Source organism: Salinifilum aidingensis (genome assembly GCF_054782015.1).
The window spans coordinates 1-102,537 of the sequence record NZ_BAAGTH010000020.1; the positions used below are offsets into that span (position 1 = coordinate 1).

92 protein-coding genes and 4 pseudogenes are annotated in these 102,537 nt (G+C 70.7%); 45 read left to right on the top strand and 51 right to left on the bottom strand.

From position 1 onward, the window contains the following. Positions 1-184 (bottom strand): annotated as a pseudogene (locus ACYVJE_RS21390) (serine hydroxymethyltransferase); the annotation flags it as partial. Positions 185-778: 594 nt separating this feature from the next. On the opposite strand from ACYVJE_RS21390, the gene ACYVJE_RS21395 reads away from it, so the two are divergent. From ACYVJE_RS21395 to ACYVJE_RS21410, 4 genes are all read left to right on the top strand, one after another. Then, entirely contained in the window at positions 779-3,244 is a 2,466-nt protein-coding gene (locus ACYVJE_RS21395) for a GcvT family protein (RefSeq protein ID WP_461145864.1), read from the top strand. Positions 3,245-3,388: 144 nt separating this feature from the next. Then, a complete protein-coding gene (locus ACYVJE_RS21400) occupies positions 3,389-4,762 on the top strand; it encodes an L-serine ammonia-lyase (protein ID WP_459156209.1) in 1,374 nt (457 codons plus the stop codon). Positions 4,763-4,772: 10 nt separating this feature from the next. After that, a complete protein-coding gene (gene purU, locus ACYVJE_RS21405; protein ID WP_461145865.1) occupies positions 4,773-5,621 on the top strand; it encodes a formyltetrahydrofolate deformylase in 849 nt (282 codons plus the stop codon). Between the two features lie 525 nt (positions 5,622-6,146). Beyond that, entirely contained in the window at positions 6,147-7,292 is a 1,146-nt protein-coding gene (locus tag ACYVJE_RS21410; protein ID WP_461145866.1) for an aromatic ring-hydroxylating oxygenase subunit alpha, read from the top strand. A gap of 238 nt (positions 7,293-7,530) precedes the next feature. Here the strand turns inward: ACYVJE_RS21410 and ACYVJE_RS21415 are convergent, their stop codons facing one another. Further along, positions 7,531-8,970 carry an MFS transporter gene (locus tag ACYVJE_RS21415; protein ID WP_461145867.1) on the bottom strand — a complete coding sequence of 480 codons (1,440 nt, stop codon included), beginning with the start codon at positions 8,968-8,970 and terminating at the stop codon, positions 7,531-7,533. Positions 8,971-9,389: 419 nt separating this feature from the next. Between ACYVJE_RS21415 and ACYVJE_RS21420 the strand changes: the two genes are divergently transcribed. Both ACYVJE_RS21420 and ACYVJE_RS21425 read left to right on the top strand, forming a co-directional pair. Continuing rightward, on the top strand, positions 9,390-9,746 hold the full coding sequence (locus tag ACYVJE_RS21420) for a bifunctional 3-phenylpropionate/cinnamic acid dioxygenase ferredoxin subunit (protein WP_461145868.1): 357 nt from the start codon (positions 9,390-9,392) through the stop codon (positions 9,744-9,746). After that, positions 9,746-10,909, top strand: a complete 1,164-nt coding sequence (locus tag ACYVJE_RS21425; protein WP_461145869.1) for an NAD(P)/FAD-dependent oxidoreductase — start codon at positions 9,746-9,748, stop codon at positions 10,907-10,909. The genes ACYVJE_RS21420 and ACYVJE_RS21425 overlap by 1 nt, the downstream gene beginning before the upstream one ends. Positions 10,910-11,018: 109 nt before the next feature. On the opposite strand, the gene ACYVJE_RS21430 is transcribed toward ACYVJE_RS21425, so the two are convergent. Beyond that, entirely contained in the window at positions 11,019-11,672 is a 654-nt protein-coding gene (locus ACYVJE_RS21430) for a GntR family transcriptional regulator (protein WP_459156215.1), read from the bottom strand. Positions 11,673-11,964: 292 nt separating this feature from the next. On the opposite strand from ACYVJE_RS21430, the gene ACYVJE_RS21435 reads away from it, so the two are divergent. The 3 genes from ACYVJE_RS21435 to ACYVJE_RS21445 all read left to right on the top strand — a co-directional run bounded on the left by ACYVJE_RS21435 (position 11,965) and on the right by ACYVJE_RS21445 (position 15,065). Further along, on the top strand, positions 11,965-12,435 hold the full coding sequence (locus ACYVJE_RS21435; RefSeq protein WP_459156216.1) for a hypothetical protein: 471 nt from the start codon (positions 11,965-11,967) through the stop codon (positions 12,433-12,435). Positions 12,436-12,675: 240 nt separating this feature from the next. Then, on the top strand, positions 12,676-13,656 hold the full coding sequence (gene sbnA, locus ACYVJE_RS21440; RefSeq protein WP_459156217.1) for a 2,3-diaminopropionate biosynthesis protein SbnA: 981 nt from the start codon (positions 12,676-12,678) through the stop codon (positions 13,654-13,656). Then, complete coding sequence (locus ACYVJE_RS21445; protein WP_461145870.1) at positions 13,653-15,065, top strand: MFS transporter; 1,413 nt, start codon at positions 13,653-13,655, stop codon at positions 15,063-15,065. Before sbnA ends, ACYVJE_RS21445 begins: the two co-directional genes overlap by 4 nt. 136 nt (positions 15,066-15,201) lie before the next feature. Here the strand turns inward: ACYVJE_RS21445 and ACYVJE_RS21450 are convergent, their stop codons facing one another. The 13 genes from ACYVJE_RS21450 to ACYVJE_RS21510 form a co-directional block, all read right to left on the bottom strand. Then, the gene (locus tag ACYVJE_RS21450) at positions 15,202-16,620 is read right to left on the bottom strand and encodes an NADH-quinone oxidoreductase subunit N (protein WP_461145937.1); all 1,419 of its coding nucleotides are present in this window, start codon (positions 16,618-16,620) and stop codon (positions 15,202-15,204) included. A 2-nt stretch (positions 16,621-16,622) separates the two neighbouring features. Continuing rightward, complete coding sequence (locus ACYVJE_RS21455; protein ID WP_461145871.1) at positions 16,623-18,128, bottom strand: complex I subunit 4 family protein; 1,506 nt, start codon at positions 18,126-18,128, stop codon at positions 16,623-16,625. Positions 18,129-18,131: 3 nt separating this feature from the next. Then, positions 18,132-19,997, bottom strand: a complete 1,866-nt coding sequence (locus ACYVJE_RS21460) for an NADH-quinone oxidoreductase subunit 5 family protein (RefSeq protein WP_461145872.1) — start codon at positions 19,995-19,997, stop codon at positions 18,132-18,134. A 3-nt stretch (positions 19,998-20,000) separates the two neighbouring features. Next, complete coding sequence (nuoK, locus tag ACYVJE_RS21465; RefSeq protein WP_461145873.1) at positions 20,001-20,306, bottom strand: NADH-quinone oxidoreductase subunit NuoK; 306 nt, start codon at positions 20,304-20,306, stop codon at positions 20,001-20,003. Continuing rightward, complete coding sequence (locus ACYVJE_RS21470) at positions 20,303-20,863, bottom strand: NADH-quinone oxidoreductase subunit J (protein ID WP_461145874.1); 561 nt, start codon at positions 20,861-20,863, stop codon at positions 20,303-20,305. The genes nuoK and ACYVJE_RS21470 overlap by 4 nt, the downstream gene beginning before the upstream one ends. 10 nt (positions 20,864-20,873) lie before the next feature. Then, entirely contained in the window at positions 20,874-21,803 is a 930-nt protein-coding gene (locus tag ACYVJE_RS21475) for a complex I subunit 1 family protein (protein WP_461145875.1), read from the bottom strand. After that, positions 21,796-23,064 (bottom strand): hypothetical protein, encoded by a 1,269-nt coding sequence (locus ACYVJE_RS21480; protein WP_461145876.1) that lies wholly within the window; start codon positions 23,062-23,064, stop codon positions 21,796-21,798. Before ACYVJE_RS21480 ends, ACYVJE_RS21475 begins: the two co-directional genes overlap by 8 nt. Continuing rightward, positions 23,055-23,405 carry an NADH-quinone oxidoreductase subunit A gene (locus tag ACYVJE_RS21485; RefSeq protein ID WP_459156225.1) on the bottom strand — a complete coding sequence of 117 codons (351 nt, stop codon included), beginning with the start codon at positions 23,403-23,405 and terminating at the stop codon, positions 23,055-23,057. The genes ACYVJE_RS21480 and ACYVJE_RS21485 overlap by 10 nt, the downstream gene beginning before the upstream one ends. An 80-nt stretch (positions 23,406-23,485) precedes the next feature. Then, on the bottom strand, positions 23,486-23,635 hold the full coding sequence (locus ACYVJE_RS21490; RefSeq protein WP_459156226.1) for a hypothetical protein: 150 nt from the start codon (positions 23,633-23,635) through the stop codon (positions 23,486-23,488). A gap of 36 nt (positions 23,636-23,671) precedes the next feature. Beyond that, on the bottom strand, positions 23,672-24,568 hold the full coding sequence (ligD, locus tag ACYVJE_RS21495; protein WP_461145877.1) for a non-homologous end-joining DNA ligase: 897 nt from the start codon (positions 24,566-24,568) through the stop codon (positions 23,672-23,674). Positions 24,569-24,577: 9 nt separating this feature from the next. Further along, positions 24,578-25,573, bottom strand: coding sequence for a non-homologous end-joining DNA ligase (gene ligD, locus ACYVJE_RS21500; RefSeq protein WP_461145878.1), 996 nt, complete (start codon positions 25,571-25,573; stop codon positions 24,578-24,580). Next, positions 25,566-26,156: a DNA polymerase ligase N-terminal domain-containing protein gene (locus tag ACYVJE_RS21505; RefSeq protein ID WP_459156229.1), complete on the bottom strand. Its 591-nt coding sequence runs from the start codon at positions 26,154-26,156 to the stop codon at positions 25,566-25,568. Before ACYVJE_RS21505 ends, ligD (ACYVJE_RS21500) begins: the two co-directional genes overlap by 8 nt. A 168-nt stretch (positions 26,157-26,324) precedes the next feature. Further along, positions 26,325-27,626, bottom strand: a complete 1,302-nt coding sequence (locus ACYVJE_RS21510; RefSeq protein WP_461145879.1) for an aspartate aminotransferase family protein — start codon at positions 27,624-27,626, stop codon at positions 26,325-26,327. Positions 27,627-27,822: 196 nt separating this feature from the next. On the opposite strand from ACYVJE_RS21510, the gene ACYVJE_RS21515 reads away from it, so the two are divergent. The 3 genes from ACYVJE_RS21515 (at position 27,823) to ACYVJE_RS21525 (ending at position 30,810) form a co-directional block, all read left to right on the top strand. Beyond that, positions 27,823-28,419 (top strand): cupin domain-containing protein, encoded by a 597-nt coding sequence (locus ACYVJE_RS21515; protein ID WP_461145880.1) that lies wholly within the window; start codon positions 27,823-27,825, stop codon positions 28,417-28,419. A gap of 164 nt (positions 28,420-28,583) precedes the next feature. Then, positions 28,584-29,195 (top strand): TetR family transcriptional regulator, encoded by a 612-nt coding sequence (locus ACYVJE_RS21520; protein WP_461145938.1) that lies wholly within the window; start codon positions 28,584-28,586, stop codon positions 29,193-29,195. Continuing rightward, positions 29,179-30,810: an acyl-CoA dehydrogenase family protein gene (locus tag ACYVJE_RS21525; protein ID WP_461145881.1), complete on the top strand. Its 1,632-nt coding sequence runs from the start codon at positions 29,179-29,181 to the stop codon at positions 30,808-30,810. The genes ACYVJE_RS21520 and ACYVJE_RS21525 overlap by 17 nt, the downstream gene beginning before the upstream one ends. A 43-nt stretch (positions 30,811-30,853) precedes the next feature. Here the strand turns inward: ACYVJE_RS21525 and ACYVJE_RS21530 are convergent, their stop codons facing one another. Next, positions 30,854-32,446: a peptide chain release factor 3 gene (locus ACYVJE_RS21530; protein WP_461145882.1), complete on the bottom strand. Its 1,593-nt coding sequence runs from the start codon at positions 32,444-32,446 to the stop codon at positions 30,854-30,856. A 394-nt stretch (positions 32,447-32,840) separates the two neighbouring features. Here ACYVJE_RS21530 and ACYVJE_RS21535 point away from each other — a divergent pair, with 394 nt between their 5' ends. Both ACYVJE_RS21535 and ACYVJE_RS21540 read left to right on the top strand, forming a co-directional pair. After that, positions 32,841-33,797: an ADP-ribosylglycohydrolase family protein gene (locus ACYVJE_RS21535; protein ID WP_461145883.1), complete on the top strand. Its 957-nt coding sequence runs from the start codon at positions 32,841-32,843 to the stop codon at positions 33,795-33,797. Positions 33,798-33,867: 70 nt separating this feature from the next. Beyond that, positions 33,868-34,485, top strand: coding sequence for a DUF6962 family protein (locus tag ACYVJE_RS21540; RefSeq protein ID WP_461145884.1), 618 nt, complete (start codon positions 33,868-33,870; stop codon positions 34,483-34,485). Positions 34,486-34,566: 81 nt separating this feature from the next. Here ACYVJE_RS21540 and ACYVJE_RS21545 read toward each other — a convergent pair whose 3' ends face one another. Further along, positions 34,567-34,941 carry a MerR family transcriptional regulator gene (locus ACYVJE_RS21545; RefSeq protein ID WP_461145885.1) on the bottom strand — a complete coding sequence of 125 codons (375 nt, stop codon included), beginning with the start codon at positions 34,939-34,941 and terminating at the stop codon, positions 34,567-34,569. 158 nt (positions 34,942-35,099) lie between these two features. On the opposite strand from ACYVJE_RS21545, the gene ACYVJE_RS21550 reads away from it, so the two are divergent. Both ACYVJE_RS21550 and ACYVJE_RS21555 read left to right on the top strand, forming a co-directional pair. Then, on the top strand, positions 35,100-35,327 hold the full coding sequence (locus tag ACYVJE_RS21550) for a DUF2795 domain-containing protein (RefSeq protein ID WP_461145886.1): 228 nt from the start codon (positions 35,100-35,102) through the stop codon (positions 35,325-35,327). Between the two features lie 52 nt (positions 35,328-35,379). Further along, positions 35,380-37,536: a HelD family protein gene (locus tag ACYVJE_RS21555; protein WP_461145887.1), complete on the top strand. Its 2,157-nt coding sequence runs from the start codon at positions 35,380-35,382 to the stop codon at positions 37,534-37,536. Positions 37,537-37,708: 172 nt separating this feature from the next. On the opposite strand, the gene ACYVJE_RS21560 is transcribed toward ACYVJE_RS21555, so the two are convergent. Both ACYVJE_RS21560 and ACYVJE_RS21565 read right to left on the bottom strand, forming a co-directional pair. Then, positions 37,709-38,920: an APC family permease gene (locus tag ACYVJE_RS21560; protein WP_461145939.1), complete on the bottom strand. Its 1,212-nt coding sequence runs from the start codon at positions 38,918-38,920 to the stop codon at positions 37,709-37,711. Positions 38,921-39,012: 92 nt separating this feature from the next. Beyond that, a complete protein-coding gene (locus ACYVJE_RS21565; RefSeq protein WP_461145888.1) occupies positions 39,013-39,339 on the bottom strand; it encodes a PadR family transcriptional regulator in 327 nt (108 codons plus the stop codon). Positions 39,340-39,538: 199 nt separating this feature from the next. Between ACYVJE_RS21565 and ACYVJE_RS21570 the strand changes: the two genes are divergently transcribed. The 5 genes and pseudogenes from ACYVJE_RS21570 (at position 39,539) to ACYVJE_RS21590 (ending at position 41,516) form a co-directional block, all read left to right on the top strand. Further along, a complete protein-coding gene (locus ACYVJE_RS21570; protein WP_461145889.1) occupies positions 39,539-39,802 on the top strand; it encodes a hypothetical protein in 264 nt (87 codons plus the stop codon). 259 nt (positions 39,803-40,061) lie between these two features. Continuing rightward, positions 40,062-40,430, top strand: coding sequence for an ArsR/SmtB family transcription factor (locus ACYVJE_RS21575; protein ID WP_461145890.1), 369 nt, complete (start codon positions 40,062-40,064; stop codon positions 40,428-40,430). A 72-nt stretch (positions 40,431-40,502) separates the two neighbouring features. Continuing rightward, a pseudogene (locus tag ACYVJE_RS21580) lies at positions 40,503-40,727 on the top strand (three-helix bundle dimerization domain-containing protein); the annotation flags it as partial. A gap of 33 nt (positions 40,728-40,760) precedes the next feature. Then, positions 40,761-41,174: an arsenate reductase ArsC gene (locus ACYVJE_RS21585; RefSeq protein WP_459160019.1), complete on the top strand. Its 414-nt coding sequence runs from the start codon at positions 40,761-40,763 to the stop codon at positions 41,172-41,174. A gap of 75 nt (positions 41,175-41,249) precedes the next feature. Continuing rightward, complete coding sequence (locus ACYVJE_RS21590) at positions 41,250-41,516, top strand: YdeI/OmpD-associated family protein (RefSeq protein WP_461145891.1); 267 nt, start codon at positions 41,250-41,252, stop codon at positions 41,514-41,516. Between the two features lie 168 nt (positions 41,517-41,684). On the opposite strand, the gene ACYVJE_RS21595 is transcribed toward ACYVJE_RS21590, so the two are convergent. From ACYVJE_RS21595 to ACYVJE_RS21610, 4 genes are all read right to left on the bottom strand, one after another. Further along, positions 41,685-42,335, bottom strand: a complete 651-nt coding sequence (locus ACYVJE_RS21595; protein WP_461145892.1) for a hypothetical protein — start codon at positions 42,333-42,335, stop codon at positions 41,685-41,687. Positions 42,336-42,623: 288 nt separating this feature from the next. Continuing rightward, positions 42,624-44,231 carry a BCCT family transporter gene (locus ACYVJE_RS21600; RefSeq protein ID WP_461145893.1) on the bottom strand — a complete coding sequence of 536 codons (1,608 nt, stop codon included), beginning with the start codon at positions 44,229-44,231 and terminating at the stop codon, positions 42,624-42,626. Between the two features lie 928 nt (positions 44,232-45,159). Then, on the bottom strand, positions 45,160-45,489 hold the full coding sequence (locus tag ACYVJE_RS21605) for a hypothetical protein (RefSeq protein WP_461145894.1): 330 nt from the start codon (positions 45,487-45,489) through the stop codon (positions 45,160-45,162). 26 nt (positions 45,490-45,515) lie between these two features. Then, entirely contained in the window at positions 45,516-47,192 is a 1,677-nt protein-coding gene (locus ACYVJE_RS21610; protein WP_461145895.1) for a DUF2339 domain-containing protein, read from the bottom strand. Positions 47,193-47,683: 491 nt separating this feature from the next. Between ACYVJE_RS21610 and ACYVJE_RS21615 the strand changes: the two genes are divergently transcribed. Next, positions 47,684-47,923: a hypothetical protein gene (locus ACYVJE_RS21615; protein WP_459156248.1), complete on the top strand. Its 240-nt coding sequence runs from the start codon at positions 47,684-47,686 to the stop codon at positions 47,921-47,923. 71 nt (positions 47,924-47,994) lie between these two features. Here the strand turns inward: ACYVJE_RS21615 and ACYVJE_RS21620 are convergent, their stop codons facing one another. Both ACYVJE_RS21620 and ACYVJE_RS21625 read right to left on the bottom strand, forming a co-directional pair. Further along, entirely contained in the window at positions 47,995-48,585 is a 591-nt protein-coding gene (locus ACYVJE_RS21620; RefSeq protein ID WP_461145896.1) for a copper chaperone PCu(A)C, read from the bottom strand. A 122-nt stretch (positions 48,586-48,707) separates the two neighbouring features. Continuing rightward, a complete protein-coding gene (locus ACYVJE_RS21625; RefSeq protein ID WP_461145897.1) occupies positions 48,708-48,944 on the bottom strand; it encodes an SDR family oxidoreductase in 237 nt (78 codons plus the stop codon). A 320-nt stretch (positions 48,945-49,264) separates the two neighbouring features. Between ACYVJE_RS21625 and ACYVJE_RS21630 the strand changes: the two genes are divergently transcribed. The 4 genes from ACYVJE_RS21630 to ACYVJE_RS21645 are packed head-to-tail and all read left to right on the top strand — an operon-like array spanning position 49,265 to position 52,833. Continuing rightward, positions 49,265-50,953, top strand: coding sequence for an amidohydrolase (locus ACYVJE_RS21630; protein ID WP_461145898.1), 1,689 nt, complete (start codon positions 49,265-49,267; stop codon positions 50,951-50,953). Next, positions 50,950-51,168, top strand: a complete 219-nt coding sequence (locus ACYVJE_RS21635; RefSeq protein WP_461145899.1) for a DUF3311 domain-containing protein — start codon at positions 50,950-50,952, stop codon at positions 51,166-51,168. Before ACYVJE_RS21630 ends, ACYVJE_RS21635 begins: the two co-directional genes overlap by 4 nt. Next, a complete protein-coding gene (locus ACYVJE_RS21640; RefSeq protein WP_461145900.1) occupies positions 51,168-52,622 on the top strand; it encodes a sodium:solute symporter family protein in 1,455 nt (484 codons plus the stop codon). The genes ACYVJE_RS21635 and ACYVJE_RS21640 overlap by 1 nt, the downstream gene beginning before the upstream one ends. 40 nt (positions 52,623-52,662) lie before the next feature. Continuing rightward, positions 52,663-52,833, top strand: coding sequence for a hypothetical protein (locus ACYVJE_RS21645; protein WP_461145901.1), 171 nt, complete (start codon positions 52,663-52,665; stop codon positions 52,831-52,833). A 372-nt stretch (positions 52,834-53,205) separates the two neighbouring features. Here the strand turns inward: ACYVJE_RS21645 and ACYVJE_RS21650 are convergent, their stop codons facing one another. From ACYVJE_RS21650 to ACYVJE_RS21660, 3 genes are all read right to left on the bottom strand, one after another. Continuing rightward, positions 53,206-53,460, bottom strand: a complete 255-nt coding sequence (locus ACYVJE_RS21650; protein WP_461145902.1) for a DUF6480 family protein — start codon at positions 53,458-53,460, stop codon at positions 53,206-53,208. Between the two features lie 220 nt (positions 53,461-53,680). Further along, positions 53,681-54,277, bottom strand: coding sequence for a hemerythrin domain-containing protein (locus ACYVJE_RS21655; RefSeq protein ID WP_461145903.1), 597 nt, complete (start codon positions 54,275-54,277; stop codon positions 53,681-53,683). A 31-nt stretch (positions 54,278-54,308) separates the two neighbouring features. Then, positions 54,309-54,662: a hypothetical protein gene (locus ACYVJE_RS21660; RefSeq protein ID WP_459156257.1), complete on the bottom strand. Its 354-nt coding sequence runs from the start codon at positions 54,660-54,662 to the stop codon at positions 54,309-54,311. A 506-nt stretch (positions 54,663-55,168) separates the two neighbouring features. Here ACYVJE_RS21660 and ACYVJE_RS21665 point away from each other — a divergent pair. Further along, positions 55,169-55,336, top strand: a complete 168-nt coding sequence (locus tag ACYVJE_RS21665; protein ID WP_459156258.1) for a hypothetical protein — start codon at positions 55,169-55,171, stop codon at positions 55,334-55,336. 304 nt (positions 55,337-55,640) lie between these two features. Here ACYVJE_RS21665 and ACYVJE_RS21670 read toward each other — a convergent pair whose 3' ends face one another. Beyond that, complete coding sequence (locus ACYVJE_RS21670) at positions 55,641-56,486, bottom strand: MBL fold metallo-hydrolase (protein ID WP_461145904.1); 846 nt, start codon at positions 56,484-56,486, stop codon at positions 55,641-55,643. A 339-nt stretch (positions 56,487-56,825) separates the two neighbouring features. Between ACYVJE_RS21670 and cynS the strand changes: the two genes are divergently transcribed. Next, the gene (gene cynS / locus ACYVJE_RS21675) at positions 56,826-57,266 is read left to right on the top strand and encodes a cyanase (RefSeq protein ID WP_461145905.1); all 441 of its coding nucleotides are present in this window, start codon (positions 56,826-56,828) and stop codon (positions 57,264-57,266) included. A 188-nt stretch (positions 57,267-57,454) separates the two neighbouring features. On the opposite strand, the gene ACYVJE_RS21680 is transcribed toward cynS, so the two are convergent. After that, the gene (locus tag ACYVJE_RS21680) at positions 57,455-58,597 is read right to left on the bottom strand and encodes a glutathione-independent formaldehyde dehydrogenase (protein ID WP_461145906.1); all 1,143 of its coding nucleotides are present in this window, start codon (positions 58,595-58,597) and stop codon (positions 57,455-57,457) included. 361 nt (positions 58,598-58,958) lie between these two features. Here ACYVJE_RS21680 and ACYVJE_RS21685 point away from each other — a divergent pair. Both ACYVJE_RS21685 and ACYVJE_RS21690 read left to right on the top strand, forming a co-directional pair. Beyond that, positions 58,959-59,132: pseudogene (locus ACYVJE_RS21685) on the top strand (LysR family transcriptional regulator); the annotation flags it as partial. A gap of 133 nt (positions 59,133-59,265) precedes the next feature. Beyond that, the gene (locus ACYVJE_RS21690; RefSeq protein WP_461145942.1) at positions 59,266-59,421 is read left to right on the top strand and encodes a hypothetical protein; all 156 of its coding nucleotides are present in this window, start codon (positions 59,266-59,268) and stop codon (positions 59,419-59,421) included. Positions 59,422-59,607: 186 nt separating this feature from the next. Here ACYVJE_RS21690 and ACYVJE_RS21695 read toward each other — a convergent pair whose 3' ends face one another. The 9 genes from ACYVJE_RS21695 to ACYVJE_RS21735 all read right to left on the bottom strand — a co-directional run bounded on the left by ACYVJE_RS21695 (position 59,608) and on the right by ACYVJE_RS21735 (position 71,251). Continuing rightward, complete coding sequence (locus tag ACYVJE_RS21695; protein WP_461145907.1) at positions 59,608-61,188, bottom strand: phytoene desaturase family protein; 1,581 nt, start codon at positions 61,186-61,188, stop codon at positions 59,608-59,610. A 36-nt stretch (positions 61,189-61,224) separates the two neighbouring features. Continuing rightward, a complete protein-coding gene (locus ACYVJE_RS21700) occupies positions 61,225-62,898 on the bottom strand; it encodes a phytoene desaturase family protein (protein WP_461145908.1) in 1,674 nt (557 codons plus the stop codon). Positions 62,899-63,523: 625 nt separating this feature from the next. Further along, the gene (locus ACYVJE_RS21705) at positions 63,524-64,681 is read right to left on the bottom strand and encodes a thiolase (RefSeq protein WP_461145909.1); all 1,158 of its coding nucleotides are present in this window, start codon (positions 64,679-64,681) and stop codon (positions 63,524-63,526) included. Continuing rightward, positions 64,678-65,064, bottom strand: a complete 387-nt coding sequence (locus ACYVJE_RS21710; RefSeq protein WP_461145910.1) for a Zn-ribbon domain-containing OB-fold protein — start codon at positions 65,062-65,064, stop codon at positions 64,678-64,680. Before ACYVJE_RS21710 ends, ACYVJE_RS21705 begins: the two co-directional genes overlap by 4 nt. Continuing rightward, positions 65,061-67,223, bottom strand: coding sequence for an acetate--CoA ligase family protein (locus ACYVJE_RS21715; RefSeq protein ID WP_461145911.1), 2,163 nt, complete (start codon positions 67,221-67,223; stop codon positions 65,061-65,063). The genes ACYVJE_RS21710 and ACYVJE_RS21715 overlap by 4 nt, the downstream gene beginning before the upstream one ends. After that, entirely contained in the window at positions 67,220-67,696 is a 477-nt protein-coding gene (locus ACYVJE_RS21720) for an acyl-CoA dehydrogenase family protein (RefSeq protein WP_461145912.1), read from the bottom strand. Before ACYVJE_RS21720 ends, ACYVJE_RS21715 begins: the two co-directional genes overlap by 4 nt. Positions 67,697-67,738: 42 nt before the next feature. Next, positions 67,739-69,067 (bottom strand): MFS transporter, encoded by a 1,329-nt coding sequence (locus tag ACYVJE_RS21725; protein ID WP_461145913.1) that lies wholly within the window; start codon positions 69,065-69,067, stop codon positions 67,739-67,741. Positions 69,068-69,396: 329 nt separating this feature from the next. Beyond that, the gene (locus ACYVJE_RS21730) at positions 69,397-70,287 is read right to left on the bottom strand and encodes a LysR substrate-binding domain-containing protein (RefSeq protein ID WP_461145914.1); all 891 of its coding nucleotides are present in this window, start codon (positions 70,285-70,287) and stop codon (positions 69,397-69,399) included. Between the two features lie 109 nt (positions 70,288-70,396). Continuing rightward, positions 70,397-71,251 carry an HTD2 family dehydratase gene (locus tag ACYVJE_RS21735; RefSeq protein WP_461145915.1) on the bottom strand — a complete coding sequence of 285 codons (855 nt, stop codon included), beginning with the start codon at positions 71,249-71,251 and terminating at the stop codon, positions 70,397-70,399. Positions 71,252-71,534: 283 nt separating this feature from the next. On the opposite strand from ACYVJE_RS21735, the gene ACYVJE_RS21740 reads away from it, so the two are divergent. From ACYVJE_RS21740 to ACYVJE_RS21755, 4 genes are all read left to right on the top strand, one after another. Next, entirely contained in the window at positions 71,535-72,746 is a 1,212-nt protein-coding gene (locus ACYVJE_RS21740; protein ID WP_461145916.1) for an MmgE/PrpD family protein, read from the top strand. Between the two features lie 63 nt (positions 72,747-72,809). Further along, positions 72,810-73,976 (top strand): acyl-CoA dehydrogenase family protein, encoded by a 1,167-nt coding sequence (locus ACYVJE_RS21745; RefSeq protein ID WP_459156274.1) that lies wholly within the window; start codon positions 72,810-72,812, stop codon positions 73,974-73,976. 77 nt (positions 73,977-74,053) lie between these two features. Then, positions 74,054-74,812 carry a GntR family transcriptional regulator gene (locus ACYVJE_RS21750; RefSeq protein WP_461145917.1) on the top strand — a complete coding sequence of 253 codons (759 nt, stop codon included), beginning with the start codon at positions 74,054-74,056 and terminating at the stop codon, positions 74,810-74,812. Positions 74,813-74,867: 55 nt separating this feature from the next. Continuing rightward, positions 74,868-75,548, top strand: a complete 681-nt coding sequence (locus ACYVJE_RS21755; RefSeq protein WP_461145918.1) for a GntR family transcriptional regulator — start codon at positions 74,868-74,870, stop codon at positions 75,546-75,548. 48 nt (positions 75,549-75,596) lie between these two features. Here the strand turns inward: ACYVJE_RS21755 and ACYVJE_RS21760 are convergent, their stop codons facing one another. Together ACYVJE_RS21760 and ACYVJE_RS21765 are read right to left on the bottom strand one after the other, a co-directional pair. Continuing rightward, on the bottom strand, positions 75,597-77,243 hold the full coding sequence (locus ACYVJE_RS21760) for a fumarate hydratase (protein WP_461145919.1): 1,647 nt from the start codon (positions 77,241-77,243) through the stop codon (positions 75,597-75,599). A gap of 83 nt (positions 77,244-77,326) precedes the next feature. Beyond that, positions 77,327-78,469, bottom strand: coding sequence for a CaiB/BaiF CoA transferase family protein (locus tag ACYVJE_RS21765; RefSeq protein ID WP_461145920.1), 1,143 nt, complete (start codon positions 78,467-78,469; stop codon positions 77,327-77,329). A gap of 187 nt (positions 78,470-78,656) precedes the next feature. On the opposite strand from ACYVJE_RS21765, the gene ACYVJE_RS21770 reads away from it, so the two are divergent. Next, a complete protein-coding gene (locus tag ACYVJE_RS21770; protein WP_461145921.1) occupies positions 78,657-80,267 on the top strand; it encodes an SLC13 family permease in 1,611 nt (536 codons plus the stop codon). A gap of 117 nt (positions 80,268-80,384) precedes the next feature. Here the strand turns inward: ACYVJE_RS21770 and ACYVJE_RS21775 are convergent, their stop codons facing one another. Together ACYVJE_RS21775 and ACYVJE_RS21780 are read right to left on the bottom strand one after the other, a co-directional pair. Next, entirely contained in the window at positions 80,385-80,795 is a 411-nt protein-coding gene (locus tag ACYVJE_RS21775) for a DoxX family protein (RefSeq protein ID WP_461145922.1), read from the bottom strand. Between the two features lie 416 nt (positions 80,796-81,211). Continuing rightward, complete coding sequence (locus ACYVJE_RS21780; RefSeq protein ID WP_461145923.1) at positions 81,212-81,799, bottom strand: O-methyltransferase; 588 nt, start codon at positions 81,797-81,799, stop codon at positions 81,212-81,214. Between the two features lie 301 nt (positions 81,800-82,100). Here ACYVJE_RS21780 and ACYVJE_RS21785 point away from each other — a divergent pair, with 301 nt between their 5' ends. The 5 genes from ACYVJE_RS21785 to ACYVJE_RS21805 all read left to right on the top strand — a co-directional run bounded on the left by ACYVJE_RS21785 (position 82,101) and on the right by ACYVJE_RS21805 (position 86,821). Continuing rightward, positions 82,101-82,874 carry an SDR family NAD(P)-dependent oxidoreductase gene (locus ACYVJE_RS21785; RefSeq protein ID WP_461145924.1) on the top strand — a complete coding sequence of 258 codons (774 nt, stop codon included), beginning with the start codon at positions 82,101-82,103 and terminating at the stop codon, positions 82,872-82,874. A 68-nt stretch (positions 82,875-82,942) separates the two neighbouring features. Beyond that, positions 82,943-83,701: a FadR/GntR family transcriptional regulator gene (locus ACYVJE_RS21790; protein WP_461145925.1), complete on the top strand. Its 759-nt coding sequence runs from the start codon at positions 82,943-82,945 to the stop codon at positions 83,699-83,701. 55 nt (positions 83,702-83,756) lie between these two features. Beyond that, entirely contained in the window at positions 83,757-85,046 is a 1,290-nt protein-coding gene (locus tag ACYVJE_RS21795; protein ID WP_461145926.1) for an ArgE/DapE family deacylase, read from the top strand. Positions 85,047-85,148: 102 nt separating this feature from the next. Further along, positions 85,149-85,337: a DUF3311 domain-containing protein gene (locus ACYVJE_RS21800; protein ID WP_461145927.1), complete on the top strand. Its 189-nt coding sequence runs from the start codon at positions 85,149-85,151 to the stop codon at positions 85,335-85,337. Further along, positions 85,304-86,821, top strand: a complete 1,518-nt coding sequence (locus ACYVJE_RS21805; protein ID WP_461145928.1) for a sodium:solute symporter family protein — start codon at positions 85,304-85,306, stop codon at positions 86,819-86,821. The genes ACYVJE_RS21800 and ACYVJE_RS21805 overlap by 34 nt, the downstream gene beginning before the upstream one ends. A gap of 349 nt (positions 86,822-87,170) precedes the next feature. Here ACYVJE_RS21805 and ACYVJE_RS21810 read toward each other — a convergent pair whose 3' ends face one another. The 3 genes and pseudogenes from ACYVJE_RS21810 to ACYVJE_RS21820 all read right to left on the bottom strand — a co-directional run bounded on the left by ACYVJE_RS21810 (position 87,171) and on the right by ACYVJE_RS21820 (position 91,030). Beyond that, entirely contained in the window at positions 87,171-87,959 is a 789-nt protein-coding gene (locus tag ACYVJE_RS21810; protein WP_461145929.1) for an IclR family transcriptional regulator, read from the bottom strand. A gap of 655 nt (positions 87,960-88,614) precedes the next feature. Next, positions 88,615-90,819, bottom strand: a pseudogene (locus ACYVJE_RS21815) (BCCT family transporter). A gap of 76 nt (positions 90,820-90,895) precedes the next feature. Continuing rightward, a complete protein-coding gene (locus tag ACYVJE_RS21820; protein WP_461145930.1) occupies positions 90,896-91,030 on the bottom strand; it encodes a hypothetical protein in 135 nt (44 codons plus the stop codon). 83 nt (positions 91,031-91,113) lie between these two features. On the opposite strand from ACYVJE_RS21820, the gene ACYVJE_RS21825 reads away from it, so the two are divergent. Then, on the top strand, positions 91,114-91,698 hold the full coding sequence (locus ACYVJE_RS21825; RefSeq protein WP_459156305.1) for a TetR/AcrR family transcriptional regulator: 585 nt from the start codon (positions 91,114-91,116) through the stop codon (positions 91,696-91,698). A 237-nt stretch (positions 91,699-91,935) separates the two neighbouring features. On the opposite strand, the gene ACYVJE_RS21830 is transcribed toward ACYVJE_RS21825, so the two are convergent. Next, a complete protein-coding gene (locus ACYVJE_RS21830) occupies positions 91,936-92,124 on the bottom strand; it encodes a hypothetical protein (RefSeq protein ID WP_461145931.1) in 189 nt (62 codons plus the stop codon). Positions 92,125-92,861: 737 nt separating this feature from the next. Continuing rightward, positions 92,862-93,611, bottom strand: coding sequence for an MFS transporter (locus ACYVJE_RS21835; RefSeq protein ID WP_461145940.1), 750 nt, complete (start codon positions 93,609-93,611; stop codon positions 92,862-92,864). 804 nt (positions 93,612-94,415) lie between these two features. Between ACYVJE_RS21835 and ACYVJE_RS21840 the strand changes: the two genes are divergently transcribed. The 4 genes from ACYVJE_RS21840 to ACYVJE_RS21855 are packed head-to-tail and all read left to right on the top strand — an operon-like array spanning position 94,416 to position 100,680. Further along, on the top strand, positions 94,416-95,831 hold the full coding sequence (locus ACYVJE_RS21840; protein WP_461145932.1) for a family 2B encapsulin nanocompartment shell protein: 1,416 nt from the start codon (positions 94,416-94,418) through the stop codon (positions 95,829-95,831). A 9-nt stretch (positions 95,832-95,840) separates the two neighbouring features. Beyond that, positions 95,841-98,174: a terpene synthase family protein gene (locus tag ACYVJE_RS21845; protein ID WP_461145933.1), complete on the top strand. Its 2,334-nt coding sequence runs from the start codon at positions 95,841-95,843 to the stop codon at positions 98,172-98,174. Between the two features lie 50 nt (positions 98,175-98,224). Further along, positions 98,225-99,631 (top strand): family 2B encapsulin nanocompartment shell protein, encoded by a 1,407-nt coding sequence (locus ACYVJE_RS21850; RefSeq protein WP_461145934.1) that lies wholly within the window; start codon positions 98,225-98,227, stop codon positions 99,629-99,631. Between the two features lie 14 nt (positions 99,632-99,645). After that, positions 99,646-100,680: a family 2 encapsulin nanocompartment cargo protein polyprenyl transferase gene (locus ACYVJE_RS21855; protein ID WP_461145935.1), complete on the top strand. Its 1,035-nt coding sequence runs from the start codon at positions 99,646-99,648 to the stop codon at positions 100,678-100,680. 75 nt (positions 100,681-100,755) lie between these two features. Here ACYVJE_RS21855 and ACYVJE_RS21860 read toward each other — a convergent pair whose 3' ends face one another. Together ACYVJE_RS21860 and ACYVJE_RS21865 are read right to left on the bottom strand one after the other, a co-directional pair. Further along, positions 100,756-102,222: an alanine/glycine:cation symporter family protein gene (locus ACYVJE_RS21860; protein ID WP_461145936.1), complete on the bottom strand. Its 1,467-nt coding sequence runs from the start codon at positions 102,220-102,222 to the stop codon at positions 100,756-100,758. Positions 102,223-102,412: 190 nt separating this feature from the next. Beyond that, on the bottom strand, positions 102,413-102,532 hold the full coding sequence (locus ACYVJE_RS21865; RefSeq protein ID WP_461145941.1) for an aldehyde dehydrogenase family protein: 120 nt from the start codon (positions 102,530-102,532) through the stop codon (positions 102,413-102,415). Between the last annotated feature and the right edge of the window lie 5 nt (positions 102,533-102,537).

The window sequence follows — 102,537 nt, forward strand, 5'->3', positions numbered from 1 at the left end:
TCGTCAGCACCGACCCCTGAGCCTCCAGGACGGAGCGCGGTGCGAAGTTCTCCGAAGCGATCATCTCCAACGTGTTCTGCTGGCGACGCAACTCAGAACCCACCGCAGCAGCGACCTCCGGGTCGACGGACGGCAGCGACTGGTCGAAGGTGCCGGCGACACCTCCGGTGCTGGGCAGACTCATAGGGCTCCTTCCGCGCTGGGGATCAGCAGAGGAGTCGAAGGACCAACCCGCGCCAGGAGCCCGCTCCAGGCTGCGACGCAGTTGCCATTCAACTGAAATATCAGATGGCTTTCAGCCTATCAGCGCGGACCGCGCGGTCAAGGGGGTCGCGACATCGACCTCGTCGAGGCCGGGCGCGAGCCGGCACCCGGCGACCGACCGGGGCGCCCACGTCCCCTCCCGGGCGCGGGAACCCGCGTCGGCACCCCGAACGTCGATTCCGGTCGAGGTGTTGACCCCCGGCGCGAGCACTGCTTATCTTGCTATCCAGTTGATATATCAGTGTTCTTCCAGATGTGACGACCGGAGCGGTCACGGCCACACCGGTCGAACCACCCGTCGACGAGGTTTCCGGACCTCACGACGACCGGTCCCGCACGACGGCTTCGGCGGACGCTGAGGCGTCCCACCGCACCGACCCCCTGCGGGACCACGTCGCCCCGCGCGCAGACCGGCGAAACGTTCCTCGGGAACCGGACTCCGAGTCGCCCAGCACTCCCGCCCGCCAGCAACCCCCGCGCAGTGGTCGCCACCGCAGACCGTTAGGAGACCAGCATGAGCACGACCCCTCGAGTCGTCATCATCGGAGCCGGGATCGTCGGCGCCAACCTGGCCGACGAGCTGACCGAACGCGGATGGGACCAGGTCACCGTCCTCGACCAGGGTCCGCTGCCGCTCACCGGCGGGTCCAGCTCGCACGCGCCCGGGCTCGTCTACCAGACCAGCGGCTCCAAGGCGATGACCGAGTTCGCCACCTACACGGTCGACAAGCTCGCCAGCCTCGACTCCGAAGAGGGGTGGTGCTTCAACAAGGTCGGCGGGCTCGAGATCGCGACCACGCCGCAGCGCCTCGACGACCTGCACCGCAAGCAGGGCTGGGCGAGTTCCTGGGGCGTGTCCGGTGAAATCCTGTCCCCCGAGGAGTGCGCGAAGCTGCACCCGCTGCTCGACCCCGACGAGATCCTGGGCGGATTCCACACCCCCGGCGACGGGCTGGCCAAGGGCACCCGGGCGGTCGTCGCGCTCGCCCGACGCGCCGAGGCCCGCGGTGCGCGCTTCCACGGCCGCACCCGCGTGCTCGGCATCGACCAGCACGGCGGGCGCGTCACGGGTGTGCAGACCGACCAGGGCGAGGTGCCCGCGGACATCGTCGTCTCGTGCGCGGGCTTCTGGGGCAAGGCCATCGGCGAGATGGTCGGCATGCGCGTGCCGCTGCTGCCGATGGCCCACCAGTACGCGCGCACGGGGCAGGTCCCCGAACTGATCGGGCGCAACGACGAGCACGTCGAGGCTCAGCTGCCGATCCTGCGCCACCAGGACGCCGACCTGTACTACCGCGAGCACAACGACTGCATCGGCATCGGCTCCTACGCGCACCGGCCGATGCCCGTGGACCCCGCGAACCTGCCGCAGGGCGGGGACGTCGACGAGGCGTCGATGCCGTCGATGCTGCCGTTCACCGAGGAGGACTTCGCCCCGTCCTGGGAGCACAGCAAGCGCCTGCTGCCCGCGCTGCGGTCCACGAAGGCCGAGACCGGCTTCAACGGGATCATGTCGTTCACCCCCGACGGCGGACCGCTGATCGGCGAATCGCCCGACGTGTCCGGGTTCTGGATCGCCGAAGCCGTGTGGGTCACGCACTCCTCCGGGGTCGGCCGCGCCGTCGCCGAACTGCTCGTCGACGGCCGCAGCCAGATCGACCTGCACGGCTGCGACGCGGCGCGGTTCGACGAGATCGAAACGAGCGAGGAGGTCGTCGCGGAGACCGCGCAGCAGAACTTCGTCGAGGTCTACGACGTCAAGCACCCGCTGCAGCCGAAGTTCTCCCCCCGCGATCTGCGGGTCAGCCCGTTCCACGCGCGGCAGAAGCAGCTCGGCGCCGTCTTCCTGGAGGCCCACGGCTGGGAGCGGCCGCACTGGTACGAGGCCAACGCGCCGCTGGTCAAGGACCTGCCCGTGGAGTGGCAGCCGCCGCAGCGGGATTCCTGGTCGGCCATGTACCACTCGCCCGTCGTGGCGGTCGAGGCGTACAAGACCCGCAACGCCGTGGCCATGTACGACATGACCTCGCTGAAGCGGCTGGAGGTCACCGGCCCCGGCGCGCTCGCCTTCCTCGACCGGCTCACCACCGGCAAGATGGGCAAGTCGGTCGGCGCGGTCACCTACACCCTGATGCTCGACGACGCCGGCGGCGTGCGCAGCGACATCACCGTGGCCCGACTCGGCGAGCAGTCGTTCCAGCTCGGCGTCAACGGCAACCGCGACCTCGACTACTTCCACCGCCAGCTGCCGGAGGACGGCGGCGTGCAGGTCCGCGACATCACCGGCGGCACCTGCTGCATCGGCGTGTGGGGCCCGCTGGCGCGCGACCTGGTGCAACCGCTCAGCCGGGACGACTTCTCCCACGAGGGGTTGAAGTTCTTCCGGTGCCAGCGCGCCCACATCGCCGGAATCCCCGTGACGGCGATGCGCGTGTCCTACGTCGGCGAACTCGGGTGGGAGATCTACACCAGCGCCGAGTACGGCCAGCGGCTCTGGGACGTCCTGTTCGAGGCCGGGCGCGACCTCGGCGTCGTGGCCGCCGGACGCGCCGCGTTCAACGGCCTGCGCCTGGAGAAGGGCTACCGCGCGTGGGGCGCGGACATGACCACCGAGCACAACCCCTACGAAGCGGGTGTCGGTTTCGCCGTCCGGTGGAACAACGGCGACTTCGTCGGGCGCGAGGCCCTCGCCGGCATCGACACCGACGCGGTGTCGCGCCGCCTGAGCTGCCTGACCGTCGACGACGGGCGCAGCGTCGTGCTCGGTTCCGAACCCGTGCTGCTCGACGGTGAGCCCGCCGGCTACATCACTTCCGCGGCGTTCTCGCACACGCTCGGCACACCGATCGCCTACGCCTGGCTGCCCGCCACGGCCACCCCGGGCACCCCCGTCGACATCCAGTACTTCGGCCGCCGGGTGCGCGCCACCGTCGCCGAAGAACCACTGGTGGACCCGGAGATGAACCGCATCCGTCGATGACCGCCCACCCGTCCCCGCCGCAACGGCCACCGCTCAGCGTGCCCGCGAGCGGTCCCGGTCGGCCGGTCCCGGTCGGCACTGCCGACCACCGGCAGGGCCGGCCGGGACCGGCGCGGCTCGCCCCCGCCCAGTTGGGAGCGCGCATTGACCCTGTCAGTCTTCGATCTGTTCAAAGTGGGCATCGGCCCGTCGAGCTCGCACACCGTCGGTCCGATGCGGGCCGCCTACCTGTTCGTCACCCGGCTGCGCGAGTCGGGAGAACTCCCCCGCGTCTCCCGCGTCCGCTGCGATCTGTTCGGCTCGCTCGGAGCGACGGGGCGCGGCCACGGCAGCGTCCCCGCCGTCGTGCTCGGTCTCGCCGGCGAACAACCCCACCTGGTCGACCCGGTCGCCGCGGAACCCGCGGTGCGGGCCACGCGCGAGGAGGGGGTGCTCAGCCTCGGCGGGGAGCGCAAGATCGCGTTCACGCCGGACGAGGACGTCCTCCTGCACGGCGAGGAACGGCTCGACTTCCACAGCAACGGGATGCGCTTCACCGCCCACGACGATGCGGGGGACGTGCTCCAGCAGCGCGAGTACTACTCGGTGGGCGGCGGTTTCGTCCTCGACGAGGACGAAGCCCGCAACCCCGCTCCGGTCGAGACCAGCACCCCGGTGCCCCACCCGTTCCACACCGCCGAGGAGCTCCTCGCCCACGCCCGCGACACCGGGCTGACCATCAGCGAGATCATGCTCGCCAACGAACGCACCTGGCGCAGCGAGCAGGAGATCCGCGACGGGCTGCTGCACATCTGGTCGGTCATGCAGGACTGCGTCGACCGCGGCACGAGCACCAGCGGCACGCTGCCGGGGGCGTTGCAGGTCCGCCGCCGCGCCGAGGACCTGCGCCAGCGGTTGGAGTCCACCACCGCGACGGACGAGGCCCTGCCCGCGCTGGAGTGGGTCACCCTCTACGCCCTGGCCGTGAACGAGGAGAACGCCGCCGGCGGCCGCGTGGTCACCGCCCCCACCAACGGCGCCGCCGGGATCGTTCCTGCCGTGCTGCACTACGCCCGGAACTTCCTGCCCACCTTCACCCCCGACGCGGCCGTGCGGTTCCTGCTCACCGCCGGCGCGATCGGGATCCTGTTCAAGGAGAACGCCTCGATCTCCGGGGCCGAGGTCGGCTGCCAGGGCGAGGTCGGCTCGGCCTGCGCCATGGCCGCCGCCGGACTCGCCGAGCTCCTCGGGGCCGCACCCGAGCAGGTGGAGAACGCCGCCGAAATCGGCCTGGAACACAACCTCGGGCTGACCTGCGACCCCGTCGGAGGGCTCGTGCAGATCCCCTGCATCGAGCGCAACGCCGTCGCCTCGGTCAAAGCCATCACCGCCGCCCGCATGGCTGCGCACGGCGACGGGACCCACGTCGTCTCCCTCGACAAGGCGATCGCCACGATGCGCGCGACGGGAGCGGACATGCAGGACAAGTACAAGGAGACCGCCCGCGGCGGGCTGGCTCTCACCATCGTGGAATGCTGAGGAGAACCCCGTGACCCGCTCGTTCATCCTGACCCTGAGCTGTCCCAACCGCACCGGCATCGTCCACGCCGTCAGCTCCTACCTGCTCGAGCACGGCTGCGACATCCGCGAGCACCAGCAGTTCGACGACACGGTCCGCGAACGCCTGTTCCTGCGCACGCACGCCGCGGCTGCCCACGACGTCGACCTCGACGAACTCTCCCGCGGCTTCGAAGCCATCGCCGCCGACTTCGAGATGAGCTTCAGCTTCTCCCCCGACCGCAACGCCCGCGTGCTCGTGATGGTCTCCAAGCTCGGCCACTGCCTCAACGACCTGATCTACCGCTGGCGCGCCGGCAGCCTCAGCGCCGACATCGCCGCCGTCGTGTCCAACCACGACGACCTCCGCCCGATGGCCGAAGCCGCCGGCCTGCCCTTCATCCACATCCCGGTGACCCCGGAGACGAAGCCGCAGGCCGAGGCCCGCCTGCTCGAACTGGTCGACGAGTACGACGTGGACCTCGTCGTGCTGGCCCGCTACATGCAGGTCCTGTCCGAGCAGACCTGCAAAGCCCTGCACGGGCGCTCCATCAACATCCACCACTCGTTCCTGCCGGGGTTCAAAGGTGCGAAACCCTACCACCAGGCCTACTCCCGCGGGGTCAAGCTCGTGGGGGCCACCGCCCACTACGTCACCTCGGACCTCGACGAGGGGCCGATCATCGAGCAGGAGGTGATCCGCATCGACCACACCCACGACCCCGCCGCGCTGCAGACGGTCGGGCGAGACGCCGAGGCGCTCGCGCTGTCACGAGCGGTGCACTGGCACTGCGAGCACCGGGTACTGCTCAACGGCCACGGCACCGTCGTCTTCCGGTGAACACCGCGGGAGACACCGCGCACCCGTGCGCCGCACGTCACGCCGGGTTCGGCGGGCCTGCGGACACTCGACCGGTTTCTCCCCCTGCGGTAGTCTCCGGGGACCGGAGCCCGCACCCCCGTTGTCCGTGCCCGTGGTCTTCACCGACACCCGCAACGCCTCCGGAGGTTGCTGGCCCATGATCTTCCACTGTGGAATTTCGCGCACCGCGAAGGCGGGACTTCCGTGAGAGCTCGCTCGCGGAGCGCGCGAAACGACCTCATCGGGAACCGCACCGTCACCAACACCCCGATCGCCCCGCGAGGACCGCCGATGACATGTTTCCGGTGGGCGGCGTGCCATCCCCCGCGATCGCGCCGGGACCGCCGGCACACCCGACATCCGAACACCCTTCGCACACCCGACCGGTTCGTGCCCCGCACCGTGGCGCCCGCGTCAATCGACGTCCCGGGCGTCCCGGGTCCGCACCCGTGCTGACGCCGGTAACGCACATTCCCCATCCCACCCGATTCGAGGAGCGCTGCCATGACGACTGGTGAAATCGCCGCTTCCACCGAGGAACAGGGGCTCCCGGAGAGCCTTCGCGAGACCCTCCCCGGCCACTACTACACCGATCCCGACATCTTCCGCGCGGAACAGGGCTCGATCTTCGAATCCGGGTGGTTCTGCGCCGTGCTCAGCGCGGACCTCGCCCGCCCCGGGCAGTACGAGACCGTGCAGATCGGACGTGAGAGCGTCATCGTCGTCCGCGGGCGCGACGGCACCATCAACGCCCACCTCAACGTGTGCCGCCACCGCGGCGCCCGGCTGTGCACCGAGGAGAGCGGGGAGGTGCGGCGCGCCTTCCAGTGCCCGTACCACGCCTGGACCTACTCCCTGGAGGGCAAGCTCGTCTCCGCGCCGAACCTCACCGCGATGTCGGACATCGACCGGTCCGAGTTCGGGCTGCACCGCGTGCACGTGCGCGAGTGGCTCGGCTACGTCTGGCTGTGCCTGGCCGAGGAACCGCCGTCGTTCGAGGACACCGTCATCAACGACGTCACCAACCGCCTGGGCACGCCGGAGGCGATCGTCGGCTACCAGGTGGACGAGCTCAAGCTCGGCCGCCGGATCGAGTACGACGTCAAGGCGAACTGGAAGCAGATCGTCGAGAACTTCATGGAGTGCTACCACTGCGCGACCATCCACCCCGAGCTGACCGAGGTGCTGCCGGAGTTCGCCGACGGGCTCGCCGCGCAGTACTTCGTCGGGCACGGCGCGGAGTTCGGCGAGGAGGTCCAGGGCTTCACCGTCGACGGATCGGCCGGGTTCGAACGGCTCCCGGGCGTGAGCGAGGAGCAGGACCGGCGCTACTACGCCATCACCGTGCGCCCCCAGGTGTTCGTCAACCTCGTCCCCGACCACGTCGTCTTCCACCGGATGTTCCCGGTCGCCGTAGACCGGACGATCGTCCGCTGCGACTGGCTCTACCTGCCCGACGTCATCGACTCGGGCGCCGACATCGAGCGCTCGGTGGAACTGTTCCACCGCGTCAACCAGCAGGACTTCGACGCCTGCGAGCGCTGCCAGCTCGCGATGGACTCGCGCTCCTACAAGGACGGCGGGGTGCTGGTCCCCAGCGAGCACCACATCGGGGAGTTCCACGACTGGGTGCGTCAGCACGTCGGCTGATCCGCAACTGACGAGCCCCGTGCGGACGCGACCGTCCGCACGGGGCTCGCGGTTCGGTGCAGCACGGGAGCTCCTCCGGAAGGCACGGCCTGCGCGCGAGGAACCTGCGCGCGAGCTCTCGTTCGACACGGCGGAGCCCGCTCGTGCTCACCGGTCGTGCGGATCCTGAACCGGCCGCACCGTTCCGCGACGCCCGGTCGCCCGCCGGTGCGGGCCACGCGCACCGGCGAGCGACATCTCAGGAATTCTCGCGCGGGGACTCCATCGGGACCCCGTCCGCTGACAGCGGCGGCGGGGGGAGCTCGGCGCTGGAGGTCAGCGGCGCCGCACCCGCCAGCGGCCGGCCGGCGTGCTCGCGCAGGAAGTACGTGCTGGCGATGCCGACGAGGCCCGCACCGATGAGGTAGTAGCCGGGCCAGTCGAGGTCGCCGGTCGCCGTCGTCGCGGTTTCGATGACCGTCGGAGCCGTGCCGGCGAACAGCGACACGGACAGGTTGAAGATGACCGCGAGACTGCTGTAGCGGATCATCGTGGGGAACAGCGCCGGCAGCACCGAGGGGGACACCGCCGCGAAGCACATGAGGATCAGACCGATGATCAGCAGTCCGACGATCTGCCCCAGCAGCCCCTCGCGGAGCAGCCACACCGCCGGCAGTCCCAGGACGACGAGGGAAACGCTGGCGGTCATGAGGACCGGTTTGCGGCCGATCCGGTCGCTCAGGCGCCCGACGGGCAGGATCGCGGCGACCATCACGACCATGACCGCCACCTGCAGGGCCGTGGCCACCGCGTCGCTCGTGCCGCTCTCGTCGTAGCGGGGCAGCGTTCCCGTCAGGTAGGCGGGGATGTAGTTGGTCAGCACGTAGTTGGTCACGTTCCACGCGATGGTCACGCCGGCCGCCACCAGAGCGGCCGTGCGGTAGTGCCGCCGCACGATCTGCACGGCCCGCCGCACCGACATCGTGACCAGCGCCGGGGAGCGTTCCATCAACTGCCGGAACGCGGGGGTGTCCTCCAGCCGCATCCGCAGGTAGACACCGGTCAGCCCCAGCGGCAGCGCCAGCATGAACGGCAACCGCCATCCCCACGACAGCAGCGCGTCCTCCGGCAGGACGGCGATGAGCGTCCCGCACACGCCCGCACCGAGGGCGTATCCGATCAGCGTGCAGAACTCCAGCCAGCTGCCGAAGAACCCCCGGCGCCGGTCCGGCGAGTACTCGGCGACGAGGGTCAGCGCCCCGGTGTACTCCCCACCGGCCGAAAAACCCTGCAGCATGCGGATGATCAGCACCAGCACCGGGGCGGCGAGGCCGATTGCACCGTAGCTCGGCACCAGGCCGAGCAGCACCGTCACCACCGCCATCAGCAGCAGGGTCGCCGACAACACCTTGGTCCGACCGAGGCGATCACCGATCCACCCGAAGACGAACCCGCCCAGCGGCCGCATCACGAACGCGGCGGCGAAGGCGGCGAGCGCCAACGTCGTCGTCCACTGGCCGGCATCGGGGAAGAACACCCGGTCGAGCACCACCACCGCCAGGTAGGAGTACAGCCCGAAGTCGTACCACTCGGCGATGTTGCCCACCGACGCCGCCGCCACCGCCCGGCGAACGGTGCGCTCCTCCTGCACGACGGGCGGAGTGATGCCCCACCGCGGCCCTCTCGACTGATCGGTCATGGAACTCCCCCGACGCGTGCACGTGCTGCTGCAACACCGTACCGCGTTCCCGGAACAACCCCCCACCCTTGTGAAGCGCATCGACAATTGATATATCTGTGTAACGTAAGCCACAGACCCCGCGAGGTCAATGCGGCTACCACCGGCTTCGCGCTCTCGCCGAAGCCACCTCGCCGAACAGCCCGAGCTGCGGCACTGCGCCCGGGAGGCACTAAATCTCCGCATCCGGGGCGCGGGCGCACATCCCGAGTGCGCCCGTGCGCTCCGGGGCGGTGCAAACACACTCCGTGCGCGCTGCGAAGCCGGAACACGATCGTCACCGGAGGCTGCAACTCCACCATTGACGACCGGCACCTCGAGCCGCATTCTGTGTGTTGCGTAATTCACTACAAGTTCCGGAATGCGCAACAGGAGGCGGGATGATCTTCGTAGGTGAGCTGTCCGACCTCCCTCCCGGGGAGTCGGTCCGGGTCGAAGGCGACGTCGCGATCGCCGTGTTCAACGTGGACGGTGAGCTCCACGCGATCGACGACACGTGCACGCACCAGGACGCGTCGCTCTCCGACGGATGGCTGGAAGGCTGCGCCGTTGAATGCCCCTTGCACGCAGCCTGCTTTGACCTGCGGACCGGCCGACCCGACGGCCCACCCGCGAAGAAGCCCGTCCGCACGCACGAGGTGAGCCTCCACGACGGGCTGATCTACGTCCACGAGTCGACCCGTGCCGGCGCCGACACCGTCGCAGCGGCCGACGCGGTTGCAGAAGAGGTGAGTTGATGGAGCGGATCACCGTCGTCGGCGCATCCCTCGCCGGCCTGTCCAGCGCCCGGGCGCTGCGGAACCACGGCTTCGACGGGCGGATCACCGTCATCGGCGCCGAGAAGCACGCCCCCTACGACCGTCCACCCCTGTCCAAGGAGTTCCTCGCCGGAGACGCGTCCGAAGACGACATCCGCCTGGCCGAAGACGACGACGCGGAACTCGAGATCGACTGGGTGCTGGGACGCGCAGCCACCGCTCTCGCCCCGCGGGAACGACACGTGCTGCTCGACGACGGAAGCCGCGTCGACTCCGACGGCCTCGTGCTGGCGACCGGAGCCCGCGCGCGGACGCTACCGGAGTCGGTCCCCGACGGGGTGCACACGCTGCGCACCCTCGACGACGCCCACGCCCTGCGGCGGGAGCTCGCCCCCGGAGCGCGCCTGGTCGTCATCGGTGCCGGATTCATCGGAACGGAGATCGCCTCGACCGCTGCCGGGCTCGGGTGCGAAGTGGACGTCGTCGACGCGGCAACGGTTCCCCTGGAGCGGGTGCTGGGAGCCGAGATGGGAGCCGTGTGCAGTCGATTGCACGCCCGCAACGGCGTGCGGTTGCATCCCGGTAGCCGCTTGGCCGAGCTGCTCGGGCAGCCGCGCGTCAGCGGTGTCCGCCTGACCGACGGACGCGAACTGCCGGCGGACGTCGTGGTCGTCGGCATCGGCGCCCAGCCGAACGTCGAATGGCTCGAAGGATCAGGCGTCTCGTTGGACGACGGGATCCGCACCGACGCCCGAGGCAGGACCAACATCCCCGAGATCGTGGCCGCCGGCGACTGCGCGAACGCCTACCGCACCTACACCGCCGCACCGATGCGACTGGAACACTGGACCAACGCCCTGCACCAACCCGCGGCCAGCGCCGCGGCACTGCTCGGCCAGGAGCACACCGCACCCGCCCACCACGCGGTGCCGTACTTCTGGTCCGACCAGTACGGCCACAAGATCCAGTTCGCCGGCCACCGCACCGAGGACTGCACGGTCCACGTCGACGAAGGCAACCCCGACGGGGACGGATTCCTCGCCGTCTACACGAACGCCCACGGCTCACCGACCGGAGTGCTCGCGATCGACCGCGGCCGCTCCTTCGGACGCTGGCGCCGCCGGCTCGCCGCACGAGAATGACGGCACCGGTACCGCGCTGAACGAGGAAACGTCCTCGTGGGAATGCCGACCGCGCAACCCGCACCCCGACAAACAGCACCGCGTGACGAGCCGCCGGAGGTCCGGCGGCTCAGACCACCGAGCGGATCGCCTCCTCGAAGCTCAGCACGTGCTCGCGTGCCAACTTCTCCGCTTCCTCGGGCTCCCTCTCACCGATCGCTCGGAGCAGGTCCGAGTGTTCACCGACGTGGCTGTCGAAATCCACCATGCGCTCCAGGAAGAGGCAGAATATCCGTGTTGCCAGGTTGTCGTAGCGAACCAGGGTGTCCTCGAGGTGCGGGTTGCCGGCAGCGCTGTAGATGGTGCGGTGCACGTGGAGGTCCCAGCGCATGAGTTCGTCGCGGCTGAGCGAGCGCACGTCGACCTCGTCGAGGGCGTCGGCGAGCTCGACGACCTCGTCGAGGACCTCCGCGTTGGCGTACTCGGCGGCCCGGCGCGCCGCCAGCGGCTCCAGCTGCACCCGCAGCTCGGAGATGTAGGCGAGATCGGTGATGTCGACCGCGGTCGCGAACGTTCCCCTGCGCGGGTACGACACGACGAGGCGGTCGCCCTCGAGGCGCTTGAGCGCTTCGCGCACCGGGGTGCGCCCGATGTCCAGCGACCGGGCGAGCTCCGCGTCGTCGATCGCGGTCATGGGAGGGATGTCGAGCATGATCAGGCGATCACGAATCGCCACGTAGGCCTTCTCGGCCAGCGAGGCGTAGGCAGGTTCGCTGGTCGTCACTGATTCCACCGCAATCCCGACGTCACAACACTTGACATATCAGCAGTGTATCTGTCGGCGGAACGACGTCCACCGCGTTTCGTGCTACACGTCACGATCCGCGAGGATCATGCCTGTTCAGCCGCACGTCAACGCAGCGCGGAGCCGGCCGCTGCCGGTGGTGAGCGGCGCGGCCCGCCGAGCTCCGGACGGGGGAACCCGTTCCTCCCCCGCGCCCCGTTCGGCACCTCGTCCGGTGACGAGAGCATGTCTCTTGGTCGATGCCCCAGCAGCGTTGGTTAGAGTGGGAATCATGCTGAGGGCACTCCAGTCGAGTCGCGGGCGCACCGCGCTGCTCGTGCTGTTCGCGCTTTCAGCATTTTTGATGTGCACGCTGCCGCCGCACCATTCGCAGATTCAAACTGCAACGCAGACGGGCGCTACCGCCACCTCCGGCGGCCATCCGGGGACGGCCGCGTTCCACGCCGACGAGGCGGTTTCAACGTCTGCGGCGGCGGACCGGCAGACAGGTCCCCACCCAGAAGGGGACGAGCACCCGAGCCCGGTGTGCCACGTCACGAGCGACCACGTGATGGACGCGATCAAGCGGTTCGCGCCCTCCGCGCAGGGCGATCTCCTGGCGCTCCTCGGCGCACTGGTGGTGGTCCTCGCCGGGGCTGCGCACCTGGACACACGAGCACGCGCGCGATGGCGGTCGACGCGCCCACCCGGTTTGCTCGCTGGTTTCCCCCTCCTGATCACCCTCGGTGTGTCACGAACCTGATTTCACGGCCGCAGGCCGGTGTCTCGCTGAATTCGAGCTGAGTTCACGCTGAGAGATGTTCCGGCCCCTTCTCAGTTCTCCGACCGTGCGGCGGGTACTGCCACTGGGCTGGTGCACCCGCCCATTGTCCGGAATTTCCTCGTTCTTCACCGGTCGCCGGGAACGGCGGCCGGTCCCCATTCCCGTGAACGCGGCTGAGCTCCCCGCGTGCGCCGCGGTGGAGCGGCCAGGAGGTTTGTGGTGACATACGATTCCGTTCTGGATTGCGTCGGTTCGACTCCGCTGGTGCGGTTGCGGCGGTGCTTCCCCGACCCCGCGGTGGAAGTGCTGGCCAAGCTGGAGATGCTCAACCCCTGCGGGAGCATGAAGGACCGCCCCGCCCGCCACATCGTCGAGCAGGGCGTGCGCGAGGGGCGACTGGTACCGGGGATGCGGCTGGTGGAGAGCACCTCCGGCAACCTCGGTGTGGCGCTGGCCGTGGCCGCCCGCACGCACGGTTTGTCCTTCACCGCGGTGGTGGACCCGAACACCTCGTCGACGAACCTGCGGTTGCTCGAGCTGTTCGGGGCGGACGTGGACGTGGTCACCGAACCCGACGAGGCGGGTGGGTACCTGCACACCCGGGTGCGCCGCGCGCAGGACCACGCCGAGGCGAACCCCGGGGTGGTCTGGGTCAACCAGTACGCCAACGAGCGCAACTGGCGGGCCTACTACGACACGCTCGGGGCCGAGATCCTGCAGCAGGTCGACGGCCCCATCGACTACCTCGTCGCCCCGGTATCCACCACCGGGTCGCTGCAGGGAACGGCGCGCCGGCTGCGCGAGGTGAACCCGGAGCTGACGGTGGTGGCCGTCGACGCGGTGGGGTCGGTGATCTTCGGGGCGCCGCCGGCGAAACGCCACATCCCCGGTTTCGGCGCCAGCCGCGTGCCCGAGATCTTCACCCCCGAGGAGGTCGACGGGGTCGTCCACGTCGCCGACCCCGATTCCGCCGCCGGCTGCCGGCGGCTGGTCGAGACCGAGGGCCTGCTGGCCGGCGGTTCCTCCGGGGCGGTGATCGCAGCGCTGGACGCGCTGTTGGAGGGCTTTTCCGAGTCCGCCCGGGTGGTCACGTGGTTGCCCGATCGCGGCGAGCGCTACCTCGACACGATCTACGACGACACCTGGGCCGAGGACCTCAAGCACCGCGCGAGCCGAGCCGATCTGACGGAGGTGCCGTGACCACCGCCGAGCGCGTCCAGCGACGCAACCTCGTGCTGCTGTGGGCCAGCCAGTTCACCAACACCGCCGGGTTGATGATGCTGGTGCCGATCATGCCCTTCTACGTCGAGGACATGGGCCTGACCGGCACAGCCGCGATCCAGACGTGGGCGGGAGCGGCCATCGCCGCCCCCGCCCTGGCGCTGACCGCGGCGACCCCGTTGTGGGGCCGCGTCGGCGACCGCGTCGGGCGGCATTGGATGGTCGTGCGCGCCCTGCTCGGCCTGGCCGTGTCGATGCTGGTCATGGCCTTGGCCAGCAACCCGATCACGCTGGTGCTGGGCCGACTGCTGCAGGGCAGCCTCGGCGGCGTCGTCGAAGCCGCGCAAGCCTTCGCCGGGGCCGCCGGACCGGGGAACGAGCGCGGATCGGCGCTGGGCAAATCGTTCAGCGCCACCGCCGCGGGCTCCCTGGCCGGGCCGCTGGCCGGCGGTGCGCTCATCGGGGCCGGCCAGCTCGGTGGCCTCATGGTCGCCATCGCCGTGCTGGCCGCCGTGCTCGCCGGGGCGTGCGCCCTCGGGTTGCGCGAACCACGCGCCACCGCGCCCGAGCCCCCTCCGGCGCAGGAGCGGACCGCTGCGGACGGGCGCGCCCGCCGAGCGGGCTTCTGGCACGTGCCCGGAGCGCTACCGCTGGCCGCGGCCGCGGTCGGGGTCTACTTCGGCGTCTACGGGTTGATCCCCGTCTTCGCCGAACACGTCCAGCAAAGAGTCACTCCCAGCCAGGCGGGGCTGTGGGTCGGGATCTTCCAATCCCTGACCTGGGGCGCGACGCTCATCGCCTCCTTCTGGTGGGGTCGGCACAACGACCGCGCTCAGCGACCGGTGCGGGTGCTGGCGATCGCCGCGGGTGTCTGCGCCGTCAGCATCGCCGCCCAGGCGCTCCCGCTCGGCATCGCCGGCCTGATCGTGCTGCGACTGCTGCAAGGAGCGGGCTTCGCCGCCCTGGCCCAGTCGTTGTTCTTCCACTTCAGCAGGCACGCCCCGGAAGAGCGCCGCAGCGGCTACGTCGGCACTGCCAACAGCTTCCTGCTGGCCGGCCAGTCCGCCGGGCCGCTGCTCGCCGGCCCCGTGTCCGTGGTCCTGCCCGGTCGGGCAGCGATCGCGCTGATGGGCGCTGCGTGCGCCGTGGCGTGCGCGTGCTGCCTCCGAGCCGCACGCGCCGAGCGCGCCGGTGCGGACGCCGGAAGCTCTCCCGGGGACGCCGGGAGCGCTCGGAGCAGCACCGCCCCGCGCTCGGCCGCTGCGCTCCCGCCGGTGCGTCGCCGCATGAGCGGCGAACTCGACCTCCCGACCGAGGGCACCGTGCCGAACCTCCCGCGGGTGGACGAGCGCCCCTCCGGAACCGCCCGCCCATCGCCGCCGCGGTGATCCACCTCGTCGCGTCGTACCTGAGTGGACCTGGTCCTGCTCCGCGGAGATCGCTGACGACCCCGGTGCGCACCGGCCCGCCGTCGGGACGCTGCCGCGTGGTTGCTCGCCCGCGTCGTCGGGACTCCGCCGGTCGCTACGACAGCAGCGGCCCGGTGCCCAGCGGAAGCACGAGCCCACCGGCGATTCCCAGGGCCAGGGAGGCGGCTCCGGCGGTGTAGGCCCCCGCAGCCGACCAGCGTCCCGCCGGGACGAGGCCGTCGCCGGACGACTCCGGTGCGGGCAGGAAGACCGGCAGGATCCAGCGAAGGTAGTAGAAGAGGCTGGCGACGGTGTTGATCACCGCCACGACCGCCAACCAGGTCAGGTCACCGTCGATCGCTGCGGTGAACACCTCCAGCTTGCCCAGGAACACCGAGGTCGGCGGGGTGCCGACCAGTCCCAGCAGGCACACCACCAGCACCGCGGCCAGACCGGGGTGGCGCCGCGCGAGGCCGCGGTAGTCCTCCAGCCGCCTCGCGCGGGGCAGTCCGGTGACGACGGCGAACGCGCCCAGGTTGGTGACGGCGTAGGCGGCGAGGTAGAAGAGCAGACCGGGCAGCGCGAGCTCGCTGCGATGCGCGACGGCAGCGGCCACGAGGACGTAGCCGACTTGGCTGATCGCGGAGTAGGCGAGCAGGCGGCGCACGTCGTCCTGGCCGAAGGCGGCGAGGTTGCCCAGGGTCATCGACGCGGTGGCGAGCACGGCCACCAGCAGTGTCCAATTGAGACCTACCGCGGGCATGACCTCGGCGAGCAGCCGGTAGGCGGCGATGAGCCCACCGATCTTGGGCACTGTGGTGACGAAGGCGGCGACCGGTGCGCTGGCGCCCTCGGTCACGTCGGGCACCCAGAAGTGCGCGGGCGCGCCGCCGATCTTGAACAGCAGCCCGGCGAGCACGGCCACCACCCCGACCGCGACGGCCGGTGCGGGAGCGGCGGGCAGGTTCCGGGCGAGCGCGGCGTAGCCGGTGGCACCGCCGAGTCCGTAGAGGAGGGTGGTTCCGGCGAGCAGGGCGGCACCGAGCAGCGCACCCATGAGGTAGTACTTCAGCGCCGCCTCCGTGCCCGACGCGTCCGCGGCGAAGCCGGCCAACGCGTACAGCGGGATCGAGGCGAGCAGGTACGCGGCGACGAGCAGCAGCAGGTCCGAGGCGCCGAGGAGCATGATCGTGCCGAGCGCTCCGAGCAGCAGCAGCACGTGGAATTCGGTCTCGCGGGCTTGGGAGGAGACCGCGTCGGCGGACAGGCAGAGCGTCAGCGAGGTGGCGGTCAGCACGATGAGCCGCCCCGCGTTGGTGGCGGTGTCGACGGCGTAGCTACCACCGAAGACGACCTGCGGGGCGGTGGTCATGGCCACCGCGGTGGCGGCCAGGCCCGCGAAGCAGGCGGCTGCGGCGAGCAGGCGGACCCACCCCTGCCGGCGCCGGGGCAGCCAGGAGCCGAGCAGCAGGCCCAGCACGGCGCTGGCCACGAGGGACAGTTCCGGGACGAGGGCGGCGGGGTTCTCGTTCATGGTCACCGGCCGAGGGTTCCGATCAGCGCGGTGGCGGCGGGTTCGATCACGTCGAGCAGGAAGCGCGGCACAACGCCGATCACGACGACCGAGGCGAGCAGTGGGAGGATCGAGGCGGCCTCGCTCCGGTGCAGGTCCGCGAACCCGCGCGTCGCACCGGGGGCGTCGGGCAGGCGCAGGTCTCCGAGGAAGACCCGGTTCAGCGCCCGCAGGAACAGGCCCGCCGTGATCAGGATGCCGAGCAGGGCCAGGGCCGTGGCCACCGCGGCCGAGGCGAGGCTGCCGGCGAAGATCTGGAACTCGGCGATGAACCCGGAAAAGCCCGGCAACCCGAGCGAGGCGAACGCGGCCACACCGGTCGCCCCCGCGAACACGGGTGCCGGTCCGGCCACGCCTCCGTAGGCGCTCATGTCGTAGCTGCCGCGGCGGTCGTGGAACACCCCGGCGAGCAGGAACAGCGCTCCGGTGATCAGGCCGTGGCTGACCATCTGGGTGACCGCTCCGGTCACGGCCAACGAGCGCGCCTGCACCTCGCCCGCGGTCACGATTCCCGCGGCGCCGAGCGCGAGGACGACGTATCCCATGTGGTTGACCGAGGTGTAGGCCACCAGGCGCTTGAAGTCCTCCTGCGCCAGCGCCACCAACGCGCCGTAGAGCACCGAGACGACCCCGATCACCACCACGACCGCGGCGTAGTCGTGCCAGGCCTCCGGCAGCAGCGGCACGGCGATGCGGACGAAGCCGTACGTGCCCATCTTCAGCAGCACGCCGGCCAGGATCGCCGACCCCGCCGCGGGCGCATCGGTGTGCGCGGGCGGCAGCCAGGTGTGCACCGGCACCGTCGGGGTCTTCACCGCCAGCCCGACGCCGATCGCCAGCAGCACCAGCGCCGCGTAGGTGCCCTGCCCCGCGAGCGGGTTCGCCCGCGCGAGCGCGACGAGGTCGAAGGTGTGCGGTTCGGCCGCCAGGTACAGACCGATGAATCCCAGCAGCAGCGCCAGCGACCCGATGAAGGTGTAGAGGAAGAACGTCAGCGCCGAGCGCTTCGCGTTGCCGTGCCCCCACCCGGCGATGACGAAGTACATGCCCACGATGGACAGGTCGAAGTAGACGAAGAACAGGATCAGGTCCAGCGCCGTGAACAGGCCCATGCTCACCGTCTGCAGGAACAGGAACAGCAGCGCGAAGCCCTTCACCCGACGGGTCTGGCGCAGCGAGTGCACGGCGCACGCCAGGAACAGCAGCGCGGTCATCGCGATCAGCGGCAACGACAGCCCGTCGACCCCGACGTGGTAGCCCACCCCGGCGCTGGGGATCCACCGCAGGTCCTGCTCGTAGGCGATCCTGCTGCCGGGGTCGTAGCCGACCCACGCGAGCACGACCAGGGCGGCATCGGCCGCCGCGATCGCGATCCAGCTGAACAGGAACGGCCGGGGACCGGCGGATTCCGGGACCGCGGCCAGCACCAGCGCGGCTGCCAGGGGCAGGAAGACGATCAGCGAGAGCATGGATCACCGCACCAGGACGAGGATCAGGACGAGCGCGGCGAGCGCGACGGCGGTTTGGGCGTAGTACTGGTGCAGTTGCCCGGTCTGGGGCCGGCGGGCCAGCGCACCGAGCTGCCGGGATCCGCGGGCCACGACCTGCACCGCACCGTCGATCGGGCGTTCCGCGCGACTCCTGACGAGGTGGGCCAGCCCGAGGCCGGCCGCCGGGAACGCCATCGCCGCCCGGTCCAGGACGCGGTCGTCGAAGGCCGCCAGAGCGCGTGCCAGCGCCATCGTCGGCCGCGCGATGAGCACCCGTGCGGCGTGCTCGCACCGCAGCCACCCGGTCAGCCCCCGGCGCGCTGGTGCGGGGAGCGGCACCGGGCGGTCGGCCCACCACCAGCTCGCGCACGCGGCGGCCACCGCCAGCGAGGCGGACAGCGCGAGTTCCCACCCCGCCGGCGTCGGGACGGCGGTCCGTCCGATCAGGAGCGCGGTTGCGCGGCCCAGGGGCGGAAGGCCGAGCAGCCCCAGCGCGGCGGCGAGTCCGCTGAGGACGATCAGCACGGGCGGCGCGGCAGCGGGGATCCGGCGCGTACCGCGCTGTTCGGCGTCCCGCCCGGTCGCCTCCGGCTCCGGTCGCCAGGCGAACCACGCGGCTTTGGTGCTGTACACCGCGGCGACCACCGCCGCGGCCAGCCCGAGGACGTGCAGGACCGGGCTGCTGCCCGCGGCGGCGGCGAGCACTACGTCCTTGCTCACCCACAGCGAGAGCGGCGGGAGACCGGCCAGGGAGGCGACCGCAACGGTGAAGGTCGCACCGACCAGCGGGTACCGGCGGGCCGCTCCGCGCAGCGCGGGCAGCGCTTTGCTGCCCAGCGCGGTCAGCCAGGCCCCGGCGGCGAGGAACAGGGCCGACTTCGTGGCCGCGTGGGCCACCAGCTGCATCGTCCCACCGGTGATCCCGCCGGTCCCGGCGGCCAGGACCATGAACCCGACCTGGGCCGAGGTCGAGGCGGCGAGCAGTTGCTTGAGATCGGTCTGGGCCACCGCCACGAGGCCCAGCAGCAGTGCGGTGCCCGCGCCCACCCACGCGACCAGCCCCGCGCCCCATCCGGAAGCGACCAGCAGCGGGTGCAGGCGCAGCAGCAGGTAGGCCCCGGCGGCGACCATGGTCGCCGAGTGCAGCAGCGCCGAGACCGGGCTCGGGCCCTCCATCGCCCGGGAGAGCCAGAAGTGGAACGGCACCTGCGCCGACTTGCCCAGCGCGGCGAGCGCGACCCCCGCGGTCACGACGTCCAGCCACGGCCGCCCCGCCTCGGGCAGTGCGGGCAGGGCGAGCGCGCCGGTACCGCCGGCGAGGGCGGCGCCGGCGGCGAGGTAGAGCCCCAGGTCGGCAGCCCGGGTCGTGAGGAAGGCGACCCCCGCGGCCCGCACCCTGCGGGGCTCGCGCCACCAGAACCCGATCAGGGCCCAGCTCGTCGCCCCCATGACCTCCCAGCCCATGAGCAGCACGACCAGACCGGTGGCGGTGACGGTGACCAGCATGGCCCCGGAGAACAGCAGCATCAGCCCGGTGAACCGCGGCCGCGCCACGTCGAGGTCGCCCTCGCCGGCGGCGAAGAGCAGCACGGCCAGGGTCACCGCAGCGACGGTGAGCACCAGGACCGCCGAGAGACCGTCGACGGCCAGTCCCGCGTCGATCCCGGAGAACAGCGGCGCGCCGACTTCCGGGCGCAGCACGGCGGCGGCGAGGGCGAGGACCGCGGTGACCGCCGCGGTGCAGATCCCCGCGGTCGAGGCGAACCGGTCGCCCCGCCGGCCGAGGCAGGTCAGCAGCCCTCCCGCTCCCAGCGGCACCGCGACCAGCAGCCAGCCGAGCACCTCCATCGGCTACTCCTTCAGATCGGCGGCCATGTCGGTCATGTCCGCGTCGCGCGCCCGGAAGATCGCCGTCACGACCGCGAACCCGACGGCCATCTCCACCGCCATCGCCGCGATGACCACGAGGATCAGCACCTGACCCGCTACCGCCGCCGGTGCGAGGAAGTACCAGAACGCCGCCGCAGCGACGATGATCCCGCCCAGCATGAGCTCCAAGCCCATCATCAGCATCACGATCGACTGCTGCGAAAGCGCGCCGTACACGCCGATGGCGAACAACCCGGCCGCCAGCAGCAGGAACAACTGCAGGCTCATCGGCCCACCCCGCCGGGAACCGGGTCATCGGCCTCGCGCCCGCGCAGCTCGTCACCGAACCGGTCGTAGCGCCCGCGGCGGGTGGCCAGCACGACCGCGGCCACGATCGTCGCGAACAGCGCGAGCCCGAGGGTCATCATGGTCAGCATCTGCGGGCCCATCAGCGCCTCGCCCAGCGCGCGCGTCGGGTCCGCCGGCGGGCGCCCCGCCCGCTGCGGCCAGTCGACCAGGAAGATCCCGATCGCCAGCACGGCGAAGGTGCCCACCGAGATCGCCATCGCCCCGGCCTTGTTGTGGTACATCGCCATCGGCATCAGCCCGGCCGGGTTCATCATGTACATGATCATGAACACGGCCATGATGACCATCTCCATGATCATCATCAGCACGATCACCACACCGAGGTAGCTCAACCCGAGCAGGACCACCTCGGCACCGACGAACAGGAACGAGGCCAGCAGCGCGAAGGTCACCTGCGCCATCGAGTCCAGTCGGAACACCAGGAACCCGCTGGTCACCGCGAGCACCCCGAAGATCCAGAACAGCACCGCGCTCACGAACACCTCCTCACCGCGCCAGGACCACCAGGGCCACGACCAGCGCTTGCACGACGGTCAGCGGGATCAGCACGAGCCACGCGAACTCGGCGAACCTCTCCATCCGCACCACCGGGAACCGGCGGCCGAGCCACACCACCACCGCCAGCACGGCCGCCGTCTTCACCGCGGTCCACGTCCACGCGGGCAGCACGGGCCCGTTGCCCCCGCCGAGGAACAGCGGGACGGCCATCGCGGCGGCGACCACGAGCAACATCCACCGCCCACCCGCGAACACCAGGCGGTCCACACCGGACAGCTCACCGGCCGCCCCGCCGGCGATGTCGAGGCCCAGCGGTGCGGCGAACGGCCCCCAGAACGCCATCGCCGCCGCGCTGAGCAGGTAGGCGAGGAACGCGACCGGCATCCACGCCGCGAACCACAGGCCGGACTGGGCCTCGACGATGCCGCCCACCCGCAGCGTTCCCGCCGCCGTGGCCGCGGTGATCAACGCGAACATGTGCGGAAGCTCGTAGGCCAACCCCTGCGCCACGAAGCGGTATCCCCCGACCAGCGACAGCGCCGAGTTCGGACCCCACCCGGCCATCCACACCGCCGCCCAGGCCAGGATCTCCATCGCGTTGAACCAGACGACGCCGACGTCGAGGTCCGCCACCGCGCGGCCGCCCAGCGGCAGCACCAGCCCCGCCAGCACGGCCGCCACCGGTACCGCGCCCGCACCGACCCGCCACAGCACGGCGTCAGCAGCGGTGGTGGTGCGCCGCTGCTGCACCAGCAGCCGGACCGCCGAACGCGCGAGGCCGATCACCGCGCCCGGGAGCGACACGGCCCGTCCGGCGGCGCGCGCCCGCAGAGCCGCGTCGAACCCGAGCGCGGCGTAGGTCGCCGCCGCCAGCGCGAAGGGCAGAACCACGATCGACCACACCGGCGCGTCACCCATCGGACACCCCCCGGGAGGCGTGGGCGAGCTCAGCCGGGTCCGGGTCGAGGCTGGCCACGATCAGCCGCGCCGCGGCGATCTCCGTGCCCTCCAACAGGTCCGGCAGGACCGCGAGCAGCGGCGCCGATCCCGCCTCGCCGCGCGGCGGCGCCACGTCCTCGGGCATCCGGGCGGTGCCATCAACCTGCTGGACGAGCCCGTCGAGCTCGTCCAGCCACGTCAACCACCGCGCTCGGACATCACCCGCCGCCCGGCTCGCCCGCAACGCAGGACCCGTCACTCCCGCCCGCTCCGCCGCGGCGCGGGACAGCACCCCGATCTCCCCGGTGAGCCAGCGCAGCGTCCGCGAGCGGCGCAACCGCCGAGCCAGTCGCCCCACCTCCGGTACCACCCGCTCGGTGCTGGCACCGGCGAGCACACCGGCACGCACCCGCCGCGCCCCCAGCACGGCATCGGGCCATCCCACCACCGCCAGCAGGCGGGCCAGGCTGTCCAGGTGCGCGGCCGCGCACCGCCGAGCCACCTCCCCCGCGGGCACGTCGTGACCGGCAGCGGCGCGGCGCCGGGGCGCGTTCCAGAACGCCTCCACCGGCCCCCGTCCGGAAACCGCCGTGACCTCGGCCTCTTGGACCACGTCCCCCTGCACGGTCATGCGCACCACGAGACCGGCCGGCCATTCCGGCAGCACCGGCCCCAGCGGCACGTGCAACTGATCCAGCATGAGCCCGTCGCGGTCCGAGCCGCGCTCGGCCATCGCCAGACCACCGGGCACGTCCGCCGTCGAACCGTGGTCGTGGTGGTGCCCGCCGCCGTGGCCGTGCTGGTGCTCATCGCCGTGGCCGTGCCGGTGCTCCGAGCCGCCGTCCGCGCGTTCGGCCCCGGCGCCGCGCCCGTGGTGGTCACCGCCAGCGCCCTCCGGAGGCCGAAGATCAACCGGCTGCGGGACCTGCCCGCCCTCGGCCAACAGCGCCCCGGCGTTGTCGAGCGCGGTTCCCGCGTCCGCAGCAGCGGGCACGGGCACGCGAACCCGCGGACGCGGAACCTGCTGCCACGTCCGGTCGACGAACCCCGCCAGTTCCGGGTGTTCCGGCCCCGCGAGCACCAGCACGTCCGCATCCGCCGGACTCGCCGCCACCGGCCAACCGCGCACGCGCACGAAGTCCTCGACGGCCAACCGCGCCGCCGCACCGCCCGGGGTCTCCGCGACGAGCACGTGCGGCGCACCGGCGGCGAAGCGCCGCAGCGCACTCCTCACGCCCACCGCAACGCCCCTTCCCGCCACGCGTAGACCACCCCGGCGAGCAAGATGCCCAGGAACAGGAACATCTCGATCACCGCGCTGGCCCCGACCGACGGGACCACGAGCGCCCACGGGTACATGAACAGCATCTCCACCTCGAACGCGAGGTACACCATCGCCAGCACGTACCACCGGGCGTGATACCGGGAGACCGCGTGCTCAGCCGGCTCGTGCCCGGACAGGAACGGGGCGACGGGGCCGGAAACCGGAGCCTCCGCCACCAGCCACGCGAGCCCGTACGCGCCGGCCACCAGCACGACCGCGACCACGAGCAGGACCAGAGCCGCACCGAACCCGCTCACTCCTCGCCTCCTCACCGCCGCCCGTCGAAGCCGTCGAGTGCGCTTTCCCAGTCTGATCCATTACCCGCCGCCCCGCCCGTTCACACGGTCCGCTCATGAGCGACGAGCAGCAGCCGCCGCCCGCCGCGGAAGGCCGTCCGACCCAGGCAGAACCAGTCCGAGCGCGCGTGGTTCGCCTCGTTCTGCACGTCGTCGAGCGCTCCGAGCACGTTCGGCGTCGCAGCACGCATGACTTCAGCGGAGGCGCGTCCGCGGCTTCGCCGCGTCTAGCCGGAGACGTGCGGTGTCGCGGCGCTGCCCGACAGGCGCGCCCACGGATCGCGCTTCTGCGCGAGCCTCCGGTGCATGTTGCGCAGGCCGTACCCGTTCGGCGTGGCCCCGGGCACCTCCGCGAGGTCCAGCGGGGTCGCCGCCGGCGCACCGGGCCGGGCGCGCAGCGAGTACGGCGCGATCACGGTCTGCCCGTAGGCGTTGCGGTTGGTGTCCAGGAAGACCCGATCACCGCGCTCGTCCTTGCGGTGCTTCGTGGTCAGCCGCTCCGGGTCTTCGCGCGCCGCGGCGTCCGCCATCTCCCGGATCTGCTCGCGGACCTCGTCGAACGAGGCCTCGCCGGTCAGCGGTGCGGTGACGTGGAAGCCCTTCCCGCCCGTCGCCTGCACGTGCGGGGCCAGTCCCGCGTCCCGGAACCGGTCGCACATCCCCGTCGTGATCGACCGCAGCTCGGGCAGGCCCGCGTCAGCGGGAGGATCGAGGTCGACCACGGCCACCACAGGCGCGTCCAGGTCGTCCATCGTGGACAGGAAGACGTGGAACTCCAGGCACGCCTGCGTCGCCAGGTACACCAGGCTCGCGGCGTCGTCGCAGACCACGTGGTGCACGGGGGCGCCGCCGCTGGCCTGCGGAACGGGTTCCACGCGCATCCACTCCGGGAAGTGCGCGGAGGCCTCCTTCTGGAAGAAGCCCTCCGCACCGATCCCGTCCGGGAACCGGCGCAGCGTCAGCGGCCTCCCGCGCAGGTGCGGCACCATCGTCGGCGCGACGCCGCGGAAGTACTCGACGACGTCGCGCTTGCTGCAGCCGTCGTCGGGGTACAGCAGCTTGTCGCTGTTCGACAGCTCGAACTGCCGCCCTTCCACTTCCAACGTCTCGTTCTTCGCGCTCACCACTGCTGCCTACCCTTCGCGGACGACGTCTCGGGCTGGTTTGTCGGTGCGCAGGCCCTGGAACCGGGGGTGGCGCAACTTGCCGTCGGGAGTCCACTCGGTGAACCCGACCTGCGCGACCACCTCCGGCGAGACCCAGTGCGCACCGCGTTCGCGCACCTCCTCGGTGAACGGCGAGGAGTCGCGCGTCATGCGGTCGAGCCGCGCGCGGAGATCGTGCAGCGTGCGCTCGTCGTACCCCGTGCCGACCTTGCCGGCGTAGCGCAACCGCTGCTGGTCGAAGTAGCCCACCAGCAGCGCTCCCAGACCGGGGCGCTGACCCCGCGGGTCGGTGAAGCCGCCGACGACGAACTCCTGGTCGGCGACGCACTTGAGCTTCAGCCAGTCCCGCGTGCGACCGCGGCGGTACGGCGCGTCGCCGCGCTTGGAGATCAGGCCCTCCCAGCCCCGCTGGCACGCCTTCCGGTAGTACTCCTCGCCCTTCTCCTCCCACTGCGGGCTGAACCGGAGCGGGTCCTCGAACGCGAAGCACTCCCGCAGCAGGCGCTTGCGGGTCCGCAGCGGCAAGCGCCTGAGATCCGCGCCCTCGTAGGCGAGCAGGTCGAACAGGTAGTAGTAGACCGCGATGCCCGTCCGGCGCGCCTCGTCCGGATCGGTCAGGTGCACGCGGTGCTGCAACCGCGCGAAGCTGGTCTGGTTGCCCTCGAACGCGACGACTTCGCCGTCGGCGAGGAAGCGGCCGGCCTCCTGCTCGGCCAGCGCGTCGGCGACTTCGGGATAAGCGGTGGTGACGTGCTTGCGGTTGCGGGACCACAGGACGGGGTCACCGTCACCGCGGCTGGCCAGCACCCGGGCCCCGTCGAGTTTCCGCTCGAACACCCAGCCGGGGTCGGAGAACGGCTCGCGGGCCAACGTGGCCAGCGTGGGCTGCGCCCAGTCCCCAGCGCTCCAGGAGCGCAGGAGCGCGCTCTCCCGCTCGTTCAGCAACCTCAGCGGATCACGCATGCCCGTCCTCGCCGATGTCGGCGTTGCGGCGCCCGGTCAGCACCGATTTCGGCTGGGTGCGCGCCGGGTTGCGCCGCCGGTCCGCGTGCTCGTCGTTCACCTTCACCAGCAACCACTGGTCGCGCCCCCGCACGCGCGTTCGCGTCAGCGCGAAACCGCCGCGCAGCTTCTGCCCGTCCAGCCACACCTTCACGTGGCCCCCGCGCAACGCCTCGGTCATGTCGACCGCCTCCCCGCCGTGCGAGCTCAGGTTGCGGTAGGTACCCGCGTCCCACACGATCACCGTGCCCGCGCCGTACGAGCCTTCGGGGATGGCGCCCTCGAACTCGGCGTAGTCGAGCGGGTGGTCCTCGGTCGGGCTCGCCAGTCGCTTCTGCTCCGGGTCCACCGACGGTCCTTTCGGGACCGCCCACGACTTGAGCACGCCCTCGACCTCCAGCCGGAAGTCGAAGTGCACGCTCGAGGCCTCGTGGCGCTGCACCACGAACTTCGCCTCCTCCCCCGGTGCTCCTCCCGACGGCTCACCGGAGGCGTCGAGATCGCGCTTGGACCGGTACGCGGCCAGCTCGTCGTCCCTCGCCATGCTCCGGGGGTACCCGCACGGCCCGGATTCACAACAGGTCCACCGCAGCCGCGGCGGCTCGCGGAGAACTCGCGATCGCGCACGGACCTTTCCCCTCGTGGAGGCACCCTAGGGCCCACCGCCGGCGGTCCCGGTCGCGCGGAGCTCGGGGCGAGGTGCCGGTGCGCCTCAGGAGCGGCGGGGCACGTCCCGCTTGCAGGTGGTGACGGCCCGGTCGAGGAGGTCGACCGCCACGTCGACCTCCTCGGCGGAGATCGACAGCGGCGGTGCCATGCGCAGGCAGTTCTTCTGCGGTCCCTCGCCCTTGACGATGTTCATCGACAGCCCGAGCCGCAGGCACTCGGCCGTGACCGCGGCCCCCAGTTCGCCGGCGGGCTCCTTGGTGTCCCGGTCGGTCACGAGTTCCACCCCCACGAGCAGTCCCCGGCCGCGCACGTCGCCGATCTCCTCGTGCTTCTCCTGCAGTTCGCGCAGCCGCGCGCGGAGGTGCTCGCCCATCCGCGCGGCCCGGCCGACGAGGTCCTCCTCCTCGAGGACGTCCAGCACGGCCACGCCGGCAGCTGCGGGCAGCGGATCGGAGACGTGCGTGGTGAGGTGCGTGAAACCGCCGGCCACGGCGGACTCCTCGATCTCGGCGCTGGTGACCGTCGCGCCCAGGGGGACTCCGCCGCCAAGGGTCTTGGAAACGGTGAGGACGTCGGGCGTCACGCCGTCCTGCTCGAAGGAGAACATCGTGCCGGTCCGACCGAAGCCCGTCTGCGCTTCGTCGACGATGAGCAGCATGCCCCGCTCCGCGCACTTCTGCTCGGCGGCCTGCAGGTAGCCCTCCGGCAGGGGGATGATCCCGCCGGTGGACAGCACGGGTTCCACCACCATCCCCGCCAGGGAACCGACGGAGGCCTGGTCCACGGTCTCGAAACCGACGTCGAGGCACAGCTTGTCGCAGGCGTTCCGGCAGTGCCGGATCGGGCAGCGGTACTCGTACGGAGCCGGGATCGCGAAGCTTCCGGGCACGAGCGGCCCGTAGCCCTTGTGCCCCATCGCGAAGGTCATCGAGCTCGTCCCGGCGAGCAGTCCGTGGAAACTGCGGGTCAGTCCCACCATCTCGAACTTGCCCGTGCAGGCCTTGGCCAGCCGGAAGGCGACTTCGTTCGTCTCCGATCCGACGTTCAGCAGCATGGACCGCACCAGCGGCTCCGGCAGGAGCTCCGCCAGGCGACGCGCCAGTTCGAGCACGTCCTCGTTGACCATCCACGAGTTGAGGTGGATGACCTCCTGCAGCGACCGCTGGACGGCCTCGACGACCCTCGGGTGGTTGTGGCCGAGGGTGGAGCTGATCTGACCGGAGGTGAAGTCGAGGATCCTCTCCCCGTCCGTCGTCGTGATCCACGCACCTTCGGCGGTGTCCACGACGAAGGGGGCGAAGTCCCCCGCGTAGCGGATCAAGTACTGCTCGCGCTCGTCCTGCACACCGACTCCCTCGCACGGGCACCGGCGGTGGGCTCGGGACCGCCGGGCATCCACTGACCTGGACCCAGAATCCAGCATGAACGACGCTCGGTCAAGAATAGTCGACGCTCAGGTGCGTCCGGAGGGACCTCTCCGCGCATTTCGAGGAGCACGCGTCCACTAAGCTGCACGCAGCGCGCCGACCGAAGGGGGAACCGTGAACAGCAGTGCGCCCGGGGCACCCGAGCAGGCGGCCAGCTCGACCGAGGAGGAGCTGGGACGGCACATCCGCGACGCGCGCCGCGAGCGCGGGCTGACGCTGGAACAGCTCGCCGAGCGGACGGGGCTCTCCCGCAGCTACCTCAGCAACGTCGAGCGCAACGTCAACAGCCCCACCATCGGCACGCTGCGCACCGTCCTCGACGCCATCGGCGTTTCCCTGGTCCAGCTGTTCCGCACCGTCGAGGGAGCCCCCCGAACGCTGGTGCGACCGGACGACCGGGTCGAGATCGTCAGCACCGGCAACGCCGCGATCCGCTACGAACTGCTCAACCCCAACCCGAGCGGCCGGTTGGAGATGCTGATCATGAAGGTCGCCCCCGGGGCGTCCTCCGGCCCGGTCGCCCACACCCACGCCGGTGAGGAAGTCGGCTTCATGATCAGCGGGCAGCTCCGCTACTGGGTCGACGAGACCTGCTACGACCTGCACGCGGGCGATGCCGTGAGCTTCGAGTCCACCCGCCCGCACCGCTACGAGAACGCGGGCGAGGAGGAGGCCGTCAGCCTCTGGACCCTCACCCCGCCGAGCTTCTAGCAGGACTGCGCCGGGAGCGCTCGGCACAGGTCGCCCAGCAGCATCCGCGGGAGCGCCGCGCCCCGGAGCAGCAGGCCGTGCCCACCATCCCGCCGGAGGGGATCGCCGGCCGCAGGAGCTCCCCGGGATTGCGCGAAGCGGTGAACCGGTGCTTCACTCCGCGCATGCCGTACCGGCGCACCCCGGCCGTGCAGGCCCGGATGGACGCGCAGCGCGCGGCCGTGCTCGACGCGGCCGTGTCGCTGCTGGCCGAGCGGGGGTACGCGGGCTGCTCGATGGCCGCGGTCGCGGCGCGGGCCGGGATCGCCACGGGCAGCGTGTACCGCCACTTCCCCAGCAAGGCCGAGTTGGCCGCCGAGCTGTTCCGGACCGTGGTCTCCCGCGAGGTGGCAGCGGTGTCGGAGGCGGCGCGGCGGCCGGGTGATCCCGCCGAGCGGATCGTCGCGGTCGTGGAGACGTTCGCGCGCCGGGCGATGAAGTCGCCGCGGCTGGCGTACGCGCTGCTGGCCGAGCCGGTCGATCCGGCCGTGGACGCCGAGCGCCTGGTGTTCCGCCGGGCGTTCCGGGACGTGTTCGCCGAGCACATCGCCGAAGGCGTGGCCCGCGGCGAACTGCCCCGGCAGGATCCGCAGATCACCGCGTCGGCACTGGTCGGCGCCGGCGCCGAGGCGCTGGTCGGCCCGCTGTCCGGGGGCGCCGGCGGCCCGGACGCTGTTCCCGCACTGGTCACCTTCACGCTGCGAGCCCTGGGAGTTCCCGATGCCGACGACGCATGAGGTCGCGAATCAAGCCCCGCCGTTGCAGGACTACGACGTCGCCGCCGATGCGGCGCTGCTGGAGGGGCTGCGGCGCGAGGGCGCCGGGTGGGCCGAGCCCGAGCTGCGCGAACTCGGCGAGCTGGCGGGCAGCGCGCGGGTGCAGGAGTGGGCGCGGCTGGTCGAGCAGAACCCGCCCGCGCTGCACACGCACGACCGGTTCGGCCACCGCGTCGACGAAGTCGAGTTCCACCCGCACTGGCACGACCTCATGTCCGCGGCGGTGTCGCGCGGCGTGCACGCCGCCCCGTGGCAGCAGGGGGGCACGGGTGCGCACGTGGCCAGGGCCGCGAAGATGTACGTCTGGGGCCAGACCGATCCCGGCCACATCTGCCCGATCTCGATGACGTACGCGGCCGTGCCGGCGCTGCGCGCCACGCCCGCGCTGGCCGAGGTGTACGAACCGCTGCTCGCCTCGCCGGTGTACGACTTCGGGCTGCGCGAACCGTCCGGCAAGCGCGGGCTGATCGCCGGGATGTCGATGACGGAGAAGCAGGGCGGCTCCGACGTCCGCGCCAACACGACCGCGGCCGTTCCCGCCGGCGACGGCAGCTACGCGCTCACCGGGCACAAGTGGTTCACGTCGGCGCCGATGTCGGACGTCTTCCTCACGCTGGCCCAGGCGCCGGGCGGGCTCTCGTGCTTCCTGCTCCCGCGCGTGCTCCCGGACGGCGGACGCAACCCGATCCACCTGCAGCGGTTGAAGGACAAGCTCGGCAACCGGTCCAACGCGTCCGCGGAGGTCGAGTACGACCAGGCCCGCGGCTGGCTGGTCGGCGAGGAGGGTCGCGGGGTGGCCACGATCATCCGGATGGTCAACATGACCCGCCTGGACTGCGTCCTCGGCTCCGCCGCGGGCATGCGCCTGGGCGCCGTGCGGGCGGTGCACCACGCCGCGCACCGCCGGGCCTTCGGCGATCGGCTGCTCGACCAGCCGTTGATGGTCAACGTGCTGGCCGATCTCGCGATCGAGTCGGAAGCGGCGACGGTGGCGGCGATGCGCCTGGCCGGCGCCGTCGACCGCGCCACCGCCGGTGACACCGGGGAGGAGCACTTCCGGCGCGTCGGGCTGGCGGTGATGAAGTACTGGGTGTGCAAGCGCGGCCCCGCCCACGCGGCGGAGGCCCTGGAGTGCCTGGGCGGGAACGGCTACGTCGAGGAGTCCGGCATGCCGCGCCTGTACCGGGAGTCGCCCCTGGCGTCGATCTGGGAAGGTTCCGGCAACGTCGCGGCGCTGGACTGCCTGCGCGCCATGGGGAAGCAACCGGACTCCGTGGACGCGTTCTTCGCCGAGGTCGAGCGCGCCGCGGGCGCCGACGCGCGGCTGGACCGGGCGATTTCGCGGCTGCACCGGGAAATCGGCGATCTCGCCGACGCGCAGTACCGGGCTCGGCGCGTCGTGGAGCTGATGGCGCTGGTGCTGCAGGGATCGCTGCTGCACCAGCACGGCGATCCGGCGGTCGCCGACGCGTTCTGCGCGTCCCGCTTGGACGGCGACCGGGGCGCGGCGTTCGGAACTCTTCCGTCCGGTGTGGACAGCAAGGCCGTCCTCGCCCGGGTGGACCCGCACCGCTGACCGGTACCGGCCGCACCCGCGGGAGGGCGGTGCGCGGTAGGAGCTACTCCGCGGTGCCGAGGACGTGCTGCAGGTCCAGTTCGGGGCGCAGCCGCAGCAGCGAGCGCAGCGCGATGTTGTCGGTGAACACGGCCAGGAGCGAGCCGTCCCGGCGCTGGAGGACTTCGCTGTTGCGGGTCTGCAGCTGCGGCCGCTGCTGCGGGTCGCCGAGGAGGCGCACCACGTGGTAGGGCAGCCGTTCCAGTTTGACCGGCGCGCGGAACTCGCCCTCCATCCGCTGGGTGGCCACGTCGAACTGCATCGGGCCGACCGCGGCCAGCACCGGTGCGCCCTGCCCCCGCTCCTCGGAGTGCAGCACCTGCACCACGCCCTCCTGGGCCAGCTGCTCGATACCGCGGCGGAACTGCTTCGAACGGCCGGGGTCGGTCGCGCGGGCCACGGCGAAGTGCTCCGGCGTGAAGCTCGGGATGCCGGGGAACTCCACCGCCGGCTTGCCGCTGTGGAGCGTGTCGCCCACGCCCAGGGCGGAGGCGTTGACCAGGCCGACGACGTCGCCGGGGTAGGCCGTCTCCACGGTGTCGCGCTGCTGCCCGAAGACCTGCTGGGCGTACTTCGTGGCGAACGGTCTGCCGGTGGCCGCGTGCGTGGCGGTCATGCCGCGGCGGAACTCCCCGGAGCACACGCGGGCGAAGGCCACGCGGTCGCGGTGCGCCGGGTCCATGCCGGTCTGCACCTTGAACACGAACGCCGAGAACGGCTCCTCCACGCGCCGGACACCGCCGCGGGCGTCCTCCCGCGGCCCCGGGGCGGGCGCCAGCCGCACCAGCAGGTCCAGCAGCTGCCCCACGCCGAAGTTGCGCACGGCCGAACCGAACAGCACCGGTGTCGCCGAGGCCTCGTGGAACGCGGCGGCGTCCAGATCGCCGCCGTCGGCCGAGAGCAGCTCCGCCTCCTCGACCGCCTGCTGCCACTCCGCGCCGACCTCGACCGCTGCCCGCTCCGGGTCCAACCGGCGCTCCGCAGCGAGGTGGGCACCGGCCGCCTGGCGCTCGTAACCGATGAACTCGCCGCTCTGCCGGTCCAGCACACCGCGGAAGTCCCCGGCGATGCCGACGGGCCAGGTCAGCGGCATCGGCCGCAGCCCGATCTTCGCGCGCAGCTCGTCGCACAGCTCCAGCGCCTCGCGGCCGGGCCGGTCCCACTTGTTGATGAACGTGATCACCGGGATGCCGCGGTGTCGGCACACGTCGAACAGCTTCAGCGTCTGCGGCTCCAGCCCCTTGGCCGCGTCCAGCAGCATCACCGCCGAGTCCACCGCCGCCAGCACGCGGTAGGTGTCCTCGGAGAAGTCGGCGTGGCCGGGGGTGTCCAGCAGGTTGATCACGCTGCCGCCGTAGTCGAACTGCAACGCCGCCGAGGTGATCGAAATCCCCCGGCTGCGCTCCATGTCCAGCCAGTCGGAGACCACACCGCGCCGCCCGGCCTTGCCGTGCACCGCGCCGGCCTCGGAGATCACCCGCGCGTGCAGCGCCAGCGCCTCGGTCAGCGTCGACTTGCCCGCGTCCGGGTGGCTGATCACGGCGAACGTCCGGCGCCGCGCCGCCTCCCGCGCCGGATCGGCCTCCGCCGCGCTCATGAGAACTCCCCTCGCTCCTTCGCCAGCTTTCACGCGTCCGACCGGTGACGTGCGGGTACACCCGACGCGGCGGCACCGGCACCAGCCGGTGCGCTCGCCCCGCTCGGACGATCCGGGTGCCCGCACGAAAATAACACTTACGTTAGAGTAGTTTTCGAAGCAGGCAGCGATCCCGCGTCGGCCTGCCGTTCGATGCTGACGGCATCGCGGGCACCGCACGCCGGGGACGCGATGTCGCGGCACCAAGCGCGGTCGCCGACGACCGCGCTGGACCCCCTCCGCCGACCTCGGAACTGCCGCGTCGGCTTCCCGCGCCGCGAGCGCGGCCGTGATCGTCCGCTGCATCGCTGTGCGACCCCGAACGAGCACCGGCACGCAGACAGGAGAGCAGAGCATGATGACACCGGAGGCGCCCTCCCAGAACGCCGCCAAGGCGCGCGGGCTCCTGCTCGGCGTCGCCGTCGGCGATGCCCTGGGGGCCGCGTTCGAAGGACAGCTCCGCGTCGACGGCGATCACCTCGCCCAGCACGAGCGGGGCACGACGCAACTCCGCTACACCGACGACACCGCGTTGACGCTGGTGCTGGCACGGCACCTCACCGAGCGCCGCGGCCTGCTCCCGGTCGACGAGGACGTGCTGGCCACCGAAATGGCCCGCGAATGCCAGCGGGAGCCCTGGCGCGGCTACGGCCCGGGCGTCCGCGAGACCTTCGAGCGCATCCTCACCGGTGTGCCGTGGCAGGAGGCCGCCGCGGCCAGCTTCGACGGGCAGGGCTCCTACGGCAACGGCGCGGCCATGCGCGTGGCCCCCATCGCCCTGGTCGCCGCCAGCCCCGCGCACGCCGCCGAACTCGCCCGCCGCAGCGCCGGGGTGACCCACGCCCACCCCGAAGGGCAGCACGGCGCCGCGCTGCAGGCGTGCGCGGCGCTGCTGGCGCTGAACAGCGACCTCGGCAAGCCGCTCGACAGGCACACCTTCCTCGCGCACCTCGCCCGCGCGATCGAGCACGCCGACTGGCGGGCGCGGCTGGACACCGTCGGCAGCTTGCTCGACGACGCCGCACCGGCCGCGGCCGCCGAGCACCTCGGCAACGACGCCCGCGCCCGCACGTCGGTGCCCCTGGCCCTGCTGGCGTTCCTGCAGCACCCCGACCACCCGGCCGAGGCGATCCGCTACGCCGTCCTCGCCGGCGGCGACACGGACACGACCGCGGCGATGGCCGCGGCGTTGAGCGCGGGGCGCACCGGCGTGCACGCACTGCCCGCCGAGTGGATCGACCGGTTGGAGGACGCGTCCGAGATCGGCGAGCTCGCCGACGTCCTCGCGGCGCGCATGCCCCCGTCCCAGTGATCCGAACGTTCGGCGACGAACGGGTCGGCCGAGGCCCGCTGCCGCGGTCGGCCCGGGAAGGACCGCGCGCATGGACCCGGCGCCTGCCATCACCGACCTGCTCCTGGGCAGCACGATCCTGGCCTGCGCCGGATTGCTGCTGCGCGTGCCCGCGCTGGACCGCGCCTGGCACCTGACGTTCTGGTTCGCGGGAGCGAGCGCCCTCGCCGGTGCCCTGCACCACGGGCTGTTCCACGCGGAAGCGAGCTGGACCGCCGTCGGCGTCCTCATCGTCATCGCGCTGTCGTACCTGCTCGCGGCCTCGTCCCGGCAGGTCCTCGGCCGGCGGGGCACCAGGATCGTCCTCGGGGTGCGCACCGCGGGGCTGCTCGCGTACGCGGTCGCCATCGCAGCGGGCGAGGCCGACCTCGCGGTGCTGCTCGTGGCCGAGAGCCTGACGATGGCGAGCATCCTCGCGCTGTGGATCCACGCCGCCCACCAACGCCACCCCATGGCGCGGTCCATGATCGTCGCGATCGGCGCCAACGGCCTCGCGGGGATCGTGTTCGCCCTCCCCGACTCCGCGACCGCCGCGTCCGGACTCGACGCCACCTCGTTGTCCCACCTCGCGCAGATCCCGGGCTTCCTCCTCCTGTACCGGGCCGTGGCGCGCGGGGGGCAGGCGGGAAAGCTCCACGAGACCTCGTGACGAACGCCGCACGGCGGCCCCGGCGCACGTCCGGCCGCCTCGCGGGTCGCACGTCCGGGCGCGCCGCGGAGGTGCACGTGATCAGGAAGCCGCCGAGCGGTCGCGCAGCGCCGCAGCGAACTCCTCGGCGATCCGCAGCTGTTCGCGCAGGTTCCGGCACTGCTGCTCGGCCCTGTCCTGGAACTCCTGCAACCGGTGCTGCTGCGCCGGAGCGTTCCCGTCGTCGCTCTCGAGGATCGCCAGCAGTTCGCGCATCTCGTCGAGCTGCAGGCGCAGCGGCTTCATCTGCTTGATCAGTTCCAGCCGGGCGATGTCGGATTCGGAGTACAGCCGGAAACCGCCCTGACTCCGCGCACTGGGCACGACCAGATCCACCTCCTCGTAGTAGCGGATCGTGCGCAGCGACAGGTTCGTGCGCTCAGCCACCTCACCGATCTGCACGTGCTCGCTGGTCATCGCTTCCTTCCTGGCCACCGCTATCGGCACCACCGCTCATCGGCTCCACCGGCCAGCCGGTGCGCCGAACGCCCGCCGCTGCCCGCGTCGACGCCGCTCGCCGAGGCGTGCCGCACACCTCGCAGACCCTACACTGACGTAAAGGTATTGTTCGGGGCGTGGAACACGAGCAGACCTACTCCCCGGTGACCCGACTCGAGATCCTCGACGCCATCGAGGGCGCGTTCACCGCGCCGCCCGTGACCAAGTCCGAGATCCTCACCAGCGCCGAGGACACCGGAGCGCGCCCCGAGCTCGTCGCAGCGCTGCAGGAGCTGCCGGACGAGCCCTACACCGACGTGCGCGACCTGTGGGAGCACCTCCCCCGCATTCCGGTCGACGCGTGAGCCCGCGCCCCGCGCCGAACTGGTCCCGCGAAGCATCCACCCGGAGACGGCATTGACGGACGCGCAGACACGAGACGAAGAGCACGAGCGCCAGCACCTGGCCGAGATGGTGCGCCGGCTCGAAGCGGAGCTGGAGCAGCTGACCGGATACCTCGACGAGTCCGCCCGCTCCGTCGAGGAGCGCAAGCAGCACCTGTGGGAAAACCTGCGCGACATGGATTTCGCCGAGAAGGCCCACTTCCGCCACGAGGTGGACCTGTCCATCCGCTCGGCCGAGCACGCGGACGTGCGGCGCAAGCGCGTCGAGCGGCTCCTGCAGTCCCCCTACTTCGGGCGCGTGGACTTCCGCACGAGCGGTGACGCGGAGGCGCAGGCGCACTACATCGGGGTGCACAACTTCTCCGACTCCGCGACCCAGCAGATCCTGATCCACGACTGGCGGGCTCCGGTCTCCAGCCTCTTCTACGACTTCGAGACGGGTCAGGCGCACTTCGCAACCCCCGAGGGCACCGTCAGCGGCGAGATCACGAGCAAGCGCCAGTACAAGATCCAGGGCGGGCACCTGGAGTACATGTTCGACAGCGCGCTGAACATCAGCGACGACGTCCTGCAGCGGGAGCTGGGCCAGTCCGCCGACGACAGGATGAAGAACATCGTGGCGACCATCCAGCGCGAGCAGAACGCCGTGATCCGCAACGACACGGCGCAGGTGCTGATCCTGCAGGGCGTGGCGGGCTCCGGGAAGACGTCGATCGCCCTGCACCGGGTGGCCTTCCTGCTCTACCGCTTCAAGGACACCCTCTCCTCCGACAACGTCATGATCCTCTCCCCCAACAAGGTCTTCGGCGACTACATCGCCGACGTGCTCCCCGACCTGGGCGAGGACCAGATCGCGGAGACCGATTTCAACAGGATCGCCGACGCGTTCCTCGCGAAGGTCACCGACTACGAGAAGTTCAGCGAGCAGGTGGTCAAGCTGATCGACCGCGTCGACGACGCGGCGGCCGAGCGCATGCGCTACAAGGCCACCCCCGAGTTCGTCACCGAGCTCGACGCGTGGATCACCGCGCGCGCCGACGAGGAGTTCACCCCCGGGGAGATCAAGCAGAAGTACCACCGCCTCTCGGCCGAGTGGGCCGCGGAGACCTTCGCCGAGGCGCGGAACCTCCCGCTCTTCACGCGGCTCGACCACCTGGCCAACCGCGCCGTCCACCTGCTCAAGCAGCAAGTCCGGGACCGGGGGCACAAGTGGACCGCGAGCGACACCTCCGGCGTCCGCCGGCAGGTCCGCGCCATGTTCCCGCACAAGGACGCCTTCGCGCTGTACAAGGCGTTCTACTCCGACCCCGCCCGCCGCGGCATGTTCCGGCCGCTCGGGCGAAAGAAGATCGAGCACGCCGACGTGTTCCCGCTCATCTACACCATGATCAAGACGTCCCGGCCGGAGCACTACGGCCACATCCGCCACCTCCTCGTCGACGAGATGCAGGACTACACGCCCGTGCAGTACGCCGTGCTGCGCGAGCTCTTCTCCTGCACGATGACGATCTTGGGCGACTCCAACCAGTCGGTGAACCCGTTCAGCTCCTCGTCCGCGGCGACGATCCACGACATCTTCCCGGAGGCCGACTGCCTGGAGCTGTGCAAGAGCTACCGCTCCACGACCGAGATCATGGATTTCGTCCAGGGCATCTCCCGCAACGACAAGCTCGTCCCGCTCGAGCGCCACGGGCGGCCGCCCCAGGTCACCGCCTGCGCGGACCAGCGCAGCGAACGGGAGCGGATCCTGGACCTGATCGAGCAGCACAACAACGGCGAGCACCGCTCGCTCGGCATCGTCTGCAAGACCGTCGCGCAGGCGCGGGAGCTCCACCACGCCCTGGCCGCGGCCGGTGTCGAGCTGACCTTCCTCGACTACGACAGCACGGCGTTCGCCGGCGGCATCGTCATCACCTCGGCGCACATCGCCAAGGGGTTGGAGTTCGACGCCGTGATCGTCCCGCAGGTGGACGCGGAGAACTACGCCGACGAGATGGACCGGTGCATGCTCTACATCGCGTGCACCAGGGCCATGCACGAGCTCCACCTGACCCACGCGGGGGAGCTCTCGCGCTTCCTGGAGTTCACCCGGGAACCCGAGGACCGCGTTCGCGCCGACGAGGCGGACTCGGCGGAGAGCGGCGATCGCGCGGCCGCACGAGTGGGGTGACGCCGGCGGGCAGGTCCCGCCGGCGAGCGCGGAACCGACCCGAACCCGCGCTCGTCCCCGCCGGACGGCACCGGTGCGCCGGAAGCGGCGGGGCGAACGGGGCACCTCCAGCACGCCTCGACCCGCGCACGCCCCCGGCCCGCGCGGAGCGCTACCCCGGGCGGTTCCCCGCTCATCCGTCCGCGAGGGCCCCGCCCCGGCGCCGGGAAACGCCGCGGAGGAGTGCGCGCCCTCCGATCCCGACGGCGAACACGACGACCCCGGCGATGATCGAGCTCGCGGGCAGGGAGACGGCGAGCACGAGGCAGCCGAGCAGGCCGAGGACGGTCAGCCACCGGGGGACGTGCCGCTGGTGCGGCGGGAGGGTGAAGGCGGAGGCGTTGGCGATCGCGTAGTAGACGAGCACGCCGAACGAGGAGAAACCGATCGCTCCCCGCAGGTCCAGGGTCAGCACCAGCACGCACACGACCGCACCGAGGAGGAGCTCGGCGCGGTGCGGCACGTGGTGGCGCGGGTGGACCGCGGAGAGCCAGCCGGGCAGGTCGCGGTGGCGGGCCATGGCCAGCGTGGTGCGCCCGATGCCGGTGATCAACGCGAGCAGCGCGCCGAGGCTGGCCACGGCCGCACCCGCGCTGGCCGCCGGCGCCAACCCGGCGAGGTCGCCCGCGCGCACGGCGTCGACCAGCGGTGCGGCGGAGGCGGCCAGCGGCTCCGGGCCCACCGACAGCAGCGCACCGACCCCGAGGACGGCGTAGAGGGCGAGGGCGACGACGAGCGCCAGCGGGATGGCGCGGGGGATGGTGCGCCGGGGATCGCGCACTTCCTCGCCCATCGTCGCGATGCGCGCGTACCCGGCGAAGGCGAAGAACAGCAGGCCCGCGGCCTGCAGCACGCCGAGGACCCCGCCGCCGGTCCACGACTCGAGCGAGCCGAGGTGGGCGGTGTCGACCTGCCCGCCCGCGAAGATGCCGATCGCCACGACGACCAGCGCGGCGAGGGTGAGGGCCAGCAGGATCCGCGCCAGCCGGGCGGTCTTGGTGACGCCGAAGTAGTTGACCGCGGTGAGCGCGATCACGGCTGCTGCGGCGAGCGGTTCGGCGTGCTCGCTGGTCAGGTAGCTGGCGAAGGTCAGAGCCATGGCCGCGCAGGAGGCCGTCTTGCCGATGACGAAGCCCCAGCCGGCGGTGAAGCCCCACCAGTGGCCGAGGCGTTCGCGGCCGTAGACGTAGGTCCCGCCGGACCGGGGGTACTGCGCGGCGAGCGCGGCCGAACTGCTGGCGTTGCAGTAGGCCACGACCCCGGCCACGGCGAGGCCGATGAGCAGCCCCGTGCCGGCCGCCGCGGCCGCCGGTGCGAACGCGGCGAACACTCCGGCACCGATCATGGACGACAGCCCGATGATCACCGCGTCCCCGGTGCCGAGGCGGCGCGCGAGGCCGCTCGGCACTGCTCCGCCGTGGCGGTGGTCGGTATCACTCACTCCGCAACTTCTCCTTCATCCGGGTGGAGGACTTCGCCGGCCATCTCGGCGACCACCGCGCGCAGCTGCTGCAACGCCTCCCGGCCCGCCTCGGTGATGACGTAGACGCGGCGGACGCGCCCCTCGACGAGCCGGGACGCCGAGGCGAGGAAACCGGCGGTTTCCATCCGGTGCAGCAGGGGGTACAGCGTGCCGGGCGAGATCGGGTACCCGTGGTGCGCCAGCTCCTCGGCCATCCACGCCCCGTAGATCTCGTGCTCGGCCGCGTGGTGCAGCACGTGCACCGGCACCGCCCCCCGCAGGAACTCCCGCACCAAATCCATATCCCCGCACGATATCGGCGCCGCCGAGGAGCGGAACGGCGCAGTGCCGTCATCATCGTGCAGCGGTGCGGAACACTTCACTCTCCCATCGAACACCGATATCGTGACACGATGTCGAGCCACGACACAACTGGAGCGAGCAGCGTTGTCCACCAACCCGCCGCTGCACGGCCGGAGCGATGCGCACGGAGGCCGAGGCATGCCTGACGGAGCACCGCGCACCGCAACACCGACCGGCGTCGCGATCCAGCTCGCACGCGTGCACGCGGGGCTCGACGAGGAGCACCGGGCGTGCTCCGACGACCGCAGCCGGGCCCAGACCGAGGGGGCGAGGAACGGCGTCCTGCTGGCACTGCGGCTGCTCGCGTCCGTCCCCGGGGTACCCGACCTCACCGAGGAACACCGCTCCGGCGAAACGCTCACCCACGGCACCTCCGCCGCACCGCCGTTCCCCCGGCAGTGAGCCGAGGGCCCGCGGTCCGGATGCACGCCGCTGGAGGGCAGCGCCGGAGAAGCCCGCGGGGCGTTCCGGCGGGGGAACGGGCCCTGTCGACACATCGACCGGCACCGATGAATCAACACTCGTCGATGCGATGGCCAGCACCGGACCGCCGATCGGTCGCGCAGGTAATGGAACTCACCACTTCAGCCCTGCTCATCTGCTGCGCGCACCACCGGAGGCCTGATTGACCGCCGATCTCGACGAATGATTGCATCGAAGCATGCTGATGCAAGCTGAGACGGCAGTCGCGGGTGGCGCACCGCAGGATCCCGCCACCGACGGGCCGCCGGGCTTCGCCGAGTTGATGGTGAAGCTCTTCGGCGACTCCCTGCGCGCCGAGATCGTGCGCCTGCTCGCCCGCGAGCAGATGTGCACCTGCCACCTGGTCGACGACACCGGGGCGCGGCAGTCGACCATCAGCCACCACCTGCGGATCCTGCGCGAGGCGGGGTTCGTCGCCGCCGAACCGCACGGGCGCTACACCTACTACAGGCTGCGCACCGAGACCCTGAGCGAGATGACCGCAGGCCTCGCGAACCTCACGGCGCAGGCGCACCAGGCCCAAGCGGCCCGCCGTCCGTGCGCTTGATCAGCAGGTGAGCTGCATCGGCACAGGCCGACGTGAACGAATGCTCCAGGGAACGATCTTCAGGCGGCTGACATGTCCGAAACCTCCCACCACGGCGCCGAGGAGTACCGGCTGGCCGCTCCGCACGTAGCCGAGCTCCTCGACCGCGCCACCACCGACCTGCATCCCCGGTTCCGCGGGATCTTCGCCCCGGAAACCATCCGCGCCGTGCTCGATGCGGCCTACGCCGAGCTCAACGACACCGCGCGCGTGCACACCCACCTCGTCACGCTCGCCACGCGCTACGCGCGCGAGCACCTCGCCCTGATCGCCGAGAACCGAGGAGTCCCCGTGTCCGGAACCCCCGAAGTGCTGTTCGTCTGCGTGCACAACGCCGGGCGCTCGCAGATGGCCGCCGCCCTGCTGGCCCACCGCGCCCGGGGCCGGGTCGCCGTCCGCTCCGCGGGCACGGCACCGGCCGACGCGGTCAACCCCGCCGTCGTCGCGGTCATGGACGAGCTCGGCATCGACGTCTCGCAGGAGGTCCCCGAGAAGCTGACCACCGGCGCGGTGGAGGCCTCCGACGTCGTCATCACCATGGGCTGCGGTGACGCCTGCCCCGTCTTCCCCGGCAGGCGCTACCTCGACTGGGAGCTCGACGACCCGGCCGGCAAGACCGCCGAGCAGATCCGCCCCATCCGCGACGACATCGACAGCCGCGTCCGCGACCTGCTCGCCGAACTGACCGGGGAGCTCGCGCAGTGACCGGCTGTCCCGCGGCCATCGACACCGGAGGGCGATGGGTGAGGCGAACTCGGTTCCGTCGACTACCATGACTCCATGAGTGGCCACCGAGTTCCCGGCGGGGTGGTGCACGAGCTGCCCGCGGACCTGCACGAGGCGCTGATCGCCAACACCACGGCGCTCGATGCCTGGCAGGACATCACGCCCCTGGCCCGCAACGAGTTCATCTGCTGGGTCGAGGACGCCAAGCAGGAGACGACCCGGCAACGCCGCATTCGCCGGACCCAGGAGGAGTTGGCAGAAGGCCAGCGCCGGCCCTGCTGCTGGCCGGGGTGCGAGCACCGCGAGCGCACCGGCGGGTAACGGCCGGCGCACCACCGTCCCCGCCACAGCCCGCAGGAGGGGCGGTGGCGGTGGTGCGTGCGCCGCTGCTCGACGCCGAGCAGCGGCCGATCAGCTGGCGATGGTGCAACCCCGGCCAGCAGCCGGTCGCAGCCCTGGCCCCGACGCCGAGCCGGCAGCTCAGCGACATCAGACGTACGCGCAGCTCGCGTACACGGGTTCGCTCGGGACGGGGGAATGCCCGTGCTCCGGCGCGGTGCAGCCGGTGCGCACGAACTTCCCCTCGAATTCGAGGTAGGTCTCCCAGTACTGGGGTGCTGCGGCGTAGTTGGGTTCGTACGTGCTCCGGCGCAGCACCACGTCGGCGCGCCCGTTGCCGTCGAGGGAGGCCAGCGCAGCCCCCGGCGCTGCACCGACGATGTCGTCAGTGGTCTCGATGCCGCCGTCAGCGGTGAGGAAGACCGACTTCGCACCGCTGCTGTGCGCGCCGGTGGTGTAGGTGATCGCGCACCGCTGCGCGTCGCCTTCCCACCCGCACGAGCCCTGCTCCACGCGCTCGTCGTCGAACCTCGCGGTGTCGCGCAGCTCCCCGCCGACGTAGTAGGCCAGCACGCTGTACCGCGAGGACTCGGACGGAGCGGCGCGCCACCCTTCGACGTGCGCCCCGTATCCCACCTGGTGGCTGAAGACCTGCTCGCACCCCGTTTCACATCCCGGGGGTGCTCCGGCCGACCCGGCCTGCGTCTCCGCCGCCGCGGGGGCGGCGAGACCGACCGGTGGTGCCGCGAGCGCCACCGCGGCCAGGGTTCCGATGGAAAACCTCGAGCGCCGTGCAGACATTGCCAACCTCCCTGCAGGTGTGTGATTCCCCGCGGGGGACGTCCCCGCCCACCCCGGGGTTGCTCCAGGAACCTGCGCGGAGGCGAAGTCGTCGAGGCGGAACCTGCTCGGCGGCGGTCGGGAGGTCGAGGAGCGGCACCTGCGCCGCGGCGCGGCAGCAGCGGGGGCGGGCCCTGAACGCTCGGATCGCGCTGGATTTTCGCTGGGGTTTTCACTGTCCCGGGCGGGGAGGACCGGCCACCGGCGTTCTCGCGCACACCGGTGGCCGGTCCTCGCGTCACGGCGGAGTCAGGTCAGCTCACCGTCGGAACGATCCGACGCGCCGATCGCCGTGGCCTCCTCGTGGTGTCCCGTCGCGGAGGCCGCGCGGCGCAACGTCCCTTCGCGCTGCCCGTCCTCGGGCGCCGACCACGGCACCTCCCCGTTCGGGTGGGAGTTCTGCTCCTCCTCGTGGGAGGAGTGCTCCTCGGCTCCGGGTCCGTGTTCCTTCGAGAGGGTTTTGTAGAAGGAGACGCAGACGACGACCAGGATGATCGCGAACGGTGTCCCGGTGAGCACCGAGGCCTGCTGGAGCGCGCCGAGACCGCCGGAGAGCAGCAGGACTCCCGAGACACCGACCAGCAGGAGTCCCCACAGGAGTCGGATCCAGGTCTGGGGGTTCGGCGAGCCGCCGGTGGACAGCTCGCTCAGCACGACGGTGCCGGAGTCCGCGCTGGCGACGAAGAACATCCACAGCAGCACCAGCGTGATGATCGAGAGGAGAACGGGCAGCGGGTACTCCTGGATGAAGACGAACATCCCGGCCGCCGGGCTCTGCTGCACGGTCTGGGCGATGTCGGAGGCCTGCCCGCCACGGGCCAGCTGCAGCGCCGCACCGCCGAACACGGCGATCCAGATCGTGCTGAGCACGCTCGGGACGAGGACGGTGGCCCCGACGAACTCGCGGATGCTGCGTCCGCGGGAGATCCGGGCCATGAACAGCCCCACGTACGGCGCCCAGGCGATCCACCAGGACCAGTAGAAGACGGTCCAGCTCCCCATCCACTCCGCGTGCGGGTCGAACGCGTCCAACCGGAAGCTCATCGGGAGGATGTTGGTCAGGTAGTTGCCGATGCCCTCGGTGAAGACGTTGAGCTGCGTGACGGTCGGTCCGACGACGAAGTAGAACACGAGCAGCAGCGGAGCGACGAGCATGCTGATGCTCGCGAGCCACTTGATGCCGTGCTCGATCCGCGTCGAGGCCGAGATCATGAACGCCGCAGCGGTGACCCCCATGACCGCGAGCTGCGCGAACGCGCCCGTGGGAACCCCGAACGTTTCACCGAGCCCCGCTGTGAGCTGCAGCCCGGCCTGCCCCAGGGCCACGGCGATGCCGAACACCACCGCCAGCACGGCCAAGGTGTCGATCACCTTGCCCGCGGGACCGTCGACGCGGTCGCCGATCAGCGGGCGGAAAATGGCGCTGAGCAGCCCTTTCTCACCCTTGCGGTGGCTGAAGTAGGCCACGGCCAAGCCGGCGGTGGCATAGATGGCCCAGGGGTGCAGCGCCCAGTGGAAGAAGGTGTACTGAATCGCCACCCCGGCGGCCCCGTCCGACCCGGGCGGGGCGAGGCCGAAGGGAACGTTCACGTAGTGCGACAGCGGTTCGGCCAGACCCCAGAAGATGATGGCGGGCCCCATCCCCGCCTGGAACATCATGGCGAACCACGCCGGACGGCTGAACTCCGGCTTGTCCTGCGGCTTCCCGAGCTTGACCCGCCCGTACCTGCTCACCCCCAGGTAGACGACGAACACCAGAAGGACGTTCGCCGCGAGCAGGAAGAACCAGCTCAGATTCGCCACCACTCCGTTGAACAGCCGGGTAGTGACGGCCTCGAAGTTCCTCGGTGCCGCCACACCCCACAGGACGACCAACGCCGTCACCGCCACGGAGACGGGTAAGACCGCTCTGCTCGTCGTCTGCCTCGTCTTTGGAATTTGCATGGAAACCACGATCTTCTCGGATTGGAGACGTGCGGGATCGGCGAACACCGCTGATGGCACGGGGCGCGGCGCCCGATGCGCGCAGCAGAATCGTCGTTGGCCCGCTGCGAATTCCGCGCTCCCGGGCGGAAAAGTGGACGACTTCAGGGGTCAATCCACTCCGGACTAGCCGCAATGCGATTCGACTGCGGTCCTCATCGACTCGTTCGAAGAATCAACGCCAGCTGTTTCCGGGGACACGTGCGCGTCGTCGCGCACTCCGCCCGCCAGGGTCGACCTCGCTGGGCGGTGTTCGATGCTGCACGCCGCAGGAACGGTGCTGAAATCCGGTTCAGCACGAGGGGCGGGCAGGGGAGTTCGCCGGTGAGCTCCCCGCCTTCGGGATGAGTTCTCGGTGCACGGCACCTCCGCGGGGCCTCGTCGACGTGCCTTTCGAACTCGGCGCGGTCTCCGGCCAAGCCCAGTGGACCGCCCCGGAGACGAAAGGGGTCCGACGAGCGCCGGAAGGGACATCCGGCCGCGCGGACTCGATTCTGGTGCGACCTCCCTCGTCGAAGTGGTTGCTCCTGACTTGGAGGGAGAAGCTAGCACAGCCCATGTACATCTGTACATGCCTGATCTTGCGCTGCGGCATCGCGCACGCCCCGCGGAAAGCCGAACCGACCGAACCCGCCAGTTCCCGACATGCGCGCTTCGCACCGCTCGCGAGGCCCGCTCGTCGTGACGTCCGACACAGTTGGCACCCGCCGCCCCGGCTCGCTCGCGACCGCCCGCCTCGGCGTGGTACCTGCCGAGCCGGCAGCAGTCGGCCCACCGCTGATCCGGCCGGGTAGGGCGACTCCTATTCCGAGTGCGCCGAGTTGCCGGTGCGGGCCGTGTGGCTCCGCCGCACCCGCCCGGCGCAGGTGCGCAGGGCGAGTGCGAGCCCCCGACCGACGAGGGCGCCGACGTCAGCACCCACCAGTCCGGGCACCGCGCAGCTGACCCCGTCCGGGCAGGACCAGCTCCCACCACCGCTCCCGGGACTCCGGTCGGACAACGCGTGCGTGGCCCGCAACAGCGCCACGGTGACCAGCGCGCCCGCCACCCCGGCAGGCACCGCCAGCACGGCCGCGATCAGGTACCGCCTCCCCAGCTCGCCCGATCCCCACGCACGTCGTTCGACAGGCATGGCACCACTCCATCACTCGCCAGAGGTCATGTGGAGCGTTCCGCCGCGCAGCAGGGCCCTGTCCGTCCCTCGTGGCCTGCCTCGCCCGACGGCGTGGCCCGCCCCTCCGAGCGGGCCACCAGTCGCGCGTAGTGGGTTCCCGCGGCGAGCAGGACGAGCCCTGCGCCGAGGAACGCGGTCACGCGGGCCATGCCGTCCAGGGCGGCCAGGTCGAACAGCACCAGTTTCGCCACTGCTGCGGCGACCAGCACCAGGCCGATCACCCGCGGGGCGGGCACGCTGATCCCGCGCACGAACAGTCCCAACGCGACCAGCGTCCAGGAGACCGTGATCACCACGTGTCCCAGCAGGAAGCCGGAGCGGTCCGGCAGGACCAGCAGTGCCCCGCACAGCAGGATCCCGGAGGCGCCGTAGAGCGCCGCACCGCCGATGAGCAACCACAGCGGTGAGCGGGGCGACAGGGCGCGGTCCGCACCGATCCGCCACGCTCCCCACGGCAGCGCGACTGCGGCGGCCAGGAGCAGCGCCGCGACCAACGCACCGCCGGCCAGAGCTCCGGGCTCGCGGGGAGCGAACTGCAGCAGCAGCGCCGGCGGCAGGTCCCCCGCGAGTCCCAGGATCGTGCCGAGCACCGCGAATCCGAGCGAGCCGGCCAGTGCGATGCGGTTGTGCGCCCACACGGCCACCAGCACCAGCACCAGCGCCTCCCCGAGCAGCACCGCAGCGCGAGCAGTTCCCTCGAGCGGGATGACCGTGGCCTGCAGTGCAGCGACGAGTCCGGCGGCACCCGCCAGGTCCCCCGCCCGTCCGGGCTGCCAGCGCTCGGTCGCCCACACGCCGATCAGCGTGGCCGCCACCGCAGCCGACACCGGCACGGCCTGCTCCTCCGGAAGTGCCCACGCCGCGACCAGGGGCGGCACCGCGGCGCTGGCGAGCAGCGCGAGCGCACCTGCCTCGTCGGGACGGCGCCGCAGCGTGAGCAGGGACAGGACGGTGGTCACGACCCAGACGGCCAGCGCGGCCGCCGTGTTCGCCCCGCTCCCGGGTTCGCCCGTCCACGCCGTGGCCCCGAGCGAGGCCAGCAGCGGTGGCACGCCGGCGACCAGGGCGACCGCCGGCCAGCTCCGGCGCAGCTGCACCGGTGCCGCCGCCAGCTCGAGCAGCAGCAGGAAGGCCACCAGGTCCGGCGAGAACCCGCGAACGGCGAAGGGCGCGAGCACGACGCAGCCCACGAGCACGCCGATGGCCAGCAGCGCCGAGCGCCAGCGCTCGGCGAGCAGCAGCCCGCCGACCGCGACGAGCAGGCCGACCGCGAGACCACCGACGGGTGGCAGGTACGCGTACAGCGCCGTCGTCGCGAGCACGTCCAGGTAGAGCGTCGCAACGCCGGTGGCGGTCAGCGCGAGCGCTCCGGTTCGGCCGGCGGGATTGCGGTGCAGCCACATCCCGGTCGCGAGCAGCCCGAGACCGAGGCCGGCGCCGAGCAGTACCCGGGGCAGCGGACCGAGCCAGCCGCGTTGGATCGCGAGCACGAGCAGCAGCACGACGCCGAGCAGCGTGACCGCACCGCCGACCCAGGCGAGCAGCCGGCTTCCCGCCCCTTCCCGCCGCAGGGCCTCGGTGAAGGAGGCACGCCGCCGGGGAGCGGTCGACTGCGGAGGCGGTGGGTGCTGCGGAGGCAGGGGCGGGTGTTGCGCGGCCATCGGCCATCCGGTCTGCGACCACTGCGGTGCGACCGGCCCTGCCCGGGACCCGCCCTGCGGAGGCGTCGGGACGCCGCGCGCTGAGCCGTCAGGGTCGGGGACGTCGGGATCGGGGACGTCGGGATCGGAGGCATCGGGCGCTGAGACGTCAGATGCTGGGACAGCGGGATCGGGGGCATCGTGCACGGGCACCGGCTCGGTGCCCAGGCTTCGCAGCTCGGCGCTGACTCGTGCGAGGCGGCGCCCCAGCTCGTCGACCTCTCCGGCGAGCCTGGCAGCCGCTGTTGCGTCCGGCATACGACCAGGATCGTGCTCGAGCACCGGGCGCACACCAGTAGAACTACTCAGACATCGGTGAGTGGTGCCGCCGAGCGCGAACCGCGAGAACGTGGCGCACAATGTCAGATTCGCAACGCACCGCATGCAGCGCTAGAGTGGCCAACTCGCCCGGAAGGGCTTTGCAACCACCGTCGACGGAGACCGCTCACAGCATGCGCAACACGTACACCGCCCTCCTCGGCCTGTTCACCCTCCTCTTCCTCCTCCCAGTGCTGTCCCTCCTCGGCAGAGCCGCACTCACCGGATTCGGGAAAATCGAAGAAAACACCTACGCCGAAACGCTCGCGAATCCTGTGACGCTGCTCGGCGGTCTCCTCGGGGCCCTCTGGATCGTCCTGAAACTCACCACCAGCGGCCACGAATCCCCGGGGAGGAACAACCACGGGACGTGAACCCCGCCTGCGCGGAACCTCTCGCCGACCGGTGCACAGCACTGGACCCCGACCGAGTACGCCGGAACGCATCACTCCGGCCGCGGGCTGCCGTGCTCGGGCCGCGGGCTGTGGTCCCGCGCGATCGGCACCTGCACGGTGACTTCCCCGGCCTCGGCGAACCGGAAGGTCACCGGGATGGTCACGCCGGGGCCGATCTCCTCGGTGAGACCGTTGACGGTGATCGTGACCTCGCGCTGGTCGGGCCGCGGCTGCGGCTCGACGTAACCGGAGTTCTCGGCGCTCGGGGCCGGCGCGCCGTAGGCGTGCAGGGCGGCGTCGCCGGGCAGCTCGGTCGCACCGCTGACCTCGACCGAGGCCGCGTACGAACTGGAGGCCCCGACGAGGTGGTCAGCGGTCTCCCCCGAATTGATGATCATGCCCTGCACCGGGGCGGAGGATCCCTCCGGGTAGACCTCGCCGGTCCGCGGGAAGGTGAACTGGACGTTGCGCATCGCGATGTCGCCCTTGTCCTTCGAGCCGCCGTTGATGGCCGCGACCTGGGTCTCCGTCGCCGCGTTCTGACCGGCGCTGCACCCTCCGAAGGCGACGGCGGCGCCGAGTCCGAGTGCGACCGGAACCAGTCGCAGGCGTGCGGTCGTGCGGTGCTGCGGGCGGATCACGGTTGCAGCGCCTCCCTGATGGCGGACGACTCCGGAACGAGTGCCGATGCGCCCCCATGCTGGCATCTCGCCCGGTCGAACGCCCCCGGGCGAAGCGAAGGAGCGTCGCCCGGAGGCGCCGACTACGCGGTTTGGCCGCCGTCGACGACCAGGGCGCGGCCGGTGGCGAAGGAGGCGTTGTCCGAGCACAGCCACAGCACGGCCGCGGCGACCTCCTCGGGCGCGCCCGTGCGGCCGATCGGCTCCTGCGCGATCGCGCCGCCGCCGTGCTCGAGCATCACCGGGATCTCGTGCTTCAGGCACAGGAACACACCGCTGAGGCCGACTCCGACGAGGCGGTGCCGCTCCTGCTCGGTCACCCGGCCGCCGGCTTGCGCGGCTGCTCGATGCCGGCGTTGTTGAACGCGACGTCGACGCGCCCGAAGGCCTCGACCGCGCCGGTCAGGGCGTCGGCCACGCTCGAGCAGTTACTACACAGTGGACCTTCCCACCGGGACGGACGGCAGGAAGCAGTCGACCGCCCGCGGAACGATCGGGTCGATGTCGCTGCCGCCCTTCCCGGCGGGTCCTGGTACCAGCTGCACGACGATTTCTGGACCTACCGGGAGATCAGCGCGTCGGTTGTCATTGTGCTCCAGCACACGTCGTGGCGAAACGTGCGAGTCAGGAGGACCGCTTGGTGCACTTACCGTCGGTGGCCGACGACCGGATCGCAGCGGACCTGGTGTTGCTCAACGCTGCTGTGCTTACGCTCGATCCGCGGAACTCCCGCGCGGAGGCGGTGGCTGTCCGGCAGGAACGCATCGCGGACCTGGGCAGCAACCAGTCGATCGCGGAACTGGTCGGCGATCACACCGAAGTCCTGGACCTGCGGGGCCGTACGGTGATACCCGGATTCGTCGAGTCGCACAACCACCCGACGTTCTTCGGGCTCACGCTAGCGGCTCAGGTGGATGCGGGAACTCCGCCGAACGAGAAGATCACCGACATCGTCGAACGGGTCGCGGCGGCCGTCCGCAGCACCGCAGCGGGGGAGTGGATCCGCGGCTACCGCTACGACGACACGCTGCTCGGGGAGAACAGGCACCCGACCCGGCAGGACCTCGATCGGGCCGCCCCGCACACCCCCGTAGTCCTCACGCACGTGTCCGGCCATTTCTGCGTGGTCAATTCGGCGGGACTGCGCGAGATCGGCATCGACGGGAACACCCCCGACCCGCCGGGAGGCGCCATCGCCAGGGACAGGAGCGGGCAGCCGACCGGTCTGCTGCTCGAGACCGCCGCCTTCATGGTCAACTCCCAGAACGGGCAGGACGTCGACGCAGTATGCGAGGCGCTGCGGCTGGCCGACCGCGAGTACTCCACCCACGGGATCACGACCGTGCACGACACCGGGATCGGTCTGCTGGCCGGCAACGCGGAACTGTCCGCCTACCGCCGGTTGACGACGGAGGGGGCATTGGCGACCCGGGTGCGGGGCTACCTGTTCCACGACCTGCTGCCCGGCCTCGGTGACGGCCGGCCGAGCCCCGTCGAGACCGAAGTCCCCGGGCTCGGCGATGAGCACTTCACCCTGGCGGGCGTCAAGATCGTCGCCGACGGTTCGCTGCAAGGGCTGACGGGGTGCGTGGCCGAGGGTTACGCGTGCGCCCCGGACGAGCACGGCATGATGCTGCTCGATCCCGCGGAGTTGTCCCGGCGGATCGCGGACCTGGACGCCGCGGGATGGCAAGTGGCGGTGCACGGCAACGGCGACGCGGCCATCGAAGCCATCACGGATGCGTACGCCCGGTTGGACGCGCCAGGCGGCACGGGGCGTCGGCACCGCATCGAACACTGCCAGAGCGTGCGCGAGGACCAGCTGGACAGGATGGCCGAGCACGACGTGCTGGCGTCATTCTTCATCAAGCACGTGTACTACTGGGGCGACCGGCATCGAGATGTGTTCCTGGGCGATGAGCGGGCCCGGCGGATCAGCCCGCTGGCCTCGGCCCGGTCGCGCGGGATGCGTTACGGGCTGCATTCCGACACGCCCGTGACACCGGTGCCACCGCTGGAGGGGATTTGGTGCGCGGTGGCGCGCTCCACACGCGACGGTCTGGAACTGGGACCGGAGCAGTCCGTCGACGTCGAGACCGCGTTGCGGGGCTACACCTTGGACGCCGCCCACCTCGCAGGTGAGGAAACCAGCAAGGGCAGCATCGAGCGCGGCAAGCTCGCCGACTTCGCGGTCCTCTCGCAGGACCCCACCCGCGTGCCCACCGAGGAGCTCAAGTCCGTGCGGGTCGAGGCCACCTTGGTGGGCGGGAGGGTCGTGTACGCCGTCGAACCGATCGCGGAGGGCCGCACCTCCGGAGGTCAACGATGATTCGCAGCTGGCCCAGCATCTTCATCGGCCTGCTCCTGCCCGCCTCGGCGATTCTCGTGGGCATCCCCCTCGTGGCGAACACCTCGGTGCACGTCCTCGGGATACCGCTGCTGTTCTTCTGGATGTTCGCGTGCTTCCCGTTCACCACCGCGTGCCTGTGGGTGAGCTGGCGCTTCTTCGACCGCGATCACCACCTCGACGAAACGGAAATCTGATGGTAGCGGGGATCTTCGCCGGGGTGATGCTCCTGTCGATCGCGCTCGCGGTGCTGGCCGGTCGGGAAAGCAAGCGCAAGCAAGGCGGAATATCCGACTTCCTCGTCGGCGGGCGCACGTTTCCCGCGTGGCTGATCTACTTCCTCGCCGTCGGCGAGGTCTACAGCATCGGCACGATGATCGGATTTCCCAGCGGGATCTACGCCGAAGGCGCCGGCCACGGGATCTGGTTCCTCGGGTACATCCTGTTGGCCTACGTCGTCGGCTACTTCCTCGCCCCCTTGGTGTGGCGGGCCGCGCACCGGTACGACGCGATGACGGTGCCCGACGTGTTCGGGCGGCACTTCGCCAGTCGGCGGTTGGAACTGATGACGTGCGCGACCCTGCTGATCGCGCTCGTCCCGTGGGGGCAGTACCAGTTCATCGGCCTGCAGGTGGTCCTCAGCGGTCTGGGGATACCACTCTCCCCGCTGCAATCCGTGCTGATCGCCGGTGGGATCGCATTCGTCTACATCGCGGTCTCGGGCATCCGCTCCCCCGCTTTCGTATCCATCCTCAAGGACACCTTCATGCTCGTCGGCGTGGTCGCGGTCGGGGCCGCGGCCGTGTGGGCAGCCGGTGGCGTCGGTGACGTGACGGGACCAGCCGCTCTTCCGCGCGAGTCGGTGACCATGCACGGTCAGTCCCTGGTCTTCAGCATGACGACGATCGTGTTCCAGGGTGTGGTGTTCTACCTCGGTTTCGGCGCTGCCTACATCTTCCCGGCGCGCTCGGAACGAGCGGTCAAGAGCTCCACTGTGTGGATGCCGCTGTACATGCTCATGTATCCGTTCCTGGTCTTCGCCGCCTTCTACGCGCTGCACCACTACCCCGACGTCGCCGAGCCCAACCGGATCTTCATGGTCGCGGCCAGGGACTTGCTTCCGGACTGGTTGCTGGGCATGGTGGCCGCTGCCGCGGGGTTGGCCGGTGTGCTCGTGCTAGCGGCCACCGCGCTGGTCATCGGCGGCATGGTCACCCGCAACCTCGTGCCCGATGTGCGCCCGGCGGCTCAGCGCCGGTGGACCACGGCCATGGTCGCCGCCTTCCTCGTCCTCGGTGCGGTACTGACGTTGTACGCGGCCACGCTGATGCTGACCGTGCTCAACCTGACCTACATGCTGCTGGCCCAGGTGGTACCGGGCTGGTTCGCAGTGCTGTACGCGCGGCGAGCGAACACCGGAGCCGTCGCCGCCGGCATGAGCATCGGAGTCGCAACCGCCGTGGCCCTGTACGTCACCAGCGGGGAAAACCTCTCCGGCATCAACACCGGTTTGATCTCCCTGGCGGTGAACCTGCTCATCACGATCGGCGGAAGTGCCCTGCGACCGGGCACCCGGCGCGACCCGGTGGCGCTCGAACGCCCCTCTGGGAGCAGCGCCAACAGGCGTGCGAAAACTGCGAAGGTCTCGTGACCAACAACTCTTCCGGCTGACCGAGTCGGGCCAGGAGCTGATGCGGCAGGTCGGCAGCGCGTCAGCCGAACACGAACGAGTCATAACCACGTGCCTCGATGACGAGGAGCGCCAGCGGTTGCACGCCCTGCTGTCGCGCATCGCCGACGACCGGGGACTCAACCCGGGAGTGCACCCGGGCTACCGGCGGCTGTCCTCCTCCTGCTGCTGAACCGCCCCGCGCCGCGGCCGGCGCCGGACCGCGGCTTCCCCGTTCGGCCGCGGCAGCTCTGCGCACTGCGGCGCCCCCGAGTTCCGCGCCGCGGTTCAGAAGGGCAGTGCGGGATCGGTGGTGGCCGCCGGGGTGCTGAGCACCGCGTCGAAGGCATCGGGCAGAGGTACCGCACGATCCTGGCACGTGCCTGCGCGAACTCCTCGCGGGATCGACGTTCCCGCTGCGGCATCTCCCCGATCACCGCCAGCACTCCGAGGTGGAGGCGGCACCCGATGCCGATGGTCGGCATTCCGCACCGTGCCGGACAGCGGCGCTTCCACCGCGCCGGGCGTGGTGGAGGCGCCGCTGTCATGGACGTTGCGAGGGCTCTCACCCGAGGAGGAGCCCGACCGCCATCATCACGAAGAACGAGGCGACCAACAGGACGACGACTCCGATCACGACCAGCCACGTCCACTTCATCGGCCGGCGAGCGGGCTCGCCCTCCTCGGGCACGACGGCGCGGCTCGCTTGCGCCGCCTCCGGTGGTGTGTCCCCGGGAGGCACCGAGCCGCCCTCCTCGAGTCCGGGAGTGCGTTCCGGGTCGGGGCCCGGAGCTTCCTCTGGTTCCTGTTCGCGAGGCATGCCCGGGAGATACCCGCACTGCGGGGGTTGAACCCCTCCGGCGAGGTGGCCGGTTCCGGAGCGGCCCGGCCACCGCCGGAGGTGATCGGCAGCGGTGTTGCGTCCCGGCGCTGCGTTCGGCCGCCGCTTCCCCTTCCGGCGGATCAGCGCCCGGCGGGTCCGGCGCGGCGGTGCAGCCGCACCACCAGCGGGCAGTGCTGCAGCGCGGACGCCTACCGACCTACCCGCCTTCGGCGGGGGTGTGACGTCCGTGGAACCAGTCCCGGAGGCGGTCCACCAAACCGATCCCCGGGTCTGACACGAGATTGATCGGAGAGGTGTCCGGAGCTGCGGGGTGCGGGTGGGTGGGGGCTGAGCTCCTGGCGATCTGCACCTTCTTGCCCAGGTCCTGCAGCTCTGCGGAGGTACACGCCTGCCGCAGGCGCGGGAGGAGCATCGTTTCGTCCTCCTCGATGCGCTCGCGGGCGTTGGAGATCACCTGCCGGGCCAGCTCCTGGAACCGGGGGTCGTCCGGGGGCGTCTCGGTTGCCCGCTTCATGAGCGCCTCGTCCTCGGAGTTCCTGTTGGCTCTGCGCTCGGCGATCTCGTCCCCGTCCGGGAGCTTCTCGCGCGCGGCCGGGTACACGTACTGCTCCTCCGCGACCGAGAGCCGGACGAGTTCGACGACCGCCCGTCCGATGAGGTGCCGTTGCTCTTCGCGCGAGTCGCTGCTGTCGAACTCCTGCAACGTCCGCTCCACGTCGCGGTGATCCGCGGTGAGGACGGTGACGAGGTCCTCGTCCTGGTGCGGTGCCACACCGCCCTGGTCTTCGGCCATGTCCCCTCCTGCTGGGAGCGTTCTTCAGCCGTCATCCTTCCCGCTCGGCGCGCAACTGCTCGTCCGGATCGGGGCGGTGCTTCCGGAGGGGGTGGGCGCGCCGGTACGGGTTGTCCGGAGGCAACCCTCCGGAAACCCGGCCGTAGAGGCCGAGGAACATCAGCACCAGTCCGACCACGATGCTGAACAGGCAGTTGGAGAGCACGAACCCGAGCACGTTCCACTGGGTGTGCATGATGCCCAGGTGGGCGATCCCGGAGACCAGGAAAAGCACGCCGAAGACGCTGCTGCTGGTCGATGCGACCGTTCCACCCCACGCGGACGTGGCCACCAGGATGAACCCGACCGCGATGGAGAGCGCGGAGAGCGCGCCGTTCGTCGCCATTCCCCAGAGGGGATCGCTCTCGAACACCCACGGGGTTCGACGGGCTGCGCCCAGAGCGCCGAAGACGAGCAGACCAACACCCAGGATCGCCGCTCCCAGCCTGTGCACCAAGTGAACGCGGTGACTCACGCCGTCCCCTCAATCGGTTCGGTTCCGCTGCCCGGCGGAGCGCCCCGGCTACCGCGGGGCCGAGGCGAGTGCGCTCGACGAGCTCGGGGAGGCCTTGCGGGCTCATCACCGCAACTGGCGATGAGCGGGTAGCCGGATGGCGTCGCGGTGGACCGGCAACAGCCGGTCGGACATCGCCCTACCCGGTTCCGGAAGGGATTAAACAGCAACGGGGTTTCCCGGACCCGTCGCGGGGTTCCCGCCCCGGTGCGCGCTCACGCGCGCTCCGCACGGCGGGGACGGGACGCACCACCACCCCCTTTCGTTGATACTTCAACTAATATCCTGGCGAGGAGGACGCCCCGAAGAGCGTTGCTCCCACCGGGAAGGAGGTCGGCATGAGCGCCCTGCCGCGACGCACCCCGCAGGCGCACCTGCACCCGCTGCTGCGGCGCGAACGAGGGGTGGTGACCCCGGCGCAGCCGACACGGCCGCAGGACCAGCAGCTGGAGCGTCTGCAGCAGGGGCTGCGGGAGCTTCCCGAGCACCGGTCGCACCCGCGGTGACGCACCCGCGCGACCGCGGCAACTCAGCCACCGGCGCTGCCGCTGGACCGGCGGCGGTGCTGCTGCGCTGCGGGCAGCTGGCCGCCGAGCTGGAGGAAACCACCAGCCCGGCCCGCCGCCGGGCGCTGCAGCAGCGCCTGGAACACGGCCGGGCACGCGGCAGCCGCCTCGTCCTGCGCACCTGGGCGCCGGAGGTCGCCGATCCCTCCTCCCCGGATCGTCGCTGCCGTGGCTCCCCCGGGAACCCGGGCACGCGGGTTGCGCGGCTTCCCGGGGATTCACGTGGTCCCGCCCCTCGCCGCGATCACTCCGCTCCCATCAGGCGGAAGTGGTGGGTGTCGCCGTGGTTGAGGTAGTGGAACTCCGCCGAGGTCGAGGACGTCGCCGCCGCTCGCTCCACGTCGTCCAGTCCGGACTGGAAGACCGAGTAGTCGTTGTAGTGGATGGGCACGGCGTGGCGGGGGTCGACGATCTCCACGGCGCGGACGGCTTGCTCGCCGGTCATGGTCACCACCGTGCCCAGCAGGGTCGTCCCACCCGCGTGCACCAGCGCCAGGTCGATGCCGGGGTAGCGCTGCGGGATGTCGTGGAGCCGGTCGTGCAGCAGGGTGTCCCCGCTGATGTAGAGGCGGAAGGACCGGTCCTCACCGCGGCCGAAGTCCAGCATGCTGCCCATGGTGGGCGGCAGCATGCCCGTCACGGGGTCCGGGTCGTGCTTGGCCGGCATGGCGGTGACACGCACCGCGTTCTCGCCCTTGGTCACGGTTCGGGACTGCCACGTGTCCAGCGCGCACCCCTGGCTGAAACCCTGTTCGGACAGCAGCCCCAGCGCGTGCTCCGTGGTGATGATGGGCACGTCCGCGTCCAGTTGTTCGGCCGCCACGTCGTCGAAGTGGTCGCCGTGGTGATGCGAGAGCACGATGAAGTCCAGCGGCGGCAGGTCGGCGATCCGGCAGGCTGGCTCCACCTCGCGCCGGGCGTACATGCCGTGCCCGAGGTGCACGTGGTCGCCGGCGTGCAGGAACGTCGGGTCGGTCAGGATCGTGAACCCGCCGTAGCGGATCAGCGTGGTCGCGTTGCCGATGAAGTACACGCTGCCCTCGGCGAGATCGCCCGGCTCGGTCGCCGGCAGCGTCAGCGGTGCAGTCACGCCGGAGCCTCCTCACGTGCGGTGCTCAACCCTCCACGCGCATCAGGTGCCCGGGGTGAGCGTCCCGCCAAACCCGCACCGGAGCGGCGCGGGGAGGCCGCGGCGCGCGGACGCGGAACTGCTGTCCCAGCGCGGTCCGCCGAACGCGCTGCTGCGCCCCAGGAACGCATCGATCGCGGGACCGGGTGCCGTGCCGGTGAACGGCGCGTCTTCGTGGTGCTCGCGGGGAAGCAGCTTGGCACGGTGGACGGCGCGGCGCTCACCCCAGCTCCCGCGGGAAAGCCCTGCGGTGCGGCGGCGCCGTGCACGGACCTCTCGCGGACGGGAAGGAGAACGTCGATGCGTCGATCCGAGGCCACCGAGGCCGTTCTGGAGGCCAAGCGGGCGAAGAAGCTGTCCTTCAGCGGCATCGCCGAGGAGCTCGGCACGGACCGGGTGTGGACCACGGCCGCGCTGCTGGGCCAGCACCCCTTCGACGGGAGCACTGCGCGGCGCCTGCAGTCACTGCTCGACCTGCCCGAGGACGCCGTCGCGGTGCTGACCGAAATCCCCGCGCGCGGCAGCTTCGACCAGCTTCCGCCGACCGATCCGACCCTGTACCGGCTCTACGAGGCCCTGCAGGTGTACGGACCGGCCGTGAAGGAGCTCATCCACGAGGACTTCGGCGACGGAATCATGAGCGCCATCACCTTCCGCGCGGACGTGCAGCGCGTCGACGCCGAAGAGGGTCCCCGGGTGCAGATCACCCTGGACGGCAAGTTCCTCCCCTACAAGTGGTAACCGGCGCACGCGTCGCGGTGGGACGGCCGATCGGGAACCGTCCCACCTCGATCTGCTGATCCCCGTCCCGGGACAAGACACGACCGGACGCGGGAGGAGCGTCCGCGCCGGGCGATTCAGGACCGGGTGTTCCCGCCGTGCCCCGCCCGTGCGGTGCGGCCTCCCGGGTCGGTGCTCCCGCGATCGCGTCACGCTGCCTTGCCGGGCTGGAGCAGGACCTTGGAGTAGCCCTCCTCCCGCTGGTCGAAGCGGGCGTAGGCGTCCGGTGCGCTGGCCAGCGGCAGCTGCTGGGAGACCACGAAGCTGGGCTTGGCCCGGCCCGCGATGATCATGTCGCGGAGCTTGTGGGCGTAAGCCTTGGCGTCGGCCTGTCCGGTGCCCATCTTGTGGCCCTTCTCGAAGAAGCGGCCGACCCTGAACAGCAGCTCGCCCCGGGCGGCGTGCGCGTTGGGCGCGCCGGGATCGGAGGGCAGGTAGAGCCCGACCACCCCGAGCGAACCGGTCGAGCGCACGGTGTCGACCAGCTGGTTGAGCACCATGGCGGGCTGCTCCTCGCCCTCGGCGGCGGTGGCCTGGTAGCCGACCGCGTCGATGCCCCGGTCGACCCCGTCCGCGCCCAGCGCGTCGATGATCTGCTCCGCGGGAGCTCCCTCGGTGTAATCGATCGGCTCAGCTCCGATCTGGGAGGCCAGCCGCAGGCGGTGGGGCACCTTGTCGACTACGAAGACCCGGCTGGCGCCCTTGAGCATCGCCGAGTAGGCGGCCATCAGGCCGACGGGGCCGGCGCCGTACACGGCGACGGTCTCCCCCGGGCGCACACCCGCGAGTTCGGTGGCGTGGTAGCCGGTGGGGAAGATGTCGGCCAGCAGTGCGAAGTCGCTCTCGTGCTCCTCCCCCCGGGGCAGCGGCACGCAGTTGTAGTCGGCGAACGGCACGCGCAGGTACTCCGCCTGCCCGCCCGAGTAGGGGCCCATCCCCACGTAGCCGTAGGCGCCGCCGGCACCAGGCGGGTTGACGGTCAGGCAGAACGCGCTCTTGCCCGCGCGGCAGTTGGTGCAGAAGCCGCAGGCCACGTTGAACGGCATGACCACCCGGTCGCCCTGGCGAACGGTCGTCACCCCGGAACCGACCTCCTCGACGACCCCCATGTTCTCGTGGCCGAACACGATGCCCGGCTGCGCGTCGGTGCGTCCCTCGTACATGTGCAGGTCCGAACCGCAGATCGCGCTGGAGGTGATCCGCAGGACCACGTCGGTGGGGGCCTCGATCCGCGGGTCGTCGACGTCCTGAACTGCCACGTCGAAGGGCCCTTGGTACACCACGGCCTTCATGCCCCTCCTCCTCTCTTCGATGCGCTGCTTCCGAGACGAACATCGGCACGCCCGCCAGCGCCACCGCCTGGTCGTTGTCGCCGGAGCGGCCGAACCACGACCCCGCCCCGCAGGGGGGGGGGGGGGGCACCGCGGTCGTCCGCCCATGCTGGCAGAGGTCGCCGGCGCCGGCCTCTGCTGCGACGCGCCCGGCGATGGCCGTTCCTCGGAGACGCGCGCACGAACGCGCCCGCGGCAGTTCCCGGGGCGCGGCGACTGGGCCGAGCTCGGCACCTCTCACCGCGTGCGAGGCAGCCGCCCTCGCGCTGCACCGAGGCATCGCGGAGGATGAATTCGGTACTGCTCGCCATCAACGCGATCGATGGAGTCCCGCCCGGTGAGCTCCGCGAACCTCGACCCGAACCTCCTGGTCGCCCTCGAGCACCTGCTCCGGGAGCGGAGCGTCACGGGCGCAGCCGAGCGGATGCGCCTCAGCCAGCCGGCGCTGAGCGCGACGTCGGCGCGGCCGCGCCGCCACTTCGACGACGAACTGCTGGCCCGGGACCGCACGCCCAGGTCGTGGTGGAGGGTTTTCCTCGCCGACCCGGCGTTCCCCGCCGGCACCGACCGGGTCGCCCTGGTGCAGGCACGGCTGGCCCCGCTGCTCACGAAGACCGGAGCGGTCCGCGGTGCCCCGCCCGAACGAGGCGATGCGGCTGGTCGAGGCCATGTGGTGGCGCCCGGTGCACGAGAACGACCCCGCGCACGCGTGGCTGCGTTCCGCCTCCGCAGAAGCCGCGCAGCAGATCGACACCGGTGGGGAATCGCCGCAGGGGGCGCGCTGATCGCCTTCCCCGGCGGCGACGAGCACCTGTGCCACCCGGACGCAGAACCGCAGGTGCTCGCCCTCCGACCAACGTGCTCAGTCGGGCGCTCGAAGTCGGATTCCCGCACGACCTGAACAGCGACTTGATCTCCGTCCGATCCTCGGCATCCCCGCCCCGGAGTCGACCGTTGACGCCTTGCCGCGGTCAGCCGGTGGTCGCCTCCTGCGGGATGCGCCCCGCCTCGCGCGCACGCGCCATGAAGTCCGGCTCCGCCCACCACCGGAAGTAACCGCGGTCGGCGCAGACCACCGCCGCCGTGTGGTACCCGGCGGCGAGGCTCCCGGGGATGCCGGGGTGGACTCCGCCACCGGCCAGGTAGAGCCCGGCGATCGGGGTCCTGCCCCCGCTGCAGGCGGAGTGCGGCCGTTGGGTGAACGTCTGCTCCCGGACGAGGCTGCCCTGCCGGAACGACCCGTTCCTCGTCGTCCGGAACCGGTGCTCGAGGTCCACCGGCGAGTCGGCGAACGCGAAGAGGGCCCCGGGCCTGTCGCCGGTGGTGCGCTCCCCGATGAACTCCCAGCACTTCGCCCGGTACTCCGCGGTGGTCCGCCGGTTCCACTCGCCGACGGCGGGCGCCGGTGGTGCGGGCGTCTCGAACCGCAGCGTGTGCAGCGGCCCGTACGGCCCGGAAGCGCACTGGGCGGGATCGTGCACGGTGGTCACCGACAGGTGCCCCGCGGGCGATGCCGGCATGCGGCCGTGCAGCACCGCGTCGAAGTGGTCGACCACCGCCGCCTCGTCAGCGAACCCGAGGACCTGGATCAGGGCCCGGCCGGCTTCCCCCCTGCTGCGTCCCGGCGGGTCGCCCTTGACGCCGAAGTGGGCGGTGAAGGCCCCCGCGCCGTCCAGCTTCCACGCCGTCGCCGCGCGGCGGATGTCGTCCGGAACCACCTGCTGGTCCAGGAGTTCCAGGAAGGCCGTCTTCGGGTCCAGGGCGCACACCACGCTGGAAGCCACGACTTCCCTGCCGTCGCGGCAGTGCGCGTGCCCCTCGTTCTCCACCACGTCGATCCGGTGGACGTCCGCCACCGTCCTGTACTGCACCCCTGCTCTCGCCCCCGCGCGGAACAGCGCGGCGGTGAGACTGGCCGTACCGCCGACGACGATCGTCGGGCGCAGCAACCGGGCGAGGCAGAACACTCCCATGAGACCCAGCGGTTCGCCGGGGTCGAAGAACCCGGCGAGGCCGCACAGGTATCGGATCGCGGCCTTGCCGCGCGTGTCGGGAACCAGGTCCGCGATTCCGGTCGGTCCCAGCCGGGCGAGCTCGACCGCCGTGCTGGCCTGGTTCGCCTCCAGCAACCGCTCCACTTCCTCCACGGGAGCCGGTCCCGCGTACAGCAGCGGAAGGATGCTCTCCGCCGCGGCGTCGAGCATCCGCGGCAGCTGCTCACCCAGACCCGCACCGCCACGGCCGATGATCAGCGGCTCGCCCCCTCGCTCGGGGACGAACGCGACCACCGGATCCGGTTCCAGCAGCCCCACGGCCTGGCTCCGGAGGTCGAGGTCGGTGTACGGCGGAAGCTCCGCGCCCAGGGGAAGCAGGTACTGCCCCAAGTTGTAGTGGTACGGAGTGGCGAAGTCGTCCGTCGTCATGGAACCGCCCCACTCGAACCGCTGGTCGAGCACGGCGACCCGCGCCCCGGCCCGAGCCAGGTAGGCAGCGCACGTGAGGCCGTTCGGTCCGCCCCCGACGACGGCGACATCGAAGCGTTCAACAGACATCGTGCCACGCCTTTCTCCGGTCGAACCGCTCCCGCGTCAGCCGACCGTCGTCGACCGGGTGTGCTCGATCGGTTGCAAGAGGTTCTCGATGTTGCGCAGGAACCACGCCACCGGCCGCGCGGTCCACCACGCCTGGTGGCGCACCCCGACGTCCTCGGCGACGACTTGCGCGGCGTTGTAGCCGGCGGCCATCCACGTCAACGCGAGCGGCCACGTCGAGGTGGACATGTACAGGTGGCCGACGGGCATCCGGTAAGGCATGCGGTCGAGGATCCACTGGTCCTCGGAGAAGTCGCCGCCGAGCACCTGACCGAACACGGCCGCCTGGTTGCCCCGCCAGATGTCGATCGGGGTCCACTGGTACGCGTCGACGAGGCGGTCCTTGAACCCGGGCGCGATGGAATCCATCACGTCGTTCCGCTTCGCGAGCAGCTCATCGCGCAGCTCGCTGTCCCACGCCTCGGGGCCGCCGTACTCCCGCAGCGGATAGGGCAGCGCCTCTTCGCCGCGGATGATGCGGTAACCCTCGGGCGAGACCGCGTTGGGGTCCAGCGCGCCGTAGTTCAGGATCTCGGTGAGGTTGCCGAAGGCGCGCCACGTGTTGTTGTTCAACATGGCGAAGAGGAAGTCCTTCCCGCCCTCCCAGGAGTCGAAGGCGCGGTAGACCAGGTGCGCCTGCTGGATGAGCGGGTCGAAATCGACCGATTTCCAGGGCATGTCGCCGTCGAGCAACCACGACGTGACGGTCGAGCCGCGCTCGTCCATCTTCCAGTGCTTCATCTTGGTGGCCAGCTGCGAATCGATCGAGCGCATCGCGTCCTCGCCCACCAGGTCGAGGGTGACGCGCGCCCCGACGCCGGACACCACCGCGTGCCGGGCCTCCATCCGCGCGCCGGGCATCGTCGCCTCCTCGGAGAGGATGACGGCTTGCGCCTTGCCGTTCTGCACCTCGATCTTCTGGACGGGGCAGTTCGTCAGGATGGTCCCGCCGTGCTCGAGGAAGCAACTGCTCAGGGCCTCCACCAGGGTCTGGTTGCCGCCGACCGCGAGCCCGGTCGTGTAGAACAGGCTCAGGACGACCGCGAAAGCGCCCTGCCCCCGCGCGAGCGGGGCCCCCTGCAAGTGCAGTGCCAGGGGGCACAGGATCGTCTGGCGCACGCGGTCGGACTCGAAGAGGTGCTCGATCAGTTCCGGCCCGGTCATGGACGACATCTCATCGAGCGGAACGCCCGCGATCTCGCTGCACAGGCGGAGGATCTCTTCGAACTTGGCCGGGTCGGGATGCGGACTGAAGAACGCGAGTTCGTTCATGTCGATCATCTTGTCCAGCACCCGGTTCTGCAGCTCGAAGATCTTCTCGCCGTCGTGCTGGGAGTGCTTCGCGAAATTCTGGGCGGTGCGCTCGGGGTCGTAGCAGATCAGGCAGTTCGTCCCGTCGCGGTGCGTGGTGCCGAGCACGACCGGGCTGGTGCGCAGACGATATCCGTAGCGTTCCAGGTCGAGGTCTTCGACCGCCGGGGAACTCCCGGAGAAGTTGATGGAGGCGTGCGGGCTGTCCAGAACTCGCGGCCACGGTTCCGTCGTCGGGCAGAAGTTCCCCAGCTCCGGCTTCGCCTCCACGACGGCGACGTCGAGACCGGCCTTCTGCAGGTAGGCGGCAGTCGGCAGACCGCCGGAGACTCCCCCGCCCACCACGATCACATCGAACATTGGTTGGCCTCCCCACGGGATCATGCTCGCGGGTCATGCTTCTGACGGGGTGGTGGACGCGCGGTCCGCCCGCGCGGCGGGCCGGGCGAACGCCAGCCCGCGCACGAACGCGGAGGGAGACGTTGGTGCGACCACTGGCACCCCGAACGCGAACACGTGGTCCCCGGCTCCGCGCGCTCGCAGCGCGGAGCGGCGGACCACGGTCCTCGCGGCGCGCCCGGATGCCCTCCGGCGGCCGCGACGGGTGCACTGCGCAACCGAGAGATCAATTCGTTGAGCCGACATCATCGGCGTCCTGCCGCAGCTTCACGGTCCTGCGAACATCTCCGAGGTTGAACCGCGGCGCGCCCGCTGTCAACGGGCGGGAACCGCAGGGGATCCACCGGTTCGCACCCGCGATTCCACGACCGTGATCACCACGGACGAGCGCGAGCGAAACCATGAGCTCCGCGGAGGACGTCGCGCCGTCCGAACGGGGCCTGCCCGCGACCGAGCTCGACGACGTCCCGGCAACGCTGACCACCGACCTGCTCGCTCCCGGAGGCGGAACGACTCACCGCCTGCAGCTCCAGTCCCCGCAACCGCGTCCTGCTCCGACACGGCCAGCCGCTGGTGCTCCACCCGCTCAGAGCTCCGCGAGCGTGCTCTCGGCGCCGAGGAGGGCGGTGACCTCGCTGGAGAGCACTCCGCCGTTGCCGTGGGCGAGCGCGACTTCGGCGCCGCCGACCTGGCGCGGCCCGCAGCCGCCCCGCAGCTGGCGGACGGATTCGATGACGGTGAAGATCCCGTACATCCCCGGGTGGCAGTAGGACAGCCCGCCTCCGTTGGTGTTGACGGGGAGTTCGCCGCCCGGGGCGATCAGGCCGTCGGAGACGACCGCGCCACCCTCCCCCTTCGCGCAGAAACCGAGGTCCTCCAGGAAGAGGATCGGGTTGATGGTGAAGGCGTCGTAGAGCTCGACGACGTCCACGTCCTGCGGGCCCAGCCCGGCCATGTCGAACGCGCGGCGACCGGATTCGGTCGCCGCCGTGACCGTCAGGTCCGGCATGGCGGAGATGTTGCGGTGCCAGTTCGCCTCCCCCGCGCCGAGCAGGTACACCGGTGCGGTGCCGAGGTCGCGGGCGCGTTCGGCGCTGGTGAGCACCACGGCGCCGCCGCCGTCGGTGACCAGGCAGCAGTCCATCGTGGTCAGCGGGTCGCTGATCGTGCGCGCCGCGAGCACGTCCTCGCGGGTCAGCGGATCGCGCAGGAACGCGGCGGGGTTGAGACCGGCCCACTGGCGCGCGGACACGGCGACATCGGCGAGGTGCTCCCGGGTGGTGCCGTACTCGTGCATGTGCCGCGCCGCGGCCAACGCGTACATGCTGATCGGGTACCGCGGTTGGTAGGGAGCCTCGTGGGGGTCCGGTTTGGACGGTGACACCAGCCGGCCGCCGTCGGAACGCTGCGTGCTGCCGTAGGCGATCAGAGCCGTGGTGCACAGCCCCGCGTTGATCGCCGCGGCCGCGTGCAGCAGGTGGGATACGGAGGAGCTGCCGCCGATGTTGGACCCGTCGAGATAGGCCGGCCGGATGCCCAGGTATTCGGCGGTGTCCATGGCGGCCATCGGGTAGTAGGACGAGGCCGTGAACAAACCGTCCACATCGGACTTCGGGATGCCGGCCTCGGCGAGAGCGCGCACCGCCGCCTGCCCGACCAGGTCCAGCGGCGTCAGACCGGACTCGACCTCGCCGAGATCGGACTCGGCCACCCCGACCACGGCAGTGGTTCCCCGCAAACTCACGACCGACCTCCCCTCCGGAACACCGCCACCGGCGCGCCCCCGTCGTCGGCGACGGCGAACACGACCCGGGACCCGATGGCAACCCGGTCCGGCTCGACGTCCTCGATCCGCGACATCATCCGGAACCCCTCGTCGACGTCGACCAGCACCACGTTGTGCGTTCCGCGGCGAGAGAGCACCGCGGTCGTCGAGTAGACGGTTCCGGTGCCGTTGCTGCGGTGCCAGTCCAGCTCACCGCTGCCGCAGCGCGGGCACAGCACACGAGGGCGGAACACCGCCGCCGAACACCCGCGACACCGCTGGAAGCGCAGTTCGCCCCGGGCGAGACCGTCGCGGAACACCGCCTCCGGAGCCGCCCCGGGGGAGTTCGCCCCACCGCTCATCGTTCTTCCCCCTCCTCCGCCAGCACCGCCAGGCAATCCACGGCGACGGCGCCGCAGCCGCGCTCACCGAGCAGCAGCGGGTTGACGTCCAACTCGACGACGTCCTCGGCGAGGTCGTGCGCCAGCCAGGACAGGCGTGCCACGACGTCCGCGGCGGCATCGAGGTCGCGGGGCGGTCGTCCTCGTACCGCACCGAGCACGCTGCTGCCGCGCAGCGACAGCAGCAGGCGCCTGGCCGCGGCGGCATCGAGCGGGGCCACGCCGATCCGGCTGTCCGCGAGGACGTCCACCAGGACGCCGCCGAACCCGACGACCACGACCGGCCCGAACGACGGATCGTGCTTGAGGCCGACGATGAGCTCGGTGCCGGCCCGCACCATCCGCTGCACCAGCAGGCGCGCACCGCGGTCGCCGGCCTCGCGCGCGGTCCGCAGCAGGTCCTCGGCCGCACTCCGCACCGAGTCGGTACCGGACAGGCCGAGCCGCACCCCGCCGATGTCGCTCTTGTGCCCGATGCGGTCCGACGAGAGCTTGACGGCGACGTCCCCGCCCAGTTCCGCAGCGGCGGAAACCGCCGCCTCCGGAGTGCTGGCGGGGAGAGCTCCCGCGCACGGGACGCCGTAGGCCGCGACCACCCGGCTGGATTCGTGCTCGCTGAGCCGGGTCCGGCCCGCGGCCCGCGCTCGCGCGACCACGGTGCGCGCGGCGGTGTCGTCGATGTCGGCGGGGCGCTGCGGATCGGGCAGGGCCGGGCGCAAGCTGAAGTCGACCAGCACTCCCAGGGCCGCTGCCGCACGGCCCGCGTCGGTGTAGCAGGGGATCCCGAGTTCTCGCAGCCGTTGGCGCGGACGGCCGCTGCCGCCGGTCCACACCACGACCAGGGGGCGGTCGGTGGAGCGGTGCGCGCGTTCGATCGCGTCGATGAGCTGCGCGGAGCCCGCGTCCGCGTTCCCGAGCAGGACTGCGATCATGTCGGTGTCCGGGTGCTCCACGGCGACTTCGAGCCCGCGCCGCAGCAAGTCCGGCTCGCTGATCAGCGCCGCGGTCAGGTCGATCGGGTTGCGCGGCGAACCGAAGGCGGGGAGGACCGACGCCATGCGCTGCTGCCACTCCTCGTCCCACGCTCGGACCTCGATGCCGTGGCTGCCGGACACGTCCGACATGAGGACACCGGCCCCACCGGACAAGGACAGGGTCGTCAGGCGACGCCCCCGGGCCCGTCGCCCGGTGGCCAGCACCTGCGCCGCATCGAGCAGCGGTTCCGTGCCGTCGACGCGGACCATGCCGGACTGCCGCACCGCGCTCTCGAACACGGCGTCCTCCCCGGCCAGGGACGCGGTGTGCGACTGCGCCGCGCGCGCACCGGCCGCGGAGCGGCCGACCTTCACGGTGAGGATCGGCTTGTCCAGCTCGTGCGCCCGGCGCGCCACGTCCAGCAGCTGCCGCCCGCGGCCAGCACCTTCCAGGTAGGCCAGCAGGACCTGCGTCCGCTCGGATTCCACCAGCCCTCCCAGGACTTCCGCCACCGAGAGATCGGCCTCGTTGCCGGTGTTGACGTAGTGCGAGATCCCGATGCCCGACTGCTGCGCCTCGCTGAAGACGAACGATCCGAACGCCCCGCTCTGGCTGACGAAGGACACCGGGCCCTCGTGCAGGTCGACGTCCTCGTCCAGCGCCGAGGTGAACGTCGCCACCGCTCGGTCCCGCACGCTCATCATGCCCAGGCAGTTCGGGCCGAGCACCCGGACACCGGTCTCGTCGATCGCTGCTCGCAGCTCCTCCTGCAGCGCCGCGCCGCGAGCTCCGACCTCGGCGAACCCGGCGGCCCCCACGATCGCGACCGGAACTCCGCACTCGGCGCAGGACCGCACCCCCGCGGCCGCTCGTTCGGCCGGCAGCATGATGAACGCGAGGTCGATGTCGCCGTCGATGTCCTCGAGCCTGCTGTAGGCGGGCAGTCCTTGGACGTCGCCGCGGAAAGCGTTGACCGGCAGGATCCGCCCGCCGAAACCGAACCGCTTCAAGTGGTCCACCGGTCGCCCGGACAGCTTGATCGGGTCGTCCGACGCGCCGAGTATCGCGATCGAACGGGGGTGCAGAAGTTTCTCGACGGCCTGCTCGCGCCCGTCGACACCGGTCACGACGTCGGGAGTGCTCACGGCGTTCCCCTTCCCTCATTCGCTGCGTCCCGGGGAGGCCCGGCGCAGGAGCTGCTCGGCGATGCCTCGTCGAGGACGACTTCGGCCGTGTGCGCACCGGCCTGGCCCATCGTGGCGTCCGGGGCTCCGATGCGGACACCGGTGCGGTCGGTTTCGAGGAGGAACACCGGGATTCCCCCGTGCCGTTCGGCCTCCTCGTCGGTGCGGGCGTTGTTCGTGCCGAACATCGACCGCAGCGCGGGAGTCGTGTACCCGGGTTCCACCGCCAACCGGACGTCTTCGCTCATCGACAGCCCGAGGCCGCCGCAGCCCTCGGGCAGGGCGAAACCGGAAAGCCCCACATCGGCGGCGGTGTCGCGCAACCGCTGCGGGACCGCGTCGTTCTCGGCGATCTCGTCCTCGGCCGCCACCACCTCGCCGCGCGCGGAATCGCGGACGGTGCTGAGGACGTCGTCGAACAGGTCCGCATCCATCGCTGCCCCACCTCCTTCGTCCGGTGCCGGGTTCCGCTCGGGTCAGTGCGGGCGGGTGGTGGCGGGATCCTCGCGGGTTTCCGCGGTTTCCGCGCGCTCCGAGGAGGTCAGCAGCGCCCGGGCGCCGAGCAGCGACATCAGCACCGTGATCAGCGCGTAGACCATCACCGGCACGACCGACGTGAACGCGGCGAGCAGGGACTGCATGATCAGCGGTGTCAGACCACCGACCAGCCCGGTCAGCTGGTAGGTCATCGACACCCCGGTGTAGCGAACGGCCACCGGGAACGCCTGGGCGAGCATGCCCGCGAAGATCGCGTAGTACATGACGTCGGGAAGCGTGGCCAGGATGACGCCGGTCGCGGCCGCGGCGAGGTCGCCCGTGCTGATCATCGCGAACATCAGCGGCAGCGCGGGGAGTTCGAGGACCAGCAGCAGGGTGACGGTCTTCCGCGGGTTCCAGCGGCTCGCCAGCAACGCCCCGAACGGTTGGACGAGGAACTGCACCGCTGCGCTGACGAGGAGGACGGCGAGGAAGGTGCTCTTGGCGAATCCGAGCTCCCCGGTGGCCCAGGAAAGCGCGAAAGCGTTCTTGCCGTAGGCCACCGTGAAGATGACGATGGCCGCGCACATGCCGAGGAGGACGGTCCGCGCGTGCGACCGGAACAGCGCGACCAGCGGAACGCGCTCCGTCCTCTCCTCCGCCGCCAACGCCGCCATGGCGGGGGATTCCTCGACGCTCAACCGGACCACGAGCCCCACCATCACGAGAACGGCGGAGGCCAGGAACGGCACGCGCCACCCCCAGCTCATGAACGCCTCCTCCGGCAACGCCTGGGAGACGAGCACGAACACCGCCCACGCCAGGAGCTTGCCCGCGGGAGAGCCCTGCTGGGCGAACGCCCCGAAGAGGAAACCGCGCTCCTTCTTCGCGTGCTCGGTGGCGATCAGCACCGCGCCGCCCCACTCGCCGCCGACGGCCAGCCCCTGCACGAACCGGAACAGCGTCAGCAGCACCGGTGCGGCCGCACCGATCTGGGCGTAGGTCGGCAGCAGCCCGACACCTGTCGCGCTCACTCCCATCAGCAGCAGCGTCGTGATGAGAGTCGCCCTGCGCCCGATCCGATCGCCGAGGTGCCCGAAGACGATCCCGCCCAGCGGGCGGGACAGGAAACCGGCCCAAAAGGTGGCGAAGGAGAGGACGAGGCCGATCGACGGCGGCACCGCGGAGAAGTACAGCGGCGCGAACACCAGGGCCGACGCCGTGCCGTAGAGGTAGAAGTCGTACCACTCGACGGTGGTCCCCACGAACGAGGCCACACCCGCTTTGCGGGCCATCTTCTCGTCCGGTGGAAGAGCACTTCCCCGCATGGCCAATCCCCCTCGCATCTCCTGCGCGCGCCATCGGCCCGCAGGGGCGGTGCACTGGTCCCGCTCACCGGCGGGTCCGCGTGGTTCGGGTCGGGGACAACGGTCGGCATCGGGCCGAATTCCTGGTTGATCCGAAGTTAGAGATCCGAGGGCGTCCCCGTCCAACACGGATGTCGTGCACGCGTGATTGCGCCGCGCGACATAATGCCGCGCGGCCAGGCAAAACGGGGTCCGGGCGCGCCCGCTGCACCGCCGCCCCGGCGGAGCGGGGTCGGGCCTGCGCGGGATCTCCCGCCCCGCGGCTGCAGCGCTGTGCTGCCGCGGAGCGACTAGACTTCTTCGACGACTTCGTCGAGCAGGTCGACGAGGGCGTGCAGAGCCGGATTGGGGTCGTCCTCCCGCCACGCGAGCGCCAGCGGTATCGCCGGCGCATCGCGCAGCGGAACCAGGAGGACTCCCGGCAGTTCGAGGTGCCCGGCGCTCACCGGCACCAGGCCGACTCCGGAACCGGCGCCGACCAGCGACAGGATCGTGTGCGTGTCCGGTGCTTCCTGCGCGAAGTGGGGGCTGAAACCGCACTGGAGGCAGGCGGCCTGCACGACCTGGTTGACCACCGAACCCCGCCCCACGGGGTAGCTGATGATGGGTTCGTCCTTGAGGTCGTGCAGGTCGACCTGGCTGCTACCGGACAGGGGGTGTCCGGTCGGCAGCGCGACCGCCAGGGGATGCCGGTGCAGCTCCCGAACGCTCAGGCCCTCTTCCGCGGGAATCGGCAACCGCAGCAAGCCCGCGTCCACCTCCCGCCGGTTGAGCCGGTCGACGAGCTCGCCCCCGTAGAGGGGGCTGATGATGTCGAAGCGCACGTGCGGATGGCGTTCGCGGAACTTGCGCACGATCAGCAGCAGCACCTCGTAGGAGGTGGGGCCGCTGAAGCCGAGCCGCAGCGAACCGGTCTGCCCGGCCGCGGCCCTGCGAGCCGCCAGCGGGGCGGCGTGCGCGGCGGTCAGCATCTTGCGGACCTCGGCCAGGAAGGCCTCTCCCGCCGCGGTCAACGTGACGGAGCGGGTCGTGCGCCGCAGCAGGGAGACCCCGACTTCGTTCTCCAAGCGCTTGATCTGCTGCGACAGGGGCGGCTGCGACATGTGCAACCGCTGGGCCGCCCTGCGGAAGTTCAGCTCCTCCGCCACGACGACGAACGTCTCAAGGTGGCGCAGTTCCACGCGCACCTCCCGGTTCTGCGGAGTCGTGCTCCCGGCAACGGATGATTGTGCCACCCGGCGTCGCCGCACGTACCCGCGCAGCGCACGTCGTCCGCGGTCGCCGGGACCATCACGCGAACCGCACCGCCGCCTCCGCCACGACCTCCTCCGGAGCGGTCAGAACGGCCATCTCGGCGGATCCTTCCCCCGGTACGCCGGTGATCAGGGCGGGGCTGCCGGCGAAGAGGGGGCGGTGCAGCCGGTAGTCCACCGCGGAGATGCGCGCACCGGTGCGTTCGCGCCGCGCCAGTTCGGTCATCAGCATCACCAGGATCGGCCCGTGCACCACCAGGCCGGGGTAGGATTCGACCTCGCGCGCGTACGGCTCGTCGTAGTGGATGCGGTGCGCGTTGGCGGTCAAGGCGCTGAACCGGAACAGCCGCACCGGGTCCCCGGTGAAGGGCTGCTGCCAGGCAGCTGCGGACTCCGGCCGCTGCTGCGGCGCCTCCGCCTGCGGGCTCTTGGTCGTGCTTTCGCCCGAGCGGTAGACGTAGTCCTGCTCCTCGACCAGCCGCAGGTCGCCTCCCTGCCGGAACTCGCTGCGGACCGTCACGAGGACCATCTCCCCGGACCGGCCGTGCTTGACGGCCACCTGCGACAGCGACGAGGAGCGCTCGGCGGGCGCACCCACCTGGAGCGGCCGGGTGATCGCCAGCCGCCCGCCCGCGAACATGCGCCTCCTGTTCGGGATCGGCGGCAGGAAGTGCCCGTGCACCGGGTGCCCGTCCGCGCCGAGCTCGCTGTGCACCGGCCAGTCCAGGAAGTACACCCAGTGCCACAGCGGGGGCAGTTCCGCGCCGGCGACGAGGTGCTGCGGCACCTCCAACACCGCGGCCAGCGCCCGGCCCTGCTCGGGCGGCAGCGCATCGCTGCTGCTCGCAGTCCCGGGCTCCCACCCCTCCAGGTACGCGTCGAGACCAGGCATCGCTCCCCTTCCCCGTTCGTACCGGCGAGGCGCGCTCCGCGCTCCACCGTGCGGGCACATTTGGCCGTACAATTTGTGCACCGCAACTACACAGGCACGGCCTGCGCGTGTCAACATCCGCCTCGCCCGCGCAGCGGAATCCCCGCACCGCATCGACGATTTCGCTACGGGAGCACGCGTTGACGCGGAACTGATTTGGCCGTACAAATACTTCACGGAAGGTCGCCGAACGCGTGCACGCCCGGCTCGACGACTCCCGATCCCCGGAGCACCGGAAGGAACCATGTCGAGCACCGACTCCCTCGCCCGGTGGGCAGCAGGGCTCACCCCGGACGAGGACGACCTCGCGCTGGCGCAGCGGTCCCTCGTCGACACGGCGGCGGTCACCCTGGCCGCGCGGGAACACCCGCTGGTGCAGATCGCTGCCGAACTGCCGGACGCGGCCCGCTGGGCGTCCATCGGGCACGTGCTGGATTTCGACGACCTGCACATCGACTCGACGACGCACATCAGCGCGGTCATCGCACCGGCGGTGCTGGCCACCGGGGGTGGTGCGCGGGCCTACCTGGCCGGGGCCGGCGTCATGGCCCGGTTGGGCGCTGCGCTGGGGTGGTCGCACTACGCGGCGGGCTGGCACGCCACCTGCACGGCCGGTGCCCCGGCAGCGGCCGCGGCCGCCGGCGTGGCGATGGGGCTGCCCGCGCACCAGTTGGCCACCGCCATGGCCCTGGCGGTGCCGGGCGCGGGCGGCGTGCAGAACGCCTTCGGCACGCACGGCAAGTCGCTGCAGGTCGGGTTCGCCGCGCAGGCCGGGCTCCGAGCCGCGCAGCTGGCCCGGGCCGGTGCCACGGCCGATCCGAGCGCGCTGGACGCGTGGCTGGACCTCGTGGGCGGCAGCACCGCGGCCATCGACACGTCGGGGCCAGCCGTCCCCGGCGGTCTGGCCATCAAGGTCTTCCCGTGCTGCTACGCGATGCAGCGCCCCGTCGCCGCGCTGCGCGCGATCCGCCACGAGCTCGGCGAGGAACCGGTGCAGCAGGTCCTGGTGCGCACGCCGAAGGCGTCGGTGCTACCGCTGATCCACGACCGGCCCCGAACCGGCCTCGAAGGCAAGTTCAGCCTGCCGTACGCGATCGCGACCGCCCTGCTCGACCCCTACCCCGACTTCACCGCCTTCACCGATGCGGCGGTCAACCGCACCGCGGTCCGCGGGCTGCTCGACCGCGTCGAGCAGCAGCTCCACGACGGGGACGGCGACGACCTGCTCACCGGGGAGGTCGACATCGAGGTCCGGACGACCGGCGGCGCGCGACTGCGCACCCGGCTCGCCCGCCCTCCCGGCGCGCCGTCCTGCCCACCGTCGGAGACCGAGTTCGACCACAAGCTCACGAGCTGCGGGCCCGATGTCGCCGACCTCCTCGCCGGGGCCACCTGGGAGTCCGTCGGCGAGCTGCTGCGCAGCACCTTCCCCGGCTCCCGGGAGCGGAGCCCGTGACGGCACCGCAGCCGGCGGGCCGGCTCCGAGCACACGACCGCACCTGAGGACGGGAACACGCCCATGAGCACCGCGGACATCCTCGAAGAGCACGAGCGACTCGTCGTCGAGACCGTGCGCGACTTCGTCGACAAGGACGTCAAGCCGGTCGCCGCCGAACTCGAGCACGCCAACACCTACCCCGAAGCCCTCATCGAGAAGATGAAGCAGCTGGGCGTCTTCGGGCTGGCGATCCCCGAGGAGCACGGCGGCACGCCGGTGTCGACGCCCTGCTACGTGCTGATCACCGAGGAGCTCGCCCGCGGCTGGATGAGCCTCGCCGGAGCCATGGGCGGGCACACCGTCGTGGCGAAGCTGCTGCTGCACTTCGGCACCGAGCAGCAGAAGGACCAGTACCTGCCGAGGATGGCCACCGGCGAGGTCCGCGCGACGATGGCGCTGACCGAACCCGGCGGCGGCTCCGACCTGCAAGCCATCACCACCCGGGCGCGCCGCGACGGCGGGGAGTACGTCGTCAACGGCACCAAGACGTGGATCACCAACTCGCGGCGCTCGCAGCTGATCGCCCTGCTGTGCAAGACCGATCCCGAGGCGACGCCCGCGCACGAGGGCATCTCCGTCCTGCTGGTCGAGCACGGCCCCGGGCTGACCGTCTCGCGGGACCTGGACAAGCTCGGGTACAAGGGCGTGGAGAGCTGCGAGCTGTCGTTCGCCGACTACCGGGCACCGGTCGAAGCCGTGCTCGGCGGCACCGAGGGCGCGGGCTTCGCCCAGATGATGAAGGGGCTGGAAACCGGGCGCATCCAAGTCGCCTGCCGAGCGCTGGGCGTCGGCCGGGCCGCGCTGGAGGACGCGTTGCGCTACTCCCAGCAGCGCGAGAGCTTCGGCAAACCCATCTGGAAGCACCAGTCGGTCGGCAACTACCTCGCCGACATGGCCACCAAGCTCACCGCTGCCAGGCAGCTGACCCTGCACGCCGCCCGCGAGGCCGACGCGGGCAGGCGGGTGGACATGGAAGCGGGCATGGCCAAGCTGCACGCCTCCGAGACAGCCATGGAGATCGCCCTCAACGCGGTGCGCATCCACGGCGGGCACGGCTACTCCACCGAGTTCGACGTCGAGCGCTACTTCCGCGACGCGCCCCTGATGATCGTCGGCGAGGGCACCAACGAGATCCAGCGCAACGTCATCGCCTCCCAGCTGGTCGCGCGGGGCGGGCTCGATGCGTGATCCCCGCGGTGGCGGTGCGGCACCGCGCGAGCCGCGCCATCGACTACGGTCGTGGACGAGGAGGGGGTGAGGCGGACATGTCCGCGACGACCGGCGACGACAACGGCCGGGAAACGGCCTACACCAGGCTCGCGCGGCAGCTGCGCACCGCCATCCTGCAGCACGAGTACCCCGACGGCGTCCGCCTGCCCACCGAGGCCGAACTGGCCCGGTCGCACCGGGTCAGCAGGCAGACCGTCCGACGTGCTTTCCAGGACCTGGTCAGCGAGGGGATGGTCTACCGGGTGCCGGGCCGCGGCACGTTCGCCGCACCCCGCGAAGAGCAATACCTGCGCCAGTTCGGATCCGTCGACGACCTCATGGGCCTGTCACTGGACACCACCCTCGAGCTCGTCGCGCCGCTGCGGCGCCAGATCGACCTCGACGCCGCGGGCAGGCTGCACCTGCAGTCCGACCGGGTGCACAAGCTCGCCTTCCTGCGGCTGCACGAGGACGTCCCGTTCTGCCTGACCACCGTCCACCTGCCGCCCGCCGTGGGCGGCCTGGTCGAGGAGGTCCCCGAGCTGAACGAGGTCGGCGCCCGCAGCCGGGCCACCATCATCGGGCTGCTCGACGACCGGCTCTCCGACCCGATCGCCGAGGCCGAGCAGAGCATCACCGTGGCCGCGGCCGACGCCGGCACCGCCCGGCACCTCGGCTGCGAACCCCACCGGCCGCTGCTGCGCATCGACCGCATGTACCGCAGCGCCGCGGGGCAGGCCGTGGAGCTCGCCGTCAGCTACTTCCTGCCCGAGCACTACTCCTACCGCGTCAGGCTCCGCCGCAACGTCCGGTAACGGCCGGCAGCCGGCTCGCGGTCCGGGAAACCCCCGTTCAATACACTGGTCAGCTGTGGACCTGAGGCCCGTGCACACGCCCACCAAGAGTGAGGCCGCCTACCACGCGCTGCGCAGCGCGATCCGCAACGGCGAGCTGCGGCCCGGGCAGCGCGTTACGCTCAACGAGCTCGCCGGGAGCCTCGAGATGAGCCTGACCCCGGTACGCGAAGCGCTGCGGCACCTGGCCAGCCAGGGCCTGGTCGAGCAGCAGCCGAACCGGGGGACGGTCATCGCCGAGTACACCCTGGAGCGGGCCCGCGAGATCTACCGGCTGCGCCGGGTGCTGGAGCCGCTGGCCGCGGAGCTGTCCGCCACGCACGCCACCGAGGACGACCACCGCGAGATCGCAGCGGCGCTGGAGGACCTCGACCGGGCCGTCTCCGCGGGACGTGACGCCGAGGTGCCCGCCCTCAACGCCGTGCTCCACAACCGCATCTACGCCGCGGCGCGCTCGCCGTACCTGCTGGAGTTCATCGACAAGCTGTGGAACGGCGTCCCGTTCCAGGCGATCAGCCTGGCCGACCGGCAGCAGCGCTCCGCCGAGCAGCACCGCGCGATCGTGCGCGCCGTCGTCCGCGGCGACCCCGCCGAGGCGTCCCGGCTGATGCACGAGCACATCTCCGAGGCCGCCGAGGAGACGTTCCGCCAGTTCGAGACCGCCGGCGGCGAAGGTACCCCCGCCGGCGGGCGTTGACGCTCCCGCTCGCCCCCGCGCCAGGCCGCAGAGGGGCGCTGCGGCTGCTCACCGCCGTGAGCCGATGGTGAGCGGCGGCCCCGCCGGATCGCTGAAGAAGTCGCCGCCCTTGTCGTCGACCACGACGAACGCCGGGAAGTCCTCGACCTCGATCCGCCGGACGGCCTCCATGCCCAGGTCCGAGTACTCCAGCACCTCGACCCCGCGGATGCAGTCCCGGGCCAACCGGGCAGCCGGACCACCGATGGACCCCAGGTAGAAACCGCCGTGCCGCCTGCAGGACTCGGTGACCGCGGCGGAGCGGTTCCCCTTGGCCAACATGACCAGCGAACCGCCCGCGGCCTGGAACCGCTCGACGTAGGAGTCCATCCGGCCCGCCGTCGTCGGCCCGAACGAGCCGGAGGGGCAGCCCTCCGGCGTCTTCGCCGGTCCCGCGTAGTAGACCGGGTGGTCCCGCAGGTAGTCGGGCATCGGCTCGCCCGCGTCCAACCGCTCGGCGATCCTGGCGTGGGCGATGTCGCGGGCCACCACCAGCGGACCCGACAGCGACAGGCGGGTGGCCACCGGCAGCCGGGACAGCCGCTCGCGGATCTCGGCCATCGGCCGGTCGAGGTCGATGTGCACCGCCTCCCCCGTGCCGAGATCCTCCTCGGTGGTGTCCGGGAAGTACGCGGCGGGGTCCTGCTCCAGCCGCTCCAGGAAGACCCCCTGCTCGGTGATCCTGCCCTTGGCCTGCCGGTCCGCCGAGCACGACACCGCCAGCGCGACCGGCAGCGACCCGCCGTGCCGGGGCAACCGCACGACCCGCACGTCGTGGCAGAAGTAGCTCCCGCCGAACTGGGCGCCGATCCCCAGCTCCCGCGTGATCTCCCAGACCTCCTGCTCCCACTCGCGATCCCGGAACCCGTGCCCCAGCGGTGAGCCGTGCTCCGGCAGCGCGTCGAGGTGGTGCGCCGAGGCGAGCTTCGCGGTCTTGAGCGCGTGCTCGGCACTCGTGCCTCCGACCACCAGCGCCAGGTGGTACGGCGGGCAGGCAGCAGTTCCCAGCGACCGCAGCTTCTCCTCGAGGAACGCCCGCATCCGCTCCGGCCGCAGCAGCGCCTTGCTCTCCTGGAACAGGAACGACTTGTTCGCCGATCCCCCGCCCTTGGCCATGAACAGGAACTCGTACTCGGCACCGGCGGTGGCCTCCAGGTCGATCTGGGCGGGCAGGTTGGTGCCGGTGTTGACCTCCTCCCACATCGACAGCGGCGCCATCTGCGAGTACCGCAGGTTCAACCGCTCGTAGGTATCCTGGATCCCCCGCGCGAGGTGCCGCTGGTCGCGCTCATCGGTCAACACTCGCTGCCCGCGCTCGCCCAGCACGATCGCCGTGCCGGTGTCCTGGCACATCGGCAGCACTCCCCCGGCCGAGATGTTGGCGTTGCGCAGCAGGTCCTTGGCCACGAACCGGTCGTTCGGCGAGGCCGCCGGATCGGCGAGGATGCCGGCGAGCTGGCGCAGGTGCGCGGGGCGCAGCAGGTGCGCGATGTCGGCGAAGGCCGTGGCGGCCAGCATCCGCAGGACCGCGGGATCCACCGTCAGGAAGGTCCGTCCCGCGGCGTTCTCGACGCCCACCCCCTCCCCGGTGAGCATCCGGTACTCGGTTTCGTCCGGTCCCAGCGGGAGGAGCTCGGTGCCAGCGGGATCCACCATCGTCGTCCTCCGTCCTTCCTCGGCTCGCCGGCACTCCGGAAGCGGCGCCCGCCCCCTCGCGGAGGATCGGCGGAGCGGTCGGTTCAGCCCGCTCGGCCGTCGAACTCGGCCCGAACTTCCTCGGTGTGCTCACCGAGCGCGGGGACAGCCCCCATCCGCGGCTCACGTCCTGCCATGGTCACCGGCGGCAGCAGCGCGTGCAACGGTCCGGCCGGCGAGTCCACCTCGCGCCAGCGGCCCCGCGCCGCCAGCTGGGGGTGCTGCGCGAATTCCGCGAGAGTGCGCATCCGCGCGTTGGCGATTCCCGCCGCTTCCAGCTGCTCCACCGCCTCGTCGGCCGTGCAGGACGCGAGGGCGCGCTCGATCACGTCCGCGAGCTCCCCCTGGTGCTGCACCCGTGCCGGGTTGGTGGCGAAGCGCTCCTCGGTGGACAGTCGCGCATCGCGCAGGACCTCCTCGCACAGCTTCCGCCACTCGCGGTCGTTCTGCACCGCCAGGAAGACCTGCGCACCGTCCCCGGCGGTGAACGGCCCGTACGGCGCGATGGCGGCGTGCCGCGCACCGGTCCGCGGCGGGGCCGCGTCACCGTAGGTCGCGTAGTAGTACGGATATCCCATCCACTCCCCCAACGCGTCCATCAGGGACACTTCGAAGGCACCGCCCCGCCCCGTGCGCTCCCGTTCGTAGAGCGCTGCGAGCACCCCGGAGTAGGCGTACATGCCCGCGGCGATGTCCGCGACCGAGATCCCCGCCTTCGCCGGCTCGTCAGCGCTGCCGGTGACCGACACCAGCCCCGCCTCGCACTGCACCAGCAGGTCGTAGGCCTTCTTGTCCCGGTACGGCCCGGAACTTCCGTAACCGCTGATGTCGCAGACGACGAGGCGCGGGTAGCGCGCGGTGAGTTCCGCACCGCCGAGGCCGAGACGGTTCGACGCCTCCGGCGCCAGGTTCTGCACGAACACGTCGGCACCGGCGAGCAGCGACTCCATCACCGCGCGGTCCGAGGGGTCCTTGAGATCGAGGACCACGCTTTCCTTGTTGCGGTTGAGCCAGACGAAATGGCTGGCCATGCCCTTGACGGTCGTGTCGTAGGCGCGTGCGAAGTCCCCCGCGGCGCGCTCGACCTTGATCACCCGAGCACCGAGGTCGGACAACTGGCGGGTCGCGAACGGCGCGGCGACCGCCTGCTCCAGCGCCACCACGACGACTCCCTCCAACGGCAACATCGCAACCTCCTCAGCAGGGGCGAGCACGTCGGCACCCGAAGCATCCCAGCTAGTTTTATAAATTATCAATGACATGTTGTCACGAGGTGTGACCTGGATTACGGTTCCCACTCGTGTCGGCGGAGAAGCCGGCCGCGCCCTCGGCCGCACCAGCTGCGCGGAGCGCCCCTGAGGCGAAAGGACCGCCATGACCTCTCGCGACGACGGCACCGACGACTCCACCACCCCCGGTGGCACCGCCCTGCTGACCGGAGCGACCTACCGAGGTCTTTCCGAGCAAGTCCTCAGCCCCGCCGAGGAGCGGTTCGAACGCGCGCGGCGCACCACCGGGATGTTCCTGGCACCCCTGGCGAGCCTCGTCGTCCTGCTCCTGCCACTGGGACTGGAGCCGAGCCAGCACCGCCTCGCCGCGGTCCTGCTCGGCGTCGTCGTCCTCTGGCTGTGCGAATCGGTTCCCATCCCCGTGGCGGGGCTGATGGGCGTCGCCGCGATCGTGCTGCTCGGCGTGGCCCCTCCCGACGAGGTCATGGCGCCGTTCGGCTCTTCGACGCTGTTCACCTTCATCGGGGCCTTCATCCTCAGCCAAGCCATGCTGCGCCACGGCCTCGCGCACCGCTTCGCCTTCCGCATCCTCTCCCTGCCCGGAGTGGGCAAGACCTCCACGCGCGTCATCGTGGCCTTCGGCGTGGTCACGGCGCTGCTGTCGGCCTTCGTGTCCAGCACTGCCACGGTGGCGATGCTGCTGCCCACGGCGCTGGGCCTGCTGTCGGTGATCAGCGGCCTGGTGCCGACCGACCCCGCGGGCAAGAAGGTCGACCCGCTGCGGCTGCGCCTGGGGACCGCCCTGATGCTGATGCTGTCCTACTCGGCGGTCATCGGCGGGTTGCTCACCCCGATCGGCACGCCGCCCAACCTCATCGGCCGCGCCTACCTCGAGCGGGCGACCGGACGCACCGTCACCTTCCTGGACTGGACCGCGATGGCCGCACCGATCGTCGGCACCATGCTCGTGATCACGTCCGCGCTCCTGCTCCTGCTGAACCGGCCGGAGATCAAGCACCTGCGCGGAGTCGAGGCCCACGTCGCAGCCGAACGGACCCGCCTCGGGAAGCTCACCCGGCCCGAGAAGAACACGCTGACCGCCTTCGGCCTCACCGTCGGCCTGTGGATCCTCCCCTCGGTCGTGGCCCTCGTCGCCGGGGAGAACTCGCCCTCCTTCAACGCCGTCGACGACCACCTCGACGAAGGCATCGTGGCGGTGCTGGGAGCCTCGTTGCTGTTCGCGCTGCCCACGAACTGGGCCGGGCGCGAGTTCACCCTCACCTGGGGAGAGGCGACCAAGATCGACTGGGGCACCATCCTGCTCTTCGGTTCCGGGATGATCTTCGGAGCGCAGCTCGCCGACACCGGCCTCGCCGAAACCGTGGCGACCTCCTCCGCAGGAGCGCTCGGCCTCTCCAGCCTGGTCGGGTTGAGCCTGTTCGCGATCGCGCTCTCCGTGATGATCTCGGAGACCACGTCCAACACGGCATCGGCGTCGGTCGTCGTCCCCATCGTCCTCCCGCTGGCCGCAGCCGCCGGCGTGAACCCCGTGATCCCGGCGCTGTGCGCCACGTTCGCCGCCTCGTTCGGCTTCGTCCTGCCCGTGTCCACACCACCCAACGCCATCGTCTACGGATCGGGGGCCGTCCCGATCACCAAGATGATGCGCTCCGGCGTCTCGCTCGACTTCGCCGCCATGGCGCTCGTGGCCCTGCTGCTGCCCGCGATGATCGCCCTCGTCCTCGGCGCCTCGTGAACGGGTGCGGCGATCCGGCGGATCCGTCCGAAGGGGAGCGCCGTCTCGGCGGACCTGCCCGGGGGTTCGCTGATCGACTGGGCGGGGACGGGTGCCTGGTGGGCTTCCGCACCCGCGTCAATTCGGGGCGTTGCGCCAGACCCTCCACGCCTCGGTGAGCAGAGGCACCTGCCAGAACAACTGGACGACGCCGGTGATCCTGGCGGGCAGGCGCTTGGTGCCGTCGCGCCACCAGGAAACGGCCAGCCGCACTTTGGCGGGCATCACCGCGATGAAGAACGCACCGGCGAGCACGGCCGAGCGGCGCCGCGTGCGGGCGATCGACAGCCCCGTTCCGATGCCGAGCGCAGCGGCACCGAACGCACGCGTGTAGGCGCGCGGCCTCCCAGGCAGCCGCCGGGGAATGATGCGGTCGAAGAACCGCGGAGCCAGGAAGTGGAGGCTCCCGCCGAGGAGCAGGACGGCGGCGAGGCGCAGCGCCGGTGCTCGACCCGCGTGAACCCGATCGTCGTTGCGCAGTCCGCTCATGGTGGCAGCTCCTGACGTTGCTGGTTCCGCTGGTGCACGGCCGCGGCCGGGATCGTCACCGTCTCCGGGGGATCGGGCCGGGGATCTCGGCACTCGGTCGTGCCTCGACCCGTCGGTGGTCGAGCTCGCCGGGGTCGAGGCTGACGCAGAGCCGCACCACCCGGCTGCTGGTGATCTCCCCGCGAAGTCCCGCATCGGATGCGCCCCTTCACCACCTCGATCCTCACCCACCAGGACGGTGCTGCTCAGGGGTCTGTGACATGCGCTCGCCGACACGAACGGCGCTGCCGACGTCGTTCTTCGGCATCCGGGCGGGATGCCGGTTCGACGCGGGTCCCGCTGGTCGAGCTCGTGCCCGATGCGCACTGCGCGACGCGTTGACCGACGAGGAGCATCACGGGCTCGAACGCGGCCACCTACCGGTGGCGCACCGCGACCAGTTCCCCCTTGCCGATCCCCAGGGTGGTCGTGGTGAGTTCGGAGGAGCGTTCCAACTCGGCGGCGAGCGGGGCGATCTCGTCCGGATGGGACGTCGCGTTGTCGACCACCAGGACCCCTCCCGGCCGGAGCACCCGGAGTTGGTGCGGCCACCACCCCGTGTACTCCGTTCGTTCCGCGTCCAAGAACAGGAGGTCGACGCTCGCGTCGGGCAACGCTGCCAAGTACTCGCCGCCGTCGGCTTCCTCCAGCGCGACCAGGGCGGACAGACCGGCCCGAGCCAGGCTTCGCCCCGCGTGCTGCTGGGCATCGGCATCGACGTCGATGCTGACCACGCGGCCGCCGGTCGTGCGGACGGCCTCGCCCAGCCAGAGCGTCGACACTCCCCGAGAGGTACCGATCTCGACGACCTCGCGGAGGTTCGCGGCGCGGACCAGGACCCCGAGGAAACGGCCGGCGGGCTCCTCGAGCACGCGCCAACGCCGCAGTCGGTCCGCCTCCGCCGAGTCGTGCTCCTCGGACCGGGCCACCACCTCGTCGATCACGACTCGCACCCGCTGGTCCATCCGACAAGTGAACCACAACGGCGCAGCGCCGCAGGAACGATCTTTCGGAAACTCGGTACCGCAGCGCGCCGAGAGGCCCGCGGGAGCGTGTCGCTGGCAGTCAGTTCGCGTTTGCCATGCCCAAAACAAGGGAACGTACCTGCATTCGCATGAGTCGCGGTACTTGTGGTTGACCTCACGTTCGCACTGCGGGCATCCTGCCGTTGCTGGTCAGACCAGCAAACCGGTGTCGGTGGGGAAGCCTCACCGCCTCGGTACTCCATCAGCGGGCCACCGCACGGCCGCAACGGGAGGCACCACAGTGGACTACGCACGGCTCTTTCGCATGGATGGGCGACAAGCCTTCGTCCTGGGGGCGGGAAGCGGCATCGGTCGCGAAGCAGCGCTCGCGTTGGCGGCGCACGGCGCGCACGTGGTCTGCGCCGACCGCGATGTCGACGCGGCTGATGAGACCGCGAAGCACACCACCGGCACAGCCCAGCCCTATCAGCTCGACGTGCTCGACACCGATTCGGTCCTGGCGGCAGCCGCGGAATTCCCCGACGCCGAGACCCTCGTGTTCACCGCCGCCACGAACGTGCGCAAGCGACTCCTGGATTACACGCCGGAGGAGTACGAACGGGTGGCGGCGCTGAACATGCGCTCCAGCTTCGACTTGATCCGGGCTTTCGGAGCGAACATGGTGCAGCGCGAACGCGGGAGCATCATCGGGATGTCCTCCATCCGGCATCTGGTCATCGAGCCCGGACAAGGCGCGTACGCAGCGAGCAAGGCGGCCGTGGTGCAGCTGCTTCGAACTGCGGCCGCCGAGTTCGGCCACGCCGGCGTGCGGGCCAACGCCGTCGCTCCCGGCGTCGTCGAGACCCCGCTCACCCAGCAGATCAAGGACGATCCGGAGTGGTACCAGGCCTACGCCACCAAGAACGCCCTCGGACGCTGGTCAACGCCGGACGAAGTCGCGGGCGCCGTCGTCTACCTGGCCTCCGACGCTGCCAGCTACGTCACCGGCACAGTGCTCTACGTCGACGGCGGTTGGACCGCCGTGGACGGACGTTACGAACCACCCAACACATGATCGGTCCCCGCAGTCGGTGCCCGCGCAGCACCGTCGGAACGTCCCCGAAGCGACAGGACCGAGTTCCCATGCCTTTTCACCCAGTCGAACCGGTACGGGCGTATCAGCAGATCGCCGAGCAGATCGAACGAGCTGTGATCAACGGTGAGTACGAGCCCGGAGACCGCCTGCCCAGCGAACGGGAGCTGGTCGAGCAGTTCCAGGTGGGACGCTCGAGCGTGCGGGAAGCGCTGCGAGTGCTGGAAAGCGCCGATCTCGTGAAGTCGCGCCTCGGTGATCCGCGCGGTCCGCAGGTAATGCCCGTTTCCGCCCACCCGCTGCGGAAGACGCTGGCTCGGTTCGCCGCGATCGAGCACGGCAACTTCGCCGCGCTCGTCCAGTTCCGCATGATCGTGGAAGGCGCGGCGAACCTGCTCGCGGCGCAGTACCGGACGGATGAGCACCTCCACGCCATGGAGCAGGTCAACGCACGGATGCGTGCTCACCTCGGCGCCGATCTCGACCAGTTCAGCGAGGCGGACTTCGAGTTCCACCAGGTCGTGGCTCGGGCCAGTGGGAACCCGCTGCTCGAAGTGTGCGGCGACGCCGTGCGGGAAACAGCGCTCGCGCTGATGCGGAGCAAACTGGCCGATGCCACCGACCACTGCTCCCAGATGCGGAACTCCGTCCACCACCACGAGCAAGTGCTCGGCGCGATCCGCGAACAGGACGGTCCGAAGGCCGCTTGGCTCGCCCGCGAGCGCCTCTACGCGTATTACTGCGACTACGTCGACGAGCAGGACCAACCCGGGTTGCGCGCCCTCGTGGACGAGGGCTACCCCGCATGACCGTCCACCTGGGAGCTCGTCCTCCGATCCACCCGGCAACGCGGAAAGGGCAGCCATGGTGCAGAAAACCAGCCGCACGTCCGAACAGGACGGCGTCCTCCGCGCCGTCGACGAGCTCAGCGACCAATTGGTTGGCACGCTGCGCGCGATGGTGCGCATTCCCACCATCAACCCTCCCGGGGAGTGCTACGAGCAGTTCTGCCAGTACTACGAGAACCTGCTGGCAGAGCTCGGTTACAACACCGAGACGGTGCGCGTTCCGGATTCCAGGCTCGGCGAACTCGCTCCCCTCGGTGATGGAGCGGGCCGGCCGAGCGTGCTCGGTCACCTCGACGGCCCGGATGGACCGGGAAAGCGGATTCACCTCAACGGGCACTACGACGTGGTCCGGGTGAGCAGCGGCTGGACGCACGACCCCTTCGCCGGGACGCAGGTGGACAACCGGATCTACGGCCGCGGTACCGCGGATCAGAAGAGCGGCCTCGCGGCAGCCGTGATCGCTGTTGAAGCCCTCCGCGGGGCCGAGGTCCCGTGGCGCGGCCGGATCACGCACAGCGCGGTACCGGACGAGGAGACGACCGGTGTCCACAACGCCGGTACCGGTTACCTCGTCGAAACCGGTCACATCACCACCTCCAACACAGACGCCGTCGTCATCACCGAACCCTTCTCCCCCAGCGGAGTCGGGATCGGGCACAAGGGCGCGATCTGGGGCGAGATCACCATCACCGGCAAGTCGGCGCACGGGAGCTCCCCGCAGCTCGGTGCGAACGCGGTGGAAGCCGCGGCGCGCGCCCTCGCCCGGGTCGAGGAGCACCTGCAACCGAAACTGGCCCACCGCGTCACGAGCTACGACGTCACACCGGCCGGCTCCACTTCGGCGACCCTGTCCTTCGACACCGTGCGCGGCGGCGAGGCGACCAACATCGTGCCGGACCGCTGCACGGTCACCTTCAACCGCAGGCTCGTACCGGGGGAGTCCCTGCACGAAGCGCGCGAAGAACTGCTGGCCTACTTCGCTTCGGCCTGCGAGGACGATCCCGACCTGCACCTGCACTACCACGAGAACTACTCCACCGAGCCGGTCCTGGTCAGCGAGGACCAACCGATCGCGACCAGCGCGAAGGACGCGGTCCGCGCGCTCGACCTGCACCCGCGGACGCTCATCTCGGCCGGGAGCGACGACCAGCGCTTCATCGCGCGGGACGCGGGGATCACCAACTGCATCGTCTACGGTCCCGGCCGGACCGGCCTGTCCCACACCACCGACGAGCACATCGACATCGACGACCTCATCGCCGGAACGAAGGGGCTGGCTCTGATCCTGCTGGACCAGCTCCAGTGAACTCGCCCCGGTGCGATCTCCCCTCGCCGGGCCGACCAGAATGCGCACTCGGATGACACGCGGAGGTGGGACGTGTTCGCGGGACGGAAATCGTTGTGGTGGTTGTTGGGCCCAGTCGTGCTGTACGCGCTGGCACTGCCCCTGTACAACCGGATCGAACCCGTGATCCTGGGACTTCCGTTCTTCATGGCCTGGATCCTGCTCGCCACGCTGCTCACACCGGTCTGCATCTGGCTGGCCGCCCGCAAGGATCCGCTGTGGATCGCGGACAAGGACGGGAGCGGATCGTGATGCACACCAAGGCGATCGTGGCGGTCGGGATCCTGGCCGCATTCGTGCTCGGCGCCGTCGTGCTCGGCTTGCTGTCACTGCGAGGGCGGGACAAGCGCGACCTCGCGGAATGGTCGGTCGGGGGACGCAGCCTCGGCGTGGTCTTCATCTTCATGCTCATGGCGGGGGAGACCTACACCAGCTTCAGCTACCTCGGGGCGGCCGGCTGGTCCTACGAGTACGGAATGCCCGTGTTCTACCTCGTGGCCTACCTGGCCATCGGCTTCGCGGCCGGGTACGTCGTCGGTCCGATCCTGTGGAACTACGCCCGCCGCCACCACCTGCACACCATCACCGACATCGTCGCCCACCGCTTCGACTCCCCGTGGTTCGGCGCCGCTGTAGCCGTGCTGACCACGTTCTTCCTGCTGCCCTACATCCAGCTGCAGATCACCGGCATGGGTGTGGTCGTGTCGACGATCAGTTACGGCACGATCGGCCTCGGGGTCGGGTACGTGATCGCGTTCGTCGTCAGCGAAGCCTTCGTCATCGCCTCCGGCTTGCGGGGCAGCGCCTGGGTTTCAGTGCTCAAGGACGTTCTCGTGGTCCTCACGCTGCTCTTCGTGTTCCTCTACGTGCCGGTGCACTACTTCGGCGGTTTCGGCCCCATGATGGAGCGCCTGGCCACCGAGCGCCCGCAATGGCTGGTGCTGCCCGGCCAGGGCGAGGAGTCCCTGGGCATGCTGTGGTTCGCCAGCACAGGACTGCTCAACGGGGTCGTGTACACCATCTTCCCGACCACGGTCGCCGGTTACCTCGCTGCTCGGAGCCCCGGAGTGCTGCGCCGCAACGCGATGATCATGCCGCTCTACCAGGTGCTGCTGTTCGTGCCGATCCTGCTCGGTTTGGCAGCCCTGTTCGTCGTCCCCGGCTTGGGGAACTCCAACCTCGCGATGTTCCAGCTCGTCGTCGATTCGCTGCCGGCGTGGGTGGTCGGCCTGGTCGGCGTGGCCGGAGCGCTGTCGGCCATCGTGCCGATGGCGGTGTTCATGCTCGTCATCGGAACCATGTGGGGGCGCTCGATCCTGGGTGCGCATCCCAGGACCGCCCCGCACCAGAAGCGCCTCTCCCAACTCGTGACGTTCCTGCTCGGCTTGTCCGCCTTGATCTTCACCTTCATCGCGCCCAGCACGCTCGTGCAGTTGTCGGTCCTGTCGTACCAGGGCATAGCGCAGCTGCTCCCAGCCGTCCTGCTGTCCCTGCTGTGGAAGCGGATGTCCGCCCCGGCAGCCGCGTGCGGGCTGACCTCCGGGGTCGTGACAGTGGTGGCATTCGTCGCGACCGGTCACGAAACCTGGAACGGGATCAACGCGGGACTGCTGGCATTGGCGATCAACATCGCTGTGACCGTCCTGCTCACTCTGGCCAAACCCGCGGCGACGCCCGCCGATCGCCTCGCCGTCGACGAACGCACCACCGCCTCCGCAGCCAGCAGCAGGACGTGAGGCGAGCCCCGGGAGCTCGGGGACTGCACCGGAGTTTGGTGGACGCGCGGAGCTGGTGCGCGTGCGACGGGTCGAGTTCTCAAGCTCGACCGGAGTGAGGCGCCAGCACCTCGGTTGCCGGCGGTGTCGGGGGTAGGATCACCCGGTCCACATCATGATCGCGACAAACAGGCCGTTTCATGGATTCCTGAATTGTCCGCTCAAGCGGGAACACTTCACAAATTCCGCCTACGGCGTTCCTTGGGAACGATCAGGCGGAATGCTCCACACGCCATCAGCGCGCACGACTAGTAGGGCTCTGCGGAGCACCGACCCTGCCACTGCGCGCCATGCGGACGCACGACCGTCCTTACTCGTCCTCTCCGTGCCAGAGCAGCGCAGCAATTCGTTCTGCGCTCTTCTGCAGGCTCTGCAACGCGCTGGGAATCCGATCCCGGCCGAACCGGTAACGCGGGCCGTCCACGGTCAACACCGCCACCAACGTTCCCGCCACATCGCGCACGGGGCACGACAGGGACAGCAACTCCTCTTCAAGCTCGTTGTCGAGGACCGAGTAACCTTGCTCACGGACTTTTTCGAGCTCCGACAAAAGGACCTCGCGGTCCGCGATAGTTTGAGAAGTGTACGTCTCCAGCTTCTCGGGCAAGAGCTGTCGCACTTTCTCCGCCGGCATCTCCGCCAGCAGGACCTTGCCCGTGGAACTGGCATGCAGCGGAAAGTGCTCCCCCACGACGTTGCGCACTGCGGCACCGACCACGTGCGGACCGGCGGCCTCGGCGACGAGGTCGAAGTCATGGCGCTGATTTGGCACGGCCAGCGTCACCGTCTCGCTCAACTCGGCCGCCAGCTCATCCAGCGCAGGCTGCACGCGGGACACCAGCCCCCCGTACGGGTCCGCGATCCTGCCCAAGCGCGCCAGTTCCCAACCCAGCATGTAGTTGTTGTCGGAGCGGTCGACCAAGCCTTCCCGTTCCAGGGTCACCAGCAGCCGAAACGCCGTCGGTTGCGGGATGCCAGCCTCGGCCGCGAGCATCGTCGCCGAAGCTCCGGTGCTGTGGTGCCCCAGGATCCGCAGCAACCGCGCGGCCTTGACCAGCGACTTGTTGGTCAACGACGCCGGATCGCTCGGGTCGCCCATCGTCGTCCACTCCTGCTCGCAACCTGGCCGCCGTGACGCACCAGCGGATCGTCCACCGCCTCCATCGTAAGGAATCGACGGGATCGATCCTCATACGCCTCGCAGCGCCGGGCCAGTCGGTCGATCACGACGTTCCCGGCACTCCGAGACCCGAGCGTGCGCAGCGAACGCGGAGCGCTGCGCCCGAGAGCTGCGAGTCCGCGGGCTCGACCGCGCAGCAGGCGCTCCGCTCGACGTCGAGGGACTTCGTCGAGGGATCTTCCCGCTCGTCAGACGGCCGAGGGGTTGGGCGTTCGACTCGGCACCGGGCGCGCTGCCCCGACCCGACCGATCTTCGTCCTCCCCCCCCGCACGCCACGGGAGAAACCCTGGTCACGTCCCTCACCGAGGGGTCAGCGGCGGCGAGCGCGAGACGGCACCCACTCCGAACAGGGGGTGTTGAGGCACTCGGAGCGCCACCCCGCGGGTGGGCACCAGCAACCGGGTGCGCGATGAGCAAACACCAGTATCGCGCGCAGCGCCGAGGGCGGGCTGCGAGGCCTGCTGGCCGTTCCAGATCGACACCGCCGCCCGGGCAGGTGCGGCGCAACCCGGGCGGCGGTGCGTTCAGTCCACCCGCACCTTCGCGCGGGGAGGCACGCTGCTGCTCAACAAGTCAACCCCGACGCCGTTCAGCGGACGTCTTCGGGGCGTACTTCTTCAGGATCCGCTCGGTCTCGTGCTCAGCTCCGACGGCGGAGGCGGCGAACTCCGGGGTGTTGAAGACTTCCCCGCCGACGGGGTCCTGCGGGCTGGCCTGGTGGTCCCACTCGATGGCGCCGGTTTCCGCCACCGTGGTGGCGTGCGCCGGGAGGTCGTGGACCGCCAGCACCGCGGCAGCGCTCCCGCCGTTCGCCGGAGCGGACGGCTTCTCAGCGCCCGCCTCGAACCTGCCGAACCCCGCTGCGGTGCCACCACCGCCGCTGCCGCTGGTCCGCGGCTCGAGCATCTCGCGGAGGCTGCGCTCGAGCTCTTCCTCGTCATCGGCCTGCTGGCGCGCCCTCGCGACGAGCTCCGGCGGGCTGGCGTGCGGGCGGACGCGCACGTAGCGGGGCATGACCGCCATCTCGTAGCGGAACATCCGCGCCAGTGCGATCACGGCGAGCGCATAGATGACCGACAGCGGTGCCGCGCCGGCGATGGAACTGACCTGCAGCACGGTCAGCGCGGCCTCCCCGCCCGCGAGCAGCAGCAGGGCACCGGCCACGCCGAGGAGCACGGCCCAGAACAGGCGGGTGGCCCGCGGGGTCTCGGTGCGTCCCCCGTGCGAGAGGACGTCGACCACCAGCGCGCAGGAGTCGGCGGATGTGACGAAGAACAGCGTGATCACCAGGATGGCGACCACGGACAGCGCGGTGACTGCTCCCCCGCTCACGGGGAGGTTCTCGAAGAGCACGAACAGCGAGGTGTCGGTGCCGATGGAACCGTCCGCACCGACCATGGATCCGCTGGTCAGCTGGTAGAGGATCCCGGTGCTGCCGAAGACGGTGAACCACAGGATCGCGACAACCGTCGGCGCCAGCACGACGCCCAGGATGAACTCCCGGATGGTGCGGCCGCGGGAGATACGGGCGATGAACATGCCCGCGAACGGCGCCCAGCTGAGGAACCACCCCTGGTTGAACAGGGTCCAGCTCAGCGTCCACCCGTCGTCGGCCCCCGCCCCGGTGACGAACATGAGCTGCGGGATCGCCTGCACGTACTCGCCGGTGTTCTGCACCACCGACTGGAGCAGGAAGATCGTCGGGCCGATCAGCAGCACGCAGATCGCCAGCACGGTCGCCAGCCCGAGGTTGGCGTTGGAGAGCCAGCGCAGCCCCTTGTGCAGGCCGGTGATCACGGAGATGGTGCCCGCCGCGGTGATCAGCACGACCAGCCCCACGAGGAGAGTTCCGGAGGGTTCGAACCACCCCAGGTGGGCCAGGCCGGCCTGGATCTGCAGGACCCCCTGCCCCAGCGAGGTGGCGACGCCGAAGATGGTGCCGACGATGGCGAAGACGTCGATGGCGTGACCGACCCAGGACTCGATGAGCCTGCGCCCGAAGATCGGTTCGAGCAACCAGCGGACCGACAGGGGGCGGCCGCGGCGGAAGGACATGTAGGCCAGTCCGAGGCCGACGACGACGTAGATGCCCCAAGCGTGCAGGCCCCAGTGGAACAGGGCTTGTCAGATGGCGGCGCGTCCGGCTTCCGCCGTTCCGGCTTCGACATCGGCGATCTCCGGCGGGGACGTCATGTGGTTCAGGGGCTCGGCCACGCCCCAGAAGACCATGCCGATGCCCATGCCGGCGGAGAACAGCATGGCGAACCAGGAGAACAGCGAGAACTCCGGCCTCTCGTCATCCCGGCCGAGCCGGATGGTGCCCGCTCTGGACAGCGCCACCCAGAAGGCGAAGACCAGCAGCGTCGTGACGACGAGGATGTACCACCACCCGACCGTTTCGCCGATGGCGTCGCGCAGGTTCGTGAAGGCGGTCTCGGCATCGTCGCCGTAGGCGGCTCCGTACCAGGTGGCGAAGGCCAGCGCGGTGACGATGATCAGCACGGCCGGTACGAACACCGGTTTGGCGAGGCTCCCCCACGTTCTCGCCGCGAAGTTCGACCTCGGTTCTGCTTCTGCGCGAGAAGCCACAAATACTCCTAATCTCCGGGTGCAGTGCGGCGGCAGTCGTGCGCGACCGTTCGGCGCGGTGGGTTCCCGCGAAATGTGGGAAGGCCGGTGCGGCTGCGCGCACCGCGAACGGGGCAGCAGCCTCCTCACCGGCCAGCAGTTCCCGCCCCGAGCGGGGCACGGCCCGGCGGGCTGGAACGCGCGGATCACGCGTCAGCGCGGTCGTGCCCTCCCAGCGCCTCATCGCGCAGGGGCGGCACACGTAGACTGCCGTCCTGGCTCGTATTCAGATCAGACTCGAGGAGCGCCAGCCGCTCGTGGTGAGCACAGCAGCGCCGCACACGTGCATGAACCGGCAGGCCGCGACGTGCCGCTCGCCGACCTCGGCTGCCAGCGCCACCTCGCGAAGCGTCCCGCGCACGTGCCCGACCCACCTCCTATACCGATCTGTGCAATACGAGCGTAGACTGTTTACACAGACCTGTGAAAGTCAAGGTGTTCTGCGTGGAGTATGAGGCAGCGAACATTCACGAGTTGACCCCCGGGGCGCGGCGGATCCTCGAAGCCGCTTCCGAGCTGTTCTACGCCCGCGGCATCAACGCGGTGGGTGTGGACACGATCGCCGCCGAGTCAGGCGTGACCAAGCGCACCCTCTACAACAACTTCGGCTCCAAGGACGCCCTCGTGGCCAGGTACCTGCAGAACCGCCACTCGGGGTGGTGGCGCGGCCTGGAGGAGCGCCTCGCCGTCGCCGAAGCACCGCGCGCCCTGACCTTCTTCGACGTCTACGCCGAGGACGCCCGCACCATCACGCGCGGCTGCGCGTTCCTCAACGCCGCAGCCGAGCTGTCCGTCGAACACCCGGCGCACGCCATCATCCGCTACCACAAGCAATCCATCGAGGACCGCCTCGGCGAGCTCATCGCCGAGGACGGCCCAACAGTGCACAAACCGGAACGTCTCGCCCGTCATCTCTTCCTGCTGTTGGAAGGGGCTTTCGCGCACCACGGGATCCACGGCGAGGAACTGCTCACCGAGGCGCGGGAGACGGCCCGGGACCTGCTCGCGCAGTCCCTGCAAACGTCTTGACAAGCGCGCCGGTGTTCCGCGATCCCGAGTGCCACGACCGCCCGGTACGCACCACCTGGGCCGGCCCCGTACCGTGCCGCGCGGAAACGGCTGGAAGGCTGCGCGCAGCCCGAGGACGGGCTCGCCTCGATCAGCGGAGGAGGCAGGGTTTCGGACGCGGTGCCACGGAGCGCTTCCCGGACCACCTGCATCCAGCAGGGTGCACCGACGTCGGCGACGTCGATCACCACTGTGCGATCACGTGAACACCTCGCGCGGCGACGTCGAATCCGGGGCTTTGCCGTCAAGGCGGACCGTCATGCCCAGGTCGGCCAGGATCGCCGTCGCTGGCCCGGCCTCGGCCGCTGTTGGCGCCACCGGCGTCACGATGTTCGCGGCCTGCCCGATCCGGATCCGCGAGGTGCGTGCCGCGATGTCGGTGCCCATCAGCACCGGGTTCGGGACCAGCTCGAAACCCTCGTGCCCGAAGTGGTGCTCCGACGTCGTGGAAGATGGAAAACCGCATCGCTACAACTCCTCCCTGGGCGGGTCACCACCGGTGATCGGGTCCTCGGCGGACATCGTCGCCCGCTCGCCGGAGCGAACGTGGTCGCGCATGGCGAATTCCGCGCGAAACCGTCCTTCTCGCGGACGAGCTCGTGGACGCGCCGGTGTTCGGACAACGAGTCGCCGAGCCGCCCCGGACGCGTCGGCGACGCCGAGACCAGGCGGTGGTAGGCCAGCTGGTTCATCAACGTCTGGTAGTGGGCGCTGAGCCGGGTGCTGTCGGCCCCGATGACGAGCTCGGGGCGCCGGGCCAGCGTGCCGGGGGCTTGTCGACGAAGATCTCGTCGCATCCCGCCGCGGCGAGCGCGTCGTGCTGGGCCTCGGGGTGTTGATCGCGGGTGGGGAACCGTCCGCAGCCGATCCGCATGAGCGAGGTCGTACCGCGAACCCCGACAGTGCGACCTTGGCGCTGACACGGGTTGCGCGACAGAAGTGGCCTGCGGAAACGCTGGACGAGCGGGCGTGTCTCGTGAACGTTCATTTCTGCGACAACAGGGCTGCCCGAGCGACACGGACTGGTGAACGTTGGTTCCCGTGGCTGCGCTGAGCCGCAGGACGGGGAGCCCGCGTGGCCTGTGTGGGCTCCCCGTTCGTTGGCGGGGGGTTGTGTTGTTCGGTCAGGTTCTCGATTCGGCGGGTTCGTCCGTGGCGGCGTCGTGCGGTTCGGGCTGGGTGCTCGGTTGTGCGCTGAGCATGGTCAGGGCCAGGACCCCGGCCGCGACGAGCACGCCGGCGGCGACGGTCATCGCGGTGCTGTATCCGGTGACCAGGGCCGCCCCGGCGGGAAGACCGGTGTTCCCGGGGCTGGCGGTGATCGTGGCGGCGATGCCGGCGAGCACGGCCAGCCCGAGGGCGACGCCGATCTGCTGGGCGGAGTTGAACAGGGCCGAGGCGATGCCGGCCTTGTCCTCGTCGACGCGGTAGACCGCCGCTTGGATCAGCGCCAGGATGCCGAGTCCGAAACCGAGCCCGAGCAGGAACATGGCCGGCGCCAGGTGCGGCCAGTAGCTCGTGTCGACGGCGATCGTGGAGAACCAGAATGCGGCCAGGGCGCTGAGCAGCGCGCCGGCTCCGGCGACGACGCGCGGGGCGATCCGCAGCAGCAGCTTCGGAGCGCTTGCGGTGCCGAGCACGAGTCCGGCGGCGAACGGCAACCATGCCGCACCGGTCTGCATCGGGGTGAACTGCTGCACCTTCTGCATGTAGAGGGTGATGATGTAGAGCGTGCCCATGGGTCCGATGGCCAGCAGCAACACGCTGGCGTAGGCGCCGGTGCGGTTGCGGTCCTTGAACAGCTCTCCTTGTCGTTCAGCAGGGCATGCAGCACGTTGAAGTCCGCTTCGTAGGACTCGACGAAGGCGCTCCAGACTTCATCGGAGATGGCCGATTCCGCAGTGGTGGTGATGTCCACCTTCCTACTAGCGGAAGTAGCGGAAGCGCCGGTGCAACACCGAGATCTTCTGTACGTCCCTCAGGTGTGGGCACCATGCCGCCCGTCCAGGCCAACAACCCCCGCACTCGCCCCTCTGGCACGCTGCACGTCATCCCGCGGAACCACCAAGAACGCCCGAGAATTATTCGCAGAACTCCGGTCATCAAGGTTGCTGGAGAACGCCGGCCGGACCACCGAGGCACGGACGCGGCACAGCAACTGCAAACCCCGGATGCCTCAGGACCACGGCAAAGACACGAAGCACTGGACGATCCGCGCCGCGAGGCCGCTGGCGCTTCCACCATCACCAGGGTGCTCATCAGATGCACTGGCTCACGAGCGCGGAGACCACGCCGCCACCGGTGAGCGCGAAGGGACCTCGCCCTCGGCGGCCTGCTGGAAGGCCGTGGTGCGCTGCTCTTCGGTCGATTCTGGCCGAACGGTCAGCGAGCCCCCGATCGTGCGTGGTCACCACCCGCAGCGACGCGGCGCCTCCCCCGTCGGCCGACGCGGAACCACCGCTACTCCCCACCCGGAGACGCAGAACGATGATCTCGCCCACATCACGGGGCGGTGCCACGGCCCCCATTGATCGACTCACGTGTTTCGATCACCAAGAGTAATTAGAAAGCTAGGCGGGTGTCACTCCTCCGTGTCGTTGACGCCTGTTTGGGTGGCGCACGAGAGTGGATCTCGACTCAAGACGATCTTGGTTTGACGAACGATTGGCACGGGTGCGATGACGGGTACTGAACCGGATCAGCCGGGCGTGGACGCGGACAACGGCCAGCTGAGTCTGGGGACCGCGGCGGCGCGGAACCTGGCGACGACGACGAAGACGCCACCGCAGATGCAGTCGGTCACCTCGCGGTGGCTGTTGCGCTTGCTGCCGTGGGTGCAGGCCTCGGGCGGTGCGTACCGGGTGAACCGCCGGTTGACCTACACGCTCGGCGACGGACGGGTGACCTTCTCCAACACGGGTGCCGATGTGCGAGTCGTCTCGGCGGAGTTGTGCGAATTGCCGCCGCTGCGGGGATTCGACGACACCGGTGCGCTGGAGACCTTGGCCGACCGGTTCATCCAGCGCGAGTACGAGCCGGGCGATGTCATCGCCGCCGAGGGCCAGCCGGCCGACGAGGTGGTGCTCATCGCGCGCGGCAAGGTCAACCAGGTCGGCACCGGTGAGTACGGCGACCCGGCGGTGCTGGGGACGCTGGCGGACGGGGCGTTCTTCGGTTCCTCGGTTCTGACCGGCGCCGAAGGCGCATGGGAGTTCACCGCCAAGGCCGTCACCGCGTGCACCGTGCTGACGTTGTCGCGGAACTCGCTGCGGGAGGTCGCCGACCGCTCCGAAGCGCTGCGGAACCACCTCGACCGAGCCGCGGCCGCCGCGCCCGCCGAGCACAACGCCGACGGCGAGGCCGCGATCAAGGTGGCGTCCGGGCACGCGGGCGAACCGGAACTGCCGGGCACGTTCGTCGACTACGACCTCAAGCCCCGCGAGTACGAGCTCAGCGTCGCCCAGACCGTCCTGCGGGTGCACACGCGGGTGGCCGATCTGTACAACCAGCCGATGGACCAGGTCGAGCAGCAGCTGCGGCTGACGATCCAGGAACTGCGCGAGGAGCAGGAGAACGAGCTCGTCAACAACCGCGATTTCGGCCTGCTGCACAACGCCGACCTGCGGCAGCGCCTGCACACCCGCGGCGGGCCGCCGACACCGGACGACATGGACGACCTGCTGTCGCTGGTGTGGAAGGAACCCAGCTTCATCCTCGCGCACCCGCGGGCGATCGCCGCGTTCGGCCGGGAGTGCAGCCGCCGGGGCCTGTACCCGCAGAACGTGGACTTCGGCGGGCACCAGGTGCCGGCGTGGCGGGGAATCCCCATCTTCCCGAGCAACAAGTTGCCGGTGAACTCCCGCCGCACCACTTCGATGCTGCTGGTGCGCGCCGGTGAGCAGAACCAGGGCGTGGTGGGCTTGCACCAGACGGGGATCCCGGACGAGTACGAGACCGGCCTGTCGGTGCGGTTCATGGGCATCAACGAGAAGGCGCTCATCTCGTACCTGGTCAGCACCTACTACTCCGCGGCCATCCTCGCCGGCGACGCGGTGGGTGTGCTGGAGAACGTCGAGACCGGTCGGGAAGGCTGACCGCATCCGATGGGGAAGCAACCGTTTGCGCTGCCGGAATTCTACCTGCCGTGGCCCGCGCGGCTGAATCCGCACCTGCACGCCGCGCGGGAGCACAGCAAGGCGTGGGCGCGCGAGATGGAGATGGTCGAGCCGGCGGACGCCGGGACCGGTCGCGGCGGCACGTTCATCTGGGACGAGGTCACGTTCGACTCGGCCGACTACCCCCTGCTGTGCGCCTACACCCACCCGGATGCCACCGCCGAGGACCTGGGCCTGGTCACCGACTGGTACGTGTGGGTGTTCTACTTCGACGACCACTTCCTCGAGCACTACAAGCGCACCGGCGACCTGGCCGGTGCGCGCGAGTACCTCACCGGCCTGGCGGCGTTCATGCCGGCGGAACCGGGCCGGACCCCACCGGTCGCGACGAATCCCGTGGAGCGGGGGTTGGCGGACCTGTGGGCGCGCACCGAGTCGATCATGTCCGCTGACTGGCTGCGTCGCTTCTCGGAGAGCACCCGCAACCTGCTCGAGGACTGCGTGTGGGAGCTGGCCAACATCACCGAGGACCGGGTGCCCAACCCGGTCGACTACGTCGAGATGCGGCGCAAGGTCGGCGGTGCGCCGTGGTCGGCCGACCTCGTCGAACTCGCCGCGCGGGCGGAGATCCCGGAGGTCGTCGCCGGAACCCGGCCGATGCGGGTGCTCAAGGACACCTTCGCCGACGGGGTGCACCTGCGCAACGACCTGTTCTCCTACCAGCGCGAGACCGAGGAGGAAGGCGAGCTCAACAACGGGGTGCTCGTCCTCGAGACCTTCTTCGGCTCCACCCCGCAGCAGGCCGCCGAGCTGACCAACGACCTGCTGACCTCGCGGCTGGAGCAGTTCGAGAACACCGCGCTGGCCGAGGTTCCGCAGCTGTGCGAGGAGCACGGGCTCGGCCCCGACGCCCGGGCGAGCGTGCTGACCTACGTCAAGGGACTGCAGGACTGGCAATCCGGCGGCCACGAGTGGCACATGCAGTCCAGCCGCTACATGAACGAGGGCGCCGCGGCCGGGCCCGCCGGTGTGCTCGGCGGCCCCACCGGTCTGGGCACCTCGGCGGCCCGGGCGTTCTCGCGACTGCGACCCGGTCTGCGGCGCCGAACGCAGCAGCATTCCTACAGGCCGTTTCAAGCGGTGGGGCACCTGGTGCTGCCCGAGTTCGACATGCCGTACTCGACCCGGATGAGCCCGCACCTGGACAGCGCGCGGGCCCACGAGGTCGACTGGGCGCGCCGGATGGGCATGCTCGAGTCCTTGCCCGGTGTGGAAGCCGGGGGAGTGTGGAGCGAGGACCGGTTCGTCCGGTTCGACTTCTCCTACTGCGCGGCGATCATCCACGCCGACGCGGATCCGGAGCAGCTCAACCTGTCGACGGATTGGTTGACGTGGGGAACCTACGGGGACGACTACTTCCCCGTCGTGTTCGGAAGCACCAACGACTACGCGGGTGCCAAGGCCTGCAACGAGCGCCTTTCGCTGTTCATGCCGCTGGATCTCGGCACCGCGCCGGAACCGGCGAGCCCGCTGGAGCGGGGCTTGGCCGACCTGTGGCAGCGCACCGCCGGACCGATGTCGCAGGAGGCCCGCCAGCAGTTCCGCGCGGCGGTGGAGGAGATGACCGCCAGCTGGGTGTGGGAATTGGGCAACCAGATCCAGCGCCGAGTACCGGATCCGGTCGATTACCTGGAGATGCGCCGCAAGACGTTCGGGGCGGACATGACGATGAGCCTCTCCCGGCTGACCCGGCTCGACGCCCTTCCCGCCGAGGTGCAGCGGAGTCAGGTGGTGCGGCAAATGGAAACCGCCGCGCAGGACTACACCAGTCTCGTGAACGATCTGATCTCCTACCAGAAGGAGATCGAGTTCGAAGGCGAACTGCACAACCTCGTCCTGGTGGTGCAGCACTTCCTCGACGTGGACCGGTGGCGGGCCCGCGACGTCGTGGTCGACGTGATGAACGCCCGCAGGCACCAGTTCGAGCGGATCATCGCCGAACAACTGCCCCGGCTCTGCGAGGAGTTCGACCTCGACGAGTCGAGCCGCGGAGTCCTCACCGAACACGCCGAAGGACTCCGGGAGTGGATGGCGGGAGTGCTGGCTTGGCACCGCTGGTGCGTGGTGCGCTATTCGGAGCCCGAACTGCGCGCCCACCACCAGCACCGGACGTCCGCTTCGCCCCCCGCCCCCGAACCGCGCGCGCGGCCCCGGGACGTCGACGTCGGGTCCGCACCGGTGCGGCACCGTCTGGCCGGTCCCACCGGGATCGGAACCGCAGCCGCACGCATCACTCCCCGCAGCGCGGGCCACCGGCCGTAACACCCGCCCGCAGACGCTCTCGCCGCACGACACGCGATTGGTGCACGCACATGACGCAATCCCACTCCGCCCCGGCGTCCGAACAGGACGGTGCTGGCCAGCTCAGCCTGAGCACGGCTGCGGCGCGGAACCTCGCGACCACGACCAAGACCGCGCCGCAGATGCGGTCGATCAGCCCGCGGTGGCTGCTGCGCAAGCTGCCGTGGGTGCAGACCTCGGCCGGCTCCTACCGGGTCAACCGCCGACTGACCTACGCCCTCGGCGACGGCCGGGTGACCTTCTCCAACACCGGCGACCAGGTGCGCGTCGTCCCCCCGGAGCTGCGCGAACTCCCCGCGCTGCGCGAGCTCGACGACGAGGAGGCGCTGACCGCGCTCGCCGACCGGTTCACCCGGCGCGATCACTCCCCCGGTGACGTCCTCGCCACGGCGGGCCAGCCCGCCGACGAGCTCGTGCTGCTGGCCCACGGAAAGGTCGGCACGGTCACCACCAGCGAATACGGCGGGCAGGCCTCGCTGGACGTCCTCGCCGACGGCGCGTTCTTCGGTGACCGGGTGCTGACCGGAACGCAGCAGTCCTGGCCGGTCACGGTCAAGGCGCTCACCCCCTGCATCGTGCTGATCCTGTCCCGGCAGGACCTCGAGGAGGTGACAGGCCGGTCCGCGGCGCTGCGCGACCACCTGCAACGCGTGGCCACCAGCGCGACGCCCGCGCAGAACAAGCACGGCGAGTCGGCCCTGACGTTGGCCTCCGGGCACGACGGCGAGCCCGAGCTGCCCGGCACCTTCGCCGAGTACGACCTCAACCCGCGGGAGTACGAGCTCAGCGTCGCCCAGACGATCCTGCGCGTGCACACCCGCGTGTCCGATCTGTACAACCAGCCGATGAACCAGCTGGAGCAGCAGCTGCGGCTGACCGTCGAGGAACTGCGCGAGCAGCAGGAGCACGAGCTGATCAACAACCGCGAGTTCGGATTGCGGCACAACGCCGACCTGCGCCAGCGCCTCCAGACCACCGGCGGCCCGCCGGGGCCGGGCGATCTCGACGAGCTGCTCTCCCGGCGCCGCAAGACCGAGTTCTTCCTGGCGCACCCGCGCGCGATCGCCGCCTTCGGACGCGAGTGCAACCGGCTGGGGCTCTCCCCGGAGAGCATCGACGTGGAGGGCAACGCGCTGCAGGGCTGGCGCGGCGTGCCGCTGCTGCCCAGCGACAAGATCCCCATCACCGAGCGGGGAACCAGCTCGGTCCTGGCGCTGCGCACCGGTGAGGAGCACCAGGGCGTGATCGGTCTGCACCAGACCGGCATCCCCGACGAGTACGAACCGGGCCTGAACGTGCGCTTCATGGGCATCGACGACAAGGCCGTCACCTCGTACCTGGTCAGCGCGTACTACTCCGCGGCCGTACTCACCCCCGACGCGCTCGGTGTGCTGGAAAACGTCGAAATCGCCCGTTGAGTGAGGAGACCGGTATGACCACCACCGGAGCCCGGCCCGCCGACGTCACCGCGCACGAGGTGCTCGACCGGGGCCGCCAGCTCGTCACCCCCGCTCTGCGGGACGCCGTCGACACGCTGCCCGAAGACATGCGGCACATCGCCGGACACCACTTCGGCTGGTGGGACGAACACGGGCGCTCCACCGATGCCAACGGGGGCAAGGCGCTGCGGGCCACCCTGGTGCTGCTGAGCGCGGAGGCCGTGGGCGCACAAGCGTCCGCGGCCCTGCCCGCTGCGGTGGCTGTGGAACTCGTGCACAGCTTTTCGCTGCTGCACGACGACGTCATCGACCGCGACACCACCCGCCGCCACCGGCCGACCGCCTGGAGCGTGTTCGGCACCAGTGCGGCGATCCTCGCCGGCGACGCGTTGGTGAGCCTGGCCACCGGCGTACTCGCCGAAAGCGAGCGCCCCGCCGCGCTGCGCGGCATCCGAACGCTCAACACCGCAGTGCAGGAACTCATCGAAGGCCAGATCATGGACATCGCCTTCGAACAACGCACCGACGTCGACCTGCCCGAATGTCAGCGCATGGCCCAGGCGAAGACCGGGACGTTGCTGGGGGCGGCCTGCGAACTCGGCGTCCTCTTCGGCAGCGGCACCTCCGAACAGGCCCAGCACCTGCGCGCGTTCGGCGCAAACCTCGGACTGGCGTTCCAGCACGTCGATGACCTCCTGGGCATCTGGGGCGACCCCGCCGTCACCGGCAAACCCGCGTATTCCGACCTGCACGGCCGCAAGAAGACCCTGCCCGTCGTGGCCGCCCTGCAGTCGCAAACCCCCGCCGGACGCGAACTAGCCGCGCGGTACGCACAAGACGAGCTCGAACACGCCGCACTCGTCGAATCCGCCGCACTCGTCGAATCCGCAGGCGGCCGCGCCTGGAGCCGGAGGCAAGCCGACCAGTTACTCGCCGAGGCGCAGCACCACCTGCACGCGGGCCGCCTCCACTCGAGAACCACCGAACTCGAAACACTGGCGCACCTCGTCACCGACCGCGACCACTAGGTGGAGCGCTCCCGCTGCAGCGGACAGTCGAGCGTAGTGATCGAGCGGTGCGTCCCGGGTTCGGCGGAGTCGGTGTCACGCCTCCGGTTTCCCGGAACCGGAGGCCTTCGCCGCTTCGGCGTCCGCGGACTCCCAGTAGTCCGCTCCGCGGATGCCGAGCCGGTGCGGGTCGAACACGGGGTCGAGACCGGTCCGCCGCTGGTGGTCGTAGTCCTTGATCACCTTGCGGACCACCGGGGTCAGCAGGAGGACGCTGATCATGTTCATCCAGCCGATGAGCCCGTAACCGATGTCCCCGGCATCCCAGATGGCGTCGGCGTTGATCACGGTGCCGATGAAGGAGATCGCCAGCGCGCCGGCCTTCAGCACGGACTCGAGCAGCTGGTTGCGCCGCTCGCCGAGCAGGAACACCAGGTTGGTGGAGGCGACGTAGAAGAAGAACACCTGCGACGTGAAGGCGAACAGCAGCACCGCCACGGCGACGAAGAACGAACCCCACCCCGGCAGGCTGGTGTCGATCGCGGCCTGCACGAAGTTCGGGCCGGCGACCGCTCCCGGGACGTTGTTCACGATGAAACCGCCAGCGGCGTCCTTCACGTGGTACGCGCCGGTGATGACGATCGTCAGTCCGGTCGCCATGCAGATCATCAGGATGTCGATGTAGATGCTGCACGCCTGGATGAGCCCCTGCTTGCCCGGGTGCGTGACGCGCGCGGCGGCAGCGGCGAAGGTCCCCTCGCCCAGGCCGGGCACAGCGGCGAACATCGCCCGGCGCACGCCCCAGGCCACCGCGTAACCGACCATGCCGCCGAACAGCTGGTTGGTGCCCATCGCGCTGGACACGATGAGCATGAACGCCTGCGGCACCTTCTCCAGGTTCAGGGCGATGATCACGACCGCGGTGAGGACGTAGCCCAGGGACATGAAGGGGACGATCGCCTGGGCCACGTGCACGATCCGGCGGGTGCCGCCCACGATGACGAGCGCGAGCGTCCCGGTGACGAGGAGTCCCGTCATCCACCCGTCGACGCCGAAGGCCTCCTGGGCGCTGGAGGCGATGTTGTTCGACTGGATGCCGGGGAAGACGAACCCGTAGCCGATCAGCGTCGTCACCGCCATGACCACGGCCAGCCGGGGTGCGCGCAGGCCGTGCTTGATGTAGTACGGCATGCCGCCGCGGATCTCGCCCCGGATCCGGCGTTTGTAGACCTGGGCCAGCACGGCCTCGCCGTAGGCGCAGGTGGATCCCAGCAGGGCGGTGATCGCCATCCACATGATGGCACCGGGGCCGCCGGAGGCCACGGCCGTGGCAACGCCTGCGATGCTGCCGACGCCGACCCGGCTCGACATGGTCAACGCCAGGGTCTGGAACGAGGAGAGCCCTCCGTCGCCGGACTCGCTCGACCGGAGCTGCTTGATCATCTCCGGAAGGCGGCGGAACTGGACCCCTTTGGTGAGCAGTGTGAAGAACACGCCCATCCCCAGGGCGAAGTATGCCATCGGGTTCCAGATCCACCCGCTGATGGTGGACAGCATTTCCATATCGAGATCTCCAGCGGTGCGGTGCGGGCGGCGGTGCAGCGGCAGCTCGACGACGCGCGTCGGTGCTCGTGCCGCGGAGGTCGACGGCAGCTCGGTGCCGGGCCGGCTGATCGGTGGTCATCGATCCGTCGAGCGGCTCGCGATGTGCGAGCCCGCGACGAGGGCGGCGTTCGCCGCTACCGGTCTGGGGTCAGCGCGTGTGGTTGTGCATGACGTGTTTGGTGCGGGAGTAGTCGTCGAGGGCGTAGATGGACAGGTCGCGGCCGTAGCCGGAGCCTTTGAAGCCGCCCCAGGGCAGTTCGCTGGCCAGGGCCA

Excerpts from the sequence above, each read along its gene's own strand:
- ACYVJE_RS21570 (WP_461145889.1), top strand. The coding sequence starts at position 39,539 with ATGCCTGACGGAGCACCGCGCACCGCAACACCGACCGGCGTCGCGATC.
- ACYVJE_RS21745 (WP_459156274.1), top strand. The coding sequence starts at position 72,810 with ATGAGCACCGCGGACATCCTCGAAGAGCACGAGCGACTCGTCGTCGAG.
- ACYVJE_RS21520 (WP_461145938.1), top strand. The coding sequence starts at position 28,584 with ATGCCGTACCGGCGCACCCCGGCCGTGCAGGCCCGGATGGACGCGCAG.
- ACYVJE_RS21735 (WP_461145915.1), bottom strand. The coding sequence starts at position 71,251 with ATGCCTGGTCTCGACGCGTACCTGGAGGGGTGGGAGCCCGGGACTGCG.
- ACYVJE_RS21710 (WP_461145910.1), bottom strand. The coding sequence starts at position 65,064 with ATGAGCGGTGGGGCGAACTCCCCCGGGGCGGCTCCGGAGGCGGTGTTC.
- ACYVJE_RS21535 (WP_461145883.1), top strand. The coding sequence starts at position 32,841 with ATGATGACACCGGAGGCGCCCTCCCAGAACGCCGCCAAGGCGCGCGGG.
- ACYVJE_RS21605 (WP_461145894.1), bottom strand. The coding sequence starts at position 45,489 with ATGCCTGTCGAACGACGTGCGTGGGGATCGGGCGAGCTGGGGAGGCGG.
- ACYVJE_RS21545 (WP_461145885.1), bottom strand. The coding sequence starts at position 34,941 with ATGACCAGCGAGCACGTGCAGATCGGTGAGGTGGCTGAGCGCACGAAC.
- ACYVJE_RS21595 (WP_461145892.1), bottom strand. The coding sequence starts at position 42,335 with ATGTCTGCACGGCGCTCGAGGTTTTCCATCGGAACCCTGGCCGCGGTG.
- cynS (WP_461145905.1), top strand. The coding sequence starts at position 56,826 with ATGCGTCGATCCGAGGCCACCGAGGCCGTTCTGGAGGCCAAGCGGGCG.
- ACYVJE_RS21560 (WP_461145939.1), bottom strand. The coding sequence starts at position 38,920 with ATGATCGGTGCCGGAGTGTTCGCCGCGTTCGCACCGGCGGCCGCGGCG.
- ACYVJE_RS21410 (WP_461145866.1), top strand. The coding sequence starts at position 6,147 with ATGACGACTGGTGAAATCGCCGCTTCCACCGAGGAACAGGGGCTCCCG.
- ACYVJE_RS21795 (WP_461145926.1), top strand. The coding sequence starts at position 83,757 with ATGGTGCAGAAAACCAGCCGCACGTCCGAACAGGACGGCGTCCTCCGC.
- ACYVJE_RS21415 (WP_461145867.1), bottom strand. The coding sequence starts at position 8,970 with ATGACCGATCAGTCGAGAGGGCCGCGGTGGGGCATCACTCCGCCCGTC.
- ACYVJE_RS21650 (WP_461145902.1), bottom strand. The coding sequence starts at position 53,460 with ATGCCTCGCGAACAGGAACCAGAGGAAGCTCCGGGCCCCGACCCGGAA.
- ACYVJE_RS21425 (WP_461145869.1), top strand. The coding sequence starts at position 9,746 with ATGGAGCGGATCACCGTCGTCGGCGCATCCCTCGCCGGCCTGTCCAGC.
- ACYVJE_RS21575 (WP_461145890.1), top strand. The coding sequence starts at position 40,062 with ATGCTGATGCAAGCTGAGACGGCAGTCGCGGGTGGCGCACCGCAGGAT.
- ACYVJE_RS21845 (WP_461145933.1), top strand. The coding sequence starts at position 95,841 with ATGGGGAAGCAACCGTTTGCGCTGCCGGAATTCTACCTGCCGTGGCCC.
- ACYVJE_RS21395 (WP_461145864.1), top strand. The coding sequence starts at position 779 with ATGAGCACGACCCCTCGAGTCGTCATCATCGGAGCCGGGATCGTCGGC.
- ACYVJE_RS21590 (WP_461145891.1), top strand. The coding sequence starts at position 41,250 with ATGAGTGGCCACCGAGTTCCCGGCGGGGTGGTGCACGAGCTGCCCGCG.
- ACYVJE_RS21660 (WP_459156257.1), bottom strand. The coding sequence starts at position 54,662 with ATGGCGACGAACGGCGCGCTCTCCGCGCTCTCCATCGCGGTCGGGTTC.
- ACYVJE_RS21635 (WP_461145899.1), top strand. The coding sequence starts at position 50,950 with ATGATTCGCAGCTGGCCCAGCATCTTCATCGGCCTGCTCCTGCCCGCC.
- ACYVJE_RS21640 (WP_461145900.1), top strand. The coding sequence starts at position 51,168 with ATGGTAGCGGGGATCTTCGCCGGGGTGATGCTCCTGTCGATCGCGCTC.
- ACYVJE_RS21655 (WP_461145903.1), bottom strand. The coding sequence starts at position 54,277 with ATGGCCGAAGACCAGGGCGGTGTGGCACCGCACCAGGACGAGGACCTC.
- ACYVJE_RS21490 (WP_459156226.1), bottom strand. The coding sequence starts at position 23,635 with ATGCGTGCTGCGACGCCGAACGTGCTCGGAGCGCTCGACGACGTGCAG.
- ACYVJE_RS21720 (WP_461145912.1), bottom strand. The coding sequence starts at position 67,696 with ATGGATGCGGACCTGTTCGACGACGTCCTCAGCACCGTCCGCGATTCC.
- ligD (WP_461145878.1), bottom strand. The coding sequence starts at position 25,573 with ATGCGTGATCCGCTGAGGTTGCTGAACGAGCGGGAGAGCGCGCTCCTG.
- ACYVJE_RS21455 (WP_461145871.1), bottom strand. The coding sequence starts at position 18,128 with ATGCTCTCGCTGATCGTCTTCCTGCCCCTGGCAGCCGCGCTGGTGCTG.
- ACYVJE_RS21850 (WP_461145934.1), top strand. The coding sequence starts at position 98,225 with ATGACGCAATCCCACTCCGCCCCGGCGTCCGAACAGGACGGTGCTGGC.
- ACYVJE_RS21765 (WP_461145920.1), bottom strand. The coding sequence starts at position 78,469 with ATGTTGCCGTTGGAGGGAGTCGTCGTGGTGGCGCTGGAGCAGGCGGTC.
- ACYVJE_RS21700 (WP_461145908.1), bottom strand. The coding sequence starts at position 62,898 with ATGTTCGATGTGATCGTGGTGGGCGGGGGAGTCTCCGGCGGTCTGCCG.
- ACYVJE_RS21460 (WP_461145872.1), bottom strand. The coding sequence starts at position 19,997 with ATGGAGGTGCTCGGCTGGCTGCTGGTCGCGGTGCCGCTGGGAGCGGGA.
- ACYVJE_RS21645 (WP_461145901.1), top strand. The coding sequence starts at position 52,663 with ATGCGGCAGGTCGGCAGCGCGTCAGCCGAACACGAACGAGTCATAACC.
- ACYVJE_RS21505 (WP_459156229.1), bottom strand. The coding sequence starts at position 26,156 with ATGGCGAGGGACGACGAGCTGGCCGCGTACCGGTCCAAGCGCGATCTC.
- ACYVJE_RS21525 (WP_461145881.1), top strand. The coding sequence starts at position 29,179 with ATGCCGACGACGCATGAGGTCGCGAATCAAGCCCCGCCGTTGCAGGAC.
- ACYVJE_RS21810 (WP_461145929.1), bottom strand. The coding sequence starts at position 87,959 with ATGGGCGACCCGAGCGATCCGGCGTCGTTGACCAACAAGTCGCTGGTC.
- ACYVJE_RS21435 (WP_459156216.1), top strand. The coding sequence starts at position 11,965 with ATGCTGAGGGCACTCCAGTCGAGTCGCGGGCGCACCGCGCTGCTCGTG.
- nuoK (WP_461145873.1), bottom strand. The coding sequence starts at position 20,306 with ATGAGCCTGCAGTTGTTCCTGCTGCTGGCGGCCGGGTTGTTCGCCATC.
- ACYVJE_RS21855 (WP_461145935.1), top strand. The coding sequence starts at position 99,646 with ATGACCACCACCGGAGCCCGGCCCGCCGACGTCACCGCGCACGAGGTG.
- ACYVJE_RS21610 (WP_461145895.1), bottom strand. The coding sequence starts at position 47,192 with ATGGCCGCGCAACACCCGCCCCTGCCTCCGCAGCACCCACCGCCTCCG.
- ACYVJE_RS21540 (WP_461145884.1), top strand. The coding sequence starts at position 33,868 with ATGGACCCGGCGCCTGCCATCACCGACCTGCTCCTGGGCAGCACGATC.
- ACYVJE_RS21760 (WP_461145919.1), bottom strand. The coding sequence starts at position 77,243 with ATGGTGGATCCCGCTGGCACCGAGCTCCTCCCGCTGGGACCGGACGAA.
- ACYVJE_RS21450 (WP_461145937.1), bottom strand. The coding sequence starts at position 16,620 with ATGAACGAGAACCCCGCCGCCCTCGTCCCGGAACTGTCCCTCGTGGCC.
- ACYVJE_RS21530 (WP_461145882.1), bottom strand. The coding sequence starts at position 32,446 with ATGAGCGCGGCGGAGGCCGATCCGGCGCGGGAGGCGGCGCGGCGCCGG.
- ACYVJE_RS21775 (WP_461145922.1), bottom strand. The coding sequence starts at position 80,795 with ATGAGCGGACTGCGCAACGACGATCGGGTTCACGCGGGTCGAGCACCG.
- ACYVJE_RS21740 (WP_461145916.1), top strand. The coding sequence starts at position 71,535 with ATGTCGAGCACCGACTCCCTCGCCCGGTGGGCAGCAGGGCTCACCCCG.
- ACYVJE_RS21615 (WP_459156248.1), top strand. The coding sequence starts at position 47,684 with ATGCGCAACACGTACACCGCCCTCCTCGGCCTGTTCACCCTCCTCTTC.
- ACYVJE_RS21420 (WP_461145868.1), top strand. The coding sequence starts at position 9,390 with ATGATCTTCGTAGGTGAGCTGTCCGACCTCCCTCCCGGGGAGTCGGTC.
- ACYVJE_RS21860 (WP_461145936.1), bottom strand. The coding sequence starts at position 102,222 with ATGGAAATGCTGTCCACCATCAGCGGGTGGATCTGGAACCCGATGGCA.
- ACYVJE_RS21565 (WP_461145888.1), bottom strand. The coding sequence starts at position 39,339 with ATGGATTTGGTGCGGGAGTTCCTGCGGGGGGCGGTGCCGGTGCACGTG.
- ACYVJE_RS21830 (WP_461145931.1), bottom strand. The coding sequence starts at position 92,124 with ATGGGCACCGACATCGCGGCACGCACCTCGCGGATCCGGATCGGGCAG.
- ACYVJE_RS21840 (WP_461145932.1), top strand. The coding sequence starts at position 94,416 with ATGACGGGTACTGAACCGGATCAGCCGGGCGTGGACGCGGACAACGGC.
- ACYVJE_RS21725 (WP_461145913.1), bottom strand. The coding sequence starts at position 69,067 with ATGCGGGGAAGTGCTCTTCCACCGGACGAGAAGATGGCCCGCAAAGCG.
- ACYVJE_RS21695 (WP_461145907.1), bottom strand. The coding sequence starts at position 61,188 with ATGTCTGTTGAACGCTTCGATGTCGCCGTCGTCGGGGGCGGACCGAAC.
- ACYVJE_RS21475 (WP_461145875.1), bottom strand. The coding sequence starts at position 21,803 with ATGGGTGACGCGCCGGTGTGGTCGATCGTGGTTCTGCCCTTCGCGCTG.
- ACYVJE_RS21750 (WP_461145917.1), top strand. The coding sequence starts at position 74,054 with ATGTCCGCGACGACCGGCGACGACAACGGCCGGGAAACGGCCTACACC.
- ACYVJE_RS21665 (WP_459156258.1), top strand. The coding sequence starts at position 55,169 with ATGAGCGCCCTGCCGCGACGCACCCCGCAGGCGCACCTGCACCCGCTG.
- ACYVJE_RS21780 (WP_461145923.1), bottom strand. The coding sequence starts at position 81,799 with ATGGACCAGCGGGTGCGAGTCGTGATCGACGAGGTGGTGGCCCGGTCC.
- ACYVJE_RS21790 (WP_461145925.1), top strand. The coding sequence starts at position 82,943 with ATGCCTTTTCACCCAGTCGAACCGGTACGGGCGTATCAGCAGATCGCC.
- ACYVJE_RS21680 (WP_461145906.1), bottom strand. The coding sequence starts at position 58,597 with ATGAAGGCCGTGGTGTACCAAGGGCCCTTCGACGTGGCAGTTCAGGAC.
- ACYVJE_RS21770 (WP_461145921.1), top strand. The coding sequence starts at position 78,657 with ATGACCTCTCGCGACGACGGCACCGACGACTCCACCACCCCCGGTGGC.